The organism is Mesorhizobium sp. M0904 (assembly GCF_040319475.1).
In the GTDB taxonomy this organism is placed as follows: Bacteria; Pseudomonadota; Alphaproteobacteria; order Rhizobiales; family Rhizobiaceae; genus Mesorhizobium.
In genome coordinates this window covers 1-84,851 of record NZ_JAMYOC010000030.1, presented here as the reverse complement: position 1 = coordinate 84,851, position 84,851 = coordinate 1, and the positions used below count along the sequence as shown (strand labels likewise).

The window sequence follows — 84,851 nt, the reverse complement described above, 5'->3', positions numbered from 1 at the left end:
TGCCTCTCCAAAGAATCCTTTCTCAGCCTAAACTCAACCCCAAAATCGCCATATGCGATTCCCCTGCCCTCGAGGGGGAGATGTCGCCGAAGGCGACAGAGGGGGTCGGCACGTCCTGACGCGGCCTCCCATCGCGAATTGAAGGGGTTGGCGCTCCACGCGAGACGACCCCCTCTGGCCTACCGGCCATCTCCCCCTCGAGGGGGGAGATCACCTCTCTGTCCTCCATCGCTTCCCCAACCAAGGAACCTACCGTGACTCAAATCCCCCATGCCGAGCAACTCGGCAAGGCGCGGACGGCTGCCGATTTCGCTGCCATCCGCGCCTTGCTCGACACCGACCTCAACAATGCGATCGCCCGCAAGCAGGAGCTGCAACAGGCCGAGGATCGCGCGATTTTCGGCGAGGGCGACCTGGCAGCAGCCCGTGCCGCATTAGACGACTGCAACGATGCAATTGCGCTCGTCGAGAGGACCATCGCGGCAGCGGACAAGCGCCGCATCGCCGCCGCCCGAAGCGAAGCCCGCGTCGACATTGAAGCGCTTGGCGCCGAGATCCGAACAAAGGCGGCTTCCCTCGGTGAGCGCTGGAAGAGCGTTCACGAGCTGATCGAGCAGCTGCGCCAGGAGCTGTTCGCGGCCGATGCCTTGAGCCGAGCCGTCACCGCCGCCAACGGCCTTTTCGATGCCGACGGCGCCGTCGACCTGAAGGTCGACCTGACCACCATCCGGCGCACCGCCATGGCCGGTCCTCGCGCCACCACACCATCGCGTCTCAGCCGTCCGGCGATCCAGGCGGACCGACTGCTTTTGTCCTTCCTCAGCCCCGGCGGCGTGCTCGACCGGCGCCCCGCGATCGGCGCACCGGTCGACGGCATCAACAGCAAATTCATTCCCGCCGGCGAACGAGGCTGACCATGTGCACACTAGCTCTTATCGGTACGGCGCTTTCCGTCGGCGGCGCGCTGGCGGAAGGCCAGCAGTCCAAGCAGATGGCCGACTACCAGGCCAAGGCCTATGAACAGCAGGCGCGGGCCGACGCCCAAAGCTCGGCCTTCGAGCAGGGCCAGGAGCGCCACAAACAGGATCTCCTCCAGGCTCAGGCGCGTGCCCAGGCCGGCACTTCGGGCGTCGCCATTTCTGGTTCCCCGACCGAGGTGCTGACGGCCAATGCCAGGCAGGGCCAGCTCGACCTCAAGGCGATCCAGTACGGCTCGCAGCTGCGCCAGAACGGTCTCGCCACGCAAGCGGCGATCGCGCGCTTTTCCGGCAAGCAGGCGGTGGGCGCCTCGATCTTCAAGGCCGGCGGCAGCCTCGTGTCGGGCATCTCCGGCCTCTACGACCCGGCCAAGACGGTGACGTTCGGCAGAAGCGCCTTCCCGCCGGCGCCGGGTGGAGGCCTCTACTGATGGCCACCATCCCGCTCCAGCTTGCCCAGCGCCGCCTCGACACCGGCACTGTGGCCTCCTATCCCAACGGCTCGCCGGTGGGCGCCGCCATGCAAGGCTTTGGCGACGAGTTGTCGGCGATTGCCGAACGCTTCCGGCAGCAGAAGCAGCAGCAGGATGCGTTCGACGCCGGCATTATCGGCCGCGAGCTGAACGCACGCATAGCGCACGCCGAGGCCGTGGCGGTGCAGACCGCGCCGGCCGACGGCGGCGGCCTGCACGACTTCATGTATGGCCAGCTCGATCCGCGCAGCGACGGCGTCGTCAAGCCCGGCCTATTCGACCAGATCTTCGACGACACCGCGGCGAAAGTGCCGCAGGGCGAACGCGCGAATTTCCTCGCGCAAAAGCAGGCGTTGCGGCTGGCCGGCTCGGCGCGCATGGCCGCGCAGCAGCACGCGCGGCGCCAGACCTATGAGCAGGCCGAGTGGAGCAAGGTCGAGCAAATCTATACCAGCTCGATCGCGCAAAGCGACCCGAACGACACAGAAACATTCGAGGCGATCAGGCAGAGCGGGCTCGACCTGATCGGCAAGATGGGCAACCCGCTTGCCCGGCAAGCGGCCGAGGCCGCCTGGCGCAGCAACACGGCAAAGGCGCTTGTCCAGGCGATGATCGCCCAAGACCCGAGGCGCGCCGCCGGGATGCTGGGGACTGGGCCGGTCTCAACGGACGGCAGGACTAAGGACGATATCATCGAGGCTGTGGGCGGACCTCGGGCGAGTGGGTCCAGCGTGCTGGCGACGCGCGAAGCGCCCGTAGGTGGCCTTCCATCCGACGAACCACCTATCCGCATGGGTTCCATGGAGCCTGTCGGAAATAGAGCCTGGGCTGCCGCAGGACCCTGGATTGCCGACCTGTCGCCGGACGCGATTCAGGATCTCGGCCAGAAGGCGCAGGTAGCGACTGCCGCAAGCCTGGTCGATGCGCGTACCAACATCGACCTTGCTTACCAGAATGCGCCGGCTGCCATTGCCAATACCGGCAGCTATTCTGGCAAGACCCCGGGTGCCGAAGACTTCACTGCCGTATACGGCGCCGAAGATGGCGGCAAGCGTCTCCGAGCCTTCAACATAACGGCTGATATCGGTCGCGCGGTTTTCGACATGCGACCCGTCCCGAACCAGGCGATACACGCCCAGATTCGGGATTTTGAGCCCGGCCCCTACGGCGCGCCGGAAGAGCGCAAGCAATATGAGATAAGGGCCGGCGCCGCGCAATTGGTGCTTGGTGCCAGGCGCGCCGATCCCGCCGGTTACGTCGGCCAACTGTTCCCGAACCGTGCTCCGGACTGGGACAAGATCACAGATCCTGAGGATTATAAGGCCGCCGTCACCTGGGCCGTCGCTGCTCAGCAGGAGTTGGGCTTCGACCGAATACTGCCAATGCCTTGGGCTGTAGCTGGCCAGCAGGCGGCGAAATACATCGACCAAGGCGTCCCGTTCGAAAACCGCTTTGCCGAGTTGAGTTCGATCGTCCTGGCGGTTCGCGATCCGGATGCCCGCAAGGCAACAACCCAACAGATTTCTGTGGCGGCGGAAGCCCAGTGGCGAGCCAAGGCCGCCCAATATCCGAACCTCGCGCCAGAGTCGTTGGAAGCCCAGGTTGCAGTGCTCAAGAACGGGCTGGCGTGGATCGGGGAACATCCGGCCCGAGCCCAGTACAGCACCATGCCGCTGCTGCAGCAATTCGGCTTGGCATTGTCGGATGTCGGCCGCCTCACGGCTAAGGGCGTGGCTGCCGACGGTGCGGACGCGATCTCCGCCGGGCTGGACTCCGTTTGGTCGAGCGGAAACTACGAGAACCTTCTTGAAGATGAGCAGGCCGAGACAGAGGACGCCGAGGACCGGGCCGCCTCGGCCGGTTGGGTGGCAGAGGCCCTCGGCGCAGGCTTAAGCGGATATGCCCTGGCGACGGGTTTGTTCGGTTTGCTGGGTCGGGCAAGCGCTGGCGCGGCGGCGGAGAACGGCGTGATCGGTCTTGGTGCCCGAACCGGCGTAGCGGGTGTGGCGGGTGGCACTTATGGCGGGGCATACGCCTTCAACACAGGACAGAGCGTCCCCTGGGGAATTGCCAACGGCGCGCTTTGGGGGGCGGGCGGCAATGTCCTTGCCGAGGGACTCAGTGCAGTTGGCAGCCAGGTGGTGGCAAGGCTGGCGGAGCGTCCTGCGAATGCTGGTTCTGCTGTAACTCCAGAAGCTTCGGGTCCTCGGATATCCGAGGCAATGCCAGACCCGCTTGCTACAGATGTGGGAGCAACCGGTGGCGGCACCAGCGAAATCTCTGTTGGTCAAGACCTGCATCTATATTACATGCCTGAATGGGACGTTGCGCAACGGGCTGCCGCGGATCTCAAAGTGCAGCTGTTAACTGCTGCTGAAACCGTCGTGAGCCGCGCGGTTCGGGTCATCAAGGGAGCTCGTATGAAGTTTATTGCCGCCGGTAATAAAGTCCCCGCTAGCAGCCATGTTGATCATACAATTGATTTGCAACTAGGAGGTTCTGACAAGCTATCCAATATGGCCACATTGGATGCGAGTGTTAACACCAGCCTTGGTTCTCAGATACAGCAGCGGATCAAGCATTTGCCTTATGGAACCAAAATTAACAAAGTAACGATTGGAGATCGCAATGTTCGAGACATTTCGCCAAAACTTCCCGGTGGATAGTAGGGTGCCCGCGGACGCCGGCAATTTCTCCCTGGATACGAAAGTACCTGGATTAAGCGAGCTGCTGGCCAGTTTCGGCGGTGCTTCGTTCAAGCACGGTTTGTACAGGATAATCCGGGCGCAGGACGTGGCACGTTGGAACGCACGTGTCTGCCTGGGTTTTCCGGAATTCACCGGCCGGATCACCTGCTTTGGTTATGATTGGCTGGGGACGGCGCTTGCAGTCGATAGCCAAAGGCTGGAACAAGGGGAACCTGGTGTCGTGATGTTCGAGCCGGGCATGGGCGAGGCTCTTCAGGTGCCTGCCAACATCCGGACCTTCCACGAAGTCGATGTCATCGAGGACGAAGATGCAGCATTGGCCGCCAATCTCTACTCAGATTGGCGTGAGGCCGGCGGCGCCGAGCCAGCCTTTAACCAGTGCGTCGGCTATAAGATACCGCTGTTTCTCAACGGGAAGGACGAAATCAAAAACCAGGAGCTGTCGGACCTGGAAGTCTATTGGCACATAATGGGCCAACTTATTGCGAAGGTGAAAGACCTGCCACCGGGAACACCTGTCAATATCCGAGACCTTCTCTAAAACAGGGTTTCCGCTGATCTGCCACTGGGGAACTCCCGTTCGAAGCTTGGCTAGAGGCGGTATTTGCCTCTGGTCTGAAGGGGTGCAACCCCCTGCGGTCTGTGATGCGCGCTATCGGTTTTGTGGCCGGACGGCCCGAGTAGAGCGTGCCGCAACCGGGCCAGCGGTCTGATTGTGGTCACGATGCTGGCTTATGGCCTGATAACCGCAGAGCGATCCCAGTCGGTGGTGCCTTCTGGATCGCCTCCCATTTCAGACGAAGGATTGACCTGTTGCGCACTGACTCTTTTTCGACCATGGCAAGGATCGTTTTTCTGCTCACCTTGGCCGGCGTTCTCCTGCTCGCGCTTTCGCCGGTGCGCTTCCTGCAGGAGTTGGACCTGGGCTTCACCTTCCACCACGACAAGCTCAACCACGCCGCGGCATTCGCGGTGCTGGCGGCGCTTGGAAGCCTCGGCTGGCCGGAACACAAGACGAGACTGGTCCTGCTCCTCGCCATCACCGGCGCGGCGATCGAGCTTCTTCAGGGCGCCCAACTGATCGCGCGCGATATGGATATCCTCGACTGGGTCGCAGACTGCGCCGGCATGGCCTGCGGACTGGCGGCCATGGGCGGCACAAGAAGGCTGATTGGCGGATTGCTGTAGCCCGTTGCCGCTCTCTGTCCGGAAAATCGCCGGCTGCGCCGGATAGCGCGGTGTCCGGCCGCGTAGCTTAAGTCTCCCACCGACAGCACTAAACCCCTTCCAGCCTCGCTTATGCGGGGCTTTTTTATGGAGCAAGCCCTCATGTCCCGACCTGCAACTGCCGCCGTTCGTCTCCTGACCGGCGAACGCGAACCCGTGCGCCTCGCGACCACGGCCGACATCCTCCTGCACGGCCTGCAGGCGATCGACGGCGTGCCGGCCGAGGTCGGCGACCGCGTGCTGGTCAAGGACCAGGCCGACCCGACGCAAAATGGCATCTACACCGCGAGCGCAGGCGAATGGTTCCGCGCCGCCGATGCCCGCACTACGCGCACCCTGCAGAAGGGCACGACCGTCCACACCCAGATCGGATCGGTCAATGCCGGCCGCGTGTTCGAGTTCACGGCCGACGAGCCGGCCGTCGGCGCCGATGCCATCACCGTCGCCGCATCCGTTCCGCCCGACATCGCGGACATGGTCGATGAGGTCGAAGCGTTGCGCGATGAAACCCAGGCGCTGAAGGATGCTGCCGAAGCCAGCGCCGGCCAGGCATCCGCCAGTGCCGCCGCTTCCGCCGCGAATGCCGGACAAACCACAGCCGACCGGGCTGCGACCAATTCCGATGCCGTCGCCGCCGCGGCCGCAGTCATCAGTGCCCAGGCTGCACGCGACGCTTCGCTCTACGGCAAGGGCATTTTCCCGACGACTGCTGCGGCAATCGGCTTCGGCGTCGCCGGCAACGGTGCGATCACGCCAGGCTCGGGCGGCGCCAACGGCATGTTCGACCTGGCGTTTACCGGCGGCACCGGTTCGGGCGCTGCCGGCCGCTTCGTGGTGGCGGGCGGGGCGCTGACGCAGATACTGATCACGGCGCCGGGCTCCTACACAGTGGCGCCGACGTTCAGCTTTGCGGCGTCGGCAGGACTGGCCGGCGCCGCCGCCGCGGCGGTGCTGGGCAGGAATGTCGATGTCGGTGAGTATTTCTGGACCGAAGTTTCGACAGGTTCTTTGGGGTTGTTCAATGTTGGGGCCGGACCGGTAGCAGTTGATACGGGCGTCCGGGCGGCAACGGCGGAAATTGGCCTGATCAGCTCAAGGATCGTCGGACCCGTTCCGATCACGGGTTCCGTCGGCGGCACGGTGATTACGAACGACAGCGTCTATTTCTGGCCTGGATCGCTGTCGACGGTCGATGAATATCTGTCGACCTTGGAGCTTGGATTTGGCATCGTGCCGGGAACAGCCCACATCCTTATTGCCCACGTCGAGGGCGACGGGACGCTTAGCCTGGTTTCCGAGCAGACAATGTCCGTTCCAGCCGGCCCGTCGTCTGTTGTTTCAGGGCTTTCGATCCTGAAGCCTGCCGGCAGCGTCATGGGCGTCCAGCGCACTGGCGCTGGTAGCTGGTACTACACTGCCGGGGCAATTCCGAACGGCGAAGTCGAGTGGTTCACGGCGGCGGTTCCGGCCTCGCACACTGCCAAGACTATAGGCGCTGTAAATGGTCCGCAGTGGAAGGCGACCTTCACCGGCGAAGTCGCCGTCAAGGCGCGTGCTGCCTATACCACGGCAAACGGTCTCGTTTCCGCTGTCGGCGTTAGCCAGGAAATCGGCTGGCCGACGCTGGTCAACACGGGGTCGGACGTTCCGGGCAGCTACAGCGTCATCATGCAGACGCCAGCGCCGGCCGACGGCCATATTACAGCGGTGGACGTTGGCGCTGGCGCCGGCGCTGCGCTCATTCATGTAGTGGACTATCTCGGCGGGTTGGTGGTCAACATCCTAAGCACATATGCGGTGACGCTGGTCAACGGGGTCGTTCATATCCCGCTGGGTATCCCAATCCCAGCCGGCAAATATCCGGCGATCAGCGGTGGCGCCTACAAATTTCAAAACAACGTCAACCCGCAAGGCATCCCGGCATGGATCAAATCAGGCGCGCTGTCGAATGGCGCGACCGTAGCATCGTCCGCCCAGCATCGGTACGAGGTCCGCTTTACGATCAAGACCGGTCTGCTCGCCGATGCCGACCGGGCCTTGACCGGCGGCGCTAGCAATACCGGCATGAACCTGCTGGCTGGCGCCGATCCTAACGGCGTCGTCGATGCGACCGCGCTGTTTGCGTCCGCGGCGAGCGCTCATCCCAATCCCTATGTGCCGCCTGGAAATTTCGCCTTGACGGCCATTCCCGCATCTGGCGACGGTTTTTGGGGACCTGGCAAGCCGGCCGTCAACAGTAAGCGCTTCTTCATTCCGCGCCGGCCGTCGCTGCAAAATCTCTATGACGGCTTTCGCGCGACGATGGCCGAACACATCGCCAACAACGATGTGCTCTGCCTGATCGCCGATAGCATCGGCCATTGGGCGCTTGCCAGCGACGGGCCGAAACACTGGTTCAACCTGGTTACGCGTTTTGCCAATATCGGCATTGCCGACGATGAACCGGGCATGACTGCTTTGCGGCCAAGCTCTACCTACCTTCCGACTTTCTATGGCGTTACCGTCGCCGGGAGCGTGTCGACAGGGTCGCGCGGGCCGATCGGCGAGAGCATCATCCTCGCCGCCGGCGCTTCCTTGGCGTTTACCGGCACCTATGAACAGGTCGACGTCCACTACACTCAGGACGCCGCTCAGGGATCGCTTGCCTTTGTCTTCAACGGCGGCGCGGCGTACAAAACCGTCAACTGCGCCGGCGCCCTGGCGCTTGATAGGTATTCGGGGCCGTCGCTCACCGGGCAGGCGGCAAGCGGCAATTACACTCTTACGGCTGTCGGCTGTCCTGTCGAGATTACCGGGCTCATCAGGCTTGGCGTCAAGGCGGCCGGCTCGCGTCCGCGCCTGCGCACCTTGCGCGCGGCACACGGCAGCTATGCCTTCTCGTCATTCAACACCGCGCGTCTTACATCGGCCGCCGCTCAATGCGGCTACGCCGGCGGCAAGATCGTGCCCATCCTGGCGCTCGGCATCAATGACAGCTTTGGCACGCCGCCGGCCACGATATCGGCAAACATCGCAACAATCATCAACACGCTGGAAGCGGCCGCTGCACCGCGTATCCTTGTGATGCCGCCGACGCGGCCGTCAGCCGCATGGGATGCAAGCTACACGGGCGGTCGGAGCTATGATGCCGCCCTTGGCGCTATCCGTCAAACCTATCGATCGCGCAATGTGCTGACCATCCCGATCGACGGCTTCGACTACATCAATTCGGGAAACTATCAAGAGGGCTTGCATTTCAACGATGCCGGCCATGACGGCAATGCGCTGCGCTTCATCGAACAAGTCGCGGAAAGGGGATAAGCAATGGCATTCGCTATTCAGCATAAGGGCGAAATCATCACCGAGCTCGAGGAGGGCGAGGAATGGCTGGTGGTGGGCGCAATGATCATGGTCGCAAAGCCGAAGGATCCGGCACACAGCCGCGAAATCCCGGTTCCTGACGGCGACATTGAGGGTCTCGTTGAGGTCTGGGTAGGCGGCGTAGTCGACGCTGGACGCCATTCGCAGGCAATGGCAGGATGAGGTCGGCGGGGGCTATCCTTGGAGGATTGTCTCATGGCGCATGCCGGCAGCATCATCGACATCTATGACGACTATTACGCCGATGGAAAAGTAGCCGCAAAACGGGACATAGCTTCAAACCAGTCGGTCGGGCACATCGAAGCGGTCATTCAAGGCCAATTCTTCGACAGGATTCTTGACATCGGGGCGGGCGAAGGTGCGGTGCTGGATAAGCTGAACAGGAAGGGGCTCGGTAAGAAGCTTGGCGCCGTCGAGATTTCGAAGAGCGGCGTCGAGGCCATCAAGGCAAGAAAAATCGCCAAACTGGACAGCATCGACGTATTCGACGGCTATCACATCCCTCATCCCGACAAGTCGTTCGATCTCGGGCTTGCCATTCACGTCGTCGAACACGTCGAGCACGAACGGATGTTTCTGAGGGAGGCAGCTCGGGTCTGCAAGAAGCTCTATATTGAAGTGCCTTTGGAGCATACGCGAGATCTCAGCAAGGCCATTCGAATGTCAGGGCCGTATGGGCATATCAACTTTTACACGACCCAAACGTTTGAAAACCTTCTCAAAACGTCCGGGCTAAAGGTAGAACGGCTAAAGGTTTTTGCGCACGACCTCGCCTATGGACAGCATTTGGCTGGCGAAAAAAAAAATGGGTAAAACACAGACTGCGGACCGAATTTCTAAGGTTTGCACCCAAGACGGCGATGCGCAGCATGGCCTACATGGCCGGAGCTCTGTGCTCAAGTCAATGATCTAGCAGCAGCGCCGCCGATTTGCTTTGCAGGATTACCGCCGACCATACTAAAGGGCGGCACGTCTTTCGTGACGACAGACCCCGCACCAACGACCGATCCCTTGCCGATCGTTACGCCCTTGAGAATAATGACGTTGAAGCCGATAAAGACGCTGTCTTCAATCTTCACTGGCGCAATGGTGATCTTTGACCAGTCCTTTTTTCCCTGATGCCAGTCGGCGACATCTTCCTTGCGGTCTTGCCAACCCGTCGCGTGTGAGTTGTGATCGACGACTGTGGTACCCCAACTAATGATCACGTCATCTCCGATTTCGATCTTCTCAGCCGCCACGAGGTGGCTCTTGCCGATATAGGATCTTTTTCCAACGGTGATCTTTGCATCGGCGCGATCGAAGGAAAAGACGCCGTTGATGATGCATTCTTCGCCGATCGCATGCTTGCCTCGCCGCAAACTGCGGACGCTCCGCAAACTTAGCTTCGTTTCGGGGCCGGAGTTGATGCCGGCTAGGCGGTAGAGGAATGGTGGAACGAACGGCATATCAGTTGCGGCCGAAGCGCGACTTTCGCACCCTCTCTGCGAAAAGCTGCGATCGCTCGAAGAAATGCTTCCAATGTTGGTGTTCAGATACCCCTTCGAAGAATGTCCGCGCCGCGTCTTCGAGGTCCGAATCAATATCTTCGAGGTCCGAATCAATAATTGCACGTCGGATTGGTGGCTCGTCGGCTAACTGAGCCGACAACCGAAATTGGCTGTTCGCAATAGACAGGTCAGCCTCCATCATCCATGCGTCTCTTTACGACCTAGCTATTGCGACAAGCGGCGACGGTTTGCAAGTTGCAAACACCCGCGCCCGCCAGTCTGGACGCCGTTTGAAAATCGCCGAAAAGACGTCGGAAGAATTGCTCTGCGAGGGCCGCTCTGGATGCTGTGCGCACCAACAATGGCACACCCGGCCGACCAGAAATCCTATAGCTGGAGTTGTATTTCGGAATTCTCAGGGTTCATCGCTGACGCGGACCCGTCGCCGGCGGAGCCGCTACCGTCTGCTGTCCTGCGGCTTCTGGTGAGGTTCCTGGCGTTTCGACCACCAGACAAAATAAAGCGAACCCATCTTCATCACAGGCACGCGGCGGTCGCGTTCCCGGGCTCGCAACTCACGATAGGTCTTCATCTTCAGAGTGCCGCCAGGCAACCTGATACGCACTGCCATCGGTCCAACTCCCGTTGTGCAACGCAGCAATTTTCGTGCAATGCGGTAAGTAGAGACCTTCCGTCACGGAAGAGTCAACAGCAGCCTCATCAACTTATCTTGCGAGCTCGCCTGCGGAGGCTGAGCGGGCTTCCCAGGCGCATGCCAGGTCGGAAGAATTGGGACGTTCACCGTGGCGACTGGTCGTCAATGAGTCGCTGGCGGTTCGACCACCAGGTGAAATAAACCCGGCCGATCTTGACGACAGGTATGCGGCGGGCGCGCTCGCGATCGCGCAATTCGCGGTACACTTTCACCTTCAGCGTGCCGCCGGGCATTCTGATACGTACTGCCATCGGCCCCCGCCTGATTGTGCAATGCAGCATCAAAACCTTCCGTGGCGGAAGAGTCAACGCCTGTCCGCTGACTTTTTCTGGGATTTGTCGAGCGGTCTCGGAAGTTTGGCGCGCACGGCGGTTCCTGATCCGGCACCGAGGCATCAGTGCCGGGTCGGGATCGTCGGGTGCCCGGGCTATTTCCTGGGCGAGGACTTGTTGGGCGACGATGGGCGATCGGACATGCCGCTCGGCCACCAGATGACGAAATAATTGCCGACCTGCCAAACCGGCACCTCGCGCTTCTGCTCGCGCCGCCGCAGCTCGTCCCTTTTCTTGATCTTCAAAGTCCCGCCTGGAAGCCTGATTCTTATCGTCACGTGTCCTCCCGTACCCGCTACAGGTACGAACGATAGACGGGAACGGTTTCATCCCGGCTAAGCAATTTCATCCAGGTCGAGCAATTTCGGGCGCGGTGGACGCAGGAACCGGGACCGGAGCGAGATCGCCGGAACCGGCTTCATTTGAAGAAATCCGCAATGCCGTTGATGGCCAGCACCGCGTAGACGATCGGTCCGGCGATAAACGCACAATAGAGGCAGAGGATCGCCGCCAGCACCAGCAGCAGCGGCTTGTCGCGACCGACGGCGCGGAGTTCGGACTTCACCGTCCAGCGCGCCGCAGCGGTTTGTTCGTCATCAGACATGTGCACCATCCCGCGGCCATTTCACATGGCGGGTCGAAAACATCAACCTTGCTTGCCACATCGGCGCGCGCTGCCGCCCAATTCTGCTCTGCCGCCACGCACGTGCCGTTTCACGCTCAAAACTCTGCCCGCGAGGGCGGAAAGGAAACCTATGGACCGTTTGTTCAAGGGCGCCGCCAGGCGCCTCGATGATATGGACTTGCCGAAACTCGGCGCCCGGATCGGCGTCGGCGAGGACGAGATGCACGCGTTCCTCGATGTTGAAACGAGCGGGCACGGCTTCGACGCCCTTGGCCGGCCGGTCATCCTGTTCGAGCCGCACGTCTTCTATCGCAACCTGTCGGGTGCCAAGCGGGCAAGAGCGGTAGCCGCTGGCCTCGCCTATTCGAAGTGGGGCGAGAAGCCCTATCCCAGGGATGGCTACCCACGGCTCAAGGCAGCTTGTGCGATCGACGAAACCGCGGCGCTCAAATCCGCGTCATGGGGTCTTGGCCAGGTTCTCGGCGAAAACCACGCCGCCGCCGGGTTCGCGACAGTGCAGGCCATGGTGGAAGCCATGATGGCCGACGAGGAAGCCCAGCTTGAGGCCGCGTTCAACTTCATCAAGACGAACAAGCTCGACGACAATCTGCGCAACCATGACTGGGCAGGCTTCGCCAAGGGCTACAACGGCGCCGGCTATCGCAAGAACGCCTACGATACCAGGCTCGCAGAGGCCTATCGCAAATGGTCGCGCATCAAGGACACGCCTTGGCCGTCTGCCGGCCCGCTGTCGTCGGCGGTCGTCCCTGCAACTCCGCCAGAGCCAGCCAGCCCAATTCCCGTTCCACAAGCGGCCGCCACGCACGCGCCTCCTGGGCCTCCTGTGCCTGCCGCCAAGCCCGGCTTCTGGGCAGCGCTGATCGCCACCATCCTCAAATTATCAGCAATCCTCAAACTATTCGGAAGGAAATGACATGTGGACCCGGATCAAGAGCTTCTTCCGCGACAGCGAAACAATTGTCTGGGCGCGGCTTCAGGCGGCTATCGGCATCATCGCGAGCATCGTCACCTATGTCGACCCGCAGGTTCTTTCGCCGGTCATCCCAGGGGAATGGTTCCCCTGGTTTCTTGTGATCAACGGCGTCTTGACCGAGTTCCTGCGCCGCCGCCGCGCCGAGGATTTGTGATGACCGCGCTCCTCGCCATTCTCAGCACCATCATCGGCAACAAGGTCGTCATGACGGTATTCGCTGCTGTGGCCGGCGGCATCGGCCTTTACATTGCAGGCGGCTTCAACCGGGCGAAGAAGGAGGCGGTCAAACAGGTCGAGGCAAAAATCGCGGCCGCCGAGGACCGCCTCGAAATGAACCGCGAGGCTTCCGCCGAAGGGCGGAAGGCCGCCGGCATGATCGATGCGGCAGCAAGAGCGGAGGCTGAGAAATGGGCAAGGCGCTGATCCTCTGCCTGGTGCTGGCCGGCTGCACGACAACCGCGCCGGCCGGCAATCCGCGGCAAGTCTGGTGCGACCAAAGTCAGCCACGCCGGCCATCCGCCCCGGTCGTCGCCGCCATGACCCGGCCCGAGCTCGACGAGATGAACGCCTTCAACGGGCAGGGCGCCAGATGGTGCGGGTGGACGCCATGATGCATGAGCTGCTCGACGTTCTGGGCATCAAGGCGCCGGTATTGGTCGCCGGCCTGTCCGGCGGCATTTTGCGGGCCTTGTCACGTCACCGCTACAAGGTCCGCGAAATGGTGGCCTCGCCGATCTGCGGCGCGCTGGCGGCGGCCTATCTGACGCTGCCGGTCGTGCATTATTTCCGCGCCGCCGGCCTGCCCTTTCCTTCGCCGGACGACGACACCACGACGCTGGCCGCGGCCTTTCTGATTGGCGTATCGGCGATGTGGATCTCGGATATCGTCTTCGAAATGATCGTGCGCCGGTTCGGGCCGGTGAAGGAGGAGTAAGCCGCCCAAGCCTGACTAAGAGTGACGTTCAGTTGAAGCCCGCCGCGCCGAAAGGTGCGGCGGGCTTTTGCATTTTTCCTGGCAATCTGTACGATCTTTTCTTTGCGAGGGCGGCTCGATCCGGCGCTTGCGAAACCAAGATGCGCGTTAGGCTTCACGGGAGATGGTCTCATGCTTGGCAGAGTCCTGACACAAGCGGCAGTCCTTACAGCCGGGGCGCTTCTGTTTGCCGCGACGGCCGACGCCCGGCCGGACAGCCGCGCGATGACATGCGAACAGACGCAGCTTCTGATCCAGAGGCATCGCTCGGTGGTGCTGACCACCGGCCAGAACACCTACGACCGTTACGTCCGCCAATTCGGCAATGAATGCGACTGGCCGCAAGTGCCGCGCTCCGCGTATATCAAGACGCGTGATGGTCAATGTCTGGTCTATCGCTGCCAGGAGCCGGTCTTCGACCTCCCGAATTGAAAGCAGAGGCTCATCCGACCGTCTACCCGGATAGCGAGCGCAGTGCGAAAGGCAGTCGCTCATTCCTCGTCGAAAGGACCACCTTCGCGTGCGAGATCGCGTGAAATAACGCGTTCCTCAGTATCGTCCGGCAAGGCCTCGTCGCTGTCCTGGTAGGCGTTGTCGTCGGCCTCCTCCGGCAGTTCGCCGTCTTTCTCGATGTCGTAACGGATGTCGCCGTTTTGCGGCACGCCGTCTGGGAGGATTCTCCCACTCCGGATGGCATCCCAGTCCTGTTGCTGGATGGTCGGGCTCTCTGTCTCGTCGTCGGTTCGTTCTTTCCTGCGCGGTTCCATCGCTGGTTCTCCATAATGTCGGCAGCCCTGAACTGGCTCAGTGGTTGAACTCATAAGTCTGGCAGCCGGTTCCGGGCCGCTGCGGTCTGGGCGCATTGCCGCACGACGGAACCAATCGCGCCTGCCCGCCTTCACATTCAGAAGATACTGGCGCGAAAGGAGCTCGACATGAGACCGCTCATTTTCTTGCCGTATATGCTAGGTGCGCTGCTGGCGGCGCCGGCGGCCGCGCAGCCGGGCGAACAGGCGCAATCCGACCGCTGCAAGGTCGAGCCGCAGGATCAGAAGAACCAGCAGCAGAAGCCGGCCGGCAACAATTTGTCCGACACGCTCGAGCCATGCGGTGGGGTCCTGAAGCCGCCGCCAACGGGCGATCAGGGCATGGCGGCGCCACCGCCGGACGAGGGCAAGACCCCGGTGCTCAAGCCCGGCGAGGTGCCGCCACAACCGCCAAAGCAGTAGCCGCTTCATTTGCGGCCACAGGGGCTTGCCCATGGGCGGTAACGTCGCGCTGTACCGGCAGGTTTGTTGCCCTCTCTCAGGAACATTAGCTTGTCCTAAACGTTGTTTCAGACGCAGCCGATATCATCCCCCTCCGGTGTCGCTGCTGATCGGGAAACCGATCGGCCGGCGTCTTGCGACGCGGGCCACCGTAGCTCATTTGCAGTTCATTCGCCGCACCGCGCGGGCACTTCACCGCCATTCGATTAGCCGCCACTTACGGAACAACAAGGTGGCGTGGGCGTTTGCCTAGAGGGTTCGCCGCTTCGACCGGAAAGCCGCGTCGCAACTGTAAGGGCGAGGCCCGTAACAACAGGAGTAGACGATGAAAATCCACCTTGTTCCTGCTGCGGCGGGATTGGTGTTGCTCGCCGGCGTCGGCGTGGCCACCGCGGACCAGGTGATTGTCACGCCCGAACAGCAGACGGTCATCCGCGAATACGTCCATAAGCACCCGTTGGCGTCGATCAATCTTCTGGGCGTGGAGCTCAATATCGGTTCCACGGTGCCAGATACGGTCGAGCTGCAACCGATCGATGTTCCCGACGTGAAGTACAGATACGTCGTCGTCGGCAATCGCACCGTGCTCGTCGACCCAGGCACCCGCAAGATCGTGCACGTCATCGAGTGATCGGCGTTCCAAACCGCGAACCGGATTTGGAAAGGTCACGGTCTAAATTATCGAATAAGAGCTCCATCCCGAGCGATCGGGATGGAGCCGCTGTCGTCGCGAAACAAGGAAAGGAGCCATTCCCATGCTGCCGCATGTCGAGCGGGCCAACGTGGCCGCCGCCGTCGACAAACTGCTTGCTGAACGAGGCGATGGGCTGCTGTCGATGAAGGCGGCGATTGCACTGTTGCGCGAACGCACCGGAACCGAGCGCTCGGACGCCGACCTTGAAGGGCTGATCATCAAGAAGGCGGCGCTCCTCGGCGTCGCCGTCCTGTGTGACAGAGAGGTTCAATGACGGTGTTGCCTGGGGATCAAGACGCCGGTCGAAATTTCAGCTAGAACAAAGTTGCTTACGCATAAACCGACGGAGGCAACGGTGAGGGACAGACAGGAACGGATTCGCCAGCGTGCACACGCGATCTGGGAACGGGCAGGCAGGCCCGACGGGGCGCATCAGCAACATTGGGATCAGGCTACCGCCGAAATCGACGCAGAAATCGCCACGAAAGAGAAGACCGCCAGCCGGCCGAAGCCATCACCACGTCAGCCTAAGACGGCGCCCGCCGCCAAGGAGGAAACCAAATCCAAGGCGTGACCACGCAAAGCGTGAACTCGAGCGGATTTGATTCCATCGCTGGATCTCGCGGTTCGGCGCTTTGTACTTTCGTCCGCGGTCGGCAGCAGAGACAGTCCAGACAGGTCAAAAATGACGCAGCACGGTGAAGCAAACCCGCGCAGAGCGGATCTTATCGGCCCATTGTTCTATTGCCGAGGGGTCGGTTTGATGTTGTGGTTTGCAGATTAGGAATTCGCCTTTTCGGCCGCCGACCCGTTGCGATGTTCGTCTGTTGCGGCGCCGACCAGCTGACTCTCGCATCGCTTCAAACTTTCGGAAAATTTCAATATAAATTTCACGCGGCTGTTCTTTGAAAATACACCATGGGACCAGCAAGTTGATCGGCAAAGAAACCGATCTTCTTCCTTGCACTTAGGGCGTAATGCAACCGGCGAGTTCGCGGGTTGCTCAGCGAAACTACAGCAGGGAGAATGTTATGACCATCAACATCAAAACAATCACCGGTGCAGTGGCAGGCAGCGTAGCGCTTTTCATGCTCTCGATGCCCGTGAATGCAGCGGACGGAATTGCCGTTGGTGTTGGAACATCCATCGGCGGCAACGGCGGCATCAAAGCCGGCCTCGGCGCGACGGTTGGCGGTCGCGGCGGCATCAACGCCGGTGCCGGCGCAACGGTCGGGGGCAGCGGCGGCATCAAGGCAGGCCTCGGTGCCTTGGTGGGCGGCAGCGGCATTAACACCGGTGCCGGCGCAACGGTTGGGGGTTCGAGCGGCATTGCCGCGGGCGCCGGCGCGTCGGTCGGGGGCAGAAGCGGCATCAACGCTGGTGCCGGCGCAACGGTTGGCGGTTCGAGCGGCATTGCCGCCGCCGCGGGGGTAGGTATCGGCAGCGGCGTTGGGGCTGGCGCGGGGGTCGGGGTCGGCAGCGGCATCAATGTCGGCGCCGGTGTCGGGATCGGTGGTACCAATCCGAGCAATCCGTCCAACCCGGGCAGCCCGCCCAATCCCAGCAATCCCAACTTGCCCCAGGTCGTTGCCGACATGTCGGGCGACAAGTTGGCCAGGATGAAGAAGCGCTGCGTCGACGTGCTGAGTAGCGAAGGCACTTACGATAGCGATCTGCGCCAATTGTGCCTGCTTATCGCGCGCCGCTAAGGCGAATACATCGGATGAAATGTCGGACCGGGCCGAAAGGCCTTCGTCCACCAGACCTCCAGCAGTCCAAAGCCCGCCATTGCGGCGGGCTTTTTTGCCGAGCACGTGGCGGCAGCATGGCTGGGCTCACAAGAGCACGCGCTTCAATGTGTTTGACGGCCAAGATCCGGCGAAACGGCCACCCCGCCTTCCAGGGCGTCCCAGCCCAATGCGGGGCTGCTTTGCATCAGCTGAGTGCACGCAAACTCCGCCAGATCGGCTTCCGCGAAGCCGTCGAACTCGATAGCTGCGCCTTGGAGCTGGGCTGCCTGCATGACGAGCCATTCGATGTCTTCGCGCGCAATATTCTCGGCGAGGTTTTGCAGTCGCACGGCTTCGGCGACAGCAGTCAGATTGATGGCAATCCCGGACCGCAATGTAGCTCGAATTCGGGAACCGACGTCTTCGTGCAGGCGAACCGAAAATCCGTAGCGCATGGAAAACCTTCCTTTCAGGGGCGGTTTGTCCCTCGTGTTCTACCATGCGCCCAGGGCTCGTGATTGGCAAGCGAAGACCCTTGAAAAATCGCTTCGTGTCAAATAGTTAGCGTATTTTGTTGATTGCCCATTTGATGCTTGATCTGCTTCATCGGACTTCTGCATGAGTCACACATCTGAAGGTCTTGACGTACTCTGCTCACGTACCTAATTCTACACAAAATCAGGAACATACTAACTCAGCTGCGCTTAGGCTGGTATGACTGGAGGCCGAGATGTCCGAACTGGAACGCCCGGAACGACTGCAGATCATGCTGACTGTCGATGAACTGGCGGCGTTGGAGAACTGGCGCTTCGAAAAGCACATGCCGAGCCGGTCGGCCGCGGTACGTGAGCTTTTGAGGCGAGGTCTCACAGCCGATGGTTTCCTGACGGCGGCGCATGGGACCAAGTCGCGCGACTTCGGCATCCTGCCGCATTCTGCAGATGGCGACCGCAGCACGGCCGACCGACCGTCGCAGAAGGAATAGCGCCGTTTCCGCCGTGGATCGCCCGCTCTCCGACCGTGCTTCGCGTCTCTCTCGCTTTGCGATGAGCTGTGAACGTCTGGTCTGCTGATCGCCGCGAAGTAGAAGAGATCCGAAGCTCTGTCTTGCCAGACGCTCCGCAATCAGGGAGTGCTTGATCGGCATAGTGCGGGCTCGGGAATTTGCCGATGACGCTGGAATTGACGGCCGGCGACCAGTCGATGCTGCATGGCGAGCAAGGCTCGGCAGCGGCTGCCGCCATGAAGATCCTGGTCGCCTTCGCGAAGGCGGTCGGCGCGCGCAAGTTGTTGAATATTGCCGGTGCCCATATCGACGGCTGCCTCTATCACGGCCAGGCTAGCCTCGATTTCGTCGAAAGGCTGATCGAGGGCGGCGGCCGCGTTCGGGTGCCGACGACGCTGAATGTCGGTTCGTTCGACCTCATCCATCCCGGATTGGTGAAGATGCCGATGTCGCAAGAAGCGCCGGCGCGTCGCTTGATGATGGCGCATCTGGACCTCGGCTGCCAGGCGACCTTCACCTGCGCACCCTATCAGACTCGATTCCGGCCAAGGTTCGGCGAGCAGATCGCCTGGGGTGAGTCCAACGCCATCGTCTTTGCCAATTCGGTGATCGGGGCGCGAACCAACCGTTATGGCGATTTCATCGATTTATGCTGCGCAATGACCGGACGCGCGCCGGCCTGGGGGCTGCATCTGAGTGAAAATCGACGAGGCCAGATCCTGTTCGAGCTGACTGGCGGTCTCGAGCCCAGCGACGCCCTGTTCGTGGGTGTCGGACTACTTGTCGGGCAAAAGAGCGGCGACCGCATTCCTGTCATATCAGGCCTGCCGCAGCCGCGCGACGAGGACCAACTGAAGGCGCTGGGGGCGGCGGCGGCAACGACGGGCGCTGTGGCGCTGTTTCATGCGGTCGGCATTACGCCGGAGGCGACGACGCTGGATGAGGCGTTGCACGGCCTGGTGCCGGAGGAAAAAATCCGGATCTCTAGCGCTGATGTCCGCCATGCGCTGGCCAGGCTGTCGAGCGTCCCCGACGGCGTGCAGCTTGCAGCCGTGTCGTTAGGCACGCCGCATTTCTCCCATGAAGAGTGGATGCGCCTGTTGCCGCTGCTGCGCGAAGTTGCGCCGGGCAGGGGCGTCCCGATCTATGTCAACACAGGGCGTGCCACGCTGACGCGACTGGAGGACGAAGGCGCACTGGCCGGCATGGAAGCCTTCGGCCTTGTCCCGGTCACCGACACCTGCACCTATGTCACGTCGATCCTCGAGCGTCTCGACGGCGTGGTGATGACCAATTCCGGCAAATGGGCGCATTACGCACCTGGCAATATCGGTGTCTCGGTGGCCTTCGGTGACATGGAAGACTGCGTCCGCTCGGCCGCGGCCGGCCGCGTCGTGCGAGGCGCGCCATGAAGGCGCCGGCCAGAACCGGTACATTCCACCTTGCCGGCTCCGCACAGGGCCCGGCGCTGGTGCTTTCGCAGGCGCTCAGCTTCTGGGGCGGGATCGATGTCGAAACGGGCGACATCATCGACCATTCGCATCCGGACCTGGGCGGCAATATCGCCGGCAGGATCCTGGTGATGCCGAGCGGGCGGGGGTCGTCGTCCTCGTCTTCGGTTCTGGCCGAAGCGATTCGCAGAGGGACGGGGCCGGCCGGCATTATCCTGGAGCGGCCGGACCCGATCCTTGCCATCGGCGCCATCGTTGCCGAATTCCTCTACGAAATCAGCATGCCGCTGGTCGTCTGCGACATATCAGGCATTGCCTCCGGCGACCGGATCGCTATCGGTCTGGGCGAAGATGCGCAAGCGATGGTGAGCAAGCTCTAGCCGGCCATCGTCCCGCCGCGCCCCGCCGCCAGGTCGACGCTGAAATCGAGATTGGCGTGGCCGTTGATGCGCCAGTTGGCAAAGACGTTGACCAGATCGAAGCCGTCATCGACGAGCGTCGGTTCGTCCGGTTTGCTGCGGTTGGTGCGCGTGATCTTGCCAACGCTGAGATATTGCGCGCCAACGGTAAGCTGGTCTTCCAGCATCCAGAAGCCGACGGTCGCCGCGAGCGGTCGAGCGGCGTGTTGTTCAGCGGCTGGCCGGAATAGAGCGCGCCCGCAAGATTCACGAAACCCCAGCCACTCACCTGGGTTCAGATCTCCGGGATGCTCTCCCTGAAGATCACTTGCAGCCTCGGCTGGTGCAGTTCGTAAGGCAAGCCCTTGACCGCGTGGATCAAGGTGTTGAGCGCCTCGCGGGCCTCGACGCGCGGGTTCTGGTCGATGACCGCGTCGAGCGTGCCGTCGAGCAAGAGCTCCTTGGTGCCTTCCGTCACCTCATGGCCGAGAAAGACCGTCGACAGCGCGCGCCCGCGTTCCTTCAGCGCGCGGGCGATGCCGGTGTTGCCAGCGCCGACATTGTAGACGGCGGCCAGGTCCGGGTGCCGGTCCAGCAGGGCGGAGGCCTCAGAGTAGGCTTTTTCCCGATCGTCGAGCATTTCGCGCATCTCGACGATCTGCAGATTGGGCGATTCTTCCGTCAGTATGTGGCGGAAGCCCATCTCGCGCTCTTCGTGGCCGCGGTAGGAGAGCGAACCGGCGAACAGCGCGACCTTGCCCGGACGCTCTGCGCCCATGAAGCGGTTGAGCAGGTAGCCGGCGAGCCGGCCGGCGGCGCGGTTGTCGATGCCGATATAGGCAACCCTCGGCACATGCAGGATGTCGGAAGCGAGGGTAACCACCTTGACGCCGCTGGCCGAAAGCGAGCGGATCGCCTCGCGCACCGTCGGATGGTCGAGCGCGATCACACCAACGCCTTGCGTCTGCCCGTGCAGTTCCTGCAGCAGACGGGCGAGCCGATCCGGATTGAAGCCTTCGATAGTGGCGACGCGGACGTCGAGGTCAGGCCGCGACTGCGCCTGCGCCTCGATCTGGCGGTGCAGCATCTTGATGAAGGAATTGGTGCCGGCGGGCAGGGCGAAATCGAGCCGTATGATCTCACCGCGCAGCGCGTTGAGCGAGCTCGGATTATTTGAATTTTCAGCGATATAGCCAAGCCGCTGTGCCGTTTCGAGCACGACCTCGCGAGTGCGCGCCCTGACCCCGGCGCGGTTGTTGAGCACACGGTCGACCGTAGCGGCGGAAACGCCGGCTTCCCGAGCTATGTCTGTCAGGGTGGACCGCACTGTCGATCACCTCATTCCAAAATGTGCCAAAGGCGCATCGAGATTACGCATTTCATAGGTCCGATGTCGAAGAGCGGCCGCATGGCCGCTCGCGATTCTGATGGGAAATGATGTAACCGGCCTTGGCCGATCCGCAAGTCGCTGCGCTAGATCAATTCCGAAGCGGACCAAAGCGGCGAGGTGGGCAGGCCTGGTTCCCTCAAATTCAAGCACCGGCTTCGGTGTGAGAGCCTTGATGAACGCCATTTTCCTCTCCCTTGAGATATTATGATGTGTCTTGATTATTTATGATGTTGACAGCCTTCGTGTGGTGCCGTCAATATCCATCATAAGGGCCGTGGAGGAACAAGGCCCTGAGGGAGGAGTTCCAATGTCGAATTTGATCCGCGTGTCGCGGCGCCGTTTGCTGGCGTCCGGTGGAAAGGCGGCAGTGCTTGTTGCCGCCGCAGGTATCGCGCCGAAATTCATTCGCCCAAGCCGTGCCTATGCGGCCGATGCCCTGGCGCCCGGCATGATCGGTGGCCCGACCGGCTTCGACGGCTCGGAGCGCTATCAGTATGGCGCCGACACACCCGAGGGCCGCGCCATCGAGGCAGCCAAGGCGATGAAGGGCGCCGGCAAGGCGCCGACGAAGATCGTGCTCGGCCTGTCCGACGGTTCGATCGGCCAACTGACGCAGCCGTTTCCGGCGGGCGCGCCGTCGATCAAGGATCTATGGGAGAAGGAAACCGGTATTCCGCTCGAGATCGTCGGTGTGCCCAACGGCCAGGAATTCACCAAGACGATGCAGGACATCTCCACCAAGGGTGGAGCCTACGACATCTACGCGGTCGAATGGAACCGTCTTGGCGACCTCGCCGAAACCGGCGGCATCCTCAAGCTCGACGACTTCGTTGCACAATATAAGCCGGAATGGGACGATCCCGAGCGTGGCTACGTCAACGGCGCCAAGGGCGTCTCGCTGCTCAACCAGTATCGCGGCTCGACCTACGGCGTGTCGCTGGATGGCGATTTCCAGACCTGGGTCTACCGCACCGATCTGTTCGGCGACGCAGCCGAGAAGAAGGCCTTCTCCGACAAATACGGGTATGAACTGGCGGCGCCGAAGACGTGGAAGCAGCATGACGAGATCGCAGCCTTCTTCCAGCGCCCGGACAAGGGCCTGTTCGGCTCGACCGATCTGCGCAACCAGGGCTGGGGCTACACCAACTGGTATCAGCGTTATGTCTCAATGGCTTCGCCCAATCAGTTTTTGTTCGACGATGCCGGCAAGCCGCTGATCAATTCGGAGCAAGGTATCGCGGCGACCAACGAGTACATTGCTTCGCTTTCGCACCATTCGCCGGATGCGATCTCCTGGGGTTGGCCGGAGCAGTACGGCAATTTCGCCAAGGGCGGTGCGGCCATGACCTGTGCCTTCTCCAACCTGCCGAAATTCCTCGACAATGCCGGCAACAAGGATTCAGCTGTCACTGGAAAGATCGGCTCGATGCTGCCGCCCGGCCGCGAGATCGACGGAAAACTGGTCAGCCGTTCGGTGCTGTGGCTCAATCTGTCGGCGTCGGTGTCCTCGCAAGCCAAGAATCCGGAAGCCTGCTACCTGTTCCTGCAGTGGCTGGGTTCAAGTCGCATCTACGCCTGGATGACCGCTAATCCGGGCGGCTATTTCGATCCGTTCCGGCTGTCGGATTTCTCCGATCCGCTGGTTCGCCAGACCTATCACGCCTATCACATGGACGTGGTGCGCGAGACGGTCGCCCGCACCGTGCCCACCATCAACTATCCCGGCGCCACCGCCTTCCACAACGCGCTGGACGAGAACCTCGTCGCCGCGTTGACCAAGGCCAAGACAGCCGAGCAGGCGATGGCCGACACCGAGGCCGAGTGGAAGAAGATTGCCCGCCGGACCGGCGAGGAGAAGCTTCTCGAGGCCATCAAGACCAACAAGGAGGCCTGGCCGACCGTCCTCGATCCGATCGCCTGATCCTCGCAGGATCTTACCAAGGAGGGGAGGAGCGGCCGCTCTTCCCCTCGCCAACGAAGGACCCAGCAAAGCCGCAAGATGAAGCGTTCAGTTCCTTTCGAGATATTCCGCTATGCCGCGATCTTTGCGGCGATGGCGGTGACGCTGGTGCCGATCCTGTGGATGGTGTCGATGGCGCTCAAGCCGATCGCCGAATGGTCGGCGACCGGCGCCGACCTGACCTGGTGGCCGAAGAACCCGACGCTCAGCAATTTCCGCTTCGTCTTCGGGGAATCGACCAACAATCTGATCGTCGCGCTCGACCGCACCGCCCTCAAGCCGATCCTGTCGTCGCTGCTGTCGGCCACGTTCGGCACGGCAATCGCCATGTCGGCGGGCACCGCGGCGGCCTACGGGCTGTCGCGCTTCGGCTCTGGCCAGAACCTGCCGCTGGCGCTGATCCAGCTTCGCCTGTTTCCGCCGATGGCGGTCATGACCCCGGTGATGATCATGTGGGCTTTCCTCAACTTCACCGACAGCTGGTGGGGGCTGTCGCTGATCTATGGCATCGTCACGCTGCCTTTCGCCTTCTGGCTGATGAAGACCTTCTTCGACGACATGCCGCGCGAGATCGAGGAGGCGGCATTGGTCGAGGGCTGTTCGCGGTGGCGCGTCTTCACCCGCATCACGCTGCCGATGATGCGCGCGCCGCTGGCCAGTGCGGCGCTGTTCGTCTTCATCCTCAACTGGTCGGACTATCTGATCGCGTTGCTTTTGACGACGCGCGAATGGGTGACGGTCCCTGTCTACATGGCCTCGCTGTCCTCCTCGATGACCGGACAGCTCTACGGCGCCAAGGCTGCTCTCGGCCTGATCGCCGCGGTGCCGCCGGTGATCATGGGCATCGCCATCCAGCGCCATCTGGTGCGCGGGCTGACCTTCGGGGCGCTCAAGCAATGAGCGCGGTGGCAGCGACGATTTCGGAGGGCGACATGCTTGCCTCCAAAGCGGCGTCGGTGTTGCCGGACGAGGGCGCACGGCTCGGCTTCCAGCTGACCCTGCCGGCGCAGATCCTGGTGCTGTTCATCGCCGTCTTCCCGCTCCTGATGCAGCTCTATATCAGCCTCACCGACTGGTCGCCGCTGTCGGGCACCGGTTGGTGGAATGCCTGGTCGATGTGGAACAGTTTCGCCAATTACACCGACCTTGCCGTCGACGCACGCTTCTGGAGCGCGCTGAAGCGCACGGCCATCGTCATGATCGTCTGCGTGCCGACGGAGGTCCTGCTCGGGCTGGCGCTCGCGACGCTGTTTGCCGACGAGTTTCCGGGCAAACGGATCTTCTACTCGATCCTCTTGATGCCGATGATGGTGGTGCCGGCGGTGGCCGGCTACATGTTCTTCATGTTGTTTCAATCAGGCGGCCCGGTCAACGACATCCTGTCGGCGATCTCAGGCTTTCCCGTCACCATCGCCTGGCTGTCGGACCCGACGCTGGCACTCATCGCCGTCATGGTCGCCGACATCTGGCAGTGGACGCCGCTGATGTTCCTGATCCTGCTTGCCGGCCTGGTCGGCGTGCCTGAGGACCAGATCAAGGCGGCGACGCTGCTCGGCGCCAACCCGTGGCAGCGCTTCGTCACCATCGTGCTGCCGAAGATGAAGACGATCATCGTCATCGCGCTGGCGATCAGGGTGATCGAGAACTTCAAGATCTTCGACACGCTTTACATCATGACCGGCGGCGGTCCCGGCGTCGCTACCGAAACCATCTCCGTCTACATCTACAAGCTCACCACCCAGGACTTGATCTGGGGCTATGTGGCGGCAATCGCGCTGGCCATACTGATCGTGCTGTCCATTGCCGCGGTGTTTGCCATGAAACGCATGGCCCAGGTACGCGAGGTGACGGCATGAGCACCATCCATCTGCAGAACCTGGTCAAGAAATTCGGCGACTTCACCGCACTGAAGACGATGGACCTGGCCATTGCCGACGGCGAGTTCATGGCGCTGCTCGGGCCGTCCGGCTGCGGCAAGTCGACGACGATGAACATGATTGCCGGCATGGAAGAGCCGACCAGCGGCAAGATCCTGTTCGGCGAGCGCGACATGGCCGGCGTGCCGATGGGGCGGCGCGGCGTCGGCTTCGTCTTCCAGAACTATGCGATCTTCACTCATATGAGCGTGCGGCAGAACCTCGCCTACGGGCCGAAAATGCGCGGCGCAGCAAAGGCCGATATCGACCGCCGTGTCGGCGCCATTGCCGAGATGCTGCAACTGACGCCGCTGCTCGACCGCAAGGCCGACAGGCTGTCGGTCAACATATTGCAGCGGGTCGCGATCGGCCGTTCGGCGATCATGGAGCCGGCGATCTTCCTGCTCGACGAACCGCTTTCCAATGTCGATGCCGCCTTCCGGGCGGTGATGCGGACCGAACTGAAGCAGCTGCAGCGGCAGTTCCGGCAGACCATGGTCTATGTCACCCACGATCAGCTCGAAGCGATGACCATGGCCGATCGCATCGCGGTGATGGACCATGGCGTGCTGCAGCAGGTCGGCACGCCACTGGAAGTCTACAACAACCCGGCCAATGTCTTCGTCGCCCGCTTCATCGGCGCGCCGGGCATGAACCTGCTCAAGGGCAGGCCGGCGGAAAGCGACGGTGGCCTAGTCATCGATCTTGGCCCACTGGGGGCGACGCCGCCGCTGCCGGTCGAGATCGCCGATGCCGCACGCCGGATGCGCGGCGAGGTGTTTTATGGCTTTCGACCGGAGCAGGTGACGCTGACTGAAGGCGGCCGTGGCCTGTCCATGCCGGTGAGTTTCGTCGAGCGGATCGGCGCGCGCACCATCATCCATCTTGGCGAGGGCGAGACTGCGGTGAAGGCGGTGTTCGACAATGATGTCGGGCTGGCGATCGGGCAGACAGCCGTCGTCGCGCCTGCGGCGGAGGCGGTGCGCGTCTTCGACGCCGCCACTGGCGTTGCGTTGAGAGCAGCTTGAGATGGCCGATATCGTCTTTCGCAATGTCACAAAGCGCTACGGCAACACGCTGGCCGTCGACGATGCGTCGTTTGCGGTGAACGACAACGAGTTCTTCTGCTTCTTCGGGCCGCCGCTGTCTGGCAAGTCGACGATACTACGCCTGGTACTCGGCCTGGAAACGCCCGACATGGGCGAGGTCCTGATTGGCGGCAAGCCGGTCAACACGGTGTCGCCGGCGGAGCGCAATGTCGCCATGGTGTTCCAGAACCTGGCGCTGTTTCCGCATATGAGCGCGCGCGACAACATCCGCTTTCCGCTGGTCGAACGCCGGGTCGCCGAAGCCGAGATCGAAAAACGCGTCGCCGACGTCGCGGCTAAGCTGCATATCGGCCATATCCTGCACAAGCCGCCGGCGCAGCTTTCAGGCGGCGAGCGGCAGCGTGTCGCGATCGCCCGTGCGCTGGTGCGTGATCCCGTCGCGTATCTGATGGATGATCCAATCTCGGCGCTCGACGCCAGGCTGCGCGAGGAGACGCGCGTCGAGCTGAAGCGCATCCAGCGCGAGCTCGGCAAGACGCTGATCTATGTCACGCACGACCAGGAAGAGGCGATGTCGGTCGCCGACCGCATGGCCATACTGGAGAGCGGCAAGATCAGGCAGATCGGCGCGCCTGCCGAGATCTATGACCGGCCGGCCAGCACCTATGTGGCGCGGCTGCTTGGCTCGCCGATGATGAACATATTGAAGTCGGTGCACGGCGCTGAAGGCGTCGAGGCGGCGGAAGGCACGATCCGCATCGCGGACAAGACGGCGCCGGCCGATGCCGTCGAAATCGGACTCAGGCCGGAAGACATCAAGGTCAAGGCCTGGTCGGAGGGGGGCGCGGGCCGCCCGGCGCGAGTGTTCGAGGTCGAGCCGCTCGGCGGCTACACCGTAGTGACGCTCGCCGCCGGGCAGGCGCGTCTGCGGGCGCTGTTGCGCGGCCAGCCGGACATCAGGCCGGACGCGATGGTGGCGATATCCTGCGAGCCGGGCAGGGTGCATTATTTCGGGCAAAGCGGGGGAGCGCTGGCAAGGTGACGGCGGCTGTAAGAAACGAGCTTCGGGAGGAACATATGGCAAGCCAAGAAATGGTCGGCAACGGCTTCGAGCCGGACGTTAAAGTCCGCACCAGGGAATACAAGATCGGCTGCGTCGGCGCCGGCATGATCATGGCCGAATGTCACCTTGCCGCCTACAAGGAAGCCGGTTTCCCCGTGGTGGCGATTGCCTCGCGGACCAAGGCCAGCGCCGAGAAGGTCGCCAAACGCTGGGATATCCCGGCCGTCCACGACACGCCGGAACAGCTCATCGAGGACAAAAACGTCGAGATCATCGACCTTGCCTTTCCGCCCGACCAGCAGCCGGCGCTGATCCGCCATGCGCTGAAGCAGGCACATATCAAGGCGATCCTGGCGCAGAAGCCATTGGCGCTGTCCCTTGAAGAGGCCGTCAAACTGCGCGACGAGGCGGCCAAGGCAGGCAAGATTCTCTCGGTCAACCAGAACATGCGCTACGACCAGTCGATGCGCGTCTTGAAGCAGGTGATCGACAGCGGCGCGCTCGGCGACATCGTCTTCGCCCAGATCGACATGCATGCGATCCCGCACTGGCAGAGCTTCCTCGAGGACTATGACCGATTGACGCTCGCCAATATGAGCGTCCACCATCTCGACGTACTACGCTTCCTGTTCGGCGATCCCCTAGAGATCACCACCCTGACCCGCAAGGACCCGCGCACCCGCTTCGACCATTCGGACGGCATCACAGTGTCGACGATCAAGTTCCCATCCGGTGTGCTTGCCGTATCGCTGGAGGATGTCTGGTCCGGGCCGCGCCAGGAGGGCTACAAGGACGACCAGCACATCAACTGGCGCGTCGACGGCACCAAGGGCGTCGCCAAGGGCACCATCGGCTGGCCGACTGGCGCTGCCTCGACGCTGACCTATGCCTCGACCGAGACCACCGGTGGGGAATGGGTGACACCCAGCTGGGACACGAAGTGGTTCCCGCATGCTTTTATCGGCGTCATGGAGCAGCTCCAGCACGCGGTCAAGACTGGCGAGCCGCCGGCGCTGTCCGTCGCCGACAACGTCAAGACCATGGCGCTGGTCGAAGCCGGCTACCGCTCCATCGACAAGGGCCGGACGGTCAAACTTTCCGAAATATCAACTGACTGAGCCACTTACAGGGAGGACTTCACACCATGATGCAGGCAGGTATTTTCACGGGTTATTTTCCGTATGGCCTCAAGGAAACCGCGCAGAAGATCCGTGCGCTCGATTTCAACACCGTGCAGCTCGACCTGCATTTTAGGGACATCGACCTGTCGGCCGGACAGATCACCAGGGACAAAGCCAAGACCGTCCGCGATACGTTTCGCGACCACAATCTGCCGATCTGCTGCGTATCGGGTTACACCAACATCATCCATCCGGACCTGGGCGAGCGCGAGCGGCGCGTCGGCTATTTGAAGGAGATCATCCGCAACGCGCGCCATTTCGGCACCCCTTACGTGATCTCGGAAACGGGTACCTACAACACCGAATCCGACTGGGTGCATCACCCGAAGAACAAGACCGAGGAAGGGTTCGAGGAATGCCGCAAGGTCATCGCCGACCTTGCCCAGACCGCCTATGACCACGGCGCGGTCTTCCTGCTCGAAACCTATGTCAACAATGTCGTCGGCTCGGTCGAGGAGACGGTGAGGATGTTCGCGCAGGTCGACCACCCAGGCCTCGGCCTGTTGATGGACCCGACCAACTATTTCGAAACCCACAACATCGACCGGATGGATCAGATCCTGAACCAGGTGTTCGACACGCTGACCGACAAGATCAAGATCGCCCACGCCAAGGACGTCAAGCGTTCCGGCGGCGACAAGTCGGAGAAGCACGCAGACATTGGCGACGAGGACGCGCTGGAGAGCCACACTTTCCGCGGCGTCGGCGAGATCGAGCTGCCGGCGCCCGGCCTCGGTTCGCTGAACTACGACCTTTATCTCAAGCGGCTGGCCGAAAAGCACCCGAACATCCCGGTCATCATCGAGCATCTTTCGGAAGACGACGTGCCGCGCGCCAAGAAATTCCTCGACGGGAAATTCCGCGCCAACGGACTGTGATGGCGCGGTTCGGCTACGAAACAAGGGAGGAAGAGAAATGTTGAAATTCGCGTTGAAAATCGCTGCTGCGGCGACCTTTCTTGCCAGTGTGGCGCTGGCTACGCCGGCGCTGGCACAGGATGCCCAGAAGACGTTCTACCTGTTGTCGCATGGCGGCCCGTCGGACGCCTTCTGGATCGACTGGAATGCCGGTGCCACCAAGGCGTGCGACCAGCTCAAGGTGACCTGCAAGATCTCGTTCAGCGGCGGCGACATGGCGGCGCAGAAGGAAGCCTTCAACTCGGCACTGGCAGCCAAGCCGGACGGCATCGCCACCACCTCAGCGCAGCCCGGCCTGTGGACCGAAGAGGTCAAGGCGGCGAAGGCCTCCGGTATCCCTATCGTGTTCTTCAACACCGACGATCCGGCGACCGGCCGGCAAGCCTACGTCGGCGCCGATCTCAAGGAAGCCGGTGTCATCTGGGCGAAGTATCTGGTCGACCACAAGATGGTGAAGCAAGGCGACAAAGTGTTCCTGCCGGTCGAAGTGCCGGGCGCCAGCTACCAGCAGCTCGAGACCGAAGGCATTGCCAGCGTCTTCGATCCGCTCGGCATCAAATATGACGTGGTCGATTGCGGCACCGATCCGGCCGGCATCATCGCCAAGATGACCGACTACATGGTGGCCAACAACCCGCCGGCGATCATCGCGCTCGGCGATTCCGTTGCGGCCAGCGTCAAGCGGGTGTTCGACGGTGCCGGCGTGCCGGCCGGCAAGGTCCCGGTCGTCGGCTGGGGCAATTCGAAGGAAACGGCCGAGTCAGTCAAGTCTGGGTTCATCAACGCGGCTGCCTGGCAGTTTCCCTCGGCGCAAGGGTTCATGCCGGTGGCGCTGCTCGGGCTGGCCGCTGCTGGCGAACCGATCGGCTACGACATCCACACGTTCAGCCTCTACGACGCGTCGAGCGTCGAACCGATCCTGAAACTCTACAACAAGTGATTGAAATTGACGCTCGCCGCGCAGGCGGCGGGCGTCACCTTGAAATATGGTCGAAACAGTCATGACAATTGCCGCAGAAGAGGAAATGCCGCGTGCCAAACGCAGGTCGAGCCTGATGCGCTCGCCGCAGTTCTCTTCGCTCGTCATCCTGATTGTCCTGCTGGCGGTGTTCGGGATCGCCGACGCCAATTTCCTGTCGCCGCTCAACATCTCCAACATGATGGCGTTCCTGCCCGAGCTCGGCATCATCGCGCTCGGCATGACGCTGCTTCTGACGGCGGGCGAGTTCGACCTTTCGGTCGGTGCCGTGTTCGGGCTAGCGCCGGTCGTGGTCATGCTGCTGGTGCAGAACGGCGGGTTTGATATTGGCGTCGCGCTGTTGGCCGGCCTGCTGCTCTGCATAGCGATCGGTGCGATCAACGGCCTGATCGTCACCAAGATCGGCATCTCCTCCTTCCTGGTGACACTGTCGATGTTGCTCGTCGTGCGTGGGGCAGCGCTTTACATCACCCAAGGATTTCCGCTGAAATCCTGGGACCAGCCAGGCTTCTTCGTGACGCTGCTGGCCGGCAGCTTCAATATCGGAACGTTCCGTTTCTATACCTCGCTGTGGTGGTTCATCGGCCTGTCGCTACTGGCGATCTATGTGCTGCACTACGCCAAGCTCGGCAACTGGATCAGCGCTATCGGCTCGAACCGTAACGCCGCCGTAGCGCGCGGCGTGCCGGCCGATGCGGTCAAGATCTGGCTGTTCATCCTCACCTCGGTGCTGGCCGGTCTCGCCGGCATGATCAGCGCCTTCCGCATCTCTGCCGCCTCGCCGGTGGCCGGCACCGGCTACGAGCTCGAAGTGATCGCCATGGTGGTGGTTGGCGGCACCGCGCTGACCGGTGGACGCGGCACCATTTTAGGCACCATCGTCGGCGCGCTGATGCTGCGCAGCATCCGCAACGGCATCGTGCTGATCGGCGTGCCTGGGCTCGCCTACAACATCTTCGTCGGCGTCATCATCCTTGCCATGCTCATCCTGCACGCTTTGCTGCAGAAGAACGCCGCCAGGAGCTGATCATGGAAGTGCTTCGGCTGCAGAATTTGCAAAAATCCTTCGGCAGCGTCCGCGCCCTGAAGAACGCGTCCTTCGCGCTCAACGAGGGCGAAGTGGTGGCCTTGCTCGGTGACAACGGCGCCGGCAAATCGACGCTGATCAAGGCGATCTCGGGCGTGTTTCCGGTCGATCGCGGCGAGATCTATGTGCGCGGCCAGAAGGTCTCCATCCGCTCGACGCGCGACGCGATGGATCTCGGCATCGAGACCATCCACCAGGACACCTCGCTGGCGCCCGACCTCAGCATCGCGCGCAATCTTTTCCTCGGCCGCGAGCCGGTCAATCTCAAATGGCTGGGCGTGTTCGCGCCGCTCGACCTTGCCAAATTGCGCGATGCCGCCTCGGCGCTTTTGAAGCGCGTCGGCATCTCGAAGAAACTCGACGCCGATGCACTGGTCAGCACATTGTCGGGCGGCGAGCGCCAATCGATCGCCATTTCGCGTGCCATGCAATTTGCCGCCAAGGTCATCATCCTCGACGAGCCGACCAACAATCTCGGCGTCGAGGAAACGCACGGCGTGCTGCGCTTCGTCAAGGAAGTGCGTGACGCCGGTCACTCGGTGCTTTTGATCACCCACAACATCCATCACGTCTTCCAGGTCGCCGATCGCATCATCGTCATGCGCCGCGGCGAGATCGTCGCCGAGCAGACGGTCGCCGATACCGATCTGCTGACCGTGGAAAGCATCATCACCGGTGCCGACATGTCGGCCCTGCTCAAGGAGACGAGAGCGAAGTGAAGGACGGGAGCAAAGTGAAAGAACTGGCCGTCACATGGTAGAGCTTTACGGCAAGACGCTGTCGCGCCGGCAGGTCTCGGAACGCTCGGGCATGCTGTCGCAGTTCGCCGGCGTGCGGCTGATGACGCTTGGCGACGGCGTCGAGCGCGGCATCCGCATGCTCGAATTCCGCACCGGCTCCGGCCTGCGCTTCACCGCGCTGGTCGACCGGGCGCTCGATATCGCCGATTGCGACTTCAGGGGCCAGGCGATCGGCTGGCACTCGCCGAGCGGTTTTCGCCATCCCGGCCTGCACGAATATGAAGGCGAGGAGGGATTGGCGTGGGCGCGGTCGTTTTCCGGCCTTCTGCTGACCTGCGGCCTCGACCATATATTGTTCATGAACGAGGTACCCGCCGACACCTACAACTACCCGCCGAAGAAGACGGTACGCCATTCGCTGCACGGCCGTGTCAGCACCATTCCAGCGCGGCTGACCGGCTATGGCGAGACCTGGGACGGCGACCGCTGCGTGTTGTGGGCCGAAGGCATCGTCCAGCAATCGACTGTATTCGGCGAGGATCTGCACCTGCTGCGGCGGATCGAGGCCGATGTCGGCGGCAACGAGATCCGGCTTTCGGACCGTGTCGTCAATCACGGTTTCAACCGTACGCCGCATATGTATTTCTACCACATCAATGTCAGTCATCCGGTGCTCGACGAGGGATCGCGCTACCTGGCGCCGATCCGCGACGTCGTCTGGGCCGGGCATGCCGGCGAGCGCTATGAAGCGCAGAAGGTCGGCTACCGCACGGTGCCGGCGCCGCAACCGGGATTCAAGGAACAGGTCTGGCAGCATGAACTCGGCGCCGACAGCACCGGCGAAGTCCCGGTGGCGGTGGTCAACGACAGGCTCGGCCTTGGCTTCGAGGTGGTCACGCGCAAGGACCAGTTGCCTTGCGCCTATGAATGGCAGAATTTCCAGGCCGGGCAGTACGCGCTGGGCATCGAGCCGTCGACGCATCATGTGCTGGGCAATCTGGCGGCGCGCGAACGCGGCGAGATGATCTGGCTGGAGCATGGCGAGAGCCGCTCCTACGATGCGGTGTTCCGGGTCCTCGACGGCGCCGGCGAGATCGCCGCCGCCGAAAGCCGGATCGCTGCAATCGCCAGGCAGCCGCAGCAGGATTATCCCCAGCCGTCGGGCCGTTTTCCTGTTCTTGGAGGCAGGTCGTGATAATGGCGAACAGGATACGGGACACCAGTTGGGAGGCTGGTTCCGGCCGGAGCGGGGAGGGTTCGCGGCCGATCGGGAATTGGAGGTCACAATGGCTGGCACGGTAAAGCGCGATTACAGCCTGGTCGGCGAAAGCACGCGCAGGGCGATCGAGACGGGACTGGCCTCGGCGGAGTGGTACCACACGGATGTCCCCCGCAAGGCGATCAAGGAGTTGATGCAGCGCTCAGACGGCCCGGCGATCCGCGACACGATCATCTGGATCGTCGCCATCCTCGGCTCGGCCGCCGGCGCCATCTATTTCTGGGGTACCTGGTGGTGCGTGCCGTTCTTCTTCGTCTACGGCGTGCTCTATGGCTCGTCCAGCGACTCGCGCTGGCACGAATGCGGCCATGGCACTGCCTTCCGCACGCGCTGGATGAACGATGTCGTCTACCAGATCGCCAGCTTCATGCTGATGCGCAACCCGGTGACCTGGCGCTGGAGCCATGCCCGTCACCACACCGATACCATCATCGTCGGCCGCGACGCCGAGATCGCCGTGATGCGCCCGCCGGACCTTTTGCGTGCGGCGCTGGCTTTCACCGGCATCCTCGATTTTCGCTATTCGCTTCCGGCACTGGTACGCCAGGCGTTCGGCAAGCTGACGCTCGACGAGAAAAGCTACGTTCCCGAGATGGAACAGCACAAGGCCGTCATCGCGGCGCGCTGGCATATTGCCATCTACATCGCCACAATAGCACTCGCCCTTTTCATGCAGTCGTGGGTGCCGGTGGTGCTCATCGGCGTGCCGCGCCTCTACGGCACCTGGCACATGGTGATGACCGGCCTGCTGCAGCACATCGGTCTGGCCGACAACGTCGTCGATCACCGGCTCAACACCCGTACCGTGTACATGAACCCGATCAGCCGGTTCATCTACTGGAACATGAACTACCACGTCGAGCACCACATGTTTCCGATGGTGCCCTATCACGCGCTGCCCAGGCTGCATGAATTGATCAAGCACGATCTGCCGGAGCCGAACCCGTCGATATGGCATGCCTATCGCGAGGTCTGGCCTGTCCTGCTCAGGCAGCTCAAATACGAGGATTATTTCCTCAAGCGCGAACTGCCGCCAACCGCACGGCCCTATCGTGGCGAATTCCACGAAGTGAACATGTCGGCAGCGGCTGAGTAGGTACTGCGCACAAGCGCAACGCAGAAATTTCAGGAGAGATAGAGATGGCCGATTGGGTCGAAGCGTGCGCCGTGGACGATGTCGAAGAGGAAGATGTCATCCGCTTCGACCATGGCGGCCGCACCTTCGCGATCTACCGTTCGCCGGACGATGAATTCTTCGCCACCGATGGGTTTTGTACGCATGAGAAGGCGCATCTGGCCGAAGGGCTTGTGATGGACGACATCATCGAATGCCCCAAGCACAATGGCCGCTTCAATTACAAGACCGGGCAGGCGAAGGGCGCTCCCGTTTGCGTCAATCTCGCGACCTATCCAGTCAAGGTCGAAGCTGGCAAGGTGATGATCCAGATCGCTGACCGGCCTTCTGTCACGTAGCAAAGGGAACCAAAATCCATGAGCCGGAAAAGACCGACCGTCGCAGACCTGCGTGCCATGAAGGGCAAGCGGCAGCTGACGATGCTGCGCGTGCTGACGATGGACGAGGCCGAGGCCGCCGAACGCGCCGGCGTCGATATCGTCTCGGTGCCGCCGGAGCTGGTGCTCAATCCGCAATACCGCGATGCGGCACCCAGCCTGTTCACCATGCCGGGCGAGAATTTCTTCGAAATCGGCACCGCCGATGATTTCGTCCGCTGGGGGTTCCGGCTCTACAAGGCCAGCGCCGATGCCGTCTATTGCAGCGCCGGCTATGCCACCATCAAGCGAATGGCCGACGATGCCATTCCGGTGATCGGCCATGTCGGCCTCATCCCGTCACGCGCCACCTGGACCGGCGGCTTCAAGGCTGTCGGCAAGACCGCCGACACCGCCATGCAGGTGTTCGAGGCGGTGAAGCAACTGGAGGCCGCCGGCGCGATCGGCGCCGAGATCGAAGTGGTGCCGGTCGAAGTGGCCAAGGCGATCTCGGAACGGACGTCGCTGATCATGCTGTCGATGGGAGCGGGCACCGGCTGTGACGCGCAGTATCTGTTCGCCGACGACATCCTCGGCCAGAACCGTGGCCACATGCCGCGCCATTCCAAGGTCTATCGCAATTTCGCCGCCGAATACGATCGCCTGCAGGCCGAACGCATCGCCGCCTTTTCCGAATATGTCGCCGATGTGAACAGCCTGGCGTATCCCGAAGACAGGCACGTCGTGCACATGGACCCGGACCAGCTCAGCCTGTTCCTGGAGAAGATCGAAGCCGCATAAGACGCCCCGGCAGCGGCACAAAGCGTCATCGCGGATCGTAAAAGGCCGGTTCGGCGCCAGCGCCAGGTCATCGCATGGCCGGCTGCGATGCCACACGAACGTTTGTTGGTCCCTGTCTGGACGGCACCGGCCAGATGCTGTTGAAACCGGTGCGTCATCGGTTTGCCGGACAATTGTGCGGTTGCCGATGGAGCGGGTGAAAATTCCCCTTCGGACAGTTCTGCGCATGACCGCCATTCCCGAAAACAAAGCCTTGCCGGAAACCGCGACGGCGCGGCAAGCCCGGCGGGTGGCGCTGATCGTCGCCGTCGCCTTTGGCGGCAGCGCGGGCCAAGGGCATGACCGATGCGCAGCATGGCGAGCTGGTCTCGATCATCGGGCTGGCCGGCCAGACCAACCAGATGGTCACCGCGATGCAGATCTCGCTCGATCCGCAGTTCGAGGTGAACTGAGGTGGCTTGCCTTATGGATGTTCACACCTCGTCAATTTCACTGCGCATCAACGTGCGTCGACTCAGAAGTCGGAGTATACGTCACTTTTTTGCAAGAGTTCTTGTGAAGGGGTAACTGATGGCAATGAAGCCATGGCTGCGCGCCGAGTGGAAACAAGCCGGATACGGAACCCAAATGGGGAGTAGTGCGGTGGTCCCCCCTCCGTCGCCGGCATTACTGCGTCTCTATCATATCACCTCGGCTGAATATGGACTTAGCAATATTGGTCTGAAGCGCTTGAAAGTGGCTCGATTTTCGGCCCTCAACGATCCTTTTGAGCTATTGGCAGCTGACTGTAAAGACTCTTCAATAAGATCTGCGGCGGAGAGCTACAAAAAGAACTACGATTTAAAACACGGATTGCTTTGTTTTAGCGCGAATTGGTCGAACCCTCTGCTTTGGAGTCACTATGCTGGAAAACATACTGGAATTTGTCTGGGATTTGACGTCCCGAGAAATGTGGTTACGAAGGTCATCTATGAAGGTAAGCGTCGACGAGGCATCACCTTAGACGGGACATCCCCCGATGGTCTCTCCGATATGGTGAAGGAATTACTGATAAAAACAAAGTTTGAGCACTGGGCTTATGAAGCCGAGCATCGAATGATACTCAATCTGAAGAAAATGAATGAAGAAGGCTCGCTTCATTTCAAGGATTTTGAATCGGATCTAGATCTCTCAGAAGTGATTTTAGGCCCGCTATGCCCAATCAGCTTGCCGAGAATCCGCGAGCTAGTTCGTTCGCGGTTTAGTGACGACGTTAGAGTTTACAAAACGCGGCCAGCTTACGGCGGATATGTTGTAGTTCCGGACGAAAAATCAGTGGATTGGTGAAGTGAGCCGTATCGAGGTTGTTCCCCATATGTTCGACCCATGGTATATGCTAAGCATGGATAATCGGGGACTCGCATGTTGGAACAGAAAATCGCTCATCTTGGAATGATCCAAGGTGTCATTGGCCGGATGGCATCTGACAGCCAGATTTTGAAAACTCTGGCCATTACGATCGCGGCAGCAATCATAGCGCTTGGCCAGACACAGGGCGCAACGTCACCCGGCTCGACGCCATCCTACCTTCCACTGATCGCGGTTTTTCCGATTCTAATCTTTTGGGGACTGACGGCCAAACAGCTGCATGTAGAGCGGGCCTACAGACGCCTATACGATGCGGTCCGGTTGGACGAGGAAGTCTCTCCATTTTCCATGGACTGGCGGGAATTCCGACATCGGGTTGCGGGCCCTTTCCGTCTGGCGTTTTCGTGGACGGTCGCGTTGCCGTACATCGGGGTCGTAATTATCTTAGTGGCTGTTTGGCGCTACGGAGGTCATCCATGACGGACGAAAACGGAGACCTTCTCAAGGCTATCATCAACGCTCTGACAAGGAGCGATCCCGCACCTAACTCGCTTGGTCATCTTATTGGAGGTTCGACCCCTCGGCGTGAAAACCCGTTCAATAGCTTGTTGGGATCAATATCTCCGCAACCGGCACCTAACTCGCTTGGTGAATTTCTTAGAGGTTTGGCACCTCGCCGCGAAAATCCGCTCAATAGCTTGTTCGGTTTGCTATCTCCAGCGGCAGATGAAAGGCCGATAGGCCCTATCGGTCTCGGCTTTAGGGGATTGAGCTCGCCGACGATTCCGCAACATCTTCTGAGCGCCGAGCCGAGGAGGCGTGGGATTTTCTTCTCATTCCACTACGCGGACATCCATCGAGTGAACAACGTTCGCAATGCGATGCAATTCCAGAAGGAAATCAAAGAAGCCAGTTGCTTCGTGGACAAGAGCGTATGGGAAAAGGCGCGGCTCATTAATCCTGAATCGCTTAAAGGCATGATCCAGCGAGAGATGCGGTACAGTTCGGTCGTTTGCGTTCTGTTTGGTTCTGAGACATGGGGCCGACGCTGGGTTCGCTATGAGATCGCAAGGAGTGTCATCGAGCAGAAAGGCCTCATGGCCGCCAGCATCAATAGTTTGACCCACATTGAGGATCGAGTCCCTCACGCTAGAGGTCCAGACCCTCTCGAATACATGGGCGTTGGGAAGATCGAGGACGGGACATATCGACTTTTCGAATTGGCTACCGACGGTCTTTGGCATCGCTATGAAGACTATCTCGGGCCTGTGCCATCATTCCCGAAGTACCTTGCCACTCCAGCGCCCGGCCATCTGTCTCCGCTCAATCACGGAGCGATGACATACGACTTCAAGCAACAAAACGGTTGGAAGAACCTGGGCGGGTGGGCTGATCTCGCGGCCAAAGCCGCAGGACGCGCATAGTCGACCCGCAATCGCGCCCGATCTGGGAGCTCGACTGCATTCAGCCTTACGCTGGCCGATAAACCTTCTCCGCCGTTTTCCAGAAAATATCCGCCGCGGCCGCCGCGCCGTGCTTGCCCACCGCATCTCTGTGCGCCCTGATCAGCTCGGCGTGGCTGGTCCACAGTTTCTCGATCGGGAAGTTCGAGCCGAACGTCAGATGATCGCTGCCGAGGATGTCGATGGCATTGTCGACGATATAGCCGATGAGCGCCGGATCGTTACGGTGGACGAAGGTGCCGAGGCCGGACAGCTTTGCATAGAGGTTGGGCGCCGCTGACAGCGTGCGCAGCCCTGCCTTCCAGGCCTCGGTGGTTTCGGGCTCCATGCCGGTCAGCATGCCGGCGTGCGTGAGAATGAAATTGGTCTCGGGGTTCTCGCCGACGAGCGTCAGCCCATCCTTCATCTGGGCGGGGAAAAGCTGCAGGTCGAAGGACAGGCCGTAATCCTTGAGCCGCGCGACATTGGCCCGCACCTTCGGGTCGATGACCTGATCGGCCGAGGCGGCGAAGCGGAAGGCCGGCGTTTCGTGCCAGTGCAGCTGCATGCGCACGCCGCGCAGCAGCGGGTATTTGATCAGCCGGTCGATCTGGGAACGCACGTCGTCCACGGTCATGTCGGCATAGCCGACGATGGCGTGCGGCCAGCCGGTTTCTTCCGCGGTCTTCTGCAGGAAGGCGACCTCGTTCTCGAAATCCTCCTTGGCCCAGTTGGTCTGGACATAGACCGCCTTCTCGACGCCCGAGCCTTGCTGGTCGGCAAGGAATTCCTCGATCGGATAGTCGCGGCGGATCGGCTCGTAGGGGCCAAAGATGCGCGGCACCATCGGCCCGACCAGCCACGGCTGGTCCTTTTGGCGCCAGATGTGGAAATGCGCGTCGATCGCCTTCTGCATCACGAAACCCTCTTCCAGATTGCCGCGGCCACGGGGGCGGGGCGGGCGAGCGACAGGATGAAATCGGTGAGGCCCGCGATGGACGAGCCGTCGACCAGGTCGTCGAGCATCGGCAGGATGGCGCGAAGTGCTGCCGTTGCCGGCTGGAAACGCGGATCGCCGGCCAACGGCGTCGCCAGGGAGAGTCGGAAGGCGCGGGCAAGCAGCCGGCGCATCGCCATTTCCAGCTCGGCATGATCGCCGCGCTCGAGCGCATCCGACAGGATGACGATTGCCGCTCCGCGTGCAAAGGCGGAGAAGCGCGGCACCGAGAGGAAGGCTAGCAGCGTTGGACCCATGCGGGTGCCGCCGTCCCAGTCGTCGACCTGGGCAGCGGCGCGGGCCAGCGCCTGGTCGCGGTCGCGAATACGCAGCGCCGAGGTGATGCGGGTCAGCCGTGTGCCGAAAGTGAATACCTCCGCCCGGTCGGCGCCTTGCACCGCCGCGTGTGCCAGCTTGAGATAGTCCGATGTGTAGTGCTTCATCGAGCCCGACACGTCGATCAGGATGAGAAGCTTGCGCGGCACTGTCTGCCGCCGGCGCAGCAGCGGCGAGGGGATATCGCCGTCGGCACTGACGATTTCGCGCAGCGAGCGGCGCAGGTCGAGCTTGCCGCGCGCATGCGTGCGTACGGTGCGGAAGGACCGGCGGGCGGGCAAAGCGGTGGCGAGCTTGCGGCGGAAGGCGGCAAGCCCGTCGCGATCGCGCTGGAACTCGCGGACGTTCAACTGTTCGCTGGCCGAAGCCAGTTCGCCGCCTTGCTCCTGGCGGACCACCTCGATTTCTTGTTTGCTGGTTTTGCCATCGTCCTTGATGCGGGCTTCCTCGTCGGCGTCGCCTTCGACCAGCGCCGCGGCATCCCCATAGAAATGGCTCCGGAAATGCGCCTCGAATTCGTCGCGGCGGTCGGGCGGCGGCGCCAGCGTGGCGAGGGCTGCTTCGCGGATGTCGTTCATCGAGCGCGGGCCGAGCAACGTAACCGCCTGCATGAAACCGGAGACCTGCTCGGGGGCGATGGCGAAGGCGTGGCTGCGAAGCAACCGGGCGAAGCCGAGGAACGGCGTGGTCGCACGGGGCAAGCTTTCCGGACGCATCATTCCTTCGCGCCCCCCTCTGTCCTGCCGGACATCTCCCCCTCATGGGGGGAGATCAGACATCTCGCCGGCTTTCGCCAATCTTCAACGTTGCAGAATTGATCGGAGCGCCCAAGCTGCCAATCTCCCCCCTTGAGGGGGAGATGTCCGGCAGGACAGAGGGGGGCGCTGTCCCGCCCGCGTCGCGCACTAGCCCTGGGGTATCGCGCTAGCGCGCTTCGGTTGCTCGTCACGCTAGCGCCTCCTCGATAATCTTGCCGAGCTCGGGCGCGATGCAGGAAAAGTCCTCCTCGTCCTTGATCAGCACGCCGATGGCGCGGCGGAAGGCTTCCGGCCAGGGGCTGCCGCCCTTTTCGAGGATGGTGGCGGCATTGGCCCATTCGACCGCCTCGGCGATGCCTGGCGGCTTGGCCAGCGGACGCGCGCGGATGTCGCGCACGGCGGAAGCCACGGCGCGCGCCGTGGCCTCGGCGACGTCGCCGGCGCGCAGCATGATGATCTCGGCCTCGCGAATGGCGTCGGGATAGGTGATCCAGTGATAGACGCAGCGCCGCCGCAGCGCTTCGGCCAGTTCACGCGTGCGGTTCGAGGTCAGGATGACGATCGGCTGCGCCGTCGCGCGAATGGTGCCGCGCTCGGGAATGCTGATCTGGAAATCGGACAGGAACTCCAGCAGCAGCGCTTCGAATTCATGATCGGAACGGTCGATTTCGTCGACCAGCAGCACGCGCTTTTCCGGCGCCTTCAGCACCTGCAGCAGCGGCCGCGCGATCAGGAAACGGTCGTCGTAGATGTCGACCTCGTGCTCGCCGGCATGGCGGATGGCGAGCAGCTGGCGCTGGTAGTTCCACTCGTATAGCGCATGGGCGGCGTCGATGCCTTCATAGCATTGCAGCCGCACCAGATCGCGCCCGAGCAGTTCGGCTATCGCCTTCGCCGCTTCGGTCTTGCCGACGCCGGGCGCGCCTTCGAGCAGCAGCGGCTTACCCAGCCTGATCGCCAGGAAGATTGCGGTGGCCAGGCTTTCATCGGCGAGATAGCGCGAGGCGGCGAGGCGGGACGCCACCGCCTCCGGCGAGGTCGCGACTGTCTCTGCGCTTGAAGTCCGGGCGCTTCTCTTGGGCATTTCCAGCACTCAGTTTGATGCTTGCGCCTTCAGCGCCCGCAGGATGCGCTCCGGCGTGATCGGCAGCGTGTCGATGCGCACACCGACGGCGGCGAAGACGGCGTTGGCCACCGCCGGGATTTGCGGGTTGGCGCACATTTCGCCCGGCCCCTTGGCGCCGTACGGCCCGTCGGCCGAGGGCCTCTCCAGCACGATGATCTCGGTTTGCGCGAGATCGCCAGGACCCGGCATCAGATATTGGTTGAAGTCGGTGCCGCCATGGTCGCGGTTGGGATAATAGGGCTCGGTCGTTTCGTAGAGAGCATGGCTGATGCCCATCCACGAACCGCCGACGAGCTGCTGCTCGACCATTTTCGGGTTCAGCGCGCGGCCGATCTCAAAGACGTTCTTCACCGTCAGCACGGTGACTTCGCCGGTCTCGTCATCGACCTCGACCTCGGCAACCGTGCAGGCGTGGGCGTAGCAGGTCGACGGCTTCATCGCGCCGGTTTCCTTTTCGGGATAGGAGCGGGGGATCAAAAACATGCCGCGGCCGGAAATCGAGCGTCCGCGCTTGAAATGCGCCGACAGCGCGACATCGAAGATCGAGATCGATTTTTGTGGCGCGCCCTTGACCAGGATGTTGCCCTGGCCATCAGTCTCGAGGTCCGACGCATTCACCTCCAGCTCCTCGGCCGCTACTTCCAACATCACCTGGCGGGCTTCCCTGGCCGCCTGGATAACCGCATTGCCGGCGCGGTGCGTGCCACGCGAGGCGAAGGTGCCCATGCAGTGCGGACCGGTGTCGGTGTCGGCGGTGTCTACGACGACACGGTCGGTCGGCACGCCGATCGTCTCGGCGCAGATCTGCGCCATGATCTGCTTCATGCCCTGGCCAAGGTCGACACTCGACAGCGTCACCATGAAATTGCCGGTCGGCGTCGAATGCACCAGCGCCTGGGTCGGGTCGCCGCCGAGATTCATGCCGGTCGGATAGTTGATCGCGGCAACGCCGCGTCCGCGCCTGATCGCCATCTCAAGCTCCCTTCGCGTAAGACGACATCGCCATGAACTTCTCCGCCACCGGCCAGTTGGCGGCGCGTGAGGCTTCCTGCATGCATTCGATCAGCGCCGCTCCCTCGGTCGGCTGGCGATGCGCCTTCATGTCGCCGTCGCGGTAGGCGTTGATGAAGCGGAATTCGAGCGGGTCCATGCCGATCAGCCGTGCGAGCTTGTCCATCTGCACCTCCAGCGCAAAATCGCCGATGGTGACGCCGAAACCGCGCATCGCCGAGGACGGGGTGCGGTTGGTGTAGACGCAATAAGTGTCGATCCAGACGTTCGGGATCGTATACGGGCCGGGATAATGCCCGGCGCCCTTCTGCGCGCCGTAGGGCGAATGGCGCGAATAGGCGCCGGCGTCGGTGTAGCCGGTCACTTTGCGCGCGACGATGCGGCCGTCGTTCATGACGCCGTCCTTGATGACGACTTTCTCGGCGGCGCGCGGCGAGGAAATCTGCATCTCTTCCTCGCGGCTGTAGATAAAACAGACCGGTCGTCCTGTTATTTTGGCGCCAAGGATGGCGATCGGCTCGACGATGACGTCGACCTTGCCGCCAAAGCCGCCGCCGACAGTGCCGCCGACGAAATGCAGCTTGTTGCCGGGCATCTGCAGGATGATCGAGGCGTTATCGAGGGTGAAGAACATCGCCTGCGTGTTGGTGTAGCAGGTGAAGCGGTCGTTACCCTCGGGTGCGACGATGCAGCCAGTCGTCTCGGTCGGCGCATGCTCGATCGGTGAAGACTGGTAGGTCTGTTCGAGCACGTGGTCGGCTCCGGCAAAGCCTGCCTCGACATCGCCGAAGCGCACCTTGCGGCATTCGCCGCTGTCGTAGAGGTAATAATTGCGGCCGTGATATTCGTTGACGATCGGCGCGCCGGGCTTCAGCGCTTCGTCCATGTCGAAGACGGCCGGCAGCACCTCGTAATCAACCTTGACCTTGGCGGCGGCTTCCTGGGCGGCACGCTCGGTATCGGCCAGCACCGCCACCACCGCCTCGCCCTTCCAGCGCACCTTGCCGTCGGCCAGCACCGTCTCGTCCTCCGGCCCGATCTGGATCAGGATCAGGATGGTGTAGACATTGTGTGGCACATCCTTGGCGGTCAGCACCTTGACGACGCCTGGGTGCTTTTCCGCTTCGGATATGTCGATGCTGCGGATGCGGGCGTGGTGGTGCGGGCTGCGCACCATCTTCAAATGCAGCATGCCGGGAAAATTGCGGTCGGCGAAATAGGTGGTCTTGCCGGTGACATGGCCGGGTGAATCCGAACGCGGCCGCGGCTGGCCGATCTCGTGCAGATCGTCCTTGCGCTGCTCGGCGAAATAGCTCTTGCGGAGTTCCATTTTCTTAACCCCCTCAAGCCGCGTTCTGCGAATTGGACCGCGCGGCGGTCAGCACCGCCTGGATGATCGGCTCGTAGCCGGTACAGCGGCAGATATTGCCCGACAGCGCCTCGACCACGTCCTCGCGGCTGGGGTTCGGTATGTGATCGAGCAGCACCTTGGCTGCCATGATCATGCCCGGTGTGCAGAAACCGCATTGCGTGGCGAAAGCGTCGAGGAAAGCGCGTTGCAGCGGATGCAGCACGCCGCCTTCCGAAAGCCCTGATGTTGTGGTGATAGTCGCACCATTGCAGGCCTCTGCCAGCGTCAGGCAGGAGAGCCGGAGTTCGCCATCAATGATGACCGAGCACGCACCGCAGGTGCCCTGATGGCAGCCGCCCTTCGGCGAGGTGTCACCGATCTTGTCGCGCAGCGCATGAAGCAGCGTCGTGCCGCTGTCGATGAATTCGGCCTTTTCGGCACCATTGAGCGTGAACTGAACCGGGACCTTTGCCATCTTTTTTACTCCTTGCGCCGCAGCCAGGCGGACATACGCGCCACGGCCTCTCAGGCGAGCAGCAGCCGGCCGAGATGGACCGGCAGGACTTCGTTGCGATACCAGGCACTGGCGATTGGATCGGTTGGGGGCGAAGTGCCGTCGCGGGCGACAGCCAGCGCCGGCGCGATGCCTTCGGCGGTAAGATTCCGGCCAATCAGGGCTTTCTCCGCCGCCCTGGCACGGATCGGCCGATCGGCCATGCAGCCGAACGCGATCCGCGCTGACGACACGGTTCCGTCCGGCGCCTGTTCCAGCACGGTGGCGATGCTCAGCACCGAGACGCCCTTTGGCTTGACCCTCGACACTTTCAGGAAGCGAAAGCCGCCTTCCTTCGGAAGCTTGAAGCCGACCGCGGTGACGATGGCGTCATTGCTCTCGCGCCTTGCGAGGAATGTCTCAATCGGCAGCTCGCTGTCACCGGTGCTGACGGTTGCGTCCAGAGCCAGCAGCGCAACGGTGAAATCACCGTAAGGTGTCGGCGCGAAGAGATTGCCGCCGACGCTCGCCATGTTGCGGATCGCCGGTCCGCCGACGACGCGCGCGGCGTGGGCCAGGGGGGCGAGATCCGGATGGCGGGCGATCGCCGCCATGGTCACCGAAGCGCCAATGCGGACCTCGTTATCGGAAACGGCGACGGCCGACAGCGCCGGTTCGGTCGACCTGACGAAACCGGAGATCGACACATCGCCTTCATTGGCGGCGCGCACGACCAGCGTGCCGCCACCGAGATAGCGGGCGCCAGCGGCTTTCAGCGCCGCGCCGGCGTCCTTCACCGTCGGGAAAGTCTGCAGTGCAAGCGTCATGGAACGCTCCTGTTTGTCAGCTCAGTCCAGTTCAACCTTGGCCGGCAAAATGGGCCTTCAGAGCGTTGAAGCCGCCCTGGAAGACGTTTGCGCCCATGCCTTCGGCCAGCTTGTCGGCTTCCTCTGGGGGCGCGTCGAAGCTGGCGGTCCATTCGGCATAGGTGCGGTCGCTGTCGGTCACCCGTCGCAACTGCAGCGTCGCCTTGTGGTTGGTCAGCGGCTGCGGCGTCTCCAGGATGGAGTAGCTGACGAGGAAATTCTCGTCGGAGAAATCGAGCAGCTTTTCGCGGAGGCGGGCGCCGCTGGCGAGCTGGAAATTGCGCACGCAGCCGATCGTGCCGGCATCCTTGCCGTCCTCGATATGACTTTCGACCATGCGCGGGTGCCAGGTCGGCAGGCCGTTGAAGTCGCGTATGCGCGCCCAGACCTTTTCGACCGGCGCGTCGATGACGCTGGAGATAGTGACTTTCGCCATTTGATCGTTCCCTCGCAAATCAGCTGCCTGGGAGGGTAGGGCGGCGGACTTGGCGGCGCTTATCAATGCGTCTTGAACGCCTATCAAATAGTCTGAAAAACGGGCGCTCAGCCGATCGCCCGTGCCGCCTCGCGGTAAAGCGTCGGCGGGACGCCGACATGGTCGCGGAAGAAGCGCGAGAAATTGCCCTGGGTGGTGAAGCCGAGATTGCAGGCGACCGAGATCAGCGGCTCCTGCGACCGTTGCAATTGCCGCACCGCTTCCTCCATGCGCAGCGTGTTCCAATAGACGTTGGGCGTCAGATTGGTCTGTTCCTTGAACAGTGCGAAGAAATGCGGCCGCGACAGGCCGACGCTGCGCGCCACGTCGTCGAAGCAGATGCGCTCGCAGACATTGGCTTTCATCAGCTGGATCGCCTTGCGGACGCGGAAGTCCTGCATGGTGTTGACGCGGGCACGCACGGTCTGCGGTGCGGACGCGTCGGCGGCATCGAGCACGCTGTCGATGAAGCGCTCGATCTCGTAATTGGCGATGTCGTCGATGCTCTCATTGTCGCTGAGATGGTCGAGGAGGTTAGCCGCTGCCTTGTGCAGCCAAGGCTCGAGCGTGATTGCCGGGGCGGAGAACAGCGGCGCGGCGGAAGGCAGCTCGCGGCGTTTTCGAGCCCAGTCCGGATCGATGTAAAAGGCGAGGAACAGGCCGGGCGTGCCGTCGCGGGACAGAGCGTGGCTGTGCGGTTGGAAGGAATTGATGCCGGCGGCGGTGCCCGGTCCAAGCCGCACCGTCTCGCGGCCGATGGTCATCTCGCCGGCGGTGCCTTCCAGCCAGATGATGATATGCGCCTCGACATGGGCATGGGTGACGAAGTCGCTGGCGACGTTCAGGACAGAAACATGTCCGAACCGGCCCCAGTAGAGCCTGATCGCTTCCGTCATGGGTACATCCTCCCGCAGGCGACTGGCCTCCCTTCGCCTGCTGCGGGCGATTGTGCGGCTCAGTTTGGGCTTGCGTCAAGACGCATGTTCACGCCCCGGCGCCGGCCATGCGCCGCACCGGCGGATTTTCAGACTCGGCGATAGGAGGACGGCGAGCGTTTCCAGGCCGCTATGGCAAGACCGATGCGGTAGGCCGGCGACCAGCGCCAGCGAGGCCTCGAGGCCGGCAATTCAACCGGCGAACGATCTATGATTCAGCGTCGGGATCCGGCCGAGATTTAGTCGTTGCGCCTGAAATTGCGGATGCGGTCGAACAGGACCGCCAGTAGGATGGCGCCGCCGATGAACACGCCTTGCCAGAAGGCATTGATGCCGAGCAGGCCGAGGCTGTTGCGGATGACTTCGATCAGCGCCGCGCCAACGACCGCACCGAAGGCTGTGCCCATGCCGCCGGCAAGGTTGGCGCCGCCGATGACGGTGGCGGCGATCACCTGAAGCTCCATGCCGTTGCCGAGATTGGTGGTGACCGCGCCCAGCCAGCCGGTCTGGATGATGCCGGCAAGGCCAGCCGCCATTGCCGAGATCATGTAGACGACGACCTTGATCTGGCGCACCGGAACGCCGGTCAGCGTTGCCGCATGCTCGTTGCCGCCGATGGCGAAGATGTGCCGGCCGAATTTCGTCCAGCGCAGCACAAAGCCGGTGATCAACGCCAGCACGATCATGTAAAGCACCGGATTGGCGATGCCGAACACCCAGGCGCCGCCGCCCAGCGCCAGCAGCTTGTCGTGATCCGGCCCGAACTGGAAGACGACGGTGTTGTTGGAGGCGACCATGGCTAGGCTGCGTGCGATCGACAGCATGCCGAGCGTCACCACGAAGGGCGGGAAGCCGAGGTAGGCGATCAGAACCCCGTTGAAGGCGCCGATGATCAGCGCTGTGGCGATCGCAGCGGCAATGCCCATCTCGATGCCGTAGCCGGCATGCATGGTCACGGCCAGCACCATCGAGCACAGGCAAAGCACCGAGCCGACCGACAGGTCGATACCGCCGGTGATGATGACGAAGGTCATGCCGAGCGCCACGATGGCGACGAAGGTGACGTTGCGGGTGATGTTGTAGAGGTTCTTGGTCGTGGCAAAGGAATCCGTTGCCACCGACAGGAACAGGCAGGCGAGGATGACCGCGATCACCACCCAGAAGGTCTGGCTGGCAAACACCTTGCTCAGCAAGGTGTGCTGCTTGTGCGCGATCGTCTGATCAAGGGTGACTGCCATTATCGACCTTTTTTACTCATGGTTGAGGCGTCAATCATACCTGTTCGATGGCGCCGGTGATGAGCCCGGTGACTTCTTCCGGCGAACTCGATGCGATCGTCTTGTCGGCGACCTTGCGGCCGCGCCGCATGACGATGACGCGGTCGGCGACGTCAAAGACGTCGGGCATGCGGTGGCTGATCAGCACGACGGCGATGCCCTGGTCGCGCAAATGGCGGATCAGGTTCAGCACCTCGGCGACCTGGCGCACCGAGATCGCCGCCGTCGGCTCGTCCATCAGCACGATCTTGGCCTGCGAAAGCATGGTGCGGGCGATCGCCACCGCCTGCCGCTGGCCGCCCGACATTTGTTTGACCAGGTCGCGCGGGCGCGTTTCGGATTTCAGCTCGGCGAAGATCTGGCCGGCACGCTTGTACATCGCGGCATAGTCGAGGATGCGAAGCGGCCCGAGGCCGCGGCGCAATTCGCGGCCGAGATAGACGTTGGCGGCGGCCGTCAGATTGTTGCACAGTGCCAGGTCCTGATGGACGATTTCGATGCCGTGCTGGCGCGCCTCGACCGGCTTGTGCAGGATCAGCTCCTTGCCGTCCATTTGCATCGTGCCATGGCTCGGCGGGAAATTGCCGGCGATCATCTTGACCAGCGTCGACTTGCCGGCGCCGTTGTCGCCCATCAGGCCGACAACCTGTCCGGCCTCGATCGACAACGAAACGTCGTTGACCGCCTGGATGGCGCCAAAATGCTTCGAGATGTTGGTGAGTTCGAGAACCGCCACCAGCCTTCTTGCCTCCCCGTGCTTTGCGGCCTGCGGTTCTGCCGCGGCCATTCGCTCTCCCCAGTTCCTCCCGGAAGCAGCGATTTTGCCCATTTACGCATAAGCCTCCTTGGCGTCAACCACGGCTTCTTTCGAAAAATCAGTTTTGTAGGACAAATAGCATTGACGTCGGTGACAAGGCGATATTAGCTAAGTGTCGGAGGAGCTTGCGCCGAGCCCCCGGGTTGCCGGAAGGAATCGGTGAGGGTTTGTCGGTCAGGGATTTGGTAACCAGCGATATCTGTCGGTGCCGGTCTGAGACTGAATATGAAAATGCTTATCGACCTGGCTTGGCGACACGAGTGCGACGTCCTCTGTCATCTTGCTCCGGGTCGGTCTGTGTGTGGCGGGCACGCCGTGTCCGTTTGTTTCAAAGGGAGGACTGACATGAGGAAATCACTATTGCTCGCTGCCGCCGCCGTCATGGCGCTGGGTGCCGGGCCGGCTATGGCCAAGAAACAGCTCGTCATCGTGGTGAAGGGTCTGGACAATCCATTCTTCGAGGCCATCCACCAGGGTTGCGAGAAGTGGAACAAGGAAAACGCCAGCTCGGAATATGAGTGCTTCTACACCGGACCGGCATCGACCTCGGATGAGGCCGGTGAAGCCCAGATCGTCCAGGACATGCTGAGCAAGCCCGATACGGTGGCAATGGCGATTTCGCCATCGAACGCGCCGCTGATCGCGCAGACGATCAAAAGCGCCAATCCGTCGATCCCGATCATGACCCTCGACGCCGACCTCAGCAAGGAAGATGCGGCGCTGCGCAAGACCTATCTCGGCACCGACAATTACCTGATGGGTCACAAGATCGGCGAATACATCAAGAAGGCCAAGCCGAATGGCGGCAAGATCTGCACCATCGAAGGCAATCCGGCCGCCGACAACATCCTGCGCCGCGCGCAGGGCATGCGTGACGCGCTGTCGGGCAAGGACGGCCTCGCGGCGCTGGCGGGCGAAGGCGGCTGGACGGAAGTTGCCGGCTGCCCGGTGTTCACCAATGACGACGGCGCCAAGGGCGTGCAGGCGATGACCGACATCCTCGCCGCCAATCCCGATCTCGACGCCTTCGGCATCATGGGCGGCTGGCCGCTGTTCGGCGCTCCGCAGCCCTACCGCGACCTGTTCAAGCCGATGGCCGACAAGATCGCCAGCAACGCCTTCGTCATCGGCGCCGCCGACACGATCGGCGACGAGGTGGCGATTGCCCGTGACGGGCTGGTGACTGCGCTGGTTGGCCAGCGGCCGTTCGAGATGGGCTACAAGGCACCCTCGGTGATGATCGACCTGGTCGACGGCAAGCCGGTCGCCGATCCGGTGTTCACCGGCCTCGACGAATGCACCAAGGACACCGTCGACACCTGCATCCAGAAGTAGGTTCGCAGTTTCGGGGCGCCCGTCGGGCGCCCCATTACGCATCGTCCATACAAACGCACGAGGCGACGCTGCTTTGGAGCGTAGGCCGCTGCTTTGCCGTGCCCTGAGTTCAGGCTTTCGACAAGCAGTTGCCGGGGAATACCAATGCCGGACGCGACATCAAAAAAGCGACCCGCCAAATTCAAGGCAGAGCCTGGGCGGCCGGCCGTCGTTCGGCGTGCCGATGCCGCACACTTTCCCGGCTCGAGTGTGCACGCCTCGCTCGCCAACGAAATCGGGCTGAGGATCGTGCGCGGCGACTATCCGCCGGGAACCATCCTGCCCAACGAAGCCAAATGGTCCGAGACCTTCGACGTCAGCCGCTCGGCGGTGCGCGAAGCCATAAAAATGCTGATGGCGAAGAGCCTATTGGCGTCACGCCCGAAGATCGGCAGCTGGGTCGAGCCGAAGGAGCGCTGGAACCTGCTCGATCGCGACGTGCTGGCCTGGTATGCGACCTCGCCGGACCGCGAGGTGTTCCTCAGGACCGTGCAGGAATTCCGCCACATCATCGAGCCGGAGGCCAGCGCCTTTGCCGCGATGCGACGCACCGACGAGCAGATGGCCGAGATCAGCCAGGCCTGCCGCGAGATGGGCGAGGCGACCAACCTGCAGGAGCGAACGCGCGCCGACACGCGGTTTCACCTCGCCATCCTGCGCGCCTCGGGCAACGATCTGCTGGTGCCGCTCGGCGTGCTGATCGAATCGGCCCTCGACCATTTGTTCCAGTTCGTCACCCGCGAGACCAGCGATCAGCGGCGGGCGCAGGCACTGCACGAGGCGATCGAGAAGAACATCCGCCTGCAGCGACCGGCTGCAGCCCGTGCCGCGGTGCACAGACTTCTCGCCAACACCGACGACGTTATCGGCCGGTCGCGGCGGTGATGGTTGCACAGGGCTGGCGAACTCGGGTGGGACAGGAATTCGGTTTTTATCGTCGCAATGTATTTGTTCTTGATTTGTGCCGGCAGCTATGCTACTAATTTGGGTATGGTGCGAATTGGCGCCGACGACCCGCCCACCGAGGCGGGTTTTTGTTTTTGGCTTCTTCCGATCGAAAGTGCGCGTGCTTTGGTGCACGGACTTCTCGCCAATACCGACGACGTTATCGGCCGGTTTCGGCGCTGATTCGATCGTTTCTCGGCCAACTGCGTGTAAGTCGGGCCAACCAGCAACGAAGGTCGATCGTTCCCGTCAGTCGCAAATCGCAAATTTAGGAGATTAGCCGAAACCCTCCCTTCGTCATCCCCTCCCTTCGTCATCCCTGGGCGGAGCAAGGAGCGAAGCGACGCGGCGCAGGCCCTGGGATCCATGCCGTTACCTTGCGGCAGTGCTCCAGCGGGCCAGAACCAAACGCTGCCACCCCCGTCCTGCGAAAAAGCTCGAAGCACTCTGGGACTGGTCGTCTCGATCAATTCGGTCGTCCATTGGCGGAGCCAGCGCTTCAGCAGCTTCTGGCTCGCGGTCATGGTGGAAGGGCAACGAGCGCAATGGGATACAAGCGCCGTTCTGAGCCGCTGCATTCTTCGGCTGATATCACGGCATGGATCCCAGGGTCTGCGCGACGTCGCTTCGCTCCTGCTCCGCCCTGGGATGACGAGGTGTGGTGTCATGTGGCTAATCGCCAGCGTTGGAGATTGGCGGCTGTAGCTGGTCGGCAGCGAACGTCTACAGTTACGACACTCCCAGGCGTTAATCTCAACGTTCTCAGATCGTCTGCTTCTTGCCGTCCCTGGTCGGCATCAGGTCGACGCCGTTGACCTTGCCGATATGCGTGGCCAGCATCGGCACGTACTGATCGGCGGGGCCGGTGGCAAAGGCGCCGGCGAAGGCGTTCTTGGTGGCGTTGCCGAGCGGGTTGGCGATGCCGGCGGCACCCGCCATCGATTCGAGATAGGTGAGGTCCTTGAAGGCGTTGGCGATGGTGAATTTGTGCGCGTCGCGGTCGCCTTCCAGCGTCCAGCGCATGAAGGTCTGGTAGAAACCGCAATCCATGCGGCCGTTGCGGATGACGCTGTCGAAGCGCGGCGGCGAGATGCCGACCTTCTGCGCCAGCGCCAGCGCTTCGGAATAGATCGCGGCGTAGCCGAGCGAAATGAAGTTGTTGAGCAGCTTCATGCGGTGGCCGTCGCCGGTGTCGCCGATATGGACGATGCGCCCGGCCCAGGTTTCGAGCACCGGCTTCAGCCGGGCAAAGACCGCGTCGGGCGCGCCGACCATGGCGTCGAGCGTGCCTTCCCAGGCCTCCTTCGGCGTGCGGCTGAGCGGGGCATCGACATAATCGACGCCTAGCCCCTTGAGCTCGGCGGCCAGCGCCACCGTCGAGACAGGATCCGAGGTCGAGCAGTCGACGACAACCGATCCCTGCTTCAGGCCTTCCTTGAGGCCGCCTGGGCCGCGGATGATGGCTTCCACCTCGCGCGAGCCGGTGACACAGATGAAGACGATATCGGATGCCGCCGCGACGTCGCGCGAGGTCGTCGCCTCCTTGGCGCCGCGGCCGAGCAGGTCTTGCGCCGGCGCACGGTTCTTGCGGCCGAGAAACGTCAGCGGATAGCCCTTGTCGACGATGTTCTTTGCTATCCCGTGCCCCATCAGGCCAAGCCCGATGAAGCCAATCTTTTCGCTCGCGGCGGTCGTGTTCATGTCGTTTCGTCCTATTTTGCAGTGATGGATGACGGCGCTGCACATTGCCGGCGAATTGTTGAAGCGGGTTTTTGCCGCATGCCATGGCAGGCGATTGCAGAGTTCGATATTGTCTGACAATACACATGAATTCCAGGGAGAGCAAAATGACGAAGCGGATTATGTTCACCGGCGGCAGCGGCAAAGCCGGGCGCCACGTCGTGCAGTATCTCGTCGAGCAGGGCTGCCAGGTACTCAACATCGACACCAAGCCGCTCGACAATCCCAAGGTGCGCACGCTGATCACCGACATCACCGACAGCGGGCAGGTGTTCAACGCGCTGTCGAGCTATATGGGCCTGCATGAATTCGACCCGTCGCTGCGCACGCAGCCGGTCGATGCCGTGGTGCATTTCGCGGCGATCCCGCGCATCATGATCACGCCCGACAACGAGGTGTTCCGCATCAACGCGCTCGGCACCTACAACGTCATCGAGGCCGCCGTGAAGCTCGGTATCCGCAAGGTAGTGATCGCCTCCAGCGAGACGACCTACGGCCTGGTCTTCGCCAACGAACCGCGCGATCCGACGTATTTCCCGCTCGACGAGGAATACGACGTCGATCCGATGGACAGCTATGCGCTGTCCAAGGTCGTCAACGAGAAGACCGCGCGGGCGTTTGCACAACGCGATGGCAGCGACATCTATGCCTTGCGCATCGGCAACGTCATCGAGCCGCATGAATATTCGCTGTTTCCGAAATGGTTCGCCGATCCGGGTTTCCGCAAGCGCATCGCCTGGAGCTATATCGACGCGCGCGACCTCGGCCAGATCACGCTGCGCGCCATCGAGAAGGACGGGCTCGGCTATCAGGTGTTCAACGCCGCCAATGACGACACCTCGTCCGACCTGCCGACAGCCGAACTTTTGAAGCGGTTTTACCCCGACGTGCCGGTCATGGGCGACCTTGGCGAATACGAGACGCTGCTCTCCAACCACAAGGCGCGCGACATGCTCGGCTTCCGGCCGGAACACAGCTGGCGGAAATACGTCAAGACAACCTGACCGGCGCACCTGACGCGGAGCCGCCACTGGGCCAGCCCCGATTTTTTCGTCACGAGGCTAGGCTCACGCGTTTGCCGCGGCAATCGAGCTACTTGTCTTTCCAGAATTCGGCCTGGAGTTGCGCCGCTTCATCGGCAAGCAGCGGACCGACGACTTCAGTCGGACGCTGCCCAGCTTCGAAGACGATCCTGCAGGGCAGGTCGAGTGTAGGATTCTCGACATGTGCACCCGTCGATGCCTTGAGGTCATGTTCGCTCTGGCCAAAGACGACCCGTCCGATGCCCGCCCAATAGATTGTGCCGGAGCACATCGCGCAAGGTTCGGCCGAAGTGTAGAGTGTGCAGGAGGCCAGCTTTTCGAGACTGAAATTCATCCCCGCCCATGAGGCCAGCAGCCTTTCGGCATGAGCGGTGCGGTCGCCCCCGCCGGCTTTGTAAGCGTTGGGCTGCTCGCGCAAAACATTGCCGTCCTTGTCAGCGAGGAGCGAACCAAAGGGATGTTCGCCAGCATCGCGGGCTCTGCGCGCGACTTCGAACGCCTGACGGAGCAGACGCTCATCATAGGGGCGTTGTGGCATCGGCAGATCCTCCGCCGCTTGACCATAGTGCCGAATAATCCGCCGACACAAGTCAGCAGCCTGTAATGTCTCCGTTTGAATTTAGCGAACGGCACCAACGCTAAGCGCGGTCTCATCGATATTCGGCGCCCATACCGTAGAAGAAACGTACGCCGTCGTTTGCGAGTCTCTTTGAGATTTCGGACAAAACCAGATCTGCAGTGGGAGTGGGGTCGTAGCGGTATCGGAGTGCGATAGACACCGAGGCTCCAGGATACCGCTGTCGAAAATGATCGCTTTTCGCAATCTGCAAGTAGGAGTCAGCTCTCGTCGTTATGATCTGTAAGTGTGCGTCTGTTGCCTCGCCATCTGTCCAAGGTAACGTATCAGTGATGACGAACCGAATATGGTTGTTTGTGTAAGGAACTTCCAAATCGTTCGAGAAATCATCCTTGATAGCAAAAGTCTTGTTATCCATTATCCCTCAATCGCTTTGTGTAAGGACCGCGCTTGCCCGGCTTCGATGCAACGGCGTCCATCTCTCGCAAGATCGTCCTTCGACCAAAGCGTTTGCGACACCAGCGGCCATAGCCGGCGACATTTTCAGCGTCCTGTGAACGCGGATGAAAGTTGTACCAGACTGTGCACAGCGCGACCATGCCGACGTGATTGTCGAACGTCTTTGAGAACGCATTGGTGATCGACACGTCGGCAACGCGCGAGATCGAGCGCATCAAAGACCCTTCGCAAAGCATGGTGAGGATTTGGATGCAGGTTTTCAGGAGCAGCCTGTTCATGCTCGTATCATCTGGACTTACGCTTAGTGTGCGCATTTCCGTCATCTTAAAATCTGTGCTTGCAGAATCACACGTGCAAGCATTATGCTTGCATGAATTATATGCAAGCAGAAGGATTTCAAACGTGCCCGACAAAGACCCTACGAAAGCGAAAGCCGCCAGAGCGCGCGCCAACTCTCTGACACCTACTGAGAGAAGCGAGATTGCGAAGCGCGCAGCCGATAATCGATGGAACAAAGACCTCCCAGCGGCCATCTACACCGGGGAAATCGAGGTAGGCGATGCCCGGCTGTCATGCGCCGTTCTTGAAAATGGCATCCGGGTTCTCACTCAAAGCGACATGATGCGAGCGCTTGGCAGGTCGAGGCAGGCTAAGGGACGTGGCTTCTATGACGCAGACGTCAACTTGCCAGCGTTTTTGACCGCCAAGAACCTGAAGCCGTTTATTTCCAATGACTTGTATGTGACCTCCAGTCAGATCGAATTTCGGCTTCCGTCTGGTCAAAAGGCGTTTGGCTACCGGGCAGAGATGCTGCCGCAAGTCTGTGAGGTCTATCTGAAAGCCAGAGATGCGGACGAATTGACCCGCAACCAGAAGCATATCGCTACCCAAGCCGACATTCTGATGCGTGGTCTCGCCACGATCGGCATCGTCGCACTCGTTGATGAGGCAACCGGATATCAGAGAGATCGCGCTGCCGACGCCCTCGCAAAAATTCTGGAAAAGTTCATTGCGAAGGAGTTGCAGCCTTGGGTTCCCACGTTCCCCAACGTCTTTTATGAGCAGCTGTTCCGCCTTCGCAATTTGGATTTCCCGCGCGAGACGGTTAAGCGTCCACAGTACTTCGGCCACCTCACAAATGACATTATCTATGACCGTCTGGCGCCGGGCATCAGGGAAGAACTGCGCAATACGACTCCTAAGCTGCCCTCCGGTCGCCGCAAGCACCAGATGCACAGGAAGCTGACCCCGGATATGGGCCACCCGAAGTTGCGCGAGCATTTGGCATCAGTGACGACGATCATGCGCCTAAGCTCGACTTACGATGAGTTCAAAAAGAACTTGGATAAAATCCATCCTCGCTATGGCGAGACGATTGCCATGGATTTTGACAGCGAGGGACTTTAGCCGATACTCCAACGCTTTTCTGCCGCCTTCTAGGCGATCTCGGCGCGCCGCTCTGGCGTCATGGTGGCGGGGCGCTTCTTGCCGCCCTTCGCGTCAAGTGCCTTTGCAGCAGGGTCTTTGCCGTCGTCAATCACGTCGTCAGTTTCCTCACCGGTAGCAATGCGCGTGACCTTCACGGCGTTGCCGATCACGTCGGCGGCGCTTCTGGCCTTTAGGTCCGGTTGACATAAGCTGGCTTCCCAAGTGTCCGGGCATCATTCATGCAGTCGGCCTTTATAGCCTCATAGTCCGGGCCCTGCCGTTCAACCGAGCGTCCGTCATAATGGCGACCGCTAAATCGGTACACGCCAACTGAGACCTCGCCAGAGGTAAACGTCCAACCTTCCAATGCGTCTTGATTGTGATCGCTCACGGCTGCTCCATGCTTTCCGGTAAGCATATAGGAGGTCAGCCCGATATGGGAAATTTCAACTGACCCACTCCCGCCCAGGCTCAGGACTCGTTCCGGCTCGGCCGTTGAGCCAGCCAGATGCTGCCGATGACGAAAATGACGCCGGCGATTTGAGGCAAGGTCAGCGTCTGATCCAGGAATACCCATCCAAGCAGCACGGCGGTCACCGGGCTGAGGAAAAGCAGCGATGACACCACTGCGGATTCCAGTCGCGCAATGCCCCGGAACCAGAGGACATAGGTCAGCGCCGCGCCGATCAGGCCGAGCCACGCCAGTCCAAGCAGGTTGGTGCCGGTCGGGAGCGGGATGGAAGGCTCGAAAAGCAGCGTCACCGGAACGAGAAGCAGACCGCCGGCAGTCAGCTGCCATGCCGTAAAGGTAAGCAGCGATACTGGCGGTTGCCACTTACGGGCCAATACGCTTCCGAAGGCCATGGAGGCCGCCCCGGCGAGGCCGGCGGCAACGCCGACCGCATCGAGCGTCGCGTTCGGGGTCAGCACCAGCAATGCAACACCGGCGATCCCGACAAGGGCAGCGACGATCGCTAACGGTCGGACAGGGCTGGCAAGCAGGGCAGCGGCAAGGAAAATCACGATCAACGGCTGGACCGACAGCACCGTCGCGGCGACCCCGCCCGGAAGCCGGTAGGCGGCGACAAACAACATGCTCAGGAAGATCGAGATGTTGAGGGCTCCGAGGACGAAACTGCGCAGCCACCAGATGCCCGTTGGCAGTTGCCGAACGATCGCCAGCAGCAGCAATCCGGCGGGCAAGGCACGCAGCATTGCGACCGTCATCGGCGAAAAGTTGGGCAGGAACTGCAAGGTGACGATATAGGTGCTGCCCCATATCGCCGGCGCAATGGCTGTAAGCAACAGATCGGAACGGCGCGTTTTCATAAGATTTCCAGTACTTCGGCAAGAGGGCGGCGCGGCTTTTGCGGCCAGTTTCCGGGCGCGGCGCGGCCGACCGCGATGAGCATCACCGGCACTTCATTGCGCGCAAGGCCAAACTCGCGCGCCACGCCGTCGGCATCGAAGCCTGCCATCGGACCGGAGACGAGCCCCAGCGCTTCGGCCGCGAAAATCAGCGTTGCGGCGCCAAGCGTTGCCGAGCGCACCGCTTCGTCGCGGGCTGCCCGAGGATCGGCATATTGGGCGCGGGCGCCTTCCTGCCAGCCCGAAGCCATATCCGCCGGCATGAAGCCGGCTTCGACGAAAGGACGCAGCCTTGCATCGAGGGCAGCGTGGTCGGGCATTACGCCGCAGATTATGAAGGTGACGGCTGCCTCCTGCACCTTGGCCTGGCCATGGGCCAGGCTGCGCAACCGCGCCTTTGCTTCCGGCGTCCGCACGGCGATGAACCGCCAATTCTGAAGGTTGTAGGCGCTTGGTGCGCGCGTTGCGAGACGTGCCAGTTCCGCGATCTCGGTATCCGTCAATTCGTGCGAGGCATCGAACCGATTGGCCGACATGCGCCGCTCGATAAGGGAAATTGCGGGGTTGGTCATCATGTCATTCGAAACTGAGAAAGTCGTTCGGGAAGCAGATAGACAATTTACCAAGGAGCGATAATATGCAACAATTGCAAGACATTATTTACTAGAAGAGAATGGTGCGATGGATCGCCTGACTGCGTTGCAGGTTTTCCGCCATGTGACGGAACTGAACAGCTTTGCCGAAGCCGGACGGCGGCTCGGTCTCTCGGCTCCCGCGGTCAGCAAGAACATCGCCGAACTGGAGGCGCATCTGGGAGTGCGGCTCATCAACCGGACAACGCGGCGCATGGCGCTGACCGAAGAGGGCAGGATCTACCTGGAGCATGTCACGCAGGGGCTCGATGCACTGGCCAGGGCCGACCAGGTGCTCGGCCCGATCAAGACGGCGCCGAGCGGCACGTTGCGGGTCAGCGCGCCGATGACTGTCACGTTGACGCGGCTTTCGGCTGCCATCCCCGCGTTTCTATCGCGCTATCCCGATTTGAAGCTCGATCTGCACCTTGACGACAGGCGCGTCGATATCGTGCGGGAGGGATTTGACCTGGCCATTCGCGGCAGCGACAATCTCGAGGATTCCAGCCTGGTCGCGAGAAAGCTTGCGGTCATGCCGCACGTGCTTTGCGCAGCTCCGTCCTATTTCGAGGAGCATGGCCGGCCCAAGACGCCTGCCGATTTGAAGGCGGCCAATTGCATCCGGTTCAGCCTCTCGGGACACGCGGACATATGGGAATTCCGCAAGGACGGCCGCGTCGAGCGGATCGCCATCGACGGACGATACACGGTCTCGTCAAGCCTTGCCGTGCGCGATGCGCTGCGCGCCGGCTTCGGCGTCAGCCTGATCCCTTATCCCTATATCGAGAGCGACCTGAAAGCAGGCCGGCTGCAATCGGCCCTGGACGACTGGGAAAAGGTCGAAACCACGCTCTACGCGGTCTATCCGGCACGGCAGCATCTTGCCCCGAAAATCCGCGTCTTCCTTGATTTCCTGATCGAGGAATTCAATCGGAACAAAGAGAAGCTGTTTGTGCCGCTCCGGCGTGAGCGCTCGGCAAAGCGCGGTGTCGGGGAGGGGACTGAGGCGGAAAACCAAACTGAGATATTGCCGTCGATTTCATCTCCTTGACACGCCTCCAAATCCGGACTTTGTGGAGCTATGCAGGACGCGAAGCCGAACAAGGGAAAGACAGCGGCCGAGGCGTTCGCCGAACGCACGAGCGGTATTCGCCGAGCCGATGCGGCGCGCATACCCGGGTCGAGCGTTCACGCGTCGCTGGCCAACGAGATCGGGCTGAGGATCGTGCGCGGCGACTATCCGCCGGGAACCATCCTGCCCAACGAGGCCAAATGGTCCGAGACCTTCGACGTCAGCCGCTCGGCGGTGCGCGAAGCCATCAAAATGCTGATGGCGAAGAGCCTGCTGTCGTCACGTCCCAAAATCGGCAGCTGGGTCGAGCCGAAGGAACGCTGGAACCTGCTCGATCGCGATGTGCTGGCCTGGTACGCGACCTCGCCGGATCGTGAGGTGTTCCTCAGGACCGTGCAGGAATTCCGCCACATCATCGAGCCGGAGGCCAGCGCCTTTGCCGCCATGCGGCGCACCGACGAGCAGATGGCCGAGATCAGCCAGGCCTGCCGCGAGATGGGCGAGGCGACCAACCTGCAGGAGCGCACGCGCGCCGACACGCGGTTTCACCTCGCCATCCTGCGCGCCTCGGGCAACGATCTGCTGGTGCCGCTCGGCGTGCTGATCGAATCGGCGTTCGATCATCTGTTCGCTTTTACGACGCGGGAACTCGACGATTTGCAGCATGCCCAGAGGCTGCACGAGGCAATCGAGAAGAGCATCCGCCTGCAGCGGCCAGACGCGGCGCGCAATGCGGTGCGCAAGCTGCTGGCCAATACCGACAGCGTCATCAAGTCCAGGTAGCGGCCGTTCGGCTACAGGTTGAGCGCTCAGTCGAAGGGTGCGGTCGCCAGATGCTGCCATGTCAGGCCGAGCAGCAGCTCCTGGTCGCGGGCGGCGTGTTCGGGCGGGTTGACGACGGGGTCGCCATTGACGATGGCCGCCCAGAAGCCACGCATCTCCTCGACGAAGGCTTCTGCGTAGCCGGCCCGCAAATCACGCTTCGACAGTATGTGACCGTCCGAGGTCGTCACCGTTAGCCGGGTCGGATGATGGTTGAGCCAGGGCGAGGGGAATTCGAGCTCGAGGCTGGCATCGTCGAAGAACAGCGTGATCCGCTCCTTGTAGTCGGCAAGCTTGGGCACGGTGAGATGGGTCATGGTCCACAGCGCCTGCCCGTCCAGCAACTTGACGGCGCCCTGGCCGCCGTCGCCATTGGCAAAGATCTGCGCGCCGACGACCTCGCCGTCCGGCACGCCGAGCGCGTCGAGCAGGCCGTGGACGGCGTTGACGTCGTGAATCAAGGCCGAGCTGTAAGCGCCGATAAATCCACGGAAAGCGAGCTTCGTCACAGGGATACCGATGGCGTATTCGACCTGGCGCTTCTGCTTGGCGGCGACAGCGGCGATCAGGTCGTTGGGGATATCGGTGCCGCGCCTGTAAGGCTGGTGGGTGATGAACGGCCAGGCGTCGGGATCGTTCACTTCCACCGAGACCGCGCGCAGCGTGCTTGATGTTCCAGGCAGCGAAGCGAGCGCCAGCCGGTAGCTCGGATCGAAGCGCTTCATATAGCCGACCTGAACGATTTTCCTGGCGGCGTCGCGCGCGGCGATGATCTCGGCGATTTCCGCCAGCGAATAGCAAAGCGGCTTTTCGCAAAAGACATGCAGGCCAACCGCCAGCGCCGCCAGCACCTGTTCGTGATGTAGCGGGTCCGGCGAGCCGATCACCACCGCGTCGAGGCTTTGGTCGAAGAGCTGGTCGATCGTTTCGAAATTGGCAATGCCATGCGTGTCGGTGACGAACTGCCGCGAGATCCTGGAGGGATCGGCGACCCCGACCAGCTCGAACAATTCACTGAGGCGCAGCAGATTGGGAATATGCTCGAGCTGCGAGATCATGCCGGCGCCGACGACCCCGACGCGTATCCTGCTCATTGGATCATTCCCCGCAATGTCCGATTGTCAGCTCAAGGCGCCGCAGGCGGCCGGTTGCCGATCTGGGCGAGCAGGCCGGCAATCTCCGCCTCGACCGCCTTCAGATCCTCGCCGCCCGACATGATCGAGATGACCTCGTCGCGCGAGATCTCCGACTTGGCGTAGGTACCGCGATTGCGGCCGCGGTTGAGCAGGGTGAAGGTGTCGCCGACCGGATAGGCATGGTGGATGTTGTGGCTGATGAAAATGACGGCCAGGCCCCGCATGCGCGCTTCGATGATGAATTTCAGCACCATCGCCGCCTGGTGGACGCCGAGTGCGGAGGTCGGCTCGTCGAGGATCAGCACGCGCGCACCAAAATGCACGGCGCGGGCGATCGCCACTGACTGGCGCTCGCCGCCCGACAGCGTGCCGACGGCTTGCGTCGGATCGCGCACGTCGATGCCGATATCGGCCATCGCCTGCCTGGCGATGGTGTTGGCGCGCTCCTTGTCGATGCGCGAGAAGGGCAGGCTGCTTTTGGTCGGCTCGCGGCCGAGGAAGAAGTTACGGGTGATCGACATCAGCGAGATCATGCCGAGATCCTGGAACACCGTTGCCACGCCGAGCTCCTGCGCGTCGCGCGGGCTGCGGAAGGTGACCGGCTTGCCGTCGACCAGGATTTCGCCCTTGGTCGGCCGGTAGACGCCGGACAGAACCTTGATCAGTGTCGACTTGCCGGCGCCGTTATCGCCAAGCAGGCAGTGGACCTCGCCCGGATAGACCTTGATGTCGATGTCCTGGAGGGCGCGCACCGAACCGAAATTGACGCTGACGCCGCGCAGTTCCATTGCTGGCGCGGTCATTTGGGCCGGCTCGGTCATTTGCCACCTCCGCGGCCGAGCGCCTTCAGCCTGATGTAGTTGTTGACCAGCACGGCCATCAGGATGACGATGCCGAGGAAGACCTTGAACCAGTCAGTGTCGATGCCGGTGTAGAAGATGCCCATCTGCACCAGCCCGAAGATCAGCGCGCCGAACAGCACGCCATAGACGGTGCCGTAGCCGCCGGTGAGCAGCACGCCGCCGATGACGGCGGCGATGATCGCCTCGAATTCCTTGAGCAGGCCGCGCGTGGTGTCGGCGGAGCCCGCCTCCATCACCTGGATGGTGGCAAGCAGCGTCGCCGCGCAGGCGGTGTAGATGAACAGGCTGATCTTGACGCGATCGACCGGCACGCCAACGTTGCGGGCTGCGATCAGGTCGCCGCCAGTGGCGAAGATCCAGTTGCCGTATTTCGTCTGGGTCAGCACGTAGCCGGCCAGCGCCGTCAGGCCAAGCCACCAGACGATCGACATCGGAATGCCGGCGACGAACGGGATGCCGTCGCTGCGGGTGGCGATCCAGCCTTGCGCGCCCATCCAGTGGAACAGGCCGGTGAGCAGATGGCCGTTGAAAATGCCGGCCGTCGCCGGATCCGGTGCGCCTTCGAGTATGTAAGGGATCTGGGTGCGGCCCGTGACGGCGCGGGTGATGCCGATCGACAGTCCGCGCAGGATATAGAGCGTGGCGAGCGTGACGATGAAGGAGGGCAACCGCGTCTTCACCACGATCAGGCCATTGAGATAGCCGGTGAGGATGGCAACGGCGAAGGCGCAGGCGATGCCGCCCCATAGCGGCAGTCCCCAGTACTTCACCGTCAGCCCGATGACAACACCGGCGAAGCCGACCATGGAGCCGACCGAAAGATCGAACTCGCCGGCGATGATGAGGAGTGCTGCCGCGGTGGCGACGATGCCGAGCTCCGCCGACAGCGTCAGGAAGGTCATTGACCCCTGCAGCGAATAGAGGTTCGCCGCGCCCGGCAGCAGCGCAAAGATGATGATCGTCGCAAGCAGCCCACCGGCGGCACCGGCTTCCGGCCGGCGCAGCCACTGGGTCAGCTTGCCGGTGCTGGCCAACCGTTCGTCGGCGCCGGCGGCCCGCTTCGACGTCATGCCGAAGCGGTCGGTCGCCTTCAGTTCGCCCGGAGATATAGCCTTGTCTTCCACGACCGCCATTAGGCTCTCCAATCGCTCAAATCGCAATCTTCGAAGGAACGGGAGAGCGCTTGGCGCATTCTCCCGTTCCGTCGGAGCGCTGGCCTAAATTTTGATGCATGTCGTTACCGCAAAACCGCTGCACACTTTTGCGCGACATGCATTAGCGGATGCCTTCTTTGGCGAGCGCCAGGATCGCCTTGGCTTTTTCCGGCGAGTCTATGAACAGCGGTCCGGTATAGGCGTTGTTCTGCGGCCAAAAGCCGTGCGTCGCTTGCTCGACCAGATAGATCACCGGCAGATAGCCCATCAGATATTGCTGGGCGTCCATGCCGAAGCCCATTTCGCCGGCCACGACCGAATCGAGGACCTCCGGGCTGATGTCGAATGTGTAGAGCTTGAGCTTGCCGAACAGTTCCTTGTCGCGAAACATCGGGATCAGCGGGTTGGCGGCGGTGGCGCCGAGCGCAAAGACGGCCTGCGTGTCGGGATGCGCGGACAGATAGGCTTCCGTGCGGCGCTGGATGTCTGCGGGATCGGGCGCCACGGCCAGAACCTCGGTGCCGCCGCCGGAGGGCTTCAGCCCGTCATTGAGGCCCTGGCAGCGCTGGTCGAGGCTGACATTGCCGACCTCGTGGTTGATACAGACGACCTTGAGCGTGCCTTCCTTGGCCAGCCGCTCGCCGGCCTTCTTGCCGGAATCATATTCGGAAACGGTGCCGACATAGAGCGTCGTGCCGAGCTCGGCGCCTTCCTTTTCGCCGGAATCCAGAACCACCATGGGAATATTAGCGGCAAGCCCGGATTTGACCGATTTGCCGAGCGCATTGGCGTCGGCGATGGAGACGGCGATACCGTCCGGCTTGGTGGCGATAGCGGCGTCGAGAAGCCGGGCCTGCTCGACCACGTCGAAGACCTGCGGCGCGTAATATTCGACCTTGGCACCGGTAAGGGCGGCCGCGTCATCGACGCCGCGCTTGACCACCGACCAATAGGGATCGGATGCCGACCCATGCACTACGAAGGTGATGCGGACGTCCTTCGGATCCTTGAGGCCCGCGGCATGCGCGATACCCGTCATCAGGCCCGCCGAAACGAAGGCGCCCAATGCCACTTTCAGAAGCGTTTTCATCTTATTCTCCCATTTGTCGTTGCAGTTCCAATCCCTCTGGCTCCGTTTTCCGGCCCCCACGATCGGCTCACGTTGCGGATCGGGTGGCCGCTTTGCGGGCCTTTGCCGACGCCGATCGCTGTTCGCCCACGGTGTTGCCGCGGGCTGTTGTTGATGATCGCCCGGCCGAGAGCGCTGCGCGAAGCTCCTCGCGCAACGGCTTCATGCCGATGACATCGATCGGCTGTGCGGCGAGCCAGTCGCGAAAGCCCTGGTCGCGGAACAGCTCGTACTCTTCGGTGCGAATATAGGCGGAGCGCGGCTCGATCAGCTCGAGTTCACCGGGCGCGTTGCAATGCAGGCAAAAGAAGGTCAGGCCCTCGCGCACACCCTCGATGAGCGCTTTGTAAGCGGGCTCGATCGACCTGGAACGCGGCCGGCCCCAGGTTGTCTGGATCGCGGCGTCGAAAATGGCAAAGCCGCCGGCGCGGGCCAGCGCCACGCCGCGCTGGAACGCCTCCTCGGTAACGCCGACCAGATTGTCGTTGGGGGAATAGGCGGACAGCGTCTTGGTCAGCAGCACCGGCAGCTGATATTCGAGCCCGAGCTTGATGTAGATGTTGCAGAATTCCGGCGACAATGCCGCTCCCATATGCGCGTCGAGGTGGGTGACGTCGATGCCGGCGCGATAGGCGGTGTCGATCTGGGCGCGAAGCTCGGCCTCGACCGCCTGCGGCACCGCCTTGCGGCGCGTGGTCGCCACATCGGGCCAGAAGAAGCCGAACTCGTCGGTCAAGCCGGCCGCCCGCGACGGCGCGGTCAACGGCCGCCATTTGTAGTGCTGCTTCTCGCTGTTCAGCGTCAGGTGGACGCCAAGGTCGAGGGCAGGGTTGGCGGCGGCGCTTTCGGCCATTTCGAGGAACCACGGGCACGGCACCATCACCGCGCCGGAACTGCAGACACCCAGCCCGCTCAATTCGAGGAAGGCGCTGTTGGCGCCGTGGCACATGCCGACATCGTCCTCGTGGAGCACGATCCGTTTGCTGGAGCCGGCGGCGTTCACGAACGGCCGCCTTTCCGCCGGCACGCCGGTTTCGAGGGTCTTCCAAAGTGTGTCCCGTATTTCATGGAACCAACCGTTTGCCCAACTGGCCGGAATGGAACGCCGAAACCTGCCTTTCCGACAGGGCCACTTTGGCGAATTCGGATGGGTACGATTTGTCTGCCGGCTGAGACACTTAGCTGCCGATTTCCCCAATCACGGTTCAAAACCAGTCATAGGAACCGTCTTCCGGGCGCAGATGGCTTGGTCGAATAGCGGCGGAGTGGTTCTTTCAAACCGTGCCGACAAGCCTACAGCTGTCCACACCATCAAGCGACCACATTATCAAGTGACCCACACTATCAAGTGACTGGAGGCCTGTCATGTACACCGCCGGCGAAGAGGAAATCGAAGCCATTGCCAGGGTGATCCGCTCGGGCGCGCTGTTTCGTTACGGCAGGGACAGCGAATGCGACCGTTTCGAGGCCCGCTATGCGCAGCATCTTGGCGTCGAGCATTTCGCGCTGGCCGCCAGCGGCACCTATGGGCTCGCGGCCGGCCTGATCGGCCTAGGCATCGGCCCGGGGGACGAAGTGCTGGTGCCGGCGCACACCTATATGGCGACGGCGACCGCGGTGCTTTCGGTCGGCGCCATTCCAGTCATCGTCGACATCGACGAGAGCCTGACCATCGATCCCATCGCCCTGCGGGACGCCATCGGGCCGCGCACCAGGGCGGTCATCCCGGTGCATATGTGGGGCGCGGCCTGCAACATGAATGCGATCATGGACATTGCTGCCAAGCGCGGTCTGCTGGTGCTGGAGGATGTCTGCCAAGGCATCGGCGGCGGCTATGAGGGCCGCAAGCTCGGCTCGATCGGCCATGCCGGCGCCTATTCCTTCAACTACTTCAAGAACATGACCTCGGGCGAGGGCGGCGGCATCGCCACCAGCGACCCGAAAGTGGCGGAACGGGCGCGCTGCGCAATCGACCCTTGCCATTTCTACTGGCAGGGCAGAAGCGACAGCATCAAACCCTTCGCCGGCATCGGCGCGCGTGCTTCCGAACTGATGGGGGCGATGCTCAACGTCCAACTCGACCGGCTGGACGGCATCATCGAGGCGATGCGAGCCGAGAAGAAGACGGTGCTGGCCGGTACCCGCCACCTTAGCAATCTTGGGCTGACGACGTCGCCGATGAACAGCGCGGACGACGATTGTGCCGCACAGGTGATGTACCTGCTGCCGAGCGAGCAGGCGGCGCAGACTTTTTCGAAAACCATTCCGAGCGTCATCGCCGGCAAGACCGGCCGTCACAATTTTACTCAGTGGGACCAGGTGCTGATGCATGAAGGCGCGCATCATCCGGCGCTCAATCCTTACGCACTGCCCGAGAACCAAGGCCTGCGGCTGGATTATTCCGACGACCTCGGCAAGCGCTCGCTCGACATCCTCAACCGCACCGTGATGGTCGCCATGAACCCGGCGCACAGCGATACCGACATTCAGGACATGATCCACAACATCGACGCGGCGGCGCGGGTGGCGCTGGAGAATGCTTCGCTCGATGATATCGAATTGCGCAAGGCGGCACCGGTTGACCTGCAGAAGTTCGACAGTGTGAACTAGACCAGTTCCGGCGCGGTTTGCTCCCCTGCGGTCGAGTTCCTTGTCCGGTGGCCGGCCGAGGATTCCGGCCGGCATAACCAGCCGCCAAAAAATCCGCAGGCCCGTGTCGGATAGGCCGGGCTCCGCTCGTCCTAGGGGGCATCGATCACCAACACGGAGGATTAACGATATGCCCGGCACCGTACGGCTGCACCGCGTTCTGACAACCAGCCCGGAGAAAGTCTACCGCGCGTTCCTCGAAGCGGATGCACTTGCGAAATGGCTTCCGCCGAACGGCTTCACCTGCACGGTTCATCACTTCGAGGCGAAAGTCCGCGGTACGTTCAAAATGTCGTTCCGCAACTTCACCACCGGCGACAGCCACTCGTTCGGCGGCGAATATGTCGAGCTCGTGCCCAATGAGCAACTGCGCTACACCGACCGGTTCGACGACCCCAACCTGGCCGGCGAGATCGAGGTGACCGTGACATTGAAGAAAGTGTCGGTCGGCACCGAAGTGAATATCACGCAGGCAGGTATTCCAGACGCCATCCCGGTTGAGGCCTGCTATCTCGGCTGGCAGGAGTCGCTGCGAAATCTGGCGAAGCTCGTTGAACCCGAGATCAACCAGTAAGATAAAGCGCTGCCCTGGCGGGTCGGCGTCGCTAACCGGAAACCCAGGGATGACGCCGTTCTTCCCACCCAACATGTGCCGGGGCCGGAAAGGCGGGATCGGCGAAGCAGCCGACCGCGACGGCGATCCATTCAGGCTTTCGCTCGGGCTCCCAGAAGACGCTCGAGCCGCAGCCCGGGCAGAAATGGAAAGTGACGTGGTGGCCGCTCCCAGCTGACCGCCTGTAGGTCCTGGCGTCGCCTCCGGCTTCTACCTTGTCGCGCGCAAAGAAGGCGGCGACGCCGTATGTGCTGCCGGTCCGTTTCTGGCAGTCGAGGCAGTGGCACTGTGCGACCAGCTGTGGCTCTCCGTTACAGGAGATCCTCAGTTGCCCGCAGGCACAGGATGCGGTTCTCATGGCAATCCTCATGGTTCAGATGAATGCGTTGCCCGCCTATACCGGCGGTGGGCATGCTTCTGGTTTTCGGGGAGGTTCGGCCTTGGGAAGCGCGCTTTGCGCGGACGCCGAAAAACAAGGACCGGCGTCCCATATTCCTAATCACTGCGGACGACCGATTCAACCCCGCGGTGAACGAGATGGAGAGCCGGCTCTAGCTTCTATCCAATCTTAGGAACGCGGCGCGCAGCGCCAGCACGGCGCGCAGGATCTGGCGTTCGTCCATCGCCGCATAGCCGAGCAGCAGCCCGTGCTCGGGTTCAGTGGAATGATAGTTGATCGAGATGCCCTGGACATCGAGCCCCTCCTTGACGGCGGCGGCGACCACGTCGCTGTCCTTATAGGGCTTGACGAAGCTCGCCAGCAGCTGCATGCCGGAATCGTTTTCCGTGACGGTCAGCCATTCGGCCAGATGCTCCTGGCACAGCTTGACGAAGTTCACCTGCCGGCGCGCATAGAGCCGGCGCATGCGCTTGAGGTGCGTGGCGAAATAGCCCTGCCTGATGAAGTCGTTGACCGTTGCCTGCAGGATCAGCGGCGCGAACTGGCCGGTGATGCTCACCGCCCGGTCGAACGGAACCGACAATTCGCGCGGCACGATCAGATAGCCGATGCGCAGCGCCGGAATCAGCGTCTTGCCGAAGCTGCCGATATAGACGACGCGGTCGGCATGGTCGAGCCCGCGCAGCGCCGGCACCGGCCGGCCGCGGAACCGGTATTCGCCGTCATAGTCATCCTCGACGATCCAGGCGCCGTTGCGTTCGGCGATGTCGAGCAGTTGCAGCCGCTCCTCGATGCGCATGATGGTGCCGAACGGCCATTGGCAGGATGGCGTCACATAGATTAGCCGCGGCGGCGGCAGCTCCGGATCAGCAAGATGCCAGCCGCGCCGGTCGACCTTCAACGGTGCCAGCTTGGCGCCGCTGGCGAGAAAGGCGCTTTTGGCGCCGAGATAGCCGGGCTCTTCCATCCAGACATGGTCGCCTTCGTCCATCAGCACGCGCGAGACCAGATCGAGCGCTGCCTGCGCACCGGTGACGATGATCACCTGGTCGGCGGTGCAACTGATGCCGCGCGACAGGCCGATGGTCGAGGCAATGGCCTGGCGCAGGCCGGGGTGACCGGCAAAGGAGAGATAACCAAGCAGACTATCGTCGCGGCTGCGTGCATTGCGCACCAGAAGGCTTGACCAGATGGTGAACGGAAACGATGCCGTTTCAGGCACGCCGGGATGGAAATTGATGACACCGGCATTGCGTGGCGGTTGCGGGCCGTTGACGATGGTCTGGCCACGCCGCGACAGCTTTTGCGGCACCGCCAGTCCGGCGCGCAGGGAAGCCATTGGGCGGTTCTGCTGGATCGGCGCCACCCAGGTGCCCGATCCGGCACGCGCCTCGATAAAACCTTCGGCAAGGAGCTGGTCATAGGCGGCGATGACGGTGTTGCGCCCGACCTTCAGATCTTCGGCCAGCGAGCGCGTCGACGGCAGCAGAGTGTTCTGCGGGATCTGGCCGTCAAGGATGAAGCGTCGCAAGGCGCCGTAGATCTGCCGATGCATCGGTTCTTCCGAGGCGCGGTCGACCGACATGATGTCGAGGGAGAGGCGCATGTGGTCGGGCAAGGCACTATCCCCCGACGAACCGGGCGGCGCGGGCGATCTTTTCCTCGTTGAGCCGGCAGACGGTGTCGAGCACCAGCCGCCTGGTTTCGGGACGGATCTCGCGGCTGTTCTTCAGCGCGCGATGCACGGTGGCGGCGCCAAGTTCCGCCTTCTCGGCAATCTCGCGGATGGTGCAAAGCCGTTCTATGCCAAGCGCAGCTTCGAAAGCCATGTCGCTCCTCCTCGGTTGCATCAAGGCACGGCTTCCGGCCGGCCTCAAGCTTGAAAGTCGTGGCTTGAAATCCAGAGCCGGGTTTCTGCGATCCGCACCGCGTAGGGAGCAAGGCGGCGCGGATCGCCGGGCGCTTTCGCGTCGCTAACCCCATCGAGGCGCGCGCCCATTATGTTCCTCCGGCTCGCAATGCGGGCCGGTCAGTTTACCTGCCGCGTCGCCACTTCGAAGCCGGCCTCGCGGGCGGTGGCGAGCAGCGAGAAATGGCCTTTGCTGGCATAGGTCAGCGGATGCGCCTTGGCCGGATCCTGCTCGGCTTCGACAACGAGCCAGCCTTCATAGCCGCGCGCGGCGAGGGGTTTCAGCAATGACAGGAAATCGACCGAGCCGTCGCCGGGCACGGTAAAAATGCCGTCCATTACCGCCGCCATGAAGCTCATGTCCTCGCGGCGTGCCCGTTCCAGCACCGCCCTGCGAACGTCCTTGCAATGGAAATGCACGATACGGTCGAGATGCCGTTGCAGCAGCGATTGCGGGTCGCCGCCCGAAAACAGGCAGTGGCCGGTATCGAACAACAGGCCGACGCTTCGGCCCGTCGCCGCCATCAGCCTGTCGACTTCATCGTCCGTCTCGACGATGGTGCCCATGTGGTGGTGGAAGGCCATGCCGACCCCGAATGCGGCCATGCGGTCGCCGAGGGCGGTCAGTTTCTCGCCATAGGACGGCCAGTCGCCGTCGGCGAGGCGCGGACGCTCGGAGATCGGTGCGAAAATGCCGTCATGGCGACCGCGCGAGGTGTCGGCGTAGACGACGATCCTGGCGCCAAGGTCGCGCAACAGCTGAAGATGTGGGGTGATCGCCGCGAATTCCTCGTCGACCGTGCGGTCGAGAATGCGGCCATCATACCAGCCGGAGACGAGTTCCAGGCCATAGGAAGACAGGAGCGGCCCAAGCACTTCGGCCTGGCGCGGAAATTTGCCGCCGAGTTCGGTGCCGCGGTAGCCGGCCAGCGCGGTTTCCGACAGGCAGGTGTCCAAGGACGTATCCCCGCCAAGCGCCGGAACGTCGTCATTGCTCCAGGTGATGGGATTGATGCCGATCTTGACCGTCATGACGCCAGGCTTTTGCGGGCTTGGGAATACAAGCCGAGCCTGCAAACTGGCGACAAAGAGGCCCTGTCACTAGGTCCAGTTCAGCCGAATCTGGCAGAACCAATTAATGGTGACCGATTCTAGTCTTCCTTTGGGCGGCCAAAAAGGGCGCGCAGTTCGTCCTTTGCGTCCTCCAGCACTTTCTTCTGCGCCGCCGGCAGGTTCTTGCCGGCGCGGTTGATGTAGAAATTCAGCATCGACATGGCGGATTGAAACGGCCCTGCCTTGCGCCGGTCGCTGTGCTCGGCCGAGCGCTTCAACGAGGCGGCGATCTTCTTGGGATCGTGGGATTCGAAGATGTGTTCCTCGAGGTCCAGCGCGTCGCTATGCCCGGTGACGTCGGCGGACCATTTCCGTTGCGCGGTCATGGCAAACTCCTTCACTAGGTCGTTGCCGGGAAAACGCCTTATGGCGCACCCCTGTTCCACTTCGGCCCGAATCCCTGGAGCCACGGATTTGCCTGTCGTGGCGCTGCTCGGCGACGCGAATGCGCCGATAGTGGTCTGAACCGCCGATTCAAGAACTGCGGACAGGAAACGCTCTTGACCCCAATCGTCTCAAGCCAGGCAGAAAGTTCCGGCATCGACAGTGCCTATGCCTGGATACGGCTGGGCATCTCGATGCTGCTGGCAACGATCGGCGGGGTCGGCATGTGGGCTGTGGTCGTGGTGCTGCCCGCCGTGCAGGCAGAATTCGGCGTCGGTCGCGCCGCTGCCTCGATGCCCTACACGGCGACGATGGTAGGCTTTGCCGCCGGCAATGTGCTGGTCGGCCGCGCCATCGACCGCATGGGGTATTGGGTGCCGGCGCTGATTGCCGCGATTACACTTGGCGCCGGTTTCCTGCTGGCGTCGCTGACCAGTTCGATCCTGCAGTTCACCCTCGTCCAGGGCGTGTTGATCGGCGTCGGCTCGTCGGCAATCTTCGGGCCGCTGATTGCCGACATCTCGCACTGGTTCAACCGGCGCCGCGGCGTTGCGGTGACTGCTGCCGCGTCCGGCAACTATCTCGCCGGAGCGATCTGGCCGACGGCGATGCCCTATGTCATGCAGGCGCAAGGCTGGCGCTTCACCTATGCCGCGATCGGCGCCGTCTGCCTGGTTACCATGGTGCCGCTGATCCTGCTGCTCCGGCGCGGCGCACCGCCCCAGGCGGCTCCGGGATCGCCGGGGAGCCGCGTGGTGCAGCCGATCTCACTGTCGCCGGCGGCCTTGCAGGCATTGCTCATCGTCGCCGGGCTCGGCTGCTGCGTGGCGATGTCGATGCCGCAAGTCCATATCGTCGCCTATTGCATGGACCTCGGCTACGGCGTGGCACATGGCGCCGATATGCTGTCGATCATGCTGGCGGCGGGCGTCGTCAGCCGGCTAGGCTCGGGCTTCCTTGCCGATCGCATCGGTGGCGTGAAAACCCTGCTGATCGGCTCGGTGCTGCAATGCCTGTCGCTGTTGTTCTATATCCCGTTCGACGGGCTTGCCTCGCTCTATGTCGTCTCGCTGGTCTTCGGCCTGTCGCAGGGCGGCATCGTGCCCTGTTATGCGATCATCGTGCGCGAATATATGCCAGCCAAAGAGGCTGGCCAGCGCGTCGGCATCGTCATGATGGCGACCATTTTCGGCATGGCGATCGGCGGCTGGATGTCGGGCTGGATCTACGATTTGACCGGTTCCTATGCCGCCGCGTTCCTCAACGGCATTGCCTGGAACCTGCTGAACATTTTGGCCATGGCGCTGCTGCTGTGGAAGGCCCGGCGCAGCGCTGCTGTGACGGCCTGAAGCACAGCGGTACGGGTACAGCCTCTCCGTCCGTCGCTTGACAATAGCCGAAGGCTGCGCGACGCCAGACAGGTGTGGCAACGGGCCAGGTTGGCAGGCAGCAGTGGCAAAGACGCTGAACATCGTCTCACGGTCGCATCTGGGCGGTTGCCCGGCCTCGGGACCAATGCGGTGATCAAGCCGCGCTCGCGCCGCGGCGGCGGCCGCCCGACCATCGCCGACGTCGCGCGCAAGGCCGGGGTCGGCGCCATTACCGTATCGCGCGCCTTGCGTGAGCCGGGGCGTGTCTCGGAAGATCTGCGCCGCCAGATCGAGTCCGCCGTGAATGAGCTCGGCTATGTGCCCGACCCGAATGCGCGGGCGCTGGCTTCGGCGCGCGCCGAGGTCTTTGGCGTTCTGGTGCCGTCGCTTACCAACAACGTCTTTGCCGAAGTGGTTCGCGGCATCTACGACAGCCTGTCGGACGGCCCTTTCCGGATCCAGCTTGGCAACACTCACTATTCCGGCCTCGAGGAAGAGCGGCTGCTGCAGGTGTTTGGCCCGCAACGCCCGGCGGCGCTGATCGTGGCCGGCATCGACCAGACGCCGGCATCGCGAAAATTGCTGGAAACGGCAGGCTGTCCGGTGGTGCAGGTGATGGAGACCGGGCCCGATCCGGTCGACATGATGGTCGGTTTCTCACATTTCGAGGGCGGCAAGGCGGCAGCCGAACATCTGATCGAGGCAGGCTATCGGCGGATTGGCTTCATCGGGGCGCGCATGGATCCGCGTTCGCAGCGGCGCTTGGCCGGCTATCGCGCGGCGATGGAGGCGGCCGGCCTGTTCGATGCGCGGCTAACCACCACCACGCCGGTGCCCTCCAGCGTCACCGTCGGCCGAGAATTGTTCCGCGACGCGCTGGCCAAGGTGCCGAGCCTCGACGGCGTGTTCTGCAACAATGACGACATAGCCCTCGGGGTGCTGTTCGAATGCCATCGGGCTTCGATCGCCGTGCCGAAGACGATCGGCATCGTCGGCTTCAACGATCTCGACATGATGGAAGTGGCGTTTCCGTCGGTCACCAGCGTTCGGACCTATCGTTACGAGATCGGCCGGCGGGCTGTCGCCATGGCGCTTGCGGCGATCGAGGGCAACAGGCCGGAGTCGCGCGTTGTCGATCTCGGCTTCGAACTCAAGCGACGTGAGAGCACGGCGCGCTGAACCGAGCTTCAACGCAATGGCGCTTTACACTACGTCATGGTAGCGCTACCAGTTACCGCCGGTTGGTACATCGCTCAGAAGATGGGAGGCTGTTTATTATACATAAGCGACAGCTCATGCTTGTTTATTATGTATAATATGATAGTTTTTGCGGGACTAGCCGGGCAACAAAGGAGGGGATCGGGTCGGCATTCGGCCACCTGAACGCACAGCGGATACGGCGGGAGGTGCCGGACCGGAAAAGCGCAATTTCATCGACGTAAGAACAAACAAAACTGCAAATGGGAGGAATATCGATGATCAAGTCACTCGTTGGCGGTATCGTTGCCGCCACTGCTTTTGTCATGCTGAGCTCGTCGGCGATCGCCGAGCCTGAAATCGTCAAGGGGCCATCGGCCGAGCCTGACTGCTTCGCGCCCTGGTCGGCCGATACGCAGTTCTTCAAGTTCCCCAAGAAAGACGGCCCGTACCGCATCGCTCTGGCCAACGGCTATATCGCCAACACGTGGCGCATCCAGATGGTGCAGACGGCAAAAGCCTATGCAGCGCAGCCGGAGGTCGCGGCCAAGCTCAAGGAATTCAAGGTGGTCTCGACCGGCGAAGACGTGCCGGCCCAGATTTCGGCAATCAATAATTTCATCGATTCCGGCTATGATGCGATCGTCGTCAACGCCCAGAACCCGACCGCATTCGGCCCTGTCATCAAGCGGGCCAAGGAAGCCGGCGTGGTGCTGGTCGCTTTCGACAACATCCTCGACACCAAGGATGCCATCAACGTCAATGTGGACCAGAAGGGCCTTGGCGAATTGTGGGGCAATTGGCTGGTCAAGCACGTGCCGAACGGCGGCAAGGTGCTGGAAGTGCGTGGCGTAGCCGGCACATCCGTCGATACCGACCGCCATAACGGCATCCACGAGGTTCTCGACGCCTCCGGCAAGAAATGGGATGTCACCGAGGTCGTCGGCAAGTGGGATGACGGCGTTGCGCAAAAGGCTACGGCCGATGCCATTGCCACCAACGGCCCCTTCGACGGCATTACCGGACAGGGCGGCGATACCGGCATCGTGCAGGCGATGATCGATGCCAAGCATCCGTTCGTGCCGTTCGGCGGCGAGACGGAGAACGGCTTCCGCAAATTCTGCGCCAAGTTCGCCGCTGATGGCCTGAAATGCTCGTCGGCCGGCACCGGCCCGGCTCAGGTGGCGGTTGCCATCAAGACGGCGATTGCAGCACTTGAAGGGCAGGTCGTGCCGCAAGCGATCAAGCTGCCGCTGGCGATCGTCGAGGATCCGAACTTCAAGGAAGGCCAGGACTACTTCCCCGACCAGTCCGACAATTTCTTCGTCGGCAATTCCTTCCCGACCTGCGGCATCAATTTCACGGCGCAGGAAATCATGGGCCAGAGCAAGGAAAACCAGTAAACTCCGAGAGCCCGGGGGCCGCGGAGCTCGCCCCGCCCCCCCCGGCACTCGACATCCTGATTGCCAAGCGCCTGGGGAGGGCCGATGGACGGTGCGGTTCCGCTCTTCCGCATGGAAGGCATATCCAAGCGCTATGGCGGCGTGCGCGCGCTGGAGAAGGCCGAACTGTCGGTCACTCCAGGCAGCATCCACGCCATCCTCGGCGAGAACGGCGCCGGCAAATCGACGCTGATCAAGGTCATGGCGGGGGTCGTCGCGCCCGACGAGGGCCGCATGATGCTGGACGGGAACGAAGTGAGCTTCGCTTCGCCGGCCGCTGCCAACCAGGCCGGCATCGTCTGCATCTTCCAGGAACTGTCGCTCGTCCCCGAACTCAGCGTCGCCGACAACATCGTCATTTCCGATCCGCCGAAGCGTTTCGGCATGATCGACCGTAAGGCGCAGCGCCGCGTTGCCGAAGAAGCCCTGGCTCGCGCCGGCGCGTCCGATATCCATCCGCTGGCGCTGGTCAAGGATCTTCCTCTTTCAAGAAGGCAGATGGTCGAGATCGCCAAGGCACTGGCGCGCAAGCCGCGCATCCTGATCCTCGACGAGGCGACCTCGGCGCTGACCGCGGCCGACGTCGCCAGGGTTTTCGCCGTGTTGAAGCGGCTGCGTTCGGAAGGGCTGGCGCTGCTCTACATCTCGCACCGTATGAACGAGATCGCCGAGCTGGCCGACCAGTGCACGGTGTTCCGCAATGGCCGCAATGTCGCCAGCTACGCGGCCGGCACCAAGAGCGACAACGAGGTCGTCGAACTGATGATCGGGCGCGAATACAGCCACATCTTTCCGCCCAAACCCGTGCGGGCGGCTGCCGCAGCCACGCCGGTTCTAGAGGCGCGCAGCCTGTCCTGGACGGATCGGCTGCACGATGTCTCGCTATCGGTCGGGGCGGGCGAGGTGGTCGGGCTCGGCGGCCTCGACGGCCAGGGCCAGCGCGAATTGCTGCTCGCCTTCTTCGGTGTGCTGCGTGGCCTGTCGGGCCAGATCCTGATCGACGGCAGGCCGGTGGCGATCGCCAGTCCGGCCGCGGCGCGTGACGACCGGATCGGCATGGCGCTGATCCCGGAGGATCGCAAGACGGAAGGGTTGATGCTGCCGATGACGGTGCGCGAAAATCTCTCCTTCGCCGCCCTCGACCGGCTGTCCAGGGCCGGCATCATCGATCGCGCCGCCGAGCAGCGGCTGATCGACGACATGGTCGGTCTCCTGGCGATCAAGACGGCCGGCCTCGATATTCCGGTCGGCGCGCTATCCGGCGGCAACCAGCAGAAGGTCGTCATCGCCAAATGGCTGATGCGGCAGCCGCGCATCATCCTGCTCAACGACCCGACGCGCGGCATCGATGTCGGCACCAAGCAGGAGCTGTACCAGTTGATGCGCAAGCTTGCCGATCAGGGTGCGGCGATCCTGTTCTATTCGACCGACTATGACGAGCTGATCGGCTGCTGCGACCGAGTGTTGGTGCTCTATGACGGCGCGGTCAAGCGCGAACTGGTCGGCGCCGAAGTCACCGAGAGGGCGCTGATTGCCAGCGCGCTCAACATTCACGAAGAGATGCCAAGGCAAGGAGCGAACGCGTGAAGGATTGGCGCTATTGGCTCGCCGAACAGCGCGGAACGCTGCTGGCGTTCGGCATCTTCGTTGTCATGTTCATCATTTACACCTCGAACCATCCGGCGGGCTTCACCGCCAATGTCGTGCAGACGGCGTCGAACAAGGGCGTGCTGCTCGCCTTCGTTGCGATGGCGCAGACGCTGGTGGTGATCACCGCCGGCATCGACCTCTCCGTCGGCATGATCTTCACCCTGACCAATTGCCTGGCCTCGTGGCTGGTCGTCGGCACCGGCCTCGAGACCGCCTTCGGCGTCATCGCCGTGCTCGGCACCGGGCTGCTGTGCGGGGCAATCAACGGCGCCATCGTCATCTATGGACGCCTGCAGCCGATCGTCGCCACCATTGCCACCGGTGCGGTCTATTTCGGCATCGCCCTGCTGCTTCGGCCGTTTCCGGGCGGCTCGGTCAATGAAGGGCTCGCCGATGCACTGACCGGGCGCCTGTTTGGTATTGTGCCGGCGAGCCTGGTGACGCTGCTGGCGGTCGTGCTCGTTGTCTGGGTGCCGTTCAGCCAGTCGGTGCTCGGCCGCGCCGCTTATGCGGCCGGCTCCTCGGAGATGGCGGCCTACATGTCCGGCGTGCCGATCCGGCGTGGAAAGTTCGCCGCCTATGCGCTTGCCGGTCTGCTTGCCGCGATCGGCGGGCTGTTCCTGACGTTCTTCACCTATACCGGTGATGCGGCCTATGCCAGCGGCAACGCCTATACGCTGTTTTCGATTGCCGCGGTCGTGCTTGGCGGCGTGTCGCTGTTCGGCGGCAAGGGCAGCGCCATCGGCGCGATCTTCGGCGCGCTTGCCTTCCGCACCATCGGCGACCTGCTGTTCGTCTTCGATTTCGATCCGCTCTGGCAGCCCCTGTTCCAGGGCGTCATTCTGCTGATCGCGGTCAGCCTCGGCGCGTTCGCCCTGTTTCGGGTCCGCAACCGGCTGGAGTGGTTCCTGTGAGCGAAACGACTGTGAGTGGTCTCGCCGGCCGCATGCCGAAATTCCTCCGCCGCGCCGACCCGGCGGTGCTGACGGCGTTCGCCTGTATCGTGCTGCTGCTGTTCCTCGGCAGCCTCTATTCGCGCAGCTTCCTGTCGCCTGAATACCTTTTGCAGCAGCTCAAGGTGGCGTCGTTTCTCGGCGTCATCGCGACCGGCATGATGCTGGTCATCCTGCTCGGCCAGATCGACCTGTCGGTGCCCTGGTCGGTGGCGGCCGGCGCCATGATGGCCTGCGCCGCGGCCGCATACGGTACCGTCGGCGTGGCGCTTGCCATTCCGTTCGGCATCTTCTGCGGTGTTCTGATCGGCATCGTCAACGGCATCGGCGTCGCCTATCTGCGCATTCCCTCGATGATCATCACGCTTGCCACCAACGCCGTCGCGCAGGGGCTGATGGTGGTCTACACGGGCGGTTTCTCGCCGCAGGATTCGGCGACCGGTGCGATGCGCTATCTGGCGACCGGCTTTGCCGTTCCTGCCGTGCCTAACGCAGTTCTCATATGGGCGCTGATCGGCGCCGCAATGGTGTTCGTGCTGAGCCGCACCGGCTTCGGCCGCACCGTTTACGGCATCGGCAATCGCGAGCGTGCCGCCTATCTTTCCGGCATCGATACAAGGCGCGTGGTGATGATCGCCTTTGCGGTTTCGGGCGGGCTCTCCGCCTTCGGCGGCGTGCTGTTGGCCGGCTATGCCTCCAAGGCGGCACAGTCGATGGGCGATGCCTATCTGCTGCCGTCGATCGCCGCGGTGGTGCTCGGCGGCACCTCGATCCTCGGCGGGCGCGGCTCCTATCTCGGCACCGTCGCCGGGGTAATCCTGATCACCCTCTTGCAGTCCATTCTCTCTGTCATGCAGATGCCGGAGGCGGGACGGCAGATCATCTACGGCGTCGTCATCGTCGCCATGCTGCTGCTCTATGGCCGCGCGCCGGCAAGCCGCTGACCTGCATGACCGGTAAAGACGTGGCATATAAGCCGGCGAGCACTGTTCGAACGATACCCGTCATCGTGGTGATGGGCGTTGCCGGCTGCGGCAAGTCGGTTGTCGGCGAAGCGCTTGCAGCGGCATTGGGCGCCGTCTTTATCGAAGGCGACAGGCTGCATCCGCCCGAAAACGTCGCGCGCATGGCGAGCGGGCAGCCGCTTACCGACGCGCTGCGCGAGGGCTGGCTCGACGCGATCGGCCAGCGGATGGCCGCGTCGGTCGCAAGCGGGCAAGGTGTGGTCGCCGCCTGCTCGGCGCTGAAGCGCAGTTATCGTGATCGCCTGCGCGGCTTTTGCCCGGATATCGTTTTCGTTTACCTGGAGATCGACCCGGCAACGGCAAAACAGCGCGTCGGCAATCGCAAGGGTCATTTCATGCCGGCAAGCCTGGTCGACAGCCAGTTCACCACGCTCGAGGCGCCAGCGGCGGACGAGGCGGCGATAACCTTGGATGGCACGCGTCCGGTCGCCGACACCGTCGCGACTGCCTTGAGCCTGCTCGCGCGCTAGATTTGCGACGTCAGTTCGACTGGGAAATCGTCATTGTCGGCGTCGCGCATGGCCGCGAGGCTGCGGTTGTCCAGCACCTCGGCGATCGCCTGCCGGACCTCCAGCATCATGTGCCGAACCTGGCAGGTCGCCTCGTCGCAATCCTCGCAGCGCTGGTATTGCGTGCGACTGGCGCAGGGGATCGGCGCCAGCGGCCCGTCGAGGACACGCACGACATGGCCGATCTTGATCTCGGAAGCCGGCCGGGCAAGGCGGTAACCGCCTTCCTTGCCCTTGCGGCTCTGGACGAAGCCGGCGTTACGCAACTCGCCCAGGATGGCATCCAGGAATTTCTTGGGGATGTTATTGGCGACCGCAATGTCGTTGACGAATGCGAGCTGGCCGACCGGCAGGCCCGACAGATGCACGAGGGCCTTGAGGCCGTATTTGCCTTTTTTGGTAAGCATGCCCCGAGTCAACCCATGAAGCCCCAACCACCCGCGTCTGGCGGCTGTTTGTGTGCAAATCATGACGGTTTGATCACGCGAAGCCGTTCGCGAAAACAAGCCGTCCGTTCTCACGGTAGGCACAAACGCGTTGATTCTTTGTAACGTTTTGGACGGAATGCGCCCGGAAAGTGCCAGAGATCACCGTTCGCGGCGCGAAAGCAAAGAAGCCGGCAAAGCCGGCTTCTGTCAAAGTTGGAAGATCGCCTCAGCGGCTGTCATAAGTCTGGTCGAGCAGGCCGCCCGCTGCAAAGTGCTCGGCCTGGACCTTGGCCCAGCCGCCGAAGACGTCCTCCACCGTCAGGAGGCGGACGTCGGGAAACTCAGCCTTGTATTTGGCGGCGACCGCCGCGTCCCGGGCCCGCAGGCCGTTGCGGGCGGCGATGTCCTGGCCCTCCGGCGTATAGAGGAAGTCGAGATAGGTCTTGGCGAGATCGCGCGTGCCATGCTCGTCTGCAACGGTGTCGACGATCGCCACCGGAAATTCCGCCAACAGGCTGACCGAAGGCGTCACCTGCTCGAACTTGTCCTCGCCATACTCCTTGCGGACGCCGCGCGTTTCCGACTCGAAGGTGATGAGTACGTCGCCGATTTCGCGCTGCACGAACGTGGTGGTCGCGGCGCGCCCGCCGCTGTCGAACACCGGCACGTTCTTGAACAGCTTTGTCACAAACTCCTTCACCTTGGCATCATCGCGCTTGAAGGCTTCCTTGGCGTAGGCGGTGGCCGCAAGATAGGTGTAGCGCGCATTGCCGGAGGTTTTCGGATTGGGGAAGATCACCTGGACGTCGTCGCGGACGAGATCGTTCCAATCCTTGATGTGCTTCGGATTGCCGGCGCGCACCAGGAAGGACGGCAGCGAATAGAAAGGCGAGGCGTTGTCGGGAAAGTCCTTCTGCCAGTCGGCGGAGATGAGGCCCTTCTTGACCAGGAAGTCGATGTCGATGACCTGGTTGAAGGTGACGACGTCGGCGCCGAGGCCTTCGGCGATGGCACGCGCCTGCGCCGACGTTCCGGCATGCGACTGATCGATGGTCACACCGGGGTGCCCGGCGACGAACGCTTTGTTGACCTGCGCAAACAGTTCGCGGCCGACATCGTAAGAGGCGTTCAGCAATCTGTCGGCCGACCAGGCTTGGGAGGATGCGAGGACCAGGCCGGCCAATGTGGCGACGCCAAGCAAAAATCGCTTCATGAAAACAGGCTCCAATGCCATGAGCTTAATGCCGGACCATAGCGGCAAGGCATCGTGCGCGACGAGGCACGCAGAGCGGCCGCTCCACGTTGTCGATAGAAGAAATATTCCCGCTGTGGGCGATTTCTAGTTTTTTCTTTCAAGCAGAGTCTCAGGACAGCTTGGCAGCGGCGCCGATGCCGTCGGCGTTGCGTCAAGAAAAGATCAGCCAAGTTGCACAAGAAGGTCGAGGAATTGCTGGCTGAGATTCCCGTCTTGCCGCTCGATGTGCCGGTGGATGCCGAGTACGGCGCGATTCGCGCAGAACTGGAAGGCAGGGGCCAGACCATCGGCCAAAATGACCTTTTTATTGCTGCCCACGCCCGTGCGCTTGGAACTACCCTGGTGACCGCCAACACCGGGGAGTTCAACCGGATCAAAGGCCTGAAGGTCGAGAACTGGCTGGTGTAGCGCCTGATAGAGGATCAAGCAGCCGGAAAAAGCTTCCAGCGCCGCGGCCTAAAAGCCACTCGACTTTTCTGCGCCGCCGGATGATCGACGGGCAATTCGATCTCGACCCGCTGACGTTCGCCGCCGATTTCGAGCTCGACCCGCCTGGTGCCGGCGACGCGGCGGCTGGCGGCGACCGTGCCGGCGATGCAGCCGTTGCATTCTTCCACCAGATCGACGTCGTGCGGGCGAAAGAACAGCGTCGCTTCGCCTTGCGGTGCGTGCGGCGCGGAAAGCCCGATCGGCCGGTCGGCGATCCAGACCTGGCCGTCCTCGACCTTGACCGGAATCGAACTCGATTCGCCGATGAAGCCGTAGACGAAGGGCGAGTTCGGAGTGTCGTAGATTTCGTCGGCGGTGCCGACCTGCTCGATGCGGCCCTGGCTCATCACTACGACGCGGTCGGCAAGCTCCAGCGCCTCTTCCTGGTCATGGGTGACGAAGACCGTGGTGTGGCCGGTGGCGTCGTGGATCTCGCGCAGCCAGCGGCGCAGTTCGCGGCGCACCTGCGCATCGAGCGCGCCGAACGGCTCGTCGAGCAAGAGCACGGCCGGTTCGATCGCCATGGCGCGGGCCAGCGCCACGCGCTGGCGCTGGCCGCCCGAAAGCTGTGCCGGATAGCGTTTTTCCAGACCGGAAAGCTGAACGAGGTTGAGGAGTTCCGAGGCGCGGCGGCGGATTTCCTTCGCCGACGGGCGTGACGGCCCGTGCCGGACCTTGAGTCCGAAGCCGATATTGTCGGCGACCGTCATATGGCGAAACAGCGCGTAGTGCTGGAAGACGAAGCCGACATTGCGCTCCTGAATCGACTTTTGAGAGGCATCCTCTTCGCCGAAGAAGATCTTTCCGCGGGTCGGCCGCTCCAAGCCGGCAATCAGCCTGAGCAGCGTCGTCTTGCCGGAACCGGAAGGTCCCAGCAGGGCGATCAGTTCTCCCGACTTGATGTCGAGCGAAACGTCGCGGAGGGCCGGAAACCGCTCAAACTCCTTGCGCACGTTGGCAACGCGAACTTCCATGCAAATCCCTTTTGTAGTTGATGCATGCCGTTATCCCAAAACAGGTTCCCACTTTTGGGCGACATCAAATCTTTGTTTTATGCATGTCGTTGTCCAAAAACCGCTACACACTTTTGGGCGACATGCATTTGTCAGTGTCCGCGCGTCGCGGCGATCTCGGCGCCGTAGCGCATCTCGAGAAGTGTTTTCAAGACCAGCGTGACGAGCGCCAGGCCGGCAAGCAGCGAAGCGACGGCAAAGGCGGCGGCGGCATTGTACTCGTTATAAAGGATTTCGACATGCAGCGGCATGGTGTTGGTCAGCCCGCGTATGTGGCCGGACACCACCGAAACCGCGCCGAACTCACCCATGGCGCGGGCATTGCACAGCAACACGCCGTAGAGCAATCCCCACTTGACGTTGGGCAACGTCACGTACCAGAACGCCTGCCAGCCATTGGCCCCGAGCGACAGGGCAGCCTCCTCGTCGCCATTGCCCTGTTCCTGCATCAGCGGGATCAATTCTCGGGCGACGAAGGGGAAGGTGACGAAGATCGTGGCCAGCACGATGCCCGGCACCGCAAACAGGATGACGATGCCATGCGCCTTGAGCCAGGCGCCGAGCAGGCCTTGCGCGCCGAACAAGAGCACGTAGACAAGCCCCGAAATGACCGGCGAGACGGAAAAGGGCAGGTCGATCAGCGTGGTCAGGAACGCCTTGCCCTTGAATTCGAACTTGGCGATGGCCCAGGCGGCGGAAATGCCGAAGACGATGTTGAGCGGCACCGAGATCGCCGCGACCAGAAGCGTCAGGCGGATCGCCGAGCGCGTATCCGGTTCGCCTAGCGCCTGTGTGTAGGCCTCGATGCCCTTGGCGAAAGCTTCCTTGAAGACGATGATCAGCGGCAAGAGCAGGAAGATGGCAAGGAACGCAAACGTTACGGCCATCAGCACGGTTCTCGCCGTGCGGCTTTCGGTCACCGCCGGCGACTGGCTTTCATGGTGCGGCGCGTAGGATTTGATCTCCGGGTCAGCCATAGCGCTTGCGGCTCCAGGTCTGCACCAGGTTGATGACCAGCAGCATGACGAAGGACAGTGCCAGCATGATCGCCGCGATCGCGGTCGCCGCCGCGTAATTATATTCCTCCAGCCGGATGACGATCAGAAGCGGTGCGATTTCAGATTTATAGGGCAGATTGCCGGCGATGAAGATGACGGAACCGTACTCGCCGACGCCGCGCGCGAAGGCCAGCGCGAAACCGGTGA

At 62.4% G+C, this 84,851-nt stretch carries 97 protein-coding genes and 4 pseudogenes; 56 read left to right on the top strand and 45 right to left on the bottom strand.

The window, feature by feature from the left end; all coding sequences use genetic code 11:
- The first annotated feature begins 254 nt into the window (after nt 1–254).
- The 8 genes from NKH80_RS26680 to NKH80_RS26645 all read left to right on the top strand — a co-directional run bounded on the left by NKH80_RS26680 (nt 255) and on the right by NKH80_RS26645 (nt 9,558).
- Entirely contained in the window at nt 255–914 is a 660-nt protein-coding gene (locus NKH80_RS26680) for a hypothetical protein (RefSeq protein ID WP_352994622.1), read from the top strand.
- Nucleotides 915–916: 2 nt separating this feature from the next.
- Nucleotides 917–1,408, top strand: a complete 492-nt coding sequence (locus NKH80_RS26675) for a hypothetical protein (protein WP_352644935.1) — start codon at nt 917–919, stop codon at nt 1,406–1,408.
- A complete protein-coding gene (locus NKH80_RS26670) occupies nt 1,408–4,116 on the top strand; it encodes a hypothetical protein (protein ID WP_352994618.1) in 2,709 nt (902 codons plus the stop codon). Before NKH80_RS26675 ends, NKH80_RS26670 begins: the two co-directional genes overlap by 1 nt.
- Nucleotides 4,079–4,699 (top strand): DUF1851 domain-containing protein, encoded by a 621-nt coding sequence (locus NKH80_RS26665; RefSeq protein WP_352994615.1) that lies wholly within the window; start codon nt 4,079–4,081, stop codon nt 4,697–4,699. The genes NKH80_RS26670 and NKH80_RS26665 overlap by 38 nt, the downstream gene beginning before the upstream one ends.
- 272 nt (nt 4,700–4,971) lie before the next feature.
- Nucleotides 4,972–5,346: a hypothetical protein gene (locus NKH80_RS26660; protein WP_352705219.1), complete on the top strand. Its 375-nt coding sequence runs from the start codon at nt 4,972–4,974 to the stop codon at nt 5,344–5,346.
- A gap of 141 nt (nt 5,347–5,487) precedes the next feature.
- Nucleotides 5,488–8,685, top strand: coding sequence for an SGNH/GDSL hydrolase family protein (locus NKH80_RS26655; protein WP_352994612.1), 3,198 nt, complete (start codon nt 5,488–5,490; stop codon nt 8,683–8,685).
- Between the two features lie 3 nt (nt 8,686–8,688).
- Nucleotides 8,689–8,907, top strand: a complete 219-nt coding sequence (locus NKH80_RS26650) for a hypothetical protein (protein WP_254820489.1) — start codon at nt 8,689–8,691, stop codon at nt 8,905–8,907.
- 33 nt (nt 8,908–8,940) lie between these two features.
- Nucleotides 8,941–9,558, top strand: coding sequence for a class I SAM-dependent methyltransferase (locus NKH80_RS26645; RefSeq protein ID WP_352994609.1), 618 nt, complete (start codon nt 8,941–8,943; stop codon nt 9,556–9,558).
- 83 nt (nt 9,559–9,641) lie between these two features.
- Here NKH80_RS26645 and NKH80_RS26640 read toward each other — a convergent pair whose 3' ends face one another.
- The 6 genes from NKH80_RS26640 to NKH80_RS26615 form a co-directional block, all read right to left on the bottom strand.
- A complete protein-coding gene (locus tag NKH80_RS26640) occupies nt 9,642–10,193 on the bottom strand; it encodes an acyltransferase (RefSeq protein ID WP_352705213.1) in 552 nt (183 codons plus the stop codon).
- Between the two features lies 1 nt (nt 10,194).
- Nucleotides 10,195–10,437, bottom strand: a complete 243-nt coding sequence (locus tag NKH80_RS26635) for a hypothetical protein (protein ID WP_352705211.1) — start codon at nt 10,435–10,437, stop codon at nt 10,195–10,197.
- Between the two features lie 255 nt (nt 10,438–10,692).
- The gene (locus NKH80_RS26630; RefSeq protein ID WP_352740647.1) at nt 10,693–10,866 is read right to left on the bottom strand and encodes a hypothetical protein; all 174 of its coding nucleotides are present in this window, start codon (nt 10,864–10,866) and stop codon (nt 10,693–10,695) included.
- 167 nt (nt 10,867–11,033) lie between these two features.
- On the bottom strand, nt 11,034–11,201 hold the full coding sequence (locus NKH80_RS26625) for a hypothetical protein (protein ID WP_254820491.1): 168 nt from the start codon (nt 11,199–11,201) through the stop codon (nt 11,034–11,036).
- A gap of 176 nt (nt 11,202–11,377) precedes the next feature.
- On the bottom strand, nt 11,378–11,527 hold the full coding sequence (locus NKH80_RS26620) for a hypothetical protein (protein WP_023721750.1): 150 nt from the start codon (nt 11,525–11,527) through the stop codon (nt 11,378–11,380).
- Nucleotides 11,528–11,700: 173 nt separating this feature from the next.
- On the bottom strand, nt 11,701–11,886 hold the full coding sequence (locus NKH80_RS26615) for a hypothetical protein (protein ID WP_254820493.1): 186 nt from the start codon (nt 11,884–11,886) through the stop codon (nt 11,701–11,703).
- A gap of 151 nt (nt 11,887–12,037) precedes the next feature.
- Here NKH80_RS26615 and NKH80_RS26610 point away from each other — a divergent pair, with 151 nt between their 5' ends.
- The 6 genes from NKH80_RS26610 to NKH80_RS26585 all read left to right on the top strand — a co-directional run bounded on the left by NKH80_RS26610 (nt 12,038) and on the right by NKH80_RS26585 (nt 14,306).
- On the top strand, nt 12,038–12,841 hold the full coding sequence (locus NKH80_RS26610; RefSeq protein ID WP_352505489.1) for an N-acetylmuramidase family protein: 804 nt from the start codon (nt 12,038–12,040) through the stop codon (nt 12,839–12,841).
- Between the two features lies 1 nt (nt 12,842).
- On the top strand, nt 12,843–13,055 hold the full coding sequence (locus NKH80_RS26605; protein WP_352740641.1) for a hypothetical protein: 213 nt from the start codon (nt 12,843–12,845) through the stop codon (nt 13,053–13,055).
- The gene (locus tag NKH80_RS26600) at nt 13,055–13,324 is read left to right on the top strand and encodes a hypothetical protein (RefSeq protein WP_352505491.1); all 270 of its coding nucleotides are present in this window, start codon (nt 13,055–13,057) and stop codon (nt 13,322–13,324) included. The genes NKH80_RS26605 and NKH80_RS26600 overlap by 1 nt, the downstream gene beginning before the upstream one ends.
- Nucleotides 13,309–13,512 (top strand): hypothetical protein, encoded by a 204-nt coding sequence (locus NKH80_RS26595; protein ID WP_254820497.1) that lies wholly within the window; start codon nt 13,309–13,311, stop codon nt 13,510–13,512. Before NKH80_RS26600 ends, NKH80_RS26595 begins: the two co-directional genes overlap by 16 nt.
- The gene (locus NKH80_RS26590) at nt 13,512–13,835 is read left to right on the top strand and encodes a hypothetical protein (RefSeq protein ID WP_352505661.1); all 324 of its coding nucleotides are present in this window, start codon (nt 13,512–13,514) and stop codon (nt 13,833–13,835) included. The genes NKH80_RS26595 and NKH80_RS26590 overlap by 1 nt, the downstream gene beginning before the upstream one ends.
- A 171-nt stretch (nt 13,836–14,006) precedes the next feature.
- Nucleotides 14,007–14,306 carry a hypothetical protein gene (locus NKH80_RS26585; RefSeq protein WP_254820498.1) on the top strand — a complete coding sequence of 100 codons (300 nt, stop codon included), beginning with the start codon at nt 14,007–14,009 and terminating at the stop codon, nt 14,304–14,306.
- Nucleotides 14,307–14,365: 59 nt separating this feature from the next.
- On the opposite strand, the gene NKH80_RS26580 is transcribed toward NKH80_RS26585, so the two are convergent.
- Entirely contained in the window at nt 14,366–14,641 is a 276-nt protein-coding gene (locus NKH80_RS26580) for a hypothetical protein (protein ID WP_352994604.1), read from the bottom strand.
- Between the two features lie 168 nt (nt 14,642–14,809).
- Between NKH80_RS26580 and NKH80_RS26575 the strand changes: the two genes are divergently transcribed.
- The 5 genes from NKH80_RS26575 to NKH80_RS26555 all read left to right on the top strand — a co-directional run bounded on the left by NKH80_RS26575 (nt 14,810) and on the right by NKH80_RS26555 (nt 17,545).
- A complete protein-coding gene (locus tag NKH80_RS26575; protein ID WP_352644917.1) occupies nt 14,810–15,103 on the top strand; it encodes a hypothetical protein in 294 nt (97 codons plus the stop codon).
- A 364-nt stretch (nt 15,104–15,467) separates the two neighbouring features.
- Nucleotides 15,468–15,773, top strand: a complete 306-nt coding sequence (locus tag NKH80_RS26570) for a DUF1236 domain-containing protein (protein WP_352475486.1) — start codon at nt 15,468–15,470, stop codon at nt 15,771–15,773.
- Nucleotides 15,774–15,897: 124 nt separating this feature from the next.
- Nucleotides 15,898–16,110 (top strand): hypothetical protein, encoded by a 213-nt coding sequence (locus NKH80_RS26565; protein ID WP_254820502.1) that lies wholly within the window; start codon nt 15,898–15,900, stop codon nt 16,108–16,110.
- Nucleotides 16,111–16,191: 81 nt separating this feature from the next.
- Nucleotides 16,192–16,410, top strand: coding sequence for a DUF2934 domain-containing protein (locus NKH80_RS26560; protein ID WP_352505494.1), 219 nt, complete (start codon nt 16,192–16,194; stop codon nt 16,408–16,410).
- Nucleotides 16,411–16,867: 457 nt separating this feature from the next.
- Complete coding sequence (locus NKH80_RS26555) at nt 16,868–17,545, top strand: hypothetical protein (RefSeq protein WP_352994601.1); 678 nt, start codon at nt 16,868–16,870, stop codon at nt 17,543–17,545.
- Nucleotides 17,546–17,688: 143 nt separating this feature from the next.
- On the opposite strand, the gene NKH80_RS26550 is transcribed toward NKH80_RS26555, so the two are convergent.
- The gene (locus NKH80_RS26550) at nt 17,689–18,021 is read right to left on the bottom strand and encodes a hypothetical protein (protein ID WP_352505496.1); all 333 of its coding nucleotides are present in this window, start codon (nt 18,019–18,021) and stop codon (nt 17,689–17,691) included.
- Nucleotides 18,022–18,296: 275 nt separating this feature from the next.
- Here NKH80_RS26550 and NKH80_RS26545 point away from each other — a divergent pair, with 275 nt between their 5' ends.
- The 3 genes from NKH80_RS26545 (at nt 18,297) to NKH80_RS26535 (ending at nt 20,403) form a co-directional block, all read left to right on the top strand.
- Nucleotides 18,297–18,551, top strand: coding sequence for a hypothetical protein (locus NKH80_RS26545; RefSeq protein WP_352505497.1), 255 nt, complete (start codon nt 18,297–18,299; stop codon nt 18,549–18,551).
- A 185-nt stretch (nt 18,552–18,736) separates the two neighbouring features.
- Complete coding sequence (locus NKH80_RS26540; RefSeq protein ID WP_352505498.1) at nt 18,737–19,984, top strand: aconitase X; 1,248 nt, start codon at nt 18,737–18,739, stop codon at nt 19,982–19,984.
- The gene (locus NKH80_RS26535) at nt 19,981–20,403 is read left to right on the top strand and encodes an aconitase X swivel domain-containing protein (RefSeq protein WP_352505499.1); all 423 of its coding nucleotides are present in this window, start codon (nt 19,981–19,983) and stop codon (nt 20,401–20,403) included. Before NKH80_RS26540 ends, NKH80_RS26535 begins: the two co-directional genes overlap by 4 nt.
- On the opposite strand, the gene NKH80_RS26530 is transcribed toward NKH80_RS26535, so the two are convergent.
- From NKH80_RS26530 to NKH80_RS26520, 3 genes are all read right to left on the bottom strand, one after another.
- Nucleotides 20,400–20,609: a hypothetical protein gene (locus NKH80_RS26530; RefSeq protein WP_352752319.1), complete on the bottom strand. Its 210-nt coding sequence runs from the start codon at nt 20,607–20,609 to the stop codon at nt 20,400–20,402. The genes NKH80_RS26535 and NKH80_RS26530 overlap by 4 nt on opposite strands.
- Nucleotides 20,610–20,716: 107 nt before the next feature.
- A complete protein-coding gene (locus NKH80_RS26525; protein ID WP_352505501.1) occupies nt 20,717–21,748 on the bottom strand; it encodes a LacI family DNA-binding transcriptional regulator in 1,032 nt (343 codons plus the stop codon).
- A gap of 6 nt (nt 21,749–21,754) precedes the next feature.
- Entirely contained in the window at nt 21,755–21,994 is a 240-nt protein-coding gene (locus tag NKH80_RS26520; protein WP_352994598.1) for a hypothetical protein, read from the bottom strand.
- 124 nt (nt 21,995–22,118) lie between these two features.
- Between NKH80_RS26520 and NKH80_RS26515 the strand changes: the two genes are divergently transcribed.
- The 18 genes and pseudogenes from NKH80_RS26515 to NKH80_RS26430 all read left to right on the top strand — a co-directional run bounded on the left by NKH80_RS26515 (nt 22,119) and on the right by NKH80_RS26430 (nt 39,045).
- On the top strand, nt 22,119–23,732 hold the full coding sequence (locus tag NKH80_RS26515) for an extracellular solute-binding protein (RefSeq protein WP_352505503.1): 1,614 nt from the start codon (nt 22,119–22,121) through the stop codon (nt 23,730–23,732).
- Nucleotides 23,733–23,810: 78 nt separating this feature from the next.
- Nucleotides 23,811–24,671: a carbohydrate ABC transporter permease gene (locus tag NKH80_RS26510; RefSeq protein WP_352705193.1), complete on the top strand. Its 861-nt coding sequence runs from the start codon at nt 23,811–23,813 to the stop codon at nt 24,669–24,671.
- Nucleotides 24,668–25,627: a carbohydrate ABC transporter permease gene (locus NKH80_RS26505; protein ID WP_352705191.1), complete on the top strand. Its 960-nt coding sequence runs from the start codon at nt 24,668–24,670 to the stop codon at nt 25,625–25,627. The genes NKH80_RS26510 and NKH80_RS26505 overlap by 4 nt, the downstream gene beginning before the upstream one ends.
- Complete coding sequence (locus NKH80_RS26500) at nt 25,624–26,715, top strand: ABC transporter ATP-binding protein (protein WP_352994594.1); 1,092 nt, start codon at nt 25,624–25,626, stop codon at nt 26,713–26,715. Before NKH80_RS26505 ends, NKH80_RS26500 begins: the two co-directional genes overlap by 4 nt.
- Before the next feature lies 1 nt (nt 26,716).
- Nucleotides 26,717–27,778 carry an ABC transporter ATP-binding protein gene (locus tag NKH80_RS26495; RefSeq protein ID WP_352994591.1) on the top strand — a complete coding sequence of 354 codons (1,062 nt, stop codon included), beginning with the start codon at nt 26,717–26,719 and terminating at the stop codon, nt 27,776–27,778.
- Nucleotides 27,779–27,828: 50 nt separating this feature from the next.
- Nucleotides 27,829–28,917 (top strand): Gfo/Idh/MocA family protein, encoded by a 1,089-nt coding sequence (locus NKH80_RS26490; RefSeq protein ID WP_352994629.1) that lies wholly within the window; start codon nt 27,829–27,831, stop codon nt 28,915–28,917.
- A gap of 26 nt (nt 28,918–28,943) precedes the next feature.
- On the top strand, nt 28,944–29,858 hold the full coding sequence (locus NKH80_RS26485; RefSeq protein ID WP_352475473.1) for a sugar phosphate isomerase/epimerase family protein: 915 nt from the start codon (nt 28,944–28,946) through the stop codon (nt 29,856–29,858).
- Nucleotides 29,859–29,895: 37 nt separating this feature from the next.
- A complete protein-coding gene (locus NKH80_RS26480; protein ID WP_352994588.1) occupies nt 29,896–30,837 on the top strand; it encodes a sugar ABC transporter substrate-binding protein in 942 nt (313 codons plus the stop codon).
- A gap of 61 nt (nt 30,838–30,898) precedes the next feature.
- Nucleotides 30,899–31,903, top strand: a complete 1,005-nt coding sequence (locus tag NKH80_RS26475) for an ABC transporter permease (RefSeq protein WP_352994585.1) — start codon at nt 30,899–30,901, stop codon at nt 31,901–31,903.
- Nucleotides 31,900–32,682, top strand: a complete 783-nt coding sequence (locus tag NKH80_RS26470) for an ATP-binding cassette domain-containing protein (protein WP_352474248.1) — start codon at nt 31,900–31,902, stop codon at nt 32,680–32,682. The genes NKH80_RS26475 and NKH80_RS26470 overlap by 4 nt, the downstream gene beginning before the upstream one ends.
- 34 nt (nt 32,683–32,716) lie before the next feature.
- Nucleotides 32,717–33,898: an aldose 1-epimerase family protein gene (locus NKH80_RS26465; RefSeq protein WP_352994583.1), complete on the top strand. Its 1,182-nt coding sequence runs from the start codon at nt 32,717–32,719 to the stop codon at nt 33,896–33,898.
- A gap of 91 nt (nt 33,899–33,989) precedes the next feature.
- Nucleotides 33,990–35,078, top strand: coding sequence for a fatty acid desaturase family protein (locus tag NKH80_RS26460; RefSeq protein ID WP_352994580.1), 1,089 nt, complete (start codon nt 33,990–33,992; stop codon nt 35,076–35,078).
- Between the two features lie 44 nt (nt 35,079–35,122).
- Complete coding sequence (locus NKH80_RS26455; RefSeq protein ID WP_352994578.1) at nt 35,123–35,455, top strand: MocE family 2Fe-2S type ferredoxin; 333 nt, start codon at nt 35,123–35,125, stop codon at nt 35,453–35,455.
- A gap of 18 nt (nt 35,456–35,473) precedes the next feature.
- Nucleotides 35,474–36,274 carry a 3-methyl-2-oxobutanoate hydroxymethyltransferase gene (locus tag NKH80_RS26450; RefSeq protein ID WP_352994575.1) on the top strand — a complete coding sequence of 267 codons (801 nt, stop codon included), beginning with the start codon at nt 35,474–35,476 and terminating at the stop codon, nt 36,272–36,274.
- A gap of 308 nt (nt 36,275–36,582) precedes the next feature.
- Nucleotides 36,583–36,726 (top strand): annotated as a pseudogene (locus NKH80_RS26445) (carboxymuconolactone decarboxylase family protein); the annotation flags it as partial.
- Nucleotides 36,727–36,844: 118 nt separating this feature from the next.
- Nucleotides 36,845–37,600 (top strand): DUF2971 domain-containing protein, encoded by a 756-nt coding sequence (locus NKH80_RS26440; RefSeq protein ID WP_352994572.1) that lies wholly within the window; start codon nt 36,845–36,847, stop codon nt 37,598–37,600.
- 75 nt (nt 37,601–37,675) lie between these two features.
- Nucleotides 37,676–38,101 carry a hypothetical protein gene (locus tag NKH80_RS26435; RefSeq protein ID WP_352994569.1) on the top strand — a complete coding sequence of 142 codons (426 nt, stop codon included), beginning with the start codon at nt 37,676–37,678 and terminating at the stop codon, nt 38,099–38,101.
- The gene (locus tag NKH80_RS26430) at nt 38,098–39,045 is read left to right on the top strand and encodes a TIR domain-containing protein (protein ID WP_352994567.1); all 948 of its coding nucleotides are present in this window, start codon (nt 38,098–38,100) and stop codon (nt 39,043–39,045) included. Before NKH80_RS26435 ends, NKH80_RS26430 begins: the two co-directional genes overlap by 4 nt.
- Before the next feature lie 46 nt (nt 39,046–39,091).
- Here NKH80_RS26430 and NKH80_RS26425 read toward each other — a convergent pair whose 3' ends face one another.
- The 11 genes from NKH80_RS26425 to NKH80_RS26375 form a co-directional block, all read right to left on the bottom strand.
- A complete protein-coding gene (locus NKH80_RS26425; RefSeq protein ID WP_352994625.1) occupies nt 39,092–39,979 on the bottom strand; it encodes an amidohydrolase family protein in 888 nt (295 codons plus the stop codon).
- Entirely contained in the window at nt 39,979–41,115 is a 1,137-nt protein-coding gene (locus NKH80_RS26420) for a vWA domain-containing protein (protein ID WP_352994565.1), read from the bottom strand. The genes NKH80_RS26425 and NKH80_RS26420 overlap by 1 nt, the downstream gene beginning before the upstream one ends.
- 226 nt (nt 41,116–41,341) lie before the next feature.
- Complete coding sequence (locus NKH80_RS26415) at nt 41,342–42,238, bottom strand: AAA family ATPase (protein WP_352994562.1); 897 nt, start codon at nt 42,236–42,238, stop codon at nt 41,342–41,344.
- Nucleotides 42,239–42,247: 9 nt separating this feature from the next.
- On the bottom strand, nt 42,248–43,252 hold the full coding sequence (locus tag NKH80_RS26410; protein WP_352687465.1) for a xanthine dehydrogenase family protein molybdopterin-binding subunit: 1,005 nt from the start codon (nt 43,250–43,252) through the stop codon (nt 42,248–42,250).
- Between the two features lies 1 nt (nt 43,253).
- Complete coding sequence (locus NKH80_RS26405) at nt 43,254–44,621, bottom strand: xanthine dehydrogenase family protein molybdopterin-binding subunit (RefSeq protein WP_352687467.1); 1,368 nt, start codon at nt 44,619–44,621, stop codon at nt 43,254–43,256.
- Nucleotides 44,622–44,634: 13 nt separating this feature from the next.
- Entirely contained in the window at nt 44,635–45,117 is a 483-nt protein-coding gene (locus NKH80_RS26400) for a (2Fe-2S)-binding protein (protein WP_352687469.1), read from the bottom strand.
- A gap of 50 nt (nt 45,118–45,167) precedes the next feature.
- Complete coding sequence (locus tag NKH80_RS26395; protein ID WP_352994557.1) at nt 45,168–45,962, bottom strand: FAD binding domain-containing protein; 795 nt, start codon at nt 45,960–45,962, stop codon at nt 45,168–45,170.
- Between the two features lie 31 nt (nt 45,963–45,993).
- The gene (locus NKH80_RS26390) at nt 45,994–46,437 is read right to left on the bottom strand and encodes an SRPBCC family protein (RefSeq protein WP_352994554.1); all 444 of its coding nucleotides are present in this window, start codon (nt 46,435–46,437) and stop codon (nt 45,994–45,996) included.
- A gap of 107 nt (nt 46,438–46,544) precedes the next feature.
- Complete coding sequence (locus NKH80_RS26385; protein WP_352994551.1) at nt 46,545–47,372, bottom strand: helix-turn-helix domain-containing protein; 828 nt, start codon at nt 47,370–47,372, stop codon at nt 46,545–46,547.
- 278 nt (nt 47,373–47,650) lie between these two features.
- Nucleotides 47,651–48,649, bottom strand: a complete 999-nt coding sequence (locus NKH80_RS26380; RefSeq protein ID WP_352994548.1) for an ABC transporter permease — start codon at nt 48,647–48,649, stop codon at nt 47,651–47,653.
- 34 nt (nt 48,650–48,683) lie between these two features.
- Entirely contained in the window at nt 48,684–49,424 is a 741-nt protein-coding gene (locus NKH80_RS26375) for an ATP-binding cassette domain-containing protein (protein WP_023675804.1), read from the bottom strand.
- A 426-nt stretch (nt 49,425–49,850) separates the two neighbouring features.
- Between NKH80_RS26375 and NKH80_RS26370 the strand changes: the two genes are divergently transcribed.
- Nucleotides 49,851–50,840, top strand: a complete 990-nt coding sequence (locus NKH80_RS26370; protein WP_023675805.1) for a sugar-binding protein — start codon at nt 49,851–49,853, stop codon at nt 50,838–50,840.
- A gap of 144 nt (nt 50,841–50,984) precedes the next feature.
- A complete protein-coding gene (locus NKH80_RS26365) occupies nt 50,985–51,764 on the top strand; it encodes a FadR/GntR family transcriptional regulator (RefSeq protein ID WP_023675806.1) in 780 nt (259 codons plus the stop codon).
- An 822-nt stretch (nt 51,765–52,586) separates the two neighbouring features.
- Here the strand turns inward: NKH80_RS26365 and NKH80_RS26360 are convergent.
- Nucleotides 52,587–53,525: an NAD(P)-dependent oxidoreductase gene (locus NKH80_RS26360; protein ID WP_352994545.1), complete on the bottom strand. Its 939-nt coding sequence runs from the start codon at nt 53,523–53,525 to the stop codon at nt 52,587–52,589.
- A 146-nt stretch (nt 53,526–53,671) separates the two neighbouring features.
- Between NKH80_RS26360 and NKH80_RS26355 the strand changes: the two genes are divergently transcribed.
- A complete protein-coding gene (locus NKH80_RS26355; protein ID WP_352994542.1) occupies nt 53,672–54,568 on the top strand; it encodes an NAD-dependent epimerase/dehydratase family protein in 897 nt (298 codons plus the stop codon).
- 88 nt (nt 54,569–54,656) lie between these two features.
- On the opposite strand, the gene NKH80_RS26350 is transcribed toward NKH80_RS26355, so the two are convergent.
- From NKH80_RS26350 to NKH80_RS30170, 3 genes and pseudogenes are all read right to left on the bottom strand, one after another.
- Nucleotides 54,657–55,145, bottom strand: coding sequence for a nucleoside deaminase (locus NKH80_RS26350; protein WP_352994539.1), 489 nt, complete (start codon nt 55,143–55,145; stop codon nt 54,657–54,659).
- A 112-nt stretch (nt 55,146–55,257) separates the two neighbouring features.
- Nucleotides 55,258–55,602 (bottom strand): DUF6572 domain-containing protein, encoded by a 345-nt coding sequence (locus NKH80_RS26345; protein WP_352994535.1) that lies wholly within the window; start codon nt 55,600–55,602, stop codon nt 55,258–55,260.
- Nucleotides 55,595–55,825 (bottom strand): annotated as a pseudogene (locus tag NKH80_RS30170) (IS1 family transposase); the annotation flags it as partial. The pseudogene NKH80_RS30170 and the gene NKH80_RS26345, both read right to left, overlap by 8 nt.
- Before the next feature lie 220 nt (nt 55,826–56,045).
- Here NKH80_RS30170 and NKH80_RS26335 point away from each other — a divergent pair.
- Entirely contained in the window at nt 56,046–57,050 is a 1,005-nt protein-coding gene (locus tag NKH80_RS26335) for a P63C domain-containing protein (RefSeq protein WP_352994529.1), read from the top strand.
- A gap of 29 nt (nt 57,051–57,079) precedes the next feature.
- Here the strand turns inward: NKH80_RS26335 and NKH80_RS26330 are convergent, their stop codons facing one another.
- The 3 genes from NKH80_RS26330 to NKH80_RS26320 all read right to left on the bottom strand — a co-directional run bounded on the left by NKH80_RS26330 (nt 57,080) and on the right by NKH80_RS26320 (nt 58,975).
- Entirely contained in the window at nt 57,080–57,241 is a 162-nt protein-coding gene (locus tag NKH80_RS26330) for a hypothetical protein (RefSeq protein WP_352994526.1), read from the bottom strand.
- A 301-nt stretch (nt 57,242–57,542) separates the two neighbouring features.
- Complete coding sequence (locus tag NKH80_RS26325) at nt 57,543–58,400, bottom strand: EamA family transporter (protein WP_352994523.1); 858 nt, start codon at nt 58,398–58,400, stop codon at nt 57,543–57,545.
- Nucleotides 58,397–58,975 (bottom strand): nitroreductase family protein, encoded by a 579-nt coding sequence (locus NKH80_RS26320; RefSeq protein ID WP_352994521.1) that lies wholly within the window; start codon nt 58,973–58,975, stop codon nt 58,397–58,399. The genes NKH80_RS26325 and NKH80_RS26320 overlap by 4 nt, the downstream gene beginning before the upstream one ends.
- A 145-nt stretch (nt 58,976–59,120) precedes the next feature.
- Here NKH80_RS26320 and NKH80_RS26315 point away from each other — a divergent pair, with 145 nt between their 5' ends.
- Nucleotides 59,121–60,122, top strand: coding sequence for a LysR family transcriptional regulator (locus tag NKH80_RS26315; protein WP_352994519.1), 1,002 nt, complete (start codon nt 59,121–59,123; stop codon nt 60,120–60,122).
- A 30-nt stretch (nt 60,123–60,152) separates the two neighbouring features.
- Entirely contained in the window at nt 60,153–60,926 is a 774-nt protein-coding gene (locus NKH80_RS26310; RefSeq protein WP_254819087.1) for a FadR/GntR family transcriptional regulator, read from the top strand.
- A gap of 26 nt (nt 60,927–60,952) precedes the next feature.
- Here the strand turns inward: NKH80_RS26310 and NKH80_RS26305 are convergent, their stop codons facing one another.
- The 5 genes from NKH80_RS26305 to NKH80_RS26285 form a co-directional block, all read right to left on the bottom strand.
- Complete coding sequence (locus NKH80_RS26305) at nt 60,953–62,059, bottom strand: Gfo/Idh/MocA family protein (RefSeq protein ID WP_352823412.1); 1,107 nt, start codon at nt 62,057–62,059, stop codon at nt 60,953–60,955.
- Nucleotides 62,060–62,091: 32 nt separating this feature from the next.
- Nucleotides 62,092–62,904, bottom strand: a complete 813-nt coding sequence (locus tag NKH80_RS26300) for an ATP-binding cassette domain-containing protein (protein WP_254819104.1) — start codon at nt 62,902–62,904, stop codon at nt 62,092–62,094.
- Nucleotides 62,905–62,918: 14 nt separating this feature from the next.
- On the bottom strand, nt 62,919–64,034 hold the full coding sequence (locus NKH80_RS26295; RefSeq protein WP_352491125.1) for an ABC transporter permease: 1,116 nt from the start codon (nt 64,032–64,034) through the stop codon (nt 62,919–62,921).
- A gap of 205 nt (nt 64,035–64,239) precedes the next feature.
- Nucleotides 64,240–65,208, bottom strand: a complete 969-nt coding sequence (locus NKH80_RS26290) for a rhizopine catabolism ABC transporter substrate-binding protein (protein WP_023675817.1) — start codon at nt 65,206–65,208, stop codon at nt 64,240–64,242.
- Nucleotides 65,209–65,275: 67 nt separating this feature from the next.
- Nucleotides 65,276–66,250 carry a polysaccharide deacetylase family protein gene (locus NKH80_RS26285; protein ID WP_352823415.1) on the bottom strand — a complete coding sequence of 325 codons (975 nt, stop codon included), beginning with the start codon at nt 66,248–66,250 and terminating at the stop codon, nt 65,276–65,278.
- Between the two features lie 362 nt (nt 66,251–66,612).
- Between NKH80_RS26285 and NKH80_RS26280 the strand changes: the two genes are divergently transcribed.
- Together NKH80_RS26280 and NKH80_RS26275 are read left to right on the top strand one after the other, a co-directional pair.
- Complete coding sequence (locus tag NKH80_RS26280; protein ID WP_352823418.1) at nt 66,613–67,857, top strand: DegT/DnrJ/EryC1/StrS family aminotransferase; 1,245 nt, start codon at nt 66,613–66,615, stop codon at nt 67,855–67,857.
- A 169-nt stretch (nt 67,858–68,026) separates the two neighbouring features.
- Nucleotides 68,027–68,470 (top strand): SRPBCC family protein, encoded by a 444-nt coding sequence (locus NKH80_RS26275; RefSeq protein ID WP_352823421.1) that lies wholly within the window; start codon nt 68,027–68,029, stop codon nt 68,468–68,470.
- A 31-nt stretch (nt 68,471–68,501) separates the two neighbouring features.
- Here NKH80_RS26275 and NKH80_RS26270 read toward each other — a convergent pair whose 3' ends face one another.
- From NKH80_RS26270 to NKH80_RS26245, 6 genes are all read right to left on the bottom strand, one after another.
- Nucleotides 68,502–68,867 (bottom strand): GFA family protein, encoded by a 366-nt coding sequence (locus NKH80_RS26270; RefSeq protein ID WP_352705136.1) that lies wholly within the window; start codon nt 68,865–68,867, stop codon nt 68,502–68,504.
- A gap of 193 nt (nt 68,868–69,060) precedes the next feature.
- Nucleotides 69,061–70,527 carry a rhizopine catabolism transcriptional regulator MocR gene (gene mocR, locus NKH80_RS26265; protein WP_352687506.1) on the bottom strand — a complete coding sequence of 489 codons (1,467 nt, stop codon included), beginning with the start codon at nt 70,525–70,527 and terminating at the stop codon, nt 69,061–69,063.
- Nucleotides 70,528–70,531: 4 nt separating this feature from the next.
- The gene (locus NKH80_RS26260) at nt 70,532–70,738 is read right to left on the bottom strand and encodes a LacI family DNA-binding transcriptional regulator (protein ID WP_352687507.1); all 207 of its coding nucleotides are present in this window, start codon (nt 70,736–70,738) and stop codon (nt 70,532–70,534) included.
- A 44-nt stretch (nt 70,739–70,782) separates the two neighbouring features.
- Nucleotides 70,783–70,908 (bottom strand): hypothetical protein, encoded by a 126-nt coding sequence (locus NKH80_RS26255; RefSeq protein WP_352687509.1) that lies wholly within the window; start codon nt 70,906–70,908, stop codon nt 70,783–70,785.
- Between the two features lie 30 nt (nt 70,909–70,938).
- Nucleotides 70,939–71,850, bottom strand: coding sequence for a myo-inosose-2 dehydratase (gene iolE, locus NKH80_RS26250; RefSeq protein ID WP_352687511.1), 912 nt, complete (start codon nt 71,848–71,850; stop codon nt 70,939–70,941).
- 119 nt (nt 71,851–71,969) lie between these two features.
- Nucleotides 71,970–72,257, bottom strand: a complete 288-nt coding sequence (locus NKH80_RS26245) for a DUF3175 domain-containing protein (RefSeq protein ID WP_352473504.1) — start codon at nt 72,255–72,257, stop codon at nt 71,970–71,972.
- Between the two features lie 174 nt (nt 72,258–72,431).
- Here NKH80_RS26245 and NKH80_RS26240 point away from each other — a divergent pair, with 174 nt between their 5' ends.
- The 7 genes from NKH80_RS26240 to NKH80_RS26210 all read left to right on the top strand — a co-directional run bounded on the left by NKH80_RS26240 (nt 72,432) and on the right by NKH80_RS26210 (nt 80,422).
- A complete protein-coding gene (locus NKH80_RS26240) occupies nt 72,432–73,664 on the top strand; it encodes an MFS transporter (RefSeq protein ID WP_352882438.1) in 1,233 nt (410 codons plus the stop codon).
- A 171-nt stretch (nt 73,665–73,835) separates the two neighbouring features.
- On the top strand, nt 73,836–74,864 hold the full coding sequence (gntR, locus tag NKH80_RS26235; protein WP_352882435.1) for an HTH-type transcriptional regulator GntR: 1,029 nt from the start codon (nt 73,836–73,838) through the stop codon (nt 74,862–74,864).
- 296 nt (nt 74,865–75,160) lie between these two features.
- Nucleotides 75,161–76,285 carry a sugar ABC transporter substrate-binding protein gene (locus tag NKH80_RS26230; RefSeq protein WP_352740678.1) on the top strand — a complete coding sequence of 375 codons (1,125 nt, stop codon included), beginning with the start codon at nt 75,161–75,163 and terminating at the stop codon, nt 76,283–76,285.
- A gap of 84 nt (nt 76,286–76,369) precedes the next feature.
- Nucleotides 76,370–77,911 (top strand): sugar ABC transporter ATP-binding protein, encoded by a 1,542-nt coding sequence (locus NKH80_RS26225; RefSeq protein WP_352994505.1) that lies wholly within the window; start codon nt 76,370–76,372, stop codon nt 77,909–77,911.
- Nucleotides 77,908–78,888, top strand: coding sequence for an ABC transporter permease (locus NKH80_RS26220; RefSeq protein ID WP_352994502.1), 981 nt, complete (start codon nt 77,908–77,910; stop codon nt 78,886–78,888). The genes NKH80_RS26225 and NKH80_RS26220 overlap by 4 nt, the downstream gene beginning before the upstream one ends.
- A complete protein-coding gene (locus NKH80_RS26215; RefSeq protein ID WP_352705124.1) occupies nt 78,885–79,871 on the top strand; it encodes an ABC transporter permease in 987 nt (328 codons plus the stop codon). Before NKH80_RS26220 ends, NKH80_RS26215 begins: the two co-directional genes overlap by 4 nt.
- A 5-nt stretch (nt 79,872–79,876) precedes the next feature.
- Nucleotides 79,877–80,422 (top strand): gluconokinase, encoded by a 546-nt coding sequence (locus tag NKH80_RS26210; RefSeq protein WP_352705122.1) that lies wholly within the window; start codon nt 79,877–79,879, stop codon nt 80,420–80,422.
- Here the strand turns inward: NKH80_RS26210 and NKH80_RS26205 are convergent.
- Nucleotides 80,419–80,868 carry an RrF2 family transcriptional regulator gene (locus NKH80_RS26205; RefSeq protein WP_006202816.1) on the bottom strand — a complete coding sequence of 150 codons (450 nt, stop codon included), beginning with the start codon at nt 80,866–80,868 and terminating at the stop codon, nt 80,419–80,421. The genes NKH80_RS26210 and NKH80_RS26205 overlap by 4 nt on opposite strands.
- 247 nt (nt 80,869–81,115) lie before the next feature.
- Nucleotides 81,116–82,102 (bottom strand): sulfate ABC transporter substrate-binding protein, encoded by a 987-nt coding sequence (locus NKH80_RS26200; protein WP_352994497.1) that lies wholly within the window; start codon nt 82,100–82,102, stop codon nt 81,116–81,118.
- A 180-nt stretch (nt 82,103–82,282) separates the two neighbouring features.
- Between NKH80_RS26200 and NKH80_RS26195 the strand changes: the two are divergent.
- Nucleotides 82,283–82,552, top strand: a pseudogene (locus NKH80_RS26195) (PIN domain-containing protein); the annotation flags it as partial.
- Nucleotides 82,553–82,566: 14 nt separating this feature from the next.
- Here NKH80_RS26195 and NKH80_RS26190 read toward each other — a convergent pair.
- The 3 genes and pseudogenes from NKH80_RS26190 to NKH80_RS26180 form a co-directional block, all read right to left on the bottom strand.
- Nucleotides 82,567–83,607 (bottom strand): sulfate/molybdate ABC transporter ATP-binding protein, encoded by a 1,041-nt coding sequence (locus NKH80_RS26190; RefSeq protein ID WP_352505537.1) that lies wholly within the window; start codon nt 83,605–83,607, stop codon nt 82,567–82,569.
- Between the two features lie 131 nt (nt 83,608–83,738).
- Nucleotides 83,739–84,623: a sulfate ABC transporter permease subunit CysW gene (gene cysW, locus NKH80_RS26185; RefSeq protein WP_254819066.1), complete on the bottom strand. Its 885-nt coding sequence runs from the start codon at nt 84,621–84,623 to the stop codon at nt 83,739–83,741.
- Nucleotides 84,616–84,851 (bottom strand): annotated as a pseudogene (locus tag NKH80_RS26180) (molybdate ABC transporter permease subunit); the annotation flags it as partial. The gene cysW and the pseudogene NKH80_RS26180, both read right to left, overlap by 8 nt.

Excerpts from the sequence above, each read along its gene's own strand:
- NKH80_RS26675 (WP_352644935.1), top strand. The coding sequence starts at position 917 with ATGTGCACACTAGCTCTTATCGGTACGGCGCTTTCCGTCGGCGGCGCG.
- NKH80_RS26670 (WP_352994618.1), top strand. The coding sequence starts at position 1,408 with ATGGCCACCATCCCGCTCCAGCTTGCCCAGCGCCGCCTCGACACCGGC.
- NKH80_RS26665 (WP_352994615.1), top strand. The coding sequence starts at position 4,079 with ATGTTCGAGACATTTCGCCAAAACTTCCCGGTGGATAGTAGGGTGCCC.
- NKH80_RS26655 (WP_352994612.1), top strand. The coding sequence starts at position 5,488 with ATGTCCCGACCTGCAACTGCCGCCGTTCGTCTCCTGACCGGCGAACGC.
- NKH80_RS26650 (WP_254820489.1), top strand. The coding sequence starts at position 8,689 with ATGGCATTCGCTATTCAGCATAAGGGCGAAATCATCACCGAGCTCGAG.
- NKH80_RS26645 (WP_352994609.1), top strand. The coding sequence starts at position 8,941 with ATGGCGCATGCCGGCAGCATCATCGACATCTATGACGACTATTACGCC.
- NKH80_RS26640 (WP_352705213.1), bottom strand. The coding sequence starts at position 10,193 with ATGCCGTTCGTTCCACCATTCCTCTACCGCCTAGCCGGCATCAACTCC.
- NKH80_RS26635 (WP_352705211.1), bottom strand. The coding sequence starts at position 10,437 with ATGATGGAGGCTGACCTGTCTATTGCGAACAGCCAATTTCGGTTGTCG.
- NKH80_RS26630 (WP_352740647.1), bottom strand. The coding sequence starts at position 10,866 with ATGGCAGTGCGTATCAGGTTGCCTGGCGGCACTCTGAAGATGAAGACC.
- NKH80_RS26625 (WP_254820491.1), bottom strand. The coding sequence starts at position 11,201 with ATGGCAGTACGTATCAGAATGCCCGGCGGCACGCTGAAGGTGAAAGTG.
- NKH80_RS26615 (WP_254820493.1), bottom strand. The coding sequence starts at position 11,886 with ATGTCTGATGACGAACAAACCGCTGCGGCGCGCTGGACGGTGAAGTCC.
- NKH80_RS26610 (WP_352505489.1), top strand. The coding sequence starts at position 12,038 with ATGGACCGTTTGTTCAAGGGCGCCGCCAGGCGCCTCGATGATATGGAC.
- NKH80_RS26605 (WP_352740641.1), top strand. The coding sequence starts at position 12,843 with ATGTGGACCCGGATCAAGAGCTTCTTCCGCGACAGCGAAACAATTGTC.
- NKH80_RS26600 (WP_352505491.1), top strand. The coding sequence starts at position 13,055 with ATGACCGCGCTCCTCGCCATTCTCAGCACCATCATCGGCAACAAGGTC.
- NKH80_RS26595 (WP_254820497.1), top strand. The coding sequence starts at position 13,309 with ATGGGCAAGGCGCTGATCCTCTGCCTGGTGCTGGCCGGCTGCACGACA.
- NKH80_RS26590 (WP_352505661.1), top strand. The coding sequence starts at position 13,512 with ATGCATGAGCTGCTCGACGTTCTGGGCATCAAGGCGCCGGTATTGGTC.
- NKH80_RS26585 (WP_254820498.1), top strand. The coding sequence starts at position 14,007 with ATGCTTGGCAGAGTCCTGACACAAGCGGCAGTCCTTACAGCCGGGGCG.
- NKH80_RS26580 (WP_352994604.1), bottom strand. The coding sequence starts at position 14,641 with ATGGAACCGCGCAGGAAAGAACGAACCGACGACGAGACAGAGAGCCCG.
- NKH80_RS26575 (WP_352644917.1), top strand. The coding sequence starts at position 14,810 with ATGAGACCGCTCATTTTCTTGCCGTATATGCTAGGTGCGCTGCTGGCG.
- NKH80_RS26570 (WP_352475486.1), top strand. The coding sequence starts at position 15,468 with ATGAAAATCCACCTTGTTCCTGCTGCGGCGGGATTGGTGTTGCTCGCC.
- NKH80_RS26565 (WP_254820502.1), top strand. The coding sequence starts at position 15,898 with ATGCTGCCGCATGTCGAGCGGGCCAACGTGGCCGCCGCCGTCGACAAA.
- NKH80_RS26555 (WP_352994601.1), top strand. The coding sequence starts at position 16,868 with ATGACCATCAACATCAAAACAATCACCGGTGCAGTGGCAGGCAGCGTA.
- NKH80_RS26550 (WP_352505496.1), bottom strand. The coding sequence starts at position 18,021 with ATGCGCTACGGATTTTCGGTTCGCCTGCACGAAGACGTCGGTTCCCGA.
- NKH80_RS26545 (WP_352505497.1), top strand. The coding sequence starts at position 18,297 with ATGTCCGAACTGGAACGCCCGGAACGACTGCAGATCATGCTGACTGTC.
- NKH80_RS26540 (WP_352505498.1), top strand. The coding sequence starts at position 18,737 with ATGACGCTGGAATTGACGGCCGGCGACCAGTCGATGCTGCATGGCGAG.
- NKH80_RS26535 (WP_352505499.1), top strand. The coding sequence starts at position 19,981 with ATGAAGGCGCCGGCCAGAACCGGTACATTCCACCTTGCCGGCTCCGCA.
- NKH80_RS26530 (WP_352752319.1), bottom strand. The coding sequence starts at position 20,609 with ATGCTGGAAGACCAGCTTACCGTTGGCGCGCAATATCTCAGCGTTGGC.
- NKH80_RS26520 (WP_352994598.1), bottom strand. The coding sequence starts at position 21,994 with ATGGCGTTCATCAAGGCTCTCACACCGAAGCCGGTGCTTGAATTTGAG.
- NKH80_RS26515 (WP_352505503.1), top strand. The coding sequence starts at position 22,119 with ATGTCGAATTTGATCCGCGTGTCGCGGCGCCGTTTGCTGGCGTCCGGT.
- NKH80_RS26510 (WP_352705193.1), top strand. The coding sequence starts at position 23,811 with ATGAAGCGTTCAGTTCCTTTCGAGATATTCCGCTATGCCGCGATCTTT.
- NKH80_RS26505 (WP_352705191.1), top strand. The coding sequence starts at position 24,668 with ATGAGCGCGGTGGCAGCGACGATTTCGGAGGGCGACATGCTTGCCTCC.
- NKH80_RS26500 (WP_352994594.1), top strand. The coding sequence starts at position 25,624 with ATGAGCACCATCCATCTGCAGAACCTGGTCAAGAAATTCGGCGACTTC.
- NKH80_RS26495 (WP_352994591.1), top strand. The coding sequence starts at position 26,717 with ATGGCCGATATCGTCTTTCGCAATGTCACAAAGCGCTACGGCAACACG.
- NKH80_RS26490 (WP_352994629.1), top strand. The coding sequence starts at position 27,829 with ATGGTCGGCAACGGCTTCGAGCCGGACGTTAAAGTCCGCACCAGGGAA.
- NKH80_RS26485 (WP_352475473.1), top strand. The coding sequence starts at position 28,944 with ATGATGCAGGCAGGTATTTTCACGGGTTATTTTCCGTATGGCCTCAAG.
- NKH80_RS26480 (WP_352994588.1), top strand. The coding sequence starts at position 29,896 with ATGTTGAAATTCGCGTTGAAAATCGCTGCTGCGGCGACCTTTCTTGCC.
- NKH80_RS26475 (WP_352994585.1), top strand. The coding sequence starts at position 30,899 with ATGACAATTGCCGCAGAAGAGGAAATGCCGCGTGCCAAACGCAGGTCG.
- NKH80_RS26465 (WP_352994583.1), top strand. The coding sequence starts at position 32,717 with ATGGTAGAGCTTTACGGCAAGACGCTGTCGCGCCGGCAGGTCTCGGAA.
- NKH80_RS26460 (WP_352994580.1), top strand. The coding sequence starts at position 33,990 with ATGGCTGGCACGGTAAAGCGCGATTACAGCCTGGTCGGCGAAAGCACG.
- NKH80_RS26455 (WP_352994578.1), top strand. The coding sequence starts at position 35,123 with ATGGCCGATTGGGTCGAAGCGTGCGCCGTGGACGATGTCGAAGAGGAA.
- NKH80_RS26450 (WP_352994575.1), top strand. The coding sequence starts at position 35,474 with ATGAGCCGGAAAAGACCGACCGTCGCAGACCTGCGTGCCATGAAGGGC.
- NKH80_RS26440 (WP_352994572.1), top strand. The coding sequence starts at position 36,845 with ATGGCAATGAAGCCATGGCTGCGCGCCGAGTGGAAACAAGCCGGATAC.
- NKH80_RS26435 (WP_352994569.1), top strand. The coding sequence starts at position 37,676 with ATGTTGGAACAGAAAATCGCTCATCTTGGAATGATCCAAGGTGTCATT.
- NKH80_RS26430 (WP_352994567.1), top strand. The coding sequence starts at position 38,098 with ATGACGGACGAAAACGGAGACCTTCTCAAGGCTATCATCAACGCTCTG.
- NKH80_RS26425 (WP_352994625.1), bottom strand. The coding sequence starts at position 39,979 with ATGCAGAAGGCGATCGACGCGCATTTCCACATCTGGCGCCAAAAGGAC.
- NKH80_RS26420 (WP_352994565.1), bottom strand. The coding sequence starts at position 41,115 with ATGATGCGTCCGGAAAGCTTGCCCCGTGCGACCACGCCGTTCCTCGGC.
- NKH80_RS26415 (WP_352994562.1), bottom strand. The coding sequence starts at position 42,238 with ATGCCCAAGAGAAGCGCCCGGACTTCAAGCGCAGAGACAGTCGCGACC.
- NKH80_RS26410 (WP_352687465.1), bottom strand. The coding sequence starts at position 43,252 with ATGGCGATCAGGCGCGGACGCGGCGTTGCCGCGATCAACTATCCGACC.
- NKH80_RS26405 (WP_352687467.1), bottom strand. The coding sequence starts at position 44,621 with ATGGAACTCCGCAAGAGCTATTTCGCCGAGCAGCGCAAGGACGATCTG.
- NKH80_RS26400 (WP_352687469.1), bottom strand. The coding sequence starts at position 45,117 with ATGGCAAAGGTCCCGGTTCAGTTCACGCTCAATGGTGCCGAAAAGGCC.
- NKH80_RS26395 (WP_352994557.1), bottom strand. The coding sequence starts at position 45,962 with ATGACGCTTGCACTGCAGACTTTCCCGACGGTGAAGGACGCCGGCGCG.
- NKH80_RS26390 (WP_352994554.1), bottom strand. The coding sequence starts at position 46,437 with ATGGCGAAAGTCACTATCTCCAGCGTCATCGACGCGCCGGTCGAAAAG.
- NKH80_RS26385 (WP_352994551.1), bottom strand. The coding sequence starts at position 47,372 with ATGACGGAAGCGATCAGGCTCTACTGGGGCCGGTTCGGACATGTTTCT.
- NKH80_RS26380 (WP_352994548.1), bottom strand. The coding sequence starts at position 48,649 with ATGGCAGTCACCCTTGATCAGACGATCGCGCACAAGCAGCACACCTTG.
- NKH80_RS26370 (WP_023675805.1), top strand. The coding sequence starts at position 49,851 with ATGAGGAAATCACTATTGCTCGCTGCCGCCGCCGTCATGGCGCTGGGT.
- NKH80_RS26365 (WP_023675806.1), top strand. The coding sequence starts at position 50,985 with ATGCCGGACGCGACATCAAAAAAGCGACCCGCCAAATTCAAGGCAGAG.
- NKH80_RS26360 (WP_352994545.1), bottom strand. The coding sequence starts at position 53,525 with ATGAACACGACCGCCGCGAGCGAAAAGATTGGCTTCATCGGGCTTGGC.
- NKH80_RS26355 (WP_352994542.1), top strand. The coding sequence starts at position 53,672 with ATGACGAAGCGGATTATGTTCACCGGCGGCAGCGGCAAAGCCGGGCGC.
- NKH80_RS26350 (WP_352994539.1), bottom strand. The coding sequence starts at position 55,145 with ATGCCACAACGCCCCTATGATGAGCGTCTGCTCCGTCAGGCGTTCGAA.
- NKH80_RS26345 (WP_352994535.1), bottom strand. The coding sequence starts at position 55,602 with ATGGATAACAAGACTTTTGCTATCAAGGATGATTTCTCGAACGATTTG.
- NKH80_RS26325 (WP_352994523.1), bottom strand. The coding sequence starts at position 58,400 with ATGAAAACGCGCCGTTCCGATCTGTTGCTTACAGCCATTGCGCCGGCG.
- NKH80_RS26320 (WP_352994521.1), bottom strand. The coding sequence starts at position 58,975 with ATGTCGGCCAATCGGTTCGATGCCTCGCACGAATTGACGGATACCGAG.
- NKH80_RS26315 (WP_352994519.1), top strand. The coding sequence starts at position 59,121 with ATGGATCGCCTGACTGCGTTGCAGGTTTTCCGCCATGTGACGGAACTG.
- NKH80_RS26310 (WP_254819087.1), top strand. The coding sequence starts at position 60,153 with ATGCAGGACGCGAAGCCGAACAAGGGAAAGACAGCGGCCGAGGCGTTC.
- NKH80_RS26305 (WP_352823412.1), bottom strand. The coding sequence starts at position 62,059 with ATGAGCAGGATACGCGTCGGGGTCGTCGGCGCCGGCATGATCTCGCAG.
- NKH80_RS26300 (WP_254819104.1), bottom strand. The coding sequence starts at position 62,904 with ATGACCGCGCCAGCAATGGAACTGCGCGGCGTCAGCGTCAATTTCGGT.
- NKH80_RS26295 (WP_352491125.1), bottom strand. The coding sequence starts at position 64,034 with ATGACGTCGAAGCGGGCCGCCGGCGCCGACGAACGGTTGGCCAGCACC.
- NKH80_RS26290 (WP_023675817.1), bottom strand. The coding sequence starts at position 65,208 with ATGAAAACGCTTCTGAAAGTGGCATTGGGCGCCTTCGTTTCGGCGGGC.
- NKH80_RS26280 (WP_352823418.1), top strand. The coding sequence starts at position 66,613 with ATGTACACCGCCGGCGAAGAGGAAATCGAAGCCATTGCCAGGGTGATC.
- NKH80_RS26275 (WP_352823421.1), top strand. The coding sequence starts at position 68,027 with ATGCCCGGCACCGTACGGCTGCACCGCGTTCTGACAACCAGCCCGGAG.
- NKH80_RS26270 (WP_352705136.1), bottom strand. The coding sequence starts at position 68,867 with ATGAGAACCGCATCCTGTGCCTGCGGGCAACTGAGGATCTCCTGTAAC.
- NKH80_RS26260 (WP_352687507.1), bottom strand. The coding sequence starts at position 70,738 with ATGGCTTTCGAAGCTGCGCTTGGCATAGAACGGCTTTGCACCATCCGC.
- NKH80_RS26255 (WP_352687509.1), bottom strand. The coding sequence starts at position 70,908 with ATGGGCGCGCGCCTCGATGGGGTTAGCGACGCGAAAGCGCCCGGCGAT.
- iolE (WP_352687511.1), bottom strand. The coding sequence starts at position 71,850 with ATGACGGTCAAGATCGGCATCAATCCCATCACCTGGAGCAATGACGAC.
- NKH80_RS26245 (WP_352473504.1), bottom strand. The coding sequence starts at position 72,257 with ATGACCGCGCAACGGAAATGGTCCGCCGACGTCACCGGGCATAGCGAC.
- NKH80_RS26230 (WP_352740678.1), top strand. The coding sequence starts at position 75,161 with ATGATCAAGTCACTCGTTGGCGGTATCGTTGCCGCCACTGCTTTTGTC.
- NKH80_RS26225 (WP_352994505.1), top strand. The coding sequence starts at position 76,370 with ATGGACGGTGCGGTTCCGCTCTTCCGCATGGAAGGCATATCCAAGCGC.
- NKH80_RS26210 (WP_352705122.1), top strand. The coding sequence starts at position 79,877 with ATGACCGGTAAAGACGTGGCATATAAGCCGGCGAGCACTGTTCGAACG.
- NKH80_RS26205 (WP_006202816.1), bottom strand. The coding sequence starts at position 80,868 with ATGCTTACCAAAAAAGGCAAATACGGCCTCAAGGCCCTCGTGCATCTG.
- NKH80_RS26200 (WP_352994497.1), bottom strand. The coding sequence starts at position 82,102 with ATGAAGCGATTTTTGCTTGGCGTCGCCACATTGGCCGGCCTGGTCCTC.
- NKH80_RS26190 (WP_352505537.1), bottom strand. The coding sequence starts at position 83,607 with ATGGAAGTTCGCGTTGCCAACGTGCGCAAGGAGTTTGAGCGGTTTCCG.
- cysW (WP_254819066.1), bottom strand. The coding sequence starts at position 84,623 with ATGGCTGACCCGGAGATCAAATCCTACGCGCCGCACCATGAAAGCCAG.